Raw genomic sequence first — 115,343 nt, 5'->3', positions numbered from 1 at the left:
GATATCTGGGTTTCGATGGGTGAACCCAAAGACGTTTGGGCTGAACGAATAGAGCTGCTGAGGCCCTACCGAGTTGATGAGGCACTCATGGAACTTGCCGGTCCAAATGCGAAGTTCATGCATTGTTTGCCTGCCTTCCATGACCTCAATACCACCGTGGGCAGGCAGGTCTTTGAAGAGTTTGGTTTGGAAGGCATCGAGGTCACGGATGAAGTGTTCTCGGGGCCGCGGTCAGTCGTCTTTGACCAGGCGGAGAACAGACTCCACACCATCAAGGCAGTCATGGTTCGGTCACTGGGTTCGATGTAAGCTTGACTTTCCCTGATATGGGGTCGGGAGAGAACTTCGGCAATGGGGGCGCTGGTGCAAGACTGGTTTAGACGTCCTCTGTCACACTTACATACCAAGCCGACTTCGGCCTCGGAGAAATCTGAGTCTCCTGGTGTTGTGCCCCAGCACGCAATCGGGCGGGGCCGTTACAGGCGGGCAGCTGCTAATAGGGTGTCCACCGCACTCGTTGCGGGTGCCCTTACCTTTGCGTTGGTGATAACCGCTGCCACGTGGGTAGTTGGAACATATGCTCATTCCGACAGTGCGCAAAGGCCAGCCACCACCCGGTCTCAGACCGTTGTCGTAACGTTTGCGCCGCAGATGCAGGAGGCAGCGGTCATTTCCGCAGCGCAATCAACTTGTGACTCCCTCAATATCGATGCCATTGCGACGGCTCCGGGGGACACTTCCAGTGAAGAGGCATTACTGGCATTCCAGGCTCTGGAGAGTGCAGTTGCTTCAGCAGAGCAGGCCACTGGAACGGCTTTCGTCCTCGAGGGCGTTCCTGATGAACTGGTGGACTCCTACAGGACAACTTCGGCGCCAATTCGGCAACTCTTTACGGCGGCGACGAACATCAAGACTGTGCCCACCGCCGATGTTGTTGAGGATAGGGGAAGTTCAAGGATTGTTGCCCCTGTGAAGACCACCGCGGTTGACGAGGTGGCAACGGCAGCACAGCAATTGGCAACTGCACTGGCTTCACTTCCCGTGACGGATAGAGCAGTGGTCTTGGGCGCGGACAGCATTGATGCCAGTTCGCTTACTGACGACGAGCTGGATGCGCTAATAGCAGGCGGTTTTGGCAGCTCATTCCAGACTGAGAAGGATTTGCGCATAGCAGCCTCCCTCCCAGATCTGTCCAAGGCGGAGAATGGCTACATTGATGAGTCACTACTCTGTCCCGTTCCCTGGGCCCCTACCTACCGCTTGCTTTGCGCCACGGTCCCGAACCTTGAGCGTTTGAACGTGGCTTTCAAGGCGGAGTTTGGCCATGATTTGGCCATCCAAAGTGGGTATCGCACGTACGCCGACCAAGTCTGGGCGCATGAGAACGCGCCCGAAATGACAACACTGCCGGGAACGTCAAATCACAGTTGGGGGGTGGCCGTTGACTTTGACATTGACCTCTACACCTCATACGAGAATCCCGAGGTAGTCTGGCTGGTTGAGAACGGCCCCGCTTACGGATGGCGAAACCCAACACATGAGGCTTTTGGGACGTTGCGGCCTGAACCTTGGCACTTTGAGTTTGGGACGCAGTACCCCACTCTGCCGGATAACGGGTTCTACGGGCCAACTCCGGAAGTCGAGTACGTTTTCAATCTGCCAGAAGGATGGCGGACCAAGACAATCTACACGGCTGACTAACGGTCTGACTTTGGCTTGGCCCAACTGGGAGCCGGGCCCGAACCAAACCCCAGGATTGCCAGGTACGCGCCAAACCCGATGATGGCGACACATGGGATCGCGAGGAGGACGCCGAGGACGTTGCCCAGTGCGCCACCAATTCCTGGGAGTATGAGACCCAGGAGTCCCGCTCCCAGAAGAAACAGAGAGACGCCGGGTAGTGCAAGGAGAATAAACCGCTCGTCTGCCAAACCCTTCGAGTTGCGCAGCGATCGGGCTCGGGCCGTGTCTCTACGCAGCGCTAGAGAACCCGCAAGGCCAAGTACACCCGCCAGAAGAGCAATGAGAATCATGAGCTCACTATATAGACTTCGGTGGTGACAACTTACCCACGCCCCGGTCTCTCCGCTCTCCCCTTGGCTTGGCTTAGTGACGACGCGCGGGCGACCCTTGGGGACATTGACGAGGTCGTAGTATTCATTCTGCCGATGAACATTCGGTTCCGTGGCATCACAAGACGTGAGGGCATCCTCTTGCGGGGCCCTGCCGGGTGGGGCGAGTTTGCGCCCTTTTGGGACTACGGCGCCGTGGAGTCATCCCGGTGGCTCGCAAGTGGCATAGCATCTGCAACCATTCCCACCCCGCGTGCGGTCCGCGGCGCAGTTCCCGTCAATGTGACCATTCCGGCCTGCAGCGTCAAGAAGGCGCTGCAACGGGTTGAGAAGCAGCGTGGGTGTCGCACAGCCAAGGTTAAAGTCGCCGAGCGTGGCCAACTGCTGGAAGAGGACTTGGAGCGGGTGGAGGCTGTCGCGCGTGCCCTCTACGAAAACCACGGTGCGGAGGCGCGGATCAGGATCGATGCCAACGCGGGCTGGAGTGTTCCTGATGCCGTGGAAATGCTTGACGCTCTCAACCGGGCGGCTCGAGTGCTGGGTGGCTTGGAATACGCTGAACAACCCGTTGGCTCAACCGAGGATTTGGCGGAACTCAAAAGCCACACAAGGGTACCCCTGGCAGCAGACGAGTCGATACGGCGCTCAGATGATCCGCAAGCGGTACGCGACATGAGTGCAGCAGACATTGCGGTGCTGAAGGTTGCCCCTCTGGGCGGAATCGCGCAGGCGCGTAGGCTCGGCTCAGCGATCGGGCTTCCGACTGTTGTCTCGTCTGCCCTTGACAGCTCAGTTGGAATCGCCGCTGGGGTGGCGCTTGCTGCCTCGTTACCGAACCTTCAGCATGCCTGCGGACTTAACACGGCCACCATGTTTGTCGGTGATGTGCTTGCCGAGCCCCTTGTTGCGGTAGATGGACAGATTGATGTGGAGCAGGCGAAAGTGGCGACGCTCTCCGCACTGAACCCCCATGCGGATGAGGTTGAGAGTTCAGTGAAGCAGCTTTGGCACGAGCGCCTGGAGAGGGTTGCTAGTGTCCTGCGAAAAGGGGAGGAGCAGAGGTGAGCCTAATGGAGCCCCCTAGTTTGAAAGTGGCGCGTGCGGTTGTGAGTGCGCTGATCTCTTCGGGAGCAACTGAGTTTGCGTACTGCCCCGGCTCACGAAACGCGCCTTTCGCATACGTTCTGGCGGCGGAAGAAGCTGCCGGGCGGGTCAACGTTCACACGTTTGCTGAAGAGAGGGGCGCGGGCTATTGGGCTCTGGGTGCGGCGCAGGCACTGGGAGGACGCGTGCCGGTCGCAGTTATCACCACGTCGGGCACAGCTGTCGCCGAACTTCACCCAGCACTGGAAGAGGCGCGGCATCAGGGCCTACCTGTCATTGCGGTCACAGCGGACCGACCATTTCACATGGTTGGCGTGGGGGCCTCGCAGGCAACGCACCAGGCCGGCATGTTCTCGTCAACTGTCTGCATTGGAGTGGACATTCCAGAGGGCTCTGATGCTTTAGGGGTCCGCAACCGGGTGTGGCGGGCGCTGGCGCGCGGACTTGGCATGGGAGGGCGTAGTGGTCCCGTACACATAAATGTTGCTTTAGCTGACCCGCTGGTGCCGTCAGACTTTTCTGCGTTTGCCACCGCTGTCACGGAGGGGCAGATCGAGGGGAAGGAACGTGAGAATCCGGCGCTCTACGCCCTCGGACGTGAGGCAGCAGGCACGCAGATTCCGCGTTGGGAAGAGCTGGTGCAGCCGGGACTGTCCACCATTGTGGTCGCGGGCAGCGTTGATCCGGGCGACTTGGCGGCGGCGCGGGAACTCACGAAACAAGCAGGTGAGCGCATGATTCCTGTGATTGCTGAACCGACGTCGGGACTCTGTGACTGTGAGACATGGATCCCGCATTCCCCCTGGGTTATTGAGATGTGCGGCGCGCAAGTGGAGCAGATACTTGTGCTTGGAAAGCCAACGCTTTCCCGCCAGGTGATGAGGCTGTTGCAACGGCCTGATGTGCGAATTGTGGCACTGGCAAACCACCATGAATGGACGGACCTCTGGGGCAAGGTCGAGGTCGTGGTGCCACTGGAGGTGCGCGGGCTGGTTGAGGCTGCCTCCATCGCTGCGGCCGACCGTTCTGAGGGGGATGATGATGCACAACGGTGGCTTGCAACGTGGAGGGATGCGGCTACCCGAGTTGATCGCGTCCTCGACCAACATAGTCGCGATGAAAAACTTGACCACGTCACTACGGCCGAAGAGATTTGGGGGCAGGCCGAGGGAACAGACCTGTGGTTAGGCGCATCGAATGCGGTGAGAGCCTTTGATATTGCGGCGAGGGCGCCTGGAAGAGCGAGTGTTTTTGCGAACAGGGGATTAGCTGGCATCGACGGGAGCATCGCATCTGCGCTTGGCGTGCAGGCGATGAGGCACAGGCCGATGCGAGTTGTGGTTGGCGATCTGACGTTCTGCTATGACCTGCCAACGTTGGCAGCTCGACCGGATTACGATCCCGATATCCAGGTGATAGTTCTGGACGACCGGGGAGGTTCAATTTTTGCTTCCCTTGAGCATGGCAGCGCACCCGAAGAGCTCTATGAAAAGTACTTTGCGGTGGCGCAAAGGATCGACATTCCGGCTGCTGCCCGCGCTTGCGGCTGGGAAGCCGTGACGGTCGCAACGGTGGGGGAACTCCGCGGCGCACTGGCCGTGCCGATAGTGGGACGCAGCGTGATTCACGTTCCGTTGGAAAGGCCAACCGAAGTGTTCGCCGCTCTGCGTGGGCGTGCTATCTGATACTACGGGTCAGGGGCAAATCCCAGTTCTTCGCTGTTACCGAAATTCCTGGATCATCTCGACCAGACCGGGGTAGGAACCGCATACTTACACCAGTGGATTGAAGGGAGAATCATGACTGAACCACAGCGCCCGCTACGCATTCCGTTGGAAGAAGTGGCCGTTGTCCCCGCGCAGAGTATGGATACCGCACGGTTCACCCCACCCCCCGCATCTCGGGCTCAAGAGAGTCATCGAGGACGCAGGGGCGGGCCCGGGTGGGCATCTTTGATTTTGGCAATGATTCTGGCTGTCTTGGTGACGTTGGCAGTTGTCTTCGGGGTGTGGGGTGCGCAGTCTCCCTTTGCCACCGCTCCCGCAATGACAGGTGGAAGTAGCGAGACTACGGATTCGGAGCCCGCAGACGTCGTCGAACCGGTCGAGGCGACAGAGGGTGCCCCGGACTGGCAGGCTGTTGCCGCGGCTGTGCGACCCGCAACAGTGAGCATCCTCGTTGAAGGTGCAACTGAAGCGGCTAGTGGTTCCGGTGTCATTATCGATTCCTCCGGCCACATCATCACCAACCATCACGTTGTTTCCGGCGCCGCACAAGGCGGAAATATCACCGTGACACTGCATGACGGACGCCTCTACTCGGCGACAATCACCGGCACGGATCCCACGACCGACCTTGCAGTTCTGACTCTAGATACCCCTCCAACTGATCTGACAGCAGCTCTCCTCGGGGACTCTTCGACTCTCGAAGTTGGGCAGCCCGTCATGGCCATTGGTGCCCCGCTTGGACTGGCCGACACCGTGACCACAGGTATCATTTCTGCGCTCGACCGACCCGTGGCGGTATCTAGTTCCGCGGATAGTGCGGCACAGGCACAGACAGAGGTCGTTGTGACCAACGCTATCCAGATCGATGCGTCCATAAACCCCGGTAATTCGGGCGGCCCACTGTTCAACGCGCAGGGAGCCGTGGTTGGAATTAACTCCTCAATAGCGTCGATGGGTTCCTCGTCCTCGGAAGCCGGTTCAATCGGACTGGGGTTTGCCATTCCTGTGAACTTAGCGAAGTCGGTAGCCAGTCAGATCATCGAGACGGGGTCGGCACAGCACGCGATGCTTGGAGTTCAAATCAGCACATCTTCCGTCCTCGTTGGGGAAGACAACAGACTTGGAGCGTTAGTTGCCACAGTGAACCCTGGCAGTGCAGCGGAAGCAGCGGGGTTAATCCAAGGTGACGTGATCGTTGGGATCAATGGTAGCTCTGTAACTTCCGGGCCCTCCCTGACCGGGTACGTGCGCAGGTACAGCGCGGGCGACCAAGTGACGTTGGATGTGGTGCGTAACGGCGTGCAGCAGCAGGTTCTCGTCACCCTTCAGCAGCGGTAGCGACGGGAGTCAGGCCCCCGCCCTAGCGTGGGGCCGACTACTCCACGCCGAGTGCCTCCAAGACGGGCCTCATCTTGGCGCGGGTTTCCGCGAGCTCGAGGTCGGGGACAGAGTCCGGCATGATGCCGCCACCTGCGAAAACGCGGATCTGCTTGTGATCTTCTGAGAGCTGGCCACACCTCAGGGCGATTCCGAACTCGCCATCTCCCGCGGCATCGATCCACCCCACGGGTCCGGAGTAGCGGCCTCGCTGGGTGCCCTCCAAGTCTTCAAGAATGCTGAACGCGAGGCTTGTGGGAGTCCCACAAACAGCCGCTGTGGGGTGCAGGGCCCCAACAATGTCGAGGACGTTGGCGCCGCTGACAACTGCCTCAACGTCAGTGGCCAAGTGTGTGACGTTGGGTAAGTCCAGAAGAGAGGGCTCCGCGGGCACGGTCATCGCTTCGGCAAGTGGCGCCAGGGCGCGGGCGACGGACTCCACTGCGAGGTGGTGTTCCGTTCGGTTCTTCACGGAGGCGAGCAAGCTCTCTCCTTCACCCGGCTCAGACGTTCCCGCAAGGACCCGGGAGGTAAAGCGCCCGCTGCGAAGGGAGGCAAGCATCTCCGGTGTGGCGCCAACCAGGCCCTCAACCGCGTAAACCCAGGTGGATGGATAGCGTTCCTTCAGTTCGCGAAGGAGGAAGCGTTCATCGATTGGCTGCGATGCGGAAACGACTATGTCTCGGGTTAAAACTACCTTTGAGGCCGCGCCCGACTGCAACATTTTCGCAAGGCGTCGTACTGCTTCCTTCCAGCGGGTCTGTGTCATGCGGCCGGGTTCAGTCCACAGACCGGAGGGGCGGGGAACACGGGCAGGGTCCTCTGCCAACACCTCAAGAGGGTTGGGAGGACGCACGCCGGACGCGACAGTGACTGCCCAGATTTGCTCACCGGCTGTTACCACTGAGAACTCCGGCACAATCAGGTAGCCGGTTGACTGAGCCGCAAACCCGAACGACGCAAGTGAGAGTGGCCACTGCACGGGTGGCGGGGCGCCCTCGTAGTCTGTTTCAACGAGGGCGTTCGCAGCTAGGAAATCCCAGGCGCGCGCAGCATCGCGCATGGCGTGGGAACCTGAAAACTCGAGGAGAGCGGCATTGCCCCACCCGAGAAGTGACACGTCCATGCCGAGCCAGGCCGATACGTCCTCGCTGACAGGGACAAGATCAAGGAGGTTTTCGGGTGCTGACGAAAGCTCCCGCACCCGTACGTGGAGCTGAAGCAAAGAATCGTGTGCCATTTCAGAAGCCTCTTCATCGTCGGTTCTAGCGTCGAACCCCTCGGCGCGTGCATTTAGCCTAGCGGTGCGGCGCTGTCGCAGGCGTTAACCACACCTTACGGCCACCCGCGTCAAGCACCCACGCCAAGAGATGCAACAATGTCTGCGGACAACCCCTACTAGATGCATATGGAGCGGTCGTGAAGAAAAGCCTTGAGGTTGGGACCATTCGCGCGGATGAAACAAAGAAGCCAGACGAGGTCGCGGCAATGTTTGACGTCGTGGCACCGAACTACGACTTGGCAAATGATGTCATCTCCCTGGGGCAGGTCTACCTGTGGCGCCGTGCCGTTCGAGCAGCTATTGATCCCAAGCCCGGATGGAAAATCCTTGACCTCGCCGGTGGGACGGGGACGTCGTCAATGCCGCTACACGAAGCTGGTGCGAGCGTTGTTGTCTGCGATATTTCGGAAGGAATGCTTGAAGTTGGGCGCGGCAAACACCCGGAGATTTCCTTTGTTTGGGGAAGTGCAACGGACCTGCCGTTTGATGACGACACCTTCGACGCCGTGACGATTAGCTTCGGAATTAGGAACGTCGAGGACGTCCCCCTCGCCCTCAATGAGATGTATCGGGTCACTAAACCGGGCGGACGCATAGTCATCTGCGAATTCTCCACGCCTGTCGCGTTTGCTCGGGTTCCGCACGGCTTCTATCTTCGTCACGTGGCCCCCAGGATCGCGCGTATGGCATCTCAGGCAGGTGGCGCATACGACTATCTCTCTGAGTCGATTCTGCAGTGGCATGACCAAGACACCCTCGCGGAAATGATGCTTGACGCGGGGTGGAAAGATGTCGCCTACCGAAATCTCACCTACGGCACGGTTGCCCTCCACAGGGGTGTGAAACCAGACGTCCGACCGTGAGTCGAAATTAGATAGTTACGTCTTGCTAATTTCGCGGCTACCCCTGTCGTTGCAGTAGGTCTTTTCGTTGCGAATCTGCCACTTCTGCCTTTCGTGTTGCATGTGGGTACTGTAGGTGACGGGCTGCGTGGAACCACGTGGTGTCATAAGTGTGAGGAGTTCCCGGTGGCCGACGATATTCGCTTCGATGCAGAAGCAGATGTCGTCATAGTTGGCGCGGGTCCCGGTGGTGCATCTGCCGCCTACCACCTCGCATCCCTGGGATTTGATGTCGCATTGCTAGACAAAGCGGCGTTCCCTCGCGACAAGGTCTGCGGTGATGGGCTAACACCAGCCGCGGTCGCTGAACTGTCACTCATGGGTGTGGACACCACCGGTTGGATGCGCAACCGTGGTTTGCGGGTCATTGGTGGCGGTAATGAGGTCTATTTTGAGTGGCCGGAGCAGGCGACACTGCCTGGATACGGCATGGCTCGAACCCGACTTGAACTTGATGCGGATCTCGTTGCTAAGGCACAGGGTGCGGGAGCTCGTCTCTATGAGAACCATGTGGCGATCGGTGCGCTACATTCTGCGACCGGCCGTGTTATCGGGGTTGAGGCTCGGGTGGGTCGCGGCAACGATGCCAGACTTGTCAAGTTCAAGGCGCCACTGGTTGTCGACGCCGGGGGAGTGTCGGCACGACTGGCCACCTCGCTCGGAATCGAAAAGAAGAAGAACAGGCCCCTTGGTGTCGCTGCACGGACCTACTTCCGCTCTCCTCGAGCAGATGATTCCTGGATGGAATCCCACCTCGAGCTATGGAATGGCGAACCCGGCAACTCCGAGCTACTACCAGGTTATGGCTGGATCTTCCCCGTCGGCGACGGCTTGGTCAATGTCGGCCTCGGATCCGTGTCATCGGATGCAACAGCCACCCAACTTCCCTACAAGCAGGTTTTCAAGCAGTGGGTTGCGCACCTCCCGGCAGATTGGGAGTTCACCCCGGAGAACCAGGTCGGACCACTTCGTTCCGCAGCTCTTCCAATGTCCTTCAACCGCAAGCCGCACTACACCAACGGCTTAGCACTGGTGGGCGACGCCGGCGGGATGGTCTCTCCGTTCAATGGGGAGGGAATAGCACCAGCACTCAAGGCTGGGCGATTCCTAGCAGACTCCGCGGCTTCTGCCTTCTCGAGGTCCTCAGAGGCAGGCTTCGATATTGCCATGAGCTCCTATCCTGAATCCCTCACTGAGACGTACGGGGGCTACTACTCTTTGGGCCGAATCTTTGTGGCTCTTATTGAGAACCCAAAGATCATGCGTTTGTGCACCTACTACGGTTTGCCACGTCGCAGGCTCATGAAACTTGTAAACAAGCTTCTATCCGACGGTTATGAACGAAGCGGTGGCGACGTTGACGACCGGCTAATCAGCATGCTCACCAAGGTGGTGGCAAAAGTATGAACCTAGTGCACCAAGCCACCGGGAGGAACGATGACTAATCCTTATGTCCCGCTTCTGATCATGGCGGCAGTCGCCCTCGCGGTTGCTGTCGGCGGTCTCGGTGCTTCGGCCATTCTGGGCCCGAAGCAGAAGAACCGCGTCATGGCGCAGAACTATGAGTGCGGTATCGACCCGGGACCCCAGCACATTGAAGATGGCCGCTTTCCGGTCAAGTACTACTTGGTCGCGATGACGTTCATCATTTTCGATATCGAGGTCGTCTTCCTCTACCCGTGGGCCGTAACGTTCAATCAACTTGGCCTCTTCGGGTTGTTTTCAATCCTCCTATTCTTAGGGTTGATCACCGTTCCCTACATCTACGAACTGCGCCGCAAGGGCCTGGACTGGACCTAAGGAGAGATAATCATGGGTCTTGAAGAGAAGTTGCCCGCAGGGGTTGGACTCACCAGCATGGAGAACGTGCTCGGTCTGGCTCGAAAGCACTCACAGTTCCCGGTCACCATGGGACTAGCCTGCTGCGCCATCGAGATGATGGCCGGAGGAACGCCCCGGTTCGACATGGCAAGGTTTGGTCTTGAAGTCTTCCGTGCATCACCGCGTCATGCGGACTTGATGATCGTCTCGGGACGTGTCAGCCAGAAGATGGCGCCGGTTGTGCGCCGCGTCTATGACGCGATGCCCGAACCCAAGTGGGTTATCTCAATGGGTGCGTGCGCCTCTACCGGCGGGATGTTCAACAACTACGCCATTGTTCAAGGGTGCGATCACATAGTTCCGGTTGACGTCTATCTGCCCGGTTGCCCCCCGCGCCCCGAAGCGTTGATCCACGCGGTCTTGACGTTGCGCGAGCAGATCGGAAAAGAACCCCTGGGCGCCCACCGTGAAGAGATCGCGCGCAAAGCAGAGGCGGCTGCCCTGGCTGCTACCCCGACAAGTCAGATGAAAGGGCTTCTCGCATGAGTGAGTTGGATCGGCATAATGTCGGCCCAGATTCTGGAAAGGATCTGCAGCGGCCCGACAATCGTTTTGAAAGCCCCGAGGTGATCTCGGTTCGTCACGGCTCGTTTGGGGTTATCGACGATGGTGACACGACCGGATTTGGCGGCCTTGTCGAAACATTCTCTCTGCCCGGCGCCAGCCAGCGCCCCTACGGTGGGTGGTTTGACGAGGCCGTTGACGTCCTCGAAGAGCTGATTGTCGAGGCGGGGCTGAAGGTTGAGGACGTCATAGAAAAGGTCGTCGTCAACCAGGGAGACGAGCTAATCATCGGCGTCACCCGCGATCACCTCCGTTTCGTTGCAAAGCAGCTTCGCGACGACCAGGACTTGCGTTTCGAAATGTGTCTTGGTGTCTCCACGGTGAACTACCCCGGAGATAAGGGGCGTGAACTGCATGGGCTCTACCCGTTCCGTTCGTTTACGCACAAGCGCACCATCTATGTTGAGGTCGCGGTTTCCGAGGATGATCCACGCATCCCCTCGATCGTTGATATCTACCCGGGTAACGACTGGCACGAGCGTGAGGGATGGGATCTGATGGGTGTGATCTTTGAGGGACACCCCGGCCTTACCCGCATTGAAATGCCCCAGGACTGGGTCGGTCACCCGCAGAGGAAAGACTACCCACTTGGGGGTATTCCGATTGAGTACCGTGGGGCAACGATTCCCCCTGTCGATACACGGAGGTCATACAACTAATGAGCCAGCAAGCGAAGATTTTCGCGACGCCCGGCGGCGATGACCCCAGGCTCGAAGACTACCCGGATGTCATGGCCGCAGGCGGTGACTGGGAAGATGTCATAGAAGAGGTGCGTCGCATCTCCACGGAGCGCATCGTCCTCAACATGGGTCCTGTCCACCCGTCAACACACGGCGTTCTGCGCCTCATTCTTGAGTTGGACGGCGAGCAGGTCCGTGAAACAAGGGTCGATGTCGGCTTCTTGCACACGGGTATTGAGAAGAACATGGAGTTCCGCAACTGGACCCAGGGCACCACCTTCGTTACCAGGATGGACTACGTTGCGCCCTTCTTCCAAGAGGTTGCCTACTGCCTCGGTGTGGAGAAGCTGCTCGGTGTCACAGAGCAGATCCCGGAGCGAGCAACGCTGATTCGCGTACTCCTCATGGAGTTGAACCGTATTGGTTCACATATGATCGCCATCGGTACCGGCGGTAACGAGTTGGGCGCGACAACGATGATGACCATCGCATTCCGCGGCCGCGAAGAGATCCTCCGCATCTTTGAACGAATCACCGGTTTGCGAATGAACCACGGGTTTGTGCGTCCGGGCGGCGTCCCACTCGACATGCCTGAGGGAACCGTTGAGTACGTTCGTTCGCTCATGCCCAACGTACGACGCGATATTGGCGAGCTTCAAGATCTCACCCTCGCGAACCCGATCTTCAAGAAGCGCTTCATCGGTACGGGCTACCTGTCGATGTCCGCGATGATGGCTCTGGGCCTTACAGGTCCTTCGCTACGCGCGGGTGGCCTTGAGACAGACCTGCGTAAGGATGACCCCTACTGCGGCTACGAGAACTACGAGTTTGACGTGCCGACGTACGACTCCTCAGACGCGTACAACCGCACACTTGTTCGTTTTGATGAGTGCTACCAGTCCTTCCGCATCATCGACCAGGTTCTCAAGCGTCTCGATGAGACCGAGGGCGCGCCGGTGATGATCGCCGACAAGGAAATTGCCTGGCCGTCAAGCCTCTCGGTTGGCCCGGACGGTCAGGGCAACAGCCCGGAGCATATCGCCAAGATCATGGGACAGTCCATGGAGGCGTTGATCCACCACTTCAAACTGGTAACCGAAGGATTCAAGGTGCCAGCGGGACAGGTTTACCAGCAGGTGGAGCACCCGAAGGGCATACTCGGCACCCACCTTGTTTCAGCCGGTGGCACCCGCCCCTTCAGAGCTCACTTCCGAGACCCTTCTTTCTCAAACCTTCAGTCCTTGTCCATGGCGACCGAGGGCGGCCAGCTGGCCGACGTCGTTGTCTCCCTGGCCTCGTTCGACCCAGTAGCCGGAGGCGTTGACAGATGACCTATGCTCCCGAAACGAAGGCTCGGCTTGAGGCCGATGCCCGTGAGATTATTGCGCGCTACCCTGAAGGTCACGCACGCTCAGCCCTGCTTCCGATGCTTCACCTAGTGCAGTCGGAGGAAGGCTACGTGAGTCCCGATGGGATCGCGCTGTGTGCGGACGTCCTCGGCATGAGCCAACCGCAGATTTCAGCTGTCGCGACCTTCTACACCCAGTACAAGCGTCACCCCAACGGTGAGTACAACGTGGGTGTCTGCACCAACGCACTGTGTGGCGTGCTGGGCGGGGAGCAGATTTTCGATGAGCTCTCAAAGACCCTTGCCGTGGGCCACGATGAAACAACTGCCGACGGAAAGATCACGCTGGAACGCATCGAATGCAATGCTGCCTGCGACTTTGCCCCGGTAATCATGGTGAACTGGGAGTTCTTCGACAATCAAACCCCGGAATCCGCACAGGCGCTGGTCTCCGACCTGCAGGACGGCACCCCGGTTCATCCCACCCGCGGTCCAAACGTGATGCGGACCTTCAAAGAGAACGAACGTACACTGGCTGGCTTCCGCGACGGTCTCGCAAACCAGGGGCCCAGTGGCGGCAAACCTACCTTCCAGGGTCTTGACGTCGCAGCTGCCAACGACTGGCAGGAACCACAACCGGTGGACCCATTCGACTATGTCTGGCCGGCAGATACCGCAGAAGCGAAGGGAGATAAGTGATGGAGACCTTCACAGCCCCCGACCCCTTGACCCCGGCACTGACCAAGTACTGGGACACCGAGGAATCATGGACTCTGGCGACCGCGCTTCGCAATGGTGCCTACCAGGGTCTGAAGCGGGCCAAAGAGATGGCGCCCGCCGACATCACACAAGCCGTTAAGGACGCGGGAATCAGGGGCCGTGGTGGCGCTGGATTCCCCACCGGGTTGAAATGGTCTTTCCTTCCTCCCGATGATGGCAAGCCACGTTACCTGGTGGTCAACGCCGACGAATCTGAGCCGGGCACCTGCAAGGATATTCCGCTGATCATGGCGGACCCTCACCTGCTGGTTGAAGGTGTGGCCATCGCATCACGCGCGATCAACTGCCACCATGCTTTCATCTACCTGAGGGGCGAGGTCGTCCACGTCTACCGGCGTCTGCTGGAAGCCATCCATGAGGCTGAAGAAGCCGGGCTGCTCGACGGACTCAAAGTCACTGCCCACGCGGGTGCAGGAGCCTACATCTGCGGTGAAGAAACAGCACTGCTCGACTCCCTAGAGGGGCGGCGCGGACACCCTCGATTGAAGCCACCATTCCCGGCCGTCGCCGGTCTCTACGCCCGACCCAGCGTTGTCAACAACGTTGAGACCATCGCGGATGTCGCCCTCGTCTTCCGTCACTCCCCACAGTGGTACGCCTCAATGGGGACTGAGCGATCGAAGGGATGCGGCCTCTTCTCCGTTTCAGGACACGTAGAGAAGCCAGGCCAATACGAGGCACCTTTCGGTGTCACCATGCGGGAACTCCTCGGATACTCCGGTGGGATCCGCAAGGGGCACAAGTTGAAGTTCTGGACGCCAGGTGGATCATCAACCCCGCTGTTCACCGAAAAGGATCTCGATGTTCCCCTCGACTACGAGGGCGTTGCGGCGGCAGGCTCCATGCTTGGCACCCGCGCACTGCAGATGTTTGACGAAACAACATCGGTGGTGAGAACAATCCGTATGTGGACGGAGTTCTACCAGCACGAATCCTGTGGCAAGTGCACCCCCTGTCGTGAGGGTACCTACTGGCTCAAGCAGATCATGTTGCGTCTTGAGAGAGGTGAGGGACGCCCTGGCGACCTCGAACTACTTGACGACGTTGCAGGGAACATTGCGGGCCGCTCATTCTGTGCCCTCGGTGACGCTGCCGCTACCCCGGTCATGTCGGCTCTGAAGCTGTTCCGCGAGGAGTTCGAAGCCGGAATGACGACGCCCGCATGGGAACTCTTCCCCTATGAGCGTTCGACGATCTTTCCCCAGGGAGGTGCTCAGTGACTGAGAACAACATGGTGACGCTCACCATCGACGGTACCGAGGTTGAAGCTCCCGCGGGAACGCTGATTATTCGCGCTGCCGAGCAGGCTGGTATCCGCATTCCGCGCTTCTGTGACCACCCGCTCTTGAAGCCGGTCGCCGCATGCCGACAGTGTCTGGTCGACGTGGGAACCCCCGACCGTGATGGCAACTTGAGGATGATGCCGAAGCCTCAGCCGTCATGCGCCATCGAAGTCAGCCCCGGGATGGTTGTCAACACGCAGCACACCTCTGCGGTTGCGCTCAAGGCACAGACCGGCGTGATGGAGTTCCTGCTCATCAACCACCCCCTTGATTGCCCAATCTGCGATAAGGGCGGCGAATGCCCACTGCAGAACCAGGCAATGACCGAGGGCGAGCCGGATTCTCGCTTCCACGGTGCCAAGCGCGTTTACAAGAAGCCGATGCGGCTCACCACCCAGATTCTTTTGGATCGGGACCGCTGCATCCTCTGCCAGCGTTGCGTCAGGTTTGCCAAAGAGATCCCCGGGGATGCTTTCCTCGATCTCCAGGGTCGCGGTGGGGGCTCCTCGCCAGAGGATCACCACCACTTCATGGGTGAGCAGGTCGGTACCTTTGACGCCGAAGTTCTTGACTTCTTCGTCGAGGGCGTCGCAGGCCCGGAACGTACCGACATTTCCGGCCCCTACGGGCGCGAAGGCATCATTTCTTCCGTTTACTCGGGTCCTGAAAAGAAGTCTGACAAGGACATGGCGGGGCGCACCTTTGCCTCGTACTTCTCGGGAAACATCATTCAGATCTGCCCGGTCGGTGCGCTGACATCGGCAACCTATCGGTTCCGTGCCCGCCCCTTCGACCTCGTCTCAACGCCTTCGGTCGCCGAGCACGATGCTTCCGGAAGCGCGGTACGCATTGACGTTCGTCGCGCGGAGGTGACCAGGAAGCTCTCCGGGAATGATCCCCAGGTCAACGAGGAGTGGATTACCGACAAAGACCGGTTCGCGTTCCCCTGGTACAAACAACAGGATCGCCTCAGCCTTCCCCTTGTACGCGAAGACGGAAAACTCGTTAGCACCTCTTGGTCTGATGCGCTTGACCGCGCCGCCAAGGGCCTCGCAAAAGCCGCTAAGGGGAACGGTGTCGGCTTGCTCCCCGGGGGACGTAGCGCATTTGAGGATGCCTGGGCATGGTCAAAGTTTGCTCGGGTGGTCCTCGGTACCAACAACGTGGACTCGCGTTGGCGCAGACAGAGTGACGAGGAACTGGGCTTCCTCGGAGCCCACGTCGCGGGACGCGGCCTCGGCGTTACATACGAGGACGTCCAGAAGAGCGGGACCGCACTCCTTGTGGCCTTCGAGGCCGAGGACGAATGTGGCTCGCTGTTCCTGCGTTTGCGTAAGGGGCTGAGCGCCGGAACGGTGAAGGTCGCAACCATCGCTCCACTACTGTCACGCGGAAGCGAAAAGTTGGACGCGCAGCTTATTGCAGCTCGCCCAGGTGACGAAGTAGCGGCCGTTGATGCGATCGCGGAAGATGGCGCACACGCGGACCTGTTCAAAGGACTTGCCGACGGCGGTGTCATCCTGGTGGGTGAACGCGCCGCGCAGACTCCCGGGCTCTTTGCGGCACTTGAACGCCTCTGCTCACGCACGGGAGCCAAGATTGCATGGGTTCCTCGCAGAAGCGGCGACAGGGGATCGGTTGATGCCGGTCTGCTACCCAACCTGCTGCCCTTCGGGCGCCCCGTGGCAGATGCTGAAGCCAGGGATTCACTTGGCTGGGGCGCGCTACCAGCGGCCGAAGGATTGACCGCGACGCAGATGCTTAAGGCTGGAGCCGAAGGTCGCTTAGACGCCCTCGTCATCGGTGGAATCGATCTGCGCGACTGGGAAGACCCGGCCGCAGCGCGCGATGCCATTGAGAAGACGAGCTTTGTTGTGGCTCTGGAGGTTCGCAATACGGAAGTGACTTCCCTAGCGGATGTTGTCTTCCCGGTCGCGCCTCCCGTCGAGAAGAACGGCACGTTTATCAACTGGGAAGGTCGCCTACGTCCCTTCGGCCAGTCGATTGCATCGCGCACCATGCCTGATCGTGAAGTTCTCGGCATGCTTGCCAGCGAACTTGGAATTGATCTTGGTGTTGAGAGCCTCAACCACGTGTATGCGGAGGTCAACCCTCTCATGTCGTGGCGCGGAGCTAGGACGAAGACGGAGGCGGATCCGGAGTCAGGATCTGCAGCTGTGCCAGATGACAAGTTTGTTCTCGCCTCCCATAAGGTGATGGTCGGCCTCGGCCGCATGCTCGATGGTGCTGACGACCTCAGGCTCAGCGCACGCCGAGTCGTCGCCCTGGTATCGAAGAAGTCTCTGGAGTCACTGGCTATCGCCGGCGATTCCCAGGTTGAGATTTCCGGTCCCAGAGGCACCTTGACGGTCCCTATTGAGGCGGCTGAAGTTGCCGACGGGACAGTTTGGCTTCCCGAATGCTCCACTGGTGAGGGAATCAACCAGGACCTGGCTCCGGCCGGCGGCCACGTGACAATTACTCCTGCAAGAGAGGTGGCCCAGTGATGAGCGGGCTGACGATCACAGCACTTGGGACTTCCACGGCAGGGCTTCTCCCGGCCTGGGGCGTCCCTGAATACACGGTTGCTGACTTTTCAGATACGACCTGGTGGCTGGTTCTGATTAAGGCAATCTTCATTGTCCTCTTCTTGATCCTCTCCGTCATCATGGCGCTGTGGGTTGAGAGGCGGGCGCTTGGCCGGATGCAGACCCGACACGGCCCCAACGTCGCGGGTCCTCTAGGTTTGCTTCAGGCTATTGCCGATGCCGGAAAGATGCTCTTCAAGGAAGAGATCTGGACGAAACGAAGCGACAAGTTCCTCTACTTCTTGGCACCCGTCATCATGGCGTTCGCTGCCTTCTCCGTCCTGGCAGTGATTCCGTTTGGGCCCAATGTCAACATGTTTGGCCACTCCACGCCGTTGATGGTTACGGACATGCCCGTTGCCACTCTTTACATCCTGGCGATCACATCACTCGGCGTCTACGGGGTCGTCCTCGGCGGTTGGTCAGCACGCTCAACACTCCCGCTTTACGGCGCAGTGCGGTCTTCAGCCCAGATGGTGTCATACGAACTCTCCATGGGAATGGCGCTGGTCTCCGTGTTCCTCATGGCGGGGACAATGTCCACGTCAGAGATCGTTGCCTCGCAGGGAAGTGTTTGGTGGGCCTTCGCCCTCGCACCAGCATTCGTCATCTATCTGATCTCTATGGTGGGTGAAGTCAACCGTCTCCCATTCGACCTCCCAGAGGCCGAGGGCGAGCTGGTGGCCGGGCATATGACCGAGTACTCGTCGATGAAGTTCGGCTGGTACTACCTGGCTGAGTACATCAACATGCTCAATGTTTCAGCGGTCGCAGCAACCATGTTCCTTGGCGGATGGCACGCACCGTGGCCTTTCAGCCACATCGCACCACTCAATGACGGCTGGTGGGGAATGTTCTGGCTGATCTTCAAGATCTGGGTGCTGATGTTTGCAATGATCTGGACTCGTGGAACGCTGCTTCGTCTGCGCTACGACCAGTTCATGAACCTGGGTTGGAAGGGCCTCATTCCAGTCGCCCTTGTCTGGATCGTTCTGGTTGCCGTCATGCGTGGCGTGCAGACCTGGGTTTCTGGATCCTGGTTGGTCCTATTTACGGTCATGCTTGCGGTTGTCATCCTGGTGGCAGTTGTGGTCTATCTGGTTGCTACACCTTCAGACCAGGGTGAAGAAGAAGGAGTTGACCCGGATGCTCCCTTCGACGCCTTCCTGGGTGGCTATCCGGCACCGCCTGTCTTGGGTCAGAAGCTGCCGCCCTCGCCTCGGGCAGGTCGCGCAAAAGTGGCCGTGACTGCCGTTGCTGAAACGGATGAAACTATTCCCGCAATTGAGGAGGATAGCAATGACTGACGATCCGAAGCAGATGCGCTACGAGAGGGACCCGAAAGGCCCCATCGGTGAGTTCTTCGCGCCGGTTGCAGGATACGGCGTGACATTTTCATCAATGTTCCGGCCGATGGTCACCGAGCAGTACCCGTTCGAAGCGCCACATGTCCAACCTAGGTTCCATGGGCGTCACAACCTCAACATCTATCCGGATGGGCTTGAGAAGTGCATCGGCTGCGAGCTGTGCGCATGGGCATGCCCGGCTGATGCAATCCTGGTTGAGGCCGCGTCCAACACACCGGATGCACAGTTCTCTCCAGGGGAGCGGTTTGGGCGCGTCTACCAAATCAACTACCTGCGATGCATCTTTTGCGGGTTCTGCATCGACGCGTGTCCGACCAGGGCGCTAACAATGGGCAACGATTTTGAGTTGGCCGAGTACGAGCGCATCTCCGACATCTATGACAAAGACATGCTGCTCGCAAAGCTTCCCGAAGGCGCTCTGGCGGCCCCCCACCCAATGGTTGAGGGGACAAGCGACATCGACTACTACGAGGGTGAAATCACCGGACCGACCCAAGCACAGATTGACTGGGTCAAGCAAAACCGTCCCGATGATCCCTCTCTGGCGACGGCGCGACCAGTACCGGCGCGCGCTGAAGCACCAGCAAAGAAGGAGGCCAACTGATGTCTCTGCTGCCCATGGGGGCGTGGCCCCAAATGAGCGGGACGGGGGAGGCGGTCCTCTTCTGGATTGTCGGATCACTGATGGTGTGTGGGGCACTCGGGGTGCTGCTCTTCCGTAAGGCCGCCTACGCCGTCCTCAGCATGGTCGTGGTCATGGTGGGAATGGCCATCCTCTTCTTCGCGCTTGAAGCCCCATTCAATGCTTCCGTGCAGGTAATCGTCTATACGGGCGCGATCCTGATGCTCTTCCTATTCGTCATCATGATGATTGGTCTGGGTGCAACGGACGGATACCTTGAACAGAGACGTGGGTTCATCTGGGCGGGCGTGCTGTTTGGTGGGGCCCTAGCGGTTCTTCTGGTTTCCGCGGTTGTAATCTCAACTGTTCCCGGGCCCGGCCAGATAGCGGATGACCCGTACTCAAACGTTCCCGTTACCGCTCTTGCCGTGAATCTGTTCCAAGAACACTGGCTGACCATTCAGGTGGTGGCGGCACTGCTCATTACCGCTGCAGTCGGCGCGGTTTTGCTGACGCACAGCGACAATCTGGGACCGAAGCTGTCACAGCGATCGGTCGCTAAGGCACGGATGATGCTTTACAAGAAGGCTGGTCGACATGTCGGGCAGATGCCGCCGCCCGGTGTTTGGGCTACGGGCAACGCTGTAGACAACCCAGCAATCGCCGGTGACACGCTGGAAGTTTCCGAAGAATCAATCCCACGTGTGCTGCGTCTGCGTGGACTTGAGAAGCCCATGGGCCAAGTAAGTCCCCAGGTGGCAGAAGCCTTGCGGCTGGCAAGAACGGATGATCGTTCGGTGAGCCCGTGGGGTGGCAAGGTTGAGGTCAAGCAGTCCAAGGCGTGGGGTATGCGCGGTGACGGAGCTCCGACCGGCATGATGCAGATGCACTCTGAGGACACCGCTACAGAGGAAACGGAGGAGGCAAAGTGAGTCTCGCATTTTACATCGCGCTAGCCGGGATCCTGTTTTCCATCGGCGCTGTTACCGTCGTCGTGCGTAAATCGGTGATCATTTCACTGCTTGGAGTTGAGCTGATGCTCAACTCAGCAAGCCTTGTCTTCATAACCTTCTCACGAGTCCTGGGTGACTATTCCGGACAGGTCATGGCATTCTTCGTGATGATCGTGGCCGCGGCAGAAGTGGTGGTGGGACTCTCGATCGTTGTGGCGATATTCAAGAGTCGAGCCACAACCGACCTCGACCAGAACGTCGCACTGAGGAAGTAGTGGAGAGATGAATTCTATGCTCGCGGCCGTAGCCGCCGTACTTCCCGCCTCTGATGCCTGGGTCGGGCCCGTCGCAACACAGGAAGCCACAGGCCCCGCAGCCTTTGCATCGTTGCTGTTCGTTGTTCCGTTGGCGGTGGCTGCCTTCCTACTGCTCGGGGGCAATCGCACCAACAAGTGGGGCCATTGGGTTGCGGTTGCTGCCTCGTGGTTCTCCTTCGCTCTGGGTGTAGCAATCCTCATTCAGATGATGGGTCTTCCCGCGTCAGACCGTCGCTTCACACAGACGCTCTTCACGTGGATTCCAGCGGGAGACTTCCAGGTTGACTTCGGTCTGCTGGTTGACCCACTGTCAATGACTTTTGTCATGCTGGTGACCCTGGTTGGTTCCCTGATTCTGGTCTACTCGGTGGGATACATGGAGCATGATCCCGCACGACGCCGCTTCTTCGCATACCTGGTGCTCTTCATCGCTTCCATGTTGGTGCTGGTCCTGGCCAACAACTACACGGCCATGTTCCTCGGTTGGGAAGGTGTAGGTCTTTCCTCATACCTGCTAATCGGGTTCTGGAACCAGGTGCCATCCAACGCCTCTGCGGCCAACAAAGCATTCATCATGAACCGTATCGGTGACGTGGGCTTCTTGATCGCTATGATGGCGATGGTTGCGGCGTTCAACTCAACGACATTTGATGATGTCAACGCTGGTGTCGCTGGTGCGAGCCAGGGCACGGCAACGGTAATCGGCATCTTCCTGCTGGTCGCCGCCTGTGCGAAGTCCGCCCAGTTCCCCCTTCAGGCTTGGCTTGGAGACGCGATGGCGGGCCCCACCCCGGTTTCCGCCCTCATCCACGCTGCAACCATGGTGACTGCCGGTGTCTACCTCATCGTTCGTTCGGGCACCATCTTCATCTACGCTCCAATCGCGATGGCGTGCGTTGCGGTGGTCGGCCTGATAACACTGATCCTTGGGGCCCTGATCGGTTCGTTCAAGGACGACATTAAGAAGGCCCTGGCTGCATCCACAATGTCCCAGTTGGGCTACATGATGCTGGGCGCTGGACTCGGTCCGATTGGCTGGGCCTTCGCAATCTTCCACCTGCTAACCCACGGCTTCTTCAAGTCGCTCCTGTTCCTTGGTGCAGGTTCCGTCATGCACGGCATGAACGACCAGGTCAACATGCGTCGCTTCGGTGGCTTGCGCAAGTTCATGGTGGTTACCTGGATAACGTTCATGATGGGTTGGCTGGCAATCCTTGGCGTCCCACCATTCTCAGGATACTGGTCAAAGGACCACATCATCGAAGCCGCATTCTCCACGTCGACCTTCGCCGGTGCGGATGCACCGTGGGCCGCGTGGGTATTTGGATCCGTGGCCGTCCTCGGCGCAGCAATGACCGCCTTCTACATGTCACGAATGTTCTTCATGACGTTCTCCGGCAAGGCCCGGTGGACATCTGATGTCGATGGCGGTGCAGTGCACCCGCACGAATCGAAGCCGATAATGACTGTTCCAATGATCATCTTGGCGGTATTCGCAGTCGGCCTCGGCGGGGTCCTCTCCATCAATGATGTCTTCACTACCTGGCTGACTCCGGCCATTGGTCCGGTAGATCACGCTGAGCCCGTGCTGAGTGCTATCTGGATCCAGATCATCACACTGGTACTCGTGTTGATCGCTGCGGCCTTCGCCTGGGTCAAGTTTGGTAAAGAAGCAGTACCGAAGGCCGCGCCTTACGGCAACGCATTCAGTCGCGCGGCGCGCAATGACTTCTACCAGGACGAGATCAATGAGGTTATTGCAGTGGCACCCACCACTGCCGCCGTCGAAGGCGTCACCGCAGTTGATCGGTACGGCATTGATGGGGGCATCAATGGGCTGGGACGACTCAGTGTTTGGACCGGTAAAGTCATCGCTTGGACCGAGACCGGGTACCTGCGTTCCTACGCCGGTTACATGCTTGGTGGCGTCGTTGTAATAGTTGCGATCGTCCTAGGATTCAGGCTCTAGGGCCGGAGGAGAATCGTGGAAAGTTTGAATCTCATTCCCGCTGCTACGCAGATGTTTGCATCGGCGGTTGCCACACCCTCGACAGGGCCCTGGCTAACACTGCTGGTGGTCTTGCCGGCGCTCGTTGCCCTGGTGATCTGGTTGGTCCCCGCCGCTCGCGCCAAAGGTCGCGTCATCGCTCTGGGTGCTTCAGTGCTTGAACTGATCGCCTTCGTGGTTATTGCGTTCACATTCGATTGGGCAGCTTCCTCAACGACTCAACTCCTTGAGTCATACGAATGGATCCCACCCCTGGGAATCACCTGGTCTCTGGGAGTTAACGCCCTCGGACTTGTGATGCTGCTCCTGACGGGACTCCTGGTGCCGCTGGTCCTAATTGCTGCTAAGAACGAGGACGACGACGAGGTACGTGGTGGAGGCTATGCGGCCCTGATCATGGCCCTGTATGCATTCATTGTCATCATCTTTGCCTCTTACGACCTCGTCCTCTTCTACATCGCTTTTGAAGCCATGCTGATCCCTGTGTTCTTCATGATTTCGCGCTACGGAACCGGTGAGAACCGCCGTCGAGCTGCCATGAAGTTCCTGCTCTACTCGCTAGCGGGTGGCCTGGTCATGCTGGGTGGAATCGTTGTGATTGGCGCCCTCGGGATGGGCGGAACCAGCACTCTGTTCCGCTACGACTTCCTGCAGCAGACCCTGCCGACTCTCTCGGTGGGATGGCAGATGGCAATCTTCCTTCCCCTCTTCATTGCATTTGCAATCAAGGCCCCAATGGTGCCGGTTCACACCTGGCTGCCCGACACGGCTGCGGAAGCACGACCTGGGACATCCACTCTGCTGGTGGGTATCCTCGACAAAATCGGCACCTACGGCATGATCATCATGGCGGTGTCCTTCCTTCCGGGTGCAACCGCAATGGTGCGCCCCACAATCCTTGTCCTTGCAGTGATTTCCATTATTTGGGGCGGGCTTGCGGCGAATGGCCAGAAGGATCTCATGAGGCTGGTGTCGTTCACCTCGGTGTCCCACTTCGGCTTCATCGTCCTCGGCATCTTCATTGGCTCAGACCTGGCACTGACCGGTGCAATGTTCTACATGGTTGCTCACGGCCTGTCGATCGCCGCACTATTCCTGATTTCAGGGTTCCTGGTGCAGCGTGGGGGCAGTGCACAGATCTCTTCCTACGGCGGTCTCCAACGTGTGACACCGGTGCTGGCTGGAACCTGGCTTTTTGCGGGGCTCGCCTCGATTGCACTGCCTGGTCTGTCCGGGTTCGTCCCCGAGTACATGGTGCTCATGGGGACCTACAAGGTCTCGGTACCGTTGGCACTCTTTGCCGTCACCGGCGTTATCTTGGCAGCCATGTACATCCTCTTGCCGTATCAGAAGATGTTCACGGGTCCAATCAATCCTCAGCGCGCAGGGCTGGCCGACTTGGACGGGCGCGAGAAGTTGGTAGTCTCGCCGCTGATCGTTGGAATGGTCGTCCTAGGCATCTGGTCTGCACCACTCGTTGGGTCGCTACAGCAGATTTCAGAGAACTTGGAACCCAACATTACGTTTGTGTCTGAGACGGCACCCGAGGTGACGGGTAGCCCCGCCCTGGGGATCATCTCGCCCTCTTCCACCGCTGACCTCAATGAAGGGAATGCACAGTGAACTTGCTGATCCCAATGGAGCCTACTTTCACTGCGCCCCAGATCGATTGGGTGCCGCTTGTGCCGGTCATTATCGTTCTGGGTGGCGCGGTTATCGGGGTCCTCATCGAGGCCTTTGCGTCGGTCAAGCACCGCAGAGTCATCAACATTGTCTGGTCACTGTTGGTTGTGGCAGCCGCGTTTGTTACGTCAGTTGCGGAGTGGCTGCGCGCTAGCACCGACCCGACTGTGGTTGGGGAGTACGTAGACGATACGTGGACCGTTGCAATGCAGGTCATCATCACGCTGATTGGTTTCTTGGCGCTGCTGGTGCTTGCTGATCGCTCAGAACTTCGTGATGGGGCCTTCGCGGCCCAACCTTCAGATCGACCCGGCTCTGGTGAAGAGGCGCTGAGCCTCGCCAAGCACTACCAGCGCAGTGAGTTCTTCCCCCTGGTGCTCTTCAGCATTGGTGGCATGATGCTGTTCCCGGCAACGGACTCGCTGCTGACTATGTTCGTAGCGTTGGAAGTCATGTCGCTACCGCTTTACATCCTGGTGGCATCTGCCCGTAGGCGTCGCGACCTGTCGCAGGAAGCCGCGATCAAGTACTTCATCCTGGGTTCGTTTGCATCTGCGTTCTTCCTCATGGGTTCGGCTCTTCTGTACGGATTCTCCGGTGGGTCACTCCGTCTTGGAGCCATTGCCGCAGCCGTGCCGACGGTTGCAGGAATGGACATGATCCTCCTTATTGGTGTGTTCATGGTGATGGTTGGCCTACTGTTCAAAGTTGCTGCCTTCCCATTCCATGAGTGGACTCCGGACGTCTACACCGGTGCTCCCACTCCAGTCACAGGTTTCATGGCTGCAGGTGTCAAGGTGGCTGCCTTCGGCGCACTCGTGCGTTTCTATTTCTCGGTTGCGGGTCACCTCAAATGGGATTTCGCGCTGGTCTTTGCAGTGCTCGCGGCGGCAACCGTTATCTTCGGTACCTTTGGCGGCCTAGTACAGAAGAACATCAAGCGTCTTCTTGCCTACTCGTCGGTAGCCCACGCGGGTTTCGTCCTCATCGGCGTACTCGCATTGGTCCAAGGTTCCGCGGGTGCAGTTGCTTTCTACCTCCTGACATACGGCATCGCCACGGTGGGGGCTTTCGGCATCGTCGGCCTGGTTCGCGTCAAGTCTGCTGATGGTGCAATCGGTGGTGAAGCTAATCTGGTTTCCCAATGGGCGGGCCTCGGTAAGAGGTCACCCTTCCTCGCCTTCTCGATGCTGATCTTCCTGCTGTCCTTTGCGGGTATTCCGCTTACCTCTGGTTTCATTGGAAAATTTGTTGTTTTCTCCGCTGGTATACAGGGCGGCCTCGGATGGCTTGTTGGCATCAGCCTTGCGGCCTCCGTGGTTACGGCTGCGGTTTACTTCCGTGTCGTCCAGGTGATGTTCTTCCGTGAGCCGGCCGAGGGCGTGGCCGTGGTGCGTTCCGCGGGTCTTGCAGAGGTAGCCATCGGGGTTACCGCGGTTCTTACCGTGCTATTGGGAATCTTTCCGGCCCCTGTGCTCGATCTGCTCAACCAGATTACGATCCTGATTCCATGATCGCGTCCCTTGATTCTGCTTCGGATGGGGAGTTGGAACTTGCAGTTCAGGAGGGCCTTGACGAGGTCGAGGTTCTCCTGAGCCAATCCGTTTCGACCGAACGGGATCTTGTCGAAGATCTGACCCGGCACCTTGCTGTTGCAGGCGGTAAACGGTTGCGTCCGATGCTGACACTTGTGTGTAGTCACCTTGGTGCTCCGCACAGAGCGCAGTCAGAGTCTGTGCTCAAGGCAGCAACCGGAGTTGAACTCACCCATTTGGCCTCGCTCTACCACGACGACGTCATGGACTCTGCCCCCTCGCGTCGGGGGGTTGACTCCGCACAAATGATTTGGGGAAACAACCGGGCGATCCTCGCTGGCGACCTGCTCTTTGCGCGTGCTTCATCAATAATGGCGGCCCTCGGTGAGGAAACCATTCTCTATAACGTACACACGTTTGAGAGGCTGTGCCTTGGCCAACTGAACGAGTCCTTTGGGCCGCCCGAAGGGGTCGACCCGGTCGAGTTCTACCTGCAGGTGCTCGCGGACAAGACAGGCTCACTAGTGTCAGCTGCTGCGTATTTCGGCGCGCTCCACGCGGGGGCGGGACCGGAGATCTCACGGAGTGTTCGAGACTTTGGTGAGTATGTGGGAGTCGCGTTCCAGCTGGCCGATGACGTCCTCGACATCGTTTCCCCATCCGAGGTGACCGGGAAGACCCCGGGAACCGACCTTCGCGAGGGCGTGGACACCATGCCGGTGCTACTCCTGAGGCAAGATCTTGCCAGTGGCGTCCTCGACGAGGACGGGAAGGTCATACTCGAACTACTTGATGGCAACTTACAGTCTGATGAGGAACTGAGCCGGGTCGTTACCCTACTGGGACAGCACGACGTCATTGAGAGAACCCGTGGTCTTGCAAAGGAATGGACGAAGCGTGCGCTTGACGCCCTCGACCCGCTACCTGAGTCAGAGGCAAAAGAGGCGTTGGTCGCGTTCGCGGTGCTCATGGTGGATCGGGCTGCCTGAAGCCAGCTAGGATTGGGGCCAGTTTCGTTAGCCTGAGTAAGAGAAGAAAATCCGTGTCCGGTAGTTTGAAAGTGGCCGTTATCGGCGCGGGTCCCGCTGGGATCTACGCATCCGATATTCTCGCCAAGTCTGATCTAGATGTCTCCATCGACCTGTTTGAGCGCCTTCCCGCTCCCTACGGTCTTGTTCGGTACGGGGTCGCCCCCGATCACCCGCGCATCAAACAAATCATTGTTGCACTTTTCCGTATTCTTCAGCGCGGCGATATTCGTCTCTTCGCAAATGTCGAGGTCGGAAGGGATATCTCCGTAGAGGAGCTGCGTCAGCGCTACGACGCCATCATCATTGCCACGGGTGCCGACCGTGACGCCAAGCTAGATATCGAGGGCGTGGACCTCCCACAGTCTTACGGTGCGGCCGACTTTGTCTCCTGGTACGACGGTCACCCCGACTATCCGCGCACCTGGCCCCTAGAAGCACGTCAAGTGGCGGTCATCGGCGTTGGAAATGTTGCTTTGGACGTGGCGCGAGTCCTCACCAAGCATCTTCCCGAGATGATCACCACGGATGTTCCTTCAAACGTGGCAGCTCAGTTGGCTGCAAACCCCGTTGAGGAAGTTCATGTCTTCGGGCGGCGTGGTCCCGCGCAGGTCAAGTTCACTCCGCTTGAATTGCGTGAGCTGGGGCATGTCTCGGACGTCGACATCATCGTGTCTGAAGAAGACTTTGATTTTGATGAGGGCTCACAGCGGACCCTGAAGTCATCAAACCAGCAACGCCAGGTAGTAAAGACACTCACCTCCTATGCTTCTCGGGATCCGGAAGACCACAAGGCGTCGAGGCGGATCTACCTGCACATGTTTGAGGCGCCGGAAGAAATCTTGGCTGACGAGGCCGGAAATGTCCGGGCACTTGTCACACAGCGCACGGAACTTACCGGGGATGGAACTGTTGAGGGGACCGGGGCCCTGACGGAATGGCCCGTTCAAGCCGTATATCGGGCGGTGGGCTATTTCTCTTCGCCGATTCCAGGAGTGCCCTTCGATAGTCTCAGAGGTGTCGTCCCTAACATTGCGGGCCGCGTTGTGGAGGCAACCGGAGACGGCGCTGCGGTGGACGGCCTCTACGCAACGGGTTGGATTAAGCGTGGACCGGTTGGCCTCATTGGATCAACTAAGTCAGATGCACAAGAGACCATCGCAAACCTGGTGGCCGACGCTGAAGCGGGTGTCTTGCGCGCACCAACTGCCGGCCCTGTTGAAGATCTGCTAGAGGCCCGCGGTGTGTCATTCACTGACTGGCAGGGGTGGGAGCTGCTTGATGCCTACGAGCAGCAGCTGGGATCGCAGTGGGGTCCTCTCCCCAGCGGTGGTACGAGAGAACGCGTCAAGGTGATTTCCAGAAAGAAGATGATGGAGATCGCTGCCGGGGAAGATGTTGAGTCCCTCGGTCTTGCTTCGGGTGAAGACTGGGCGGCTGACCCGTTTGTGGGTGAGCCGGGTGAGCTCGGCAGCCCGACGGCGCCGCAGCGGTTTGAAGACTTCACGGGGCCAAACTCATAGGGAGAGCTAGGCTATAGGCCATGAACCGTCGCCTATCGAACACAACGAAGACCGTTGGTCTGTTTGCCCTGATGTGGGCGATCTTGCTGGCCCTCGGTGCTGCAATTTCAGCCGGGACCAACGATTCTTTGTGGCTGTGGATCTTCGCCGGGATGGGAGTGATCTCAACATTCGTCACCTACTGGAACTCGGCGACTCTTGCGCTCAAGCAGATGAACGCCTATCCCGTCACTCGGGAGGCCGCGCCGGGACTTTACGCGATTGTTGAAGACCTGACATCCAGGGCCGGAATGCCGATGCCATCCATTTGGATTGCTCCGACGCAGAACCCGAACGCATTTGCGACGGGACGCAATCCGCAGAATGCCGCAGTCTGCTGTACGGAAGGCATACTGCAGGTTCTTAACGAAAGGGAGCTACGGGGCGTCCTCGGACATGAGCTCATGCACGTGTATAACCGCGACATCCTCACGTCCTCGGTCGCTGCTGCGATGGCGGGACTGATCACGAGTCTCGCACAGTGGGCACTTCTTTTTGGTGGCCGTGACCGCGACCGGGGGGCAGGTTTTCCAGCAATCATTGCCGCACTGGCTGCGCCGATGATTGCATCGATCGTCCAGTTGGGTATTTCGCGATCCAGGGAGTATGACGCGGACGAGGACGGGGCGCTACTAACGAACGATCCGGTCGGACTGGCCATGGCTTTGAATAAAATCGACAACCTGGGCCGCCAGGCTCCGATGGAGAGAACTCCGGACCGTGAGAGCGCCTCTGCCATGATGATTGCCAATCCTTTCCGTGGCAAGGACATGACGAAGCTGTTCTCGACGCACCCTCCTATGGAGGATCGGATTGCCCGGCTCCATGCAATGCAAGAAGAGATGAACCAACAGTAAGGAAATGCCAGTGGCTGACTCATCATTTGACGTTGTCTCGAAGATAGATGCGCAAGAGGTTGACAACGCGGTCAACCAGGCGGTCAAGGAGGTGTCCACCCGCTATGACTTCCGTGGAGTGGACGCATCCCTGAAGCAGGTCGGGGAGACGATCGTTGTGGAGGCGAACTCTGCAGAGAGGGCCATGGCGGTCATTGATGTCTTGCAGTCGAAGCTTGTTCGCCGTGGTGTGTCGCTGAAAGTGCTTGACTTGACGGATCGTGAGCCGCAGATAGCCGGGAAGATCTACCGGTTGGTTGTCCCTTTGAAGGAGGGGATTGATCAACCCACCGCGAAGAAGATAACGAAGCTGATCCGTGATGAGGGGCCAAAGGGAGTACGAGCTCAGATCCAGGGTGATGAGGTTCGGGTTTCTTCTAAGTCTCGCAATGACCTGCAGGACGTGATTGCACTGCTCAAAGGGGCGGATCTGGATGTTGCCCTGCAGTTTGTGAACTATCGCTAGTCATGCGTTAGTAATGCTCCTAGAGGGGCTCGGATGAGGTGCGAGAGATCACGCGCTACCTCCGGGATGGAGTGGAAGATTGGGCCCAAAAGCTGGTAATCTTTCACGGCACCCACTTGAGGGTGCAAGGCGGATTGCCCGAGTGGCCAAAGGGAGCTGACTGTAAATCAGCCGCGGAATGCTTCGGGGGTTCAAATCCCTCATCCGCCACAGTAGGAAAGCCCGGAACCTAACGGAACCGGGCTTTTCCGTTGCCCGGCCCGGGGTTTTGGTGGGGATGCGGCCATTATTGGTGTCTAAACTCCGGGGTTTGGGCGTGTCGTTAGGGTTGCCACTTGCCTGCCCATCCTTTTCTGGCCCAGAGTCCGTCTTCGGTGGTGATGCCGGTGTCGTACTGTTTGGGGCCGCCCCCGAGCGTAACGGTGCGCGCTTGGCGTAACGGTGCGCGTTTGGCTTGAATAACGGCGTAATGATGCGCGAAATCGCGCCAAACTCGCACCGTTATCCAAGACTGCGCCAAACTCGCACCGTTATCCAAGACTGCGCCAAACTCGCACCGTTATCCAAGACTGCGCCAAACGCGCACAATTATTCTGGGGATGTCGGCCAGAACGTGGTGTCTTAGACGGTGTGGACGCGGGCATTGAGGGGTGTCAAGCGCCTGTTAGTTTTGCGTGGAGAGCGACTTTGAAATTGCGTGTTTTGCGTGCTTGTTTGTTGTTTCCATGTCTCAGCTGAGGTTTGGACGATACGGAGCCGACTACGCCATAGCGAGCCGACTAGGCCTAGTTCGAGTCAATAAAACAGCGTTATTCGACCAGGCTGGCTCGCTAAGGCGTAGCGGGCTCTGCAAGCCCTGGTCGGCTCGCTGGGCCTAGCTGGCTCGCTATGGCGTAGCGGGCTCTGCACAGCCCACTGGCTCTGCAAGCCCTGCTGACTCCGCACGGCCGGAATCTAGTGAGCATCGGCAGGTTATCCCAAGGCCTGCAAGGTGGTTCTAGTTTGCTACGCACAGTGGTTTTAGTTTGCCGCGCACGGTGGTTCCCGTCCGTTTCATTGAAGCTGGGCGATCCAGCCCCCACAGAAGTATGATTCGCGCCATAATGAGACTGCTAGCCGAAGACACCGACGTCTTTGGGAGGACAACTGGAGGGCAACCATCATGGCTGAACTAGCTGCGCAAGCAATTGTGGATGCAGTAGGGGGACCAGAGAACATCGAGAGCCTGACGCACTGTGCCACGCGTCTGCGTTTTCAACTGGTCAACTCAGAACTTGTAGATTCCGCAGCACTAGATAACATTGACGTGGTCATGGGATCGGTTCCCCAAGCCGGGAATCGCTACCAAGTCATAATCGGCGGTGGTGTAGCCACCGTGTTCCAACAGATCAACAATCTTCCAGCTATGGGAACCACCGCTGCCAAGTCGGCTGACGATGTGAAGGCCGAAGCGCGTTCGAAAGGTCCCCGCGGCAAGCACGCGTGGATGGACGGGTTCTTTGAATACTTGGCAGACAGCTTCAGGCCCATCTTGGGCGTGCTGCTGGGAGCCTCGCTAATTATCGCTTTTGCCGCGGTGATGGACGCTTTCGGAGTCCAAGACTTCCGTGCTGAGGTGAAGCCGGCAGGCTGGCAGTTCCTAGACACAATGTGGCGCTCGGTCTTCTACTTCCTACCAATCATGGTGGCCTACAACGCTGCGAAGAAGCTCAACGTCGACCCTTGGCTAGGTGCGGCGATCATGGGCGCGCTGATGACGCCCGAGTTCATCAACCTTTCTTCACGTGATGACATCACCTGTGTTACCAACGAGGCCCTGGGAACTCAGTCTTGCCGTGCGGATATCTTCGGGATTCCGCTTCTGCTGTCAGACTACGGCGGAAATGTGTTCGTCCCATTGATGATGGCGGCACTCCTCGCAGTCGTCTATCACGGCATCAAGAAGGTTGTTCCTGAGAGCCTTCAGTTAGTGTTCCTCCCCTTCCTTTCAATGATCATCATGATCCCGATCACAGGGTTCATCTTGGGCCCGCTCGGTGTGTGGCTCGGTGGGATCCTGGGTACGGGACTCGCGTGGTTGAACACAACTGCACCAATTCTGTTTGCGGTGCTTATCCCAATGCTCTACCCATTCCTGGTGCCTCTTGGCCTGCACTGGCCACTGAACGCCCTCATGCTGATGAACATAGACACGTTGGGATACGACTTCATCCAGGGCCCCATGGGCGCTTGGAACTTCGCTTGCTTTGGGGCAACCGCCGGGGTTCTATTCATCGCTGCGCGTGAGCGTGACGCTCAGATGAGACAAACTTCAACAGGCGCCCTGATTGCCGGACTCTTTGGTGGGATCTCAGAGCCTTCTCTCTACGGCATTCACCTGCGGTTCGCGCGGATCTATCCGCGCATGCTTGTCGGCTGTTTCCTAGGCGGTCTCACGATTGGTGTGGGGTCGATGTTGCTCGGAACTGCGGGGGTCACAGCCAGTGCATTCGCGTTCACTTCGCTTCTCACCATCCCGCTCTTCTCCCCGATGTCCCTGTACGTCATCGCGATTGCCGTTGCCTTCTGCACCGCAATGGCATTGGTTGTCATTACCGACTACCGCACGCCGGAACAGAAGGCCGAAGCCTTGGCGCGCATTGCTAAGCAGAAGGCCGAGGGCGGTCCGCATGTGGACATCCTTGAGGAGGAAGAGGCCCAGGACGGATTCGAAACACCAGCCCAGCAGGCGGGTATCACTGCTGCGGACGCAGAACCGTTCCTCGAAGCCGGAGCTGTTGCAACCGCAGTCAAGGAGCGGCCGAGGACGCAGGCTCCCGGGATGGTACCGGGTACCGTGACAGTCCTGTCTAGCCCATTGCAGGGAAAGGTTGTCCCGTTGAAGGATGTTCCGGATCCAGGATTTGCCTCGGGAGCGGTTGGTGCGGGTGTGGCCATCGATCCCAGCGAGGGTCGGCTGGTTGCTCCCGGAGACGCCAAGGTGATCATGACTTTCCCAACTGGCCACGCAGTGGGTTTGAAGATGGACAGCGGTGTTGAACTATTGGTTCATATCGGCATAGATACAGTCAATATGGAAGGGTCCGGTTTCAAGGTCTTGGTGTCGAAGGGTGACATCGTCAGTGAAGGGGATCCTTTGGTTGAGTTTGATATCGCTGCAATCAAAGCTGCGGGGTATTCACCAATAACACCCGTCTTGGTGACCAACCATAAGAAGTTTGGTTCGATTGATGCGCGAGCAGATGGCGATGCGACATTCGGCTCACCGCTTCTGAAGGTCGCGGCAAAGGGCAACCAATAGCACTCAAGCGATTAGGTGTTGTGACGTCGTTGCAGCCTTTGGGTTGGGGTCAGTTTTCAGAGAAGAGAGTCGACCCCAACCCGAGCTCGTGATCTCGAACATAGCGGCCGCTCGCGGTTTGCAAGGGATGGTGTGCCTGAAGTAATCTGTCCTCTGTTGCCCCGATAGCTCAGTCGGCAGAGCGTCTCCATGGTAAGGAGAAGGTCAAGGGTTCAATTCCCTTTCGGGGCTCTGACTGTCCCTAGCGCAAGCAAGGAACAGTTGTGGCGAGGTAGCTCAGCTGGTTAGAGCGTACGACTCATAATCGTAAGGTCCGGGGTTCGAGTCCCCGCCTCGCTACAATGGTGAGTTATGGGTCACGGTAGTTGGCGTGATGCCTAATCCGTTCGTAGAATCGCTTGTGCTTATTTATATCCCGCAAGGCACCTTGCGGAAACGTTAAGGAAATATCGTGGCCAGCAAGTCCTCAGATGTTCGCCCCAAGATCACTCTCGCATGCTCGGAGTGCAAGGAGCGTAACTACATCACCAAGAAGAACCGTCGCAACACCCCGGACCGTCTAGAACTGAACAAGTTCTGCCCGCGTTGCAACAAGTCAACGGCGCACCGCGAAACCCGCTAAGCGCTTCGATCTATCTCAGACGCCCCTCCGGTAAGGTTGGGGCGTTTGATTTTTCAACCGCTGTTGCCCGCAGCGGCCAGGCATGGACCGCGGGGTGAAGGACACACTGTCCTAGTAAACTTCACACAAGCCGAGCGGTCCCACGCTCGATACATGGTTTCAAGGAGCAGCGATGGAAGGCCAAGCCGCCCCCCTGTCTCAGCTAACAACGCTGAGGATCGGGGGAGTGCCGAGAACCCTGATCGATGCAGACACAGAGAGTGACTTCATCGATGTGGTGGCAGACCACGATCATGCTGTCGGGATCCTCAAGGAGCGACGCGCGATCCCAAGCGTCTTGGAGGGCGGTAAGCAGTGGTATCGCCTCCCCGAAGAATCAGAGGAGTCCCAAAACCAACTGCTTGTTCTGGGTGGCGGCTCGAATCTGGTGGTTTCAGACGCCCCTTACCTTGGAACTGTCATCCGTGACTCGCGAAGGGACTTTGCGGTTCACGATCGTAGCGAGCGAAGTGGCATCACAGTTGAGGCAACCTCTGGAACGACGTGGGATGATCTTGTCGCCTATGCGATAGGGCAGCACTGGTCGGGTCTTGAAGCCCTCTCCGGGATCCCCGGAACTGTCGGTGCCGCACCCGTGCAGAACATTGGGGCGTACGGCAGGGAGATTGGTGAGAACCTGGCCTACGTGCGTGCTTATGACAGGCTCACGGGCCGGGTCCAGTTACTTTCCCGCGCAAGCCTTGACTTGGCGTACCGTAGTTCAATTTTGAAGAAGTCGCTATCGAACCGCAAGGCTGGTGGTGGCCGAACCTGGCAGCACACGGGGCGATGGGTTGTTCTCAGCGTCGCTCTCCAGTTGCTCGAGGACGACAGGTCAGCACCCATCCGCTATACGGAGCTAGCAAACGCGCTGAGAGTCGAGGTCGGATCCAGGGCCTCTACGGTCGACGTGAGGGCCGCTGTTCTGGAACTGCGCTCCTCCAAAGGAATGGTTCTGGACCCTGAAGATCATGACACGTGGTCTGCTGGCTCTTTCTTCACCAATCCGATCCTCACGGAGCGTGAGGCAGATGAGAAGCTGCCCTTCAAGGCGCCACGTTTTCCCGTTGAAGTGGGATCGAACGCTCCTCTTACGGGCGTGGATGAATCTCACGCGACAGTTGAGGGGAAGATCAAGACTTCTGCTGCGTGGCTTATTCAGCAGGCGGGCTTCTCGAAAGGATTCGGCCTCACGGAGAACGCGCAGGCACGACTCTCAACCAAGCACGTCCTCGCCCTCACCAACCGCGGAGATGCCACCAGTGAGGATGTGGTTGAACTTGCGAGAGCGGTGCGTGACGGTGTGGAGTCGCATTTCGGAATTCGCCTCGAGCCAGAACCCGTTCAAGTGGGAATCTCAATCTGATCGCCCAGAGACGGGGTTGACTCCAGTAAGCTGACAGTTGCTAACCAGTGTCGGTCAGAGGAGTGAAAATGGCGAAAATCAAGGTAATCGGTCCCGTTGTTGATCTAGATGGCGATGAGATGACAAGGATCATCTGGCAGTTCATCAAGGACCGTTTGATTTTCCCCTACCTGGACATCGATCTGCGGTACTACGACCTGTCGATCCAGAACCGCGATGCAACCGATGACCAGGTGACAGTTGATGCTGCGGAAGCAATCAAGAAGTACGGTGTCGGCATTAAGTGCGCCACCATCACACCTGACGAAGCCCGTGTTGAAGAGTTTGACCTCAAGAAGATGTGGCGTTCCCCGAACGGGACTATCCGCAATATTCTGGGTGGCGTCATCTTCCGGGAACCGATCATCATCAACAATGTTCCGCGTTTGGTCCCAACGTGGACGAAGCCGATCGTTGTTGGGCGTCATGCATTTGGTGATCAGTACCGTGCCACGGACTTCAAAGCCCCCACGGGTGGGACGGTGACTCTAACGTTCACTCCTAACGACGACTCAGAACCAATGGAGTTCGAGGTCGTTGAGATCCCGGAGTCCGGTGGAGTGGTGATGGGAATGTACAACTTTAACGACTCGATTCGCGACTTTGCGCGCGCCTCGTTCGCATATGGGTTGCAGCGCGGTTTCCCCGTCTACATGTCGACAAAGAACACTATTCTCAAGGCATACGACGGGCAGTTCAAAGACATCTTCCAAGAGGTGTTTGATGCCGAATACAAAGACCAGTATGAGGCCGCCGGCCTCACGTACGAGCACCGCCTAATCGACGACATGGTTGCGTCTGCCCTGAAGTGGGAGGGGGGCTATGTCTGGGCCTGCAAGAACTACGATGGCGATGTCCAGTCTGACATTGTCGCGCAGGGCTTCGGTTCCCTGGGCTTGATGACCTCGGTACTGATGACACCGGATGGCAAGACTGTTGAGGCCGAGGCCGCTCACGGCACGGTGACCCGCCACTATCGCCAGCACCAGGTTGGGAACCCGACCTCGACCAACCCCATTGCATCCATCTTTGCTTGGACCCGCGGGCTTGCCCACCGTGCGAAGCTGGATGAGACGCCCGAGGTCGCGGACTTCGCGAACACGTTGGAGGACGTGGTCATCAAGACTGTTGAGTCCGGCAAAATGACCAAGGATCTCTCCCTCCTGATCGGGCCGGAGCAGCCTTGGCTGACAACGGAAGAGTTCCTTGGCGCTATTGATGAGAATCTGCGTGAGCGACTCTCTTAGGACGACTGCCTGAAAGCAAAGCCTCTCTCGGGAAGGGAAGCCAGAAATGTCCATCCGCAACTTCGTTGAACCATCAGACGTTGAACTAATTAGTGGGATCAACGAGAGGACCGGGGAGCCGTACAGACTCGGGGTGCTTACTTCCGGTGGGGACGCACCGGGAATGAATGCCGCGGTTCGAGCTGTTGTGCGCACGGCCCTGGCCGCAGGTGCTCAACCCTTCGCGGTATTGGAGGGGTGGGATGGTGCCGTCCGGGGTGGGCAGTTCATCAAGGAGATGGATTGGTCTTCTGTATCCTCCATCCTCGGTAAGGGCGGCACCACCATCGGGACGGCGCGAAGTGCCGAGTTTCGTGAGTATGACGGGCGCCACAGGGCAGCCAAGAACCTCATCGATAAGCGCATCGACGGGCTCATCGTCATCGGTGGGGACGGCTCCCTCACCGGAGCTGATCACTTCCGTCGCGAGTGGGGCCAGCACTTGGCCGAACTCGTGGAAGAGGGGCAGATCACCCCTGAGGTCGCTCGGGACTACCCGGAGTTGACGCTGGTCGGCCTGGTCGGGTCAATCGACAACGACCTCGTCGGCAGCGACATGACTATTGGTGCTGACACCGCACTGACCCGCATCATTGCCGCGATGGACATGCTTGCATCCACAGCCGCCTCCCACCAGCGCACATTCGTTGTTGAGGTGATGGGGCGTGCCTGCGGGTACCTGCCTCTTATGGCGGGCGTTGCTGGCGGTGCAGACTATGTTTTCACACCGGAAGAACCCGCTGGAAACGGGTGGCAGCAAGACATGTGCAGGAAGCTGCAGCTGGGAAGGCAGGCTGGCCGCCGTGAATCGATCATCCTTGTGGCAGAAGGTGCTCGGGACATTTATGGTAAATCGCTGACCACAGAGGATGTCAAGACAGCACTAAAAGAGGGGTTGGACGAGGACGCCCGGGTGACGATCCTGGGTCATATTCAGCGTGGTGGCGCCCCCACGGCTTACGACCGTTGGATGTCGACGCTTCTGGGGTACGCCGCGGTGCAGGAGCTGTTTGATCCCGCCGCGTACGGGCGCGGGGTGATCCTCGGTGTACGGAGAAACCGCGTGACCCGACTACCCCTCGAAGAGTCGATTCAGGACACGAAGGCTGTTGCTGGACTCATCGAAGAGGGGGAGTACATCGCTGCTCGGCGTGCTCGCGGCAGAAGCTACTACCAGATGGGGAATGTCTTTTTCACTCTCTCTGCACCACCACAGTTGACCAAGGACAGGAAGAAGACCAAGCGCGTTGCGATTCTGCATGCGGGCGGCCTGGCACCCGGAATGAACACCGCCGTTCGTGCCGCGGTTCGGCTTGGCTTGGATTGTGGTTGGGAAATGCTGGGTATTGAGGGCTCTTGGGACGGCCTCATCAATGAGAGTATCCGCCCTCTGAACTGGGAAGCAGTCGAAGGATGGGCCTTTGATGGGGGTGCCGTCCTCGGGACGCGCCGTCCCGTTCCGAAACCGGAAGAGTACTACGCGTTGGGACGCTCCATCGAACGCAATGACATAGACGCGCTTCTTGTCATCGGCGGGCATTCCGCCTACATGGCAGTCAGCGACCTCAACGCGGCGCGGGGGCACTTCCCAGCCCTGAATATTCCGATCGTCCTCGTCCCCGCATCTATCGACAACAATCTGCCGGGCACGGAGCTAACAATTGGGGCAGATACGGCCATTAACAATGCGGTGTGGGCCCTGGACCGCATGAAGGAATCTGCTGCTGCCTCACGACGCTGCTTTGTTGCAGAGGCCATGGGGCGCAAGTGCGGCTACTTGGCGCTGATGAGCGGTATCGCTTCGGGAGCCGAGTATATTTACCTCAATGAAGAAGATTTGGCTCTTGACGACCTATCTCACGACTTGACACTTATGAGGAAGTCTTTCGAGGACGGTCGTCGGGTGTTCATGGTAGTCATGAATGAGGAGACTTCAACGCATTACGATCGCGAGTTTATCTCTCGCGCCATTGAGGCGGCTGGTGAAGGGTTGTTTGATGTCCGTGACTCCGCCCTCGGTCATATTCAGCAAGGTGGGATGCCTTCGGCGTTTGACCGCATTCTCGCTACTCGGCTAACCCATAGGGCCGTGGTCTACCTTGAGCAGGCGTTCCGTGGAGGAAACACGGATGCGGTCTTCATGGGAATGGCCGATGACGGTATCACAGCGCAGCCCGTGACCATGATGTCGGAACTGTTGGATATGGTTCACCGACGACCCAGGGAGCAGTGGTGGTTGCCGCTGCGACTCATGAGTGAAACTGTTTCTTTGGAGAACGCCGAACTGCAGGTGCGACGCATCCAAATCGCTGGTTCAGCGCCCGCTGCACCGGGCGAACAACGGGTCATGAAGGAAGCTATGAGAGAAGGAAAGAAATGACCAAAGACGCCGTACTTGGCTCACCGGTTGATCCCACGACAACGGCTGCCTGGGACACCCTGGAAGAAACTGCTCAAGAGTTCGTGCCTGACATCGGTGGGTGGTTTGCTGCGGACCCGAAGAGGGCGCAGAGGTACACCCTCACTGCCGGTGATTTGCATGTGGACCTTTCGAAGAATCTGATTATGCCCTCCGTCCTCGCCCAACTCATGGCTCTGGCAGAGCAGACGGGCGTGACAGAGCACCGGGACCAGATGTTTGAAGGCTTGCGGATAAATGTAACGGAAGACCGAAGCGTCCTCCACACGGCTTTACGCCGACCTGAGGGGGAGGCCCTGCTGGTCGATGGAGCCGATGTGATGCCGGCGGTGCATGCCGAACTCAAGAAGGTCTACTCGTTTGCAGACCAGGTCCGGGACGGGTCCTGGACGGGAATCACAGGCAAACCTCTGACAACGGTCGTCAACATTGGCATCGGGGGTTCCGACCTCGGCCCCGTCATGGTCTATGAGGCGCTGAGGCCTTTCGCAAAAGAGGGGATGGAAGCACGTTTCATCTCGAATATTGACCCGACCGACGCGGCGGATACGGTTCGCGACCTTGATCCTCAGACAACGTTGGTTGTTGTAACCTCCAAGACCTTCACAACGCTGGAAACCATCACGAATGCGCGTGTTGTCCGCCAGTGGTTCCTCGATAGTCTGACTGAAGAGGGCGTAATTGATGGTCCCGACTCCGCGAAGGCGCAAGAAGCGGTTGCCAAGCACTTTGTCGCCGTGTCGACGGCACTGGACCGCGTTGCCGACTTTGGGATCGACCCTCAGAACGCGTTTGGGTTTTGGGACTGGGTGGGCGGAAGATACTCTGTTTCGTCGGCCGTTGGAACCTCCCTGGCTATCGTCCTCGGCCCGCAGGTTTTCTCTGAGTTCCTTGACGGGCTCCATAAGATGGATGAGCACTTCTTGAGCACTCCAGCAGAGAAAAATGTGCCGATGTTGATGGGACTACTGAACGTCTGGTACGTGAATTTTCTCAACGCTTCTTCCCACGTGGTGCTGCCCTACTCCCAGTACCTGCATCGCTTCCCGGCCTACTTGCAGCAGATGACCATGGAATCGAATGGTAAGGGGGTGCGGTGGGACGGTTCACCAGTTTCTTATGACACCGGGGAAGTGTTCTGGGGTGAACCAGGAACGAACGGACAGCACGCCTTCTTCCAACTGCTTCACCAGGGCACCAGGTTAATTCCGGCTGACTTTATTGCCTTCGCGAACCCGACCTGGCCGCTTGCGGACGGTGATGCGGACATGCACGAACTGCTACTTTCCAACTTCTTTGCACAGACCAAAGCGCTGGCATTTGGTAAGTCTGAGGACGAAGTGCGTGCGGAAGGAACGGCAGAAGAGTTGGTATCAGCGCGCGTGTTCACTGGAAATCGCCCCACCACTTCGATCATGGCACCCGCTTTGACGCCCAGCGTGCTCGGCCAGTTGGTTGCCCTCTATGAGCACCTGACCTTTGTTGAGGGAGCCGTCTGGGGAATCGACTCGTTCGATCAGTGGGGGGTTGAGTTGGGCAAAGTTTTGGCTATGGGTCTGCTTCCCGCTATCGAGGGCGACCGTGAGGTCCTGGATGAGCAGGATCCTTCAACCAAGGAACTCATCGAATACTACTTGGCTAACCGTAAGAAGTGACCGGATGGCCCGGTTCCCACCGGGGTCTAAGGGCCCTGCGGGACCGCGGTTGTCAGACCTATGATTGACCAGAGAAATCAACTTGTTTTTTCACAAACACTGAGGAGTTAATAAATGTTGGAACCCCGCACGATAACCGTCACAGGTGCAGCTGGCAATATCGGCTATGCCCTCTTGTTCCGCATTGCGTCGGGCGCTGTGTTCGGTGATGACACGCCTGTGAAGCTGAACCTTCTGGAGATCCCCCAGGGCGTGCGCGCAGCCGAAGGTACCGCAATGGAACTGCTGGATTCGGCGTTCCCCCTGCTTGATTCAGTGAACGTTTTTGACGATGCCAACAAGGCATTCGAAGGTTCAAACATGGCATTCTTGGTTGGGGCTCGCCCTCGTACCGCCGGTATGGAGCGCGCAGATCTCCTAGAGGCGAATGCTGGAATCTTCGGCCCGCAGGGCAAAGCAATCAATGACCATGCCGCTGAGGACATTCGTGTCCTAGTTGTTGGCAACCCGGCCAATACAAATGCTGTGATTGCTCAGAACGCAGCGCCGGACGTCCCCGCAGAGCGCTTTACTTCGATGCTGCGTCTTGACCAGAACCGGGCTATTGCTCAGCTCGCCGCTAAGACAGATGCATTTGTTCGTGACATCAAGAATGTGACTGTTTGGGGCAACCACTCCGCAGATCAGTACCCGGATGTTTCCTACGCAACTGTCAACGGCACACCCGCTGATGAGCTGGTATCGGCAGAGTGGCTGAAGGACTACTTCCGCCCAACAGTTGCCAAGCGTGGCGCGGCAATCATCGAGGCGCGCGGTGCGTCTTCGGCTGCTTCGGCTGCTTCGGCTGCAATTGACCACATGCATGACTGGGTCAATGGCACCAAGGATGGCGAGTTCGTGACGGTTGGACACTACTCTGACGGCACACACTACGGCGTGCCAAAGGGCTTGTCGTTCGGCTTCCCCTGCGTTTCGGTGGGTGGCGAATACAAGATCGTTGACGATCTTGAGATCAACGCTGGCACGCGCGGCGGCATTGAAGAGAACATTGCTGCGCTTACTGAAGAGTACGACGCCGTGAAGGCGATGGGCTTCATCAAGTAGTAGCAGATTTGTTGGAGGGGGCCGGACCGGTTTGGTTCGGCCCCCTCCTCATGTGTTGTGACCCGGTATGGTTCGACCCCTTCCTCATCTGCTGCGACCCGGTTTGGTGTGGGCGCCCCGGTGTGGGTGGGGCGACCCAAGTGCAAGGCTCCCGCGGGGTTCCCCAGCATTGCGGAGCCGCCTACGCCATACGGAGCCCGATAGGCCCAGCACAGCCAGGGATTACACCGTTATGCCAGCCTGGTCGGCTCCCTATGCCCTAACTGGCTCCCCATGCCCTAACCGGCTCGCTAAGCCCAACCGGCTCCGTAAGGCGTACCAGCCACAGCCCCCAACCAAACCCACAGGCAGTCGGACACGCACAGGGCCCCAATGAGTTGAGAGACGGACGCTGCCAAATGTATACGTGGGGATGAAAAGCGCCCCTGGGGTACGTACCCCAGACGAACATTTCGCCCCCACGTATACATTTCGCGAAAGGCTGCGCTGGACGCTTGGTTGGGGCCGATGCGGGGCAGGCGTCCGTGGCCGGGGCTGGGCAGTGGGCTGGGTGGGCCGGGCGCTTGGCTGGGCGCTTGGCCGGGCTGAGGCCTGACGTCTCACCTCTTCATGTGTTCTGACCTGCGGCTTTACGCTTATGATGTTAGCGGCAACAAATTGCCTTGCGTCGAGTGGGGGCCACCTGCGTACACTCGACCAACGACATTGAGTTTTGGGTGAGGAGCCGTGACAACACCAGCAGATAGCGCTGCACCCGTGGCAAAGCTTCCAACAAGTGAGCGCCAGCGGGCTGTACTTCGTGCCGCCCAACTTTACTTTCTCGATGGCCTTACCCAAGCAGCTGTTGCGGAGAGAATGGGGTGCACTCGTTGGACCGTGGGACGCCTCCTCAAAGAAGGTGAGGACTCCGGAGTTGTCGACATTCGTATTCGTCATGCACAGGCCCGGGTCCGTTCACTCGAGATTGAACTGGAATCACGTTTCGGCCTGGCTGACGTTCAGGTTGTTGGCACCCAGGAGACCACCGGACAAACCCTGGCACTGGTTGCCCAAACTGCTGCTGATTATCTTGCTGACATTCGCCCTCGTCCGACGGCGGTGGCCCTCGCGTGGGGTCGAACAACTTCAGCGGTGGCACGCGCCGCAGCACCACGATGGTCCCCAGGTACCCGCGTCGTTCAAGCAAATGCTGCACCCGGAGGAGTTGATGAGCTGCTTGGTTCTGGAGCTACCCGACTCCTGGCCCGCAAAGCCCCCGGCACAGTCTCCCTATTTGACGAGGTTCTGGAGAATTCGTTGCGGGGAGCGAGTCCCGATATCTCACCCGCAGCACGACGCGTTGTGGACGAGGCCGAGAGTGCTGACGTCATCATCTTCTCACCCGGATCTATTCCTTCATCATCGATTATCGTCAAGTCGGGGATCCTGTCCCACGTGGAGCTAGAGGAACTGTGGGAGCGCGGCGCGAGGGCGAACGTCCTCGGCAGGTTGGTTGATGCGGAGGCTCAGCCGGTGTCAGACAGGCTTGAGGGGCGCCTTCCCGCAATGTCGCTGCGATCACTAGCGCAGGCGCCGTGGTCCATAGCTGTTTGCACAGGTCCAGACAAAGTTGCTCCGCTGGCAGCTACGCTGAAAGGCCGTTTAGCAAACGTGCTGATCACTGATTCACAGACCGCGACGGCCCTCCTCGACTAACTGTCTTCCACTGCAAACCTTGGCGCCGCCCGCACTTGTTTGGGCAGTAGGGTAGGTACGTTCCTATGTTCGGGAGCCACGCAAGTATCGAGGGGAAGTATCGTTTTGTCTTCTAGTCTCTACCAGCCGCTGTCAATCGTAGATCCAGAGATCCATGCCGTCGTCGAGGGCGAACTAGGGCGCCAACGCGGAACCCTTGAGATGATCGCATCAGAGAACTTCGTGCCGTATGCAGTCTTGGAAGCGCAGGGCTCCGTTCTGACGAACAAGTACGCGGAAGGCTACCCAGGACGCCGCTACTATGGCGGTTGCGAATGGGTAGACATTGCCGAAGAACTGGCGATCAGTCGAGCCAAAGAGCTGTTTGGCGCCGATCATGTCAATGTTCAACCCCACGCTGGAGCCCAAGCCAACGCTGCTGGCATTCAGGCTCTTGCAGCACCCGGCGATCGTTTGCTCGGCCTCGAACTGGCACACGGTGGTCACCTCACGCATGGAATGAAGATCAACTTCTCAGGGCGTTTCTACGAGTCGCACTCATACGGCGTTGACCCCAACACCTATCTGATCGACATGGACGTTGTGCGCGACCGCGCTCGTGAGGTCCGTCCCAGCGTCCTTATTGCCGGATGGTCTGCCTATCCGAGGCAGCTGGACTTTGAGGCGTTCCGCTCAATTGCGGACGAGGTCGGGGCAGCACTAATGGTCGATATGGCCCACTTTGCCGGTTTGGTGGCTGCGGGGCTGCACCCAAACCCCTTGCCGTACGCCGACCTTGTCACCACCACTGTGCATAAGACACTGGGAGGACCTCGGTCAGGGATGATCCTCACTTCACGGGGTGAGCAGTGGGGGCGGAAGATTGACTCGGCTGTGTTCCCGGGACAGCAGGGTGGTCCGCTGATGCAGGCTGTTGCGGCGAAAGCCGTCGCAATGAAGATCGCGGCCTCGGAGGAGTTCCGTGAGAGGCAGACCCGTACCCTTGCGGGCGCCAAGATCCTTGCTGACCGCCTGCTACAAGATGATGTGACTGCGGAGGGGATCTCGGTTCTCACAGGCGGCACGGATGTTCACCTGGTGCTGGTTGACCTGCAGGCCAGTCCCCTGAGTGGTGCGGATGGGGAAGATTTGCTTCACCGCGTCGGGGTGACGATTAACCGCAATGCTGTTCCGTTCGATCCTCGCCCGCCCAGGGTCACATCGGGCTTGCGGATCGGCACCCCCGCCTTGGCTACCCGCGGATTCCAAGTGGAAGACTTTGTGGAGGTTTCCGACATCGTTGCCACCGCGCTTCGTCAGGGTGCTCGCGGAGAGGTCGACGAGGCCGGACTGCGTGACCGAGTTGCAGCTCTCGCTTCAACGCACCCGCTCTATGAAGACATCGCTGATCTCAAGGTCATGGCATGAGGTTTCCTTGGCCGACAGGTTCCGCAGGCGAAGGGGAAGATGTTGCCTTACCGCTTGACGGGTCGTCGCTCGCTGCAAGGAAGAAGCAGCAGCTCCGAGATCGAGTTGAGGTTCTCAAGTCCAAGGGCGTGACGCCCGGGCTGGGGACGATCCTGGTTGGGGAAGACCCGGCCTCGCACATCTATGTTGGCGCGAAACACCGCGACTGTGAAGAGGTGGGGATCCGCTCTATCGACGTCCGCCTCCCGGCAGATGCAACGCAGGCGGATGTGGAGGCTGCGGTTCGCAGACTGAACGCAGATCCATCCTGTACCGCCTTCATCGTGCAGCTCCCTCTGCCGGATCACATTGACGAGTCGGCGATCTTGCACCTCATGAACCCTGCGAAGGACGCGGACGGCCTCCACCCGTACAACCTGGGTCTCCTGGTTGAAGATATTGTGGGCACCTCACAGGCCCCTCAACCATGTACGCCCAGAGGCGTTGTGGAACTCCTCCGTGACAATGGAGTGGAACTTCGCGGGGCGCGAGTCTGCGTTGTTGGGCGTGGTCTGACGACGGGACGCCCCCTGGGTCTGATGCTGGGACAGCGTAGCGTTGGTGCCACTGCGGTTCTTTGCCACACCGGGACCCGTGACCTCCGGGCTGAGATGCGAGCAGCTGATGTCATTATCGCCGCGGCAGGGGTTCCCGACCTGGTCACTGCCGAGGACGTGAAGCCAGGTGCTGCAGTTGTTGACGTGGGGGTATCAAGGCGGGACGGGAAGATTGCCGGGGATGTGGCAGACGGTGTTCAGTTCGTTGCGGGCTGGCTGTCACCCAATCCGGGTGGAGTCGGACCGATGACGCGCGTCATGCTTCTTGAGAATGTGGTCCACCAGGCGGAGCTGCAAGCATAGAGCAGAACGTTAGTGGGCCAGATCCTCGTGTGAGGCGTGCAGGTCTGAGTCGATCTGAAGCGTGACGTGGTTCAGATCGACATCAAACCCGGACTTGAGTGCTTCCTGCAGGTCGTGGAGTACTTCTACTGTTTGACCAGATGACACGCACTCTTCGGAGACGATGACGTGTGCAGTGAGGATGTTCAGTCCTGTGCCGATGCTGGAGACGTGGAGGTCGTGAACCTGGCGCACAGCCGGATTCTCACAGATCCTCTTGCGGACCTCGTTGAGGTCAAGCCCGCTTGGTGTTTTTTCCAGGAGGATGTCGACTGACTGTCGCAGGATAGCCACGGCGCGCGCCGCAATCATGATGGCTATTAGAAGGGAAGCCAGAGAATCGGCGTAAGGCCACCCTGTCCACATCAGTACCAGGGCAGCTACGATGACAGCCACGGAACCCAGGGCATCCGCGCTCACCTCAAGGAAAGCTGCCTTCATGTTGAGGGAAGCTCCGCGTCCTCCAAAAAGGATCGACATGGAGATCACGTTGGCCACCAGCCCGATGACACCAACTAGGAGCATGGGCCCGGCCTCGACGGCCGTGGGGTTCATAAAGCGTCCGACCGCTTCCCACCCAATGAATCCGCAGAGAACAATGAGAAGACCAGCCTGGAGCCCAGCCGCCAGTATCTCTAGCCGCGCAAACCCCCAGGTCCACTTGTCTGTTCGAGGGCGGGTCATCAGGTGAGCTGCGAAGAGCGCAACAACCAGGCCGATTGAATCGGTTGCCATGTGGCCGGCATCAGCGAGGAGAGCTAGTGAGCCGCTCCAAATAGCTCCGACTATCTCGACAAAGAGAATGGATACTGTGACACCTAGGGCCCAAGCAAGGCGCTTCCGTGACATGGTGGCGGTTGCGTGGGTGTGAGAGTGACCATGGCTTGGGGCCGGCGGATCTCCCGGGGTGTTGCTCATAGTGATTCAAGCTATCCCATATTTGGTTCCTGGGCTACCTGCGCCACCTGGCATACTGGGGCGGTGACTTCTACCAGTTTCTCTGTAGCCTCTGTAAACGTCAACGGCATTCGCGCCGCATACCGGAAAGGGATGGGGCAGTGGATTGAAGAAGCACAACCCGATGTGATCCTGCTCCAGGAAGTGCGTGCCGAGGAGAAAATCGCGGCTGATCTTCTTGGCGACCAGTTTGATACTTTCATTGCGCCCTCACTGATCAAGGGACGCGCGGGAGTGGGGGTTGCCGTTGCCAAAGACTCCACCAAGATTGGGCTGGCTCCCGGCGCACAGCACACCATTGGTCTGGCACAGCAAGAAGAGCTGGTTGATTCAGGTCGTTGGATAGAGGTCGACCTTGTGACCGCGAGCGGGTTTCCGCTGCGTATGGTGTCCGCATACTTCCATTCGGGCCAAATCAACGACCCGAAGCAAGATTCCAAGATGCGCCACCTGGCGAGCATTGATGCCCGCGTTCGGGAACTGTTGTCCCGCAGTGGTGAGGGCGGTCCGCAGACGCTGGTGGCCGGGGACTTCAATGTTGTTCGCTCAGAGATGGATATCAAGAACTGGAAGGCCAACTACAACAAGACTTCCGGTGTCCTTGATGAGGAGATAGCCTACTTGAATGGCTGGGTCGACGCTGGTTGGTGCGATGTGGTGCGAACACTCACCGGGCCAACTCCGGGGCCCTACTCCTGGTGGTCCTGGCGCGGCAAGGCGTTTGACAATGATACTGGTTGGCGCATCGACTACCACTATGCAACACCAGGACTGGCGGTACGTGCGCTCGCAGCGAGGGTGGATCGCGCAATTTCCTGGGACACGCGGTTCTCAGATCACGCGCCGGTAGTTGTTCAGTTTGAAGCCTGATCGTCCTCGCTCGCTTCGAGTTCATCAGGATCTGCGTGCCCATCCGCATCTAATGGATGTGCCGGAATAAGGTCCCCCGTCACCGGGTTGTGTGGCCACGCCAGCGTCGCGGGTCGGCTGAGTGTGACGTAGTTCGGCCGTTTGTCAGCGTGGACTGAGTCCTTCTTAACCTTCATGACCACGGCAGGCGGATCCGCCATCCACGCCGAGACCATTAGTGCAGCTCGTGCCACAAAGTTGACCCAGAGGAGCAGTGCTGCCGCCGTAGCGATGGTAGCGATGACGGGGTCGTTAGACGCGCCCATCAGTGCCTCACCACCAAAACGGAGGGTGGTGGAAGCAACTGCAAACATGACGGCCCCAATAAGGAGGGTGCGGCGAGGCACCGCGATGCGCGCCACAAATGTCACCATCACCATGAACATGAGGAAGTCAACCAGTGAGGGAACTCCGAGACGTATGGCCCCAAAGGTGTGCGTTTCGAGGATCTCGCGGACTCCCGGGAAGACCGACACGACCCACTCTTCGAAGCGTCCGGTCATAACCGTCAGGACAGCGGTCGTGATCACTCCTAGGAAGAGCAGTATCAACCCGGCAAAGTACCGGGGGTATGCGGTCACTGCCGTGCCAGGGTAGTCAAGAAGGCCGAACATGGATCGGAGTCCGTCCACGATGTAGCGGATAATCTGCATCGCCGTCCAGAACGCAGCAACGAATGCAATGATGCCCGCGACAAGGGTCCCATTGCCCAGAGATATGTCGGAGAGATCAACAATCCCGCTCGTGCCCGTCGCCGGGTTTGCAATCAGTCCGGGAACAAACCTGTTGACCGTATCGATAACCAGAGACTGGAACGCAGCGCTTGCGGAGAAGAAGTGAGTAAAGATCACCCACGCGACCGTGACCACGGCACTGAGCGAGAAGATTGCCATATAGGAGATTGCACCCGCGGCAATTCTCCCCTTCTGCATGGAATACCGCGCCAGACCGCGTCCAATTCTGCTGTGCTGGTAGACATCAATTAGCGAGGCGATCTTCGACTTGAGGCCCTGCTGTCGCAATGCTGGCCCAATGTCCCGCACCCCTGACTTCCACTGCTTGGCGTGCACGAGGACGTACGAGACGTCCCCGGACTGTGCAACCTTGCTGTCAGGTGACTGCGCATCGGAGTCGGGGTTTGACATAGGCAAATCCGTTTCTAGGAGGAGAAGTCGAACAGCGCCGCCGAGTTGTAGGAGCCGCTTGCATCAAGGCGGTCCAGTCGGAAGCCAGGAACCATCCACGTGGCTTCGAAGTCTTGCCCTAGGGCAAGGGCTGTCTCGAGCTGAGGTTCGTCTAGACCCTGAGCAAGTGTGATGTGTGCATGATAGGGGAACCGCAAATCATACTGCAGGGGCCCCGAACGGACGTCATCCGCGAGGTCTTCACATTGGCGCGATCCTTCCTCTACAGAGAGGAAGACAACGGGGCTGACCGGGAGGAATGATCCGGTGCCTCTAACGGTGACCCGAAATGGATGGTGGCGCTTCGCGACAAGAGCGAGGTGCTCAAAAACGGCCTCGCGCTGATCAATGGGAACCGCAAGTGGCGGCATGATTGTGATGTGAGCGGGAACGCTTGCCCCGGCCTCGTCCCCGAGCGCCAAACGTGCCTCACTAATGCGTGACAGCCATGGTTCAGGGACCGCTATGACAACACCAAGCCAGTCTTCTGATTCATCGCGTGTGGGGAGGAACATCGAACCTCAAGACTATGGTGGGAACGGTTTGCAGGGGACCGATTGAGTCTACCCCGGCGCAGTGGGATCGTTCATCCCCACTTGTGGGACCTAGGGGTCGATGGGGAGAATCGGTAAACTTTGCCGTGGTGGATCCTGGCGTAGAGGTCCCAAACCGCAGGCAAATGAACGGAGCATACGTTGGATAAGCAGTCGCCGTGGCTGATCGTCGGCCTTGGCAACCCCGGTTCCACCTATCAGTTCACCCGTCACAACGTCGGTAGGGACGCTGTGACGATACTTGCCGCTAGGGAGGCGAGCAGCTTCTCAAGAGACAGGAGCGGATTGATGGTGGCTGACGCATTTCTCGGCCCGGGTCCGGGCAACGGTCGCACCTACCTCGCCTACTCGACCACCTACATGAACGTTACGGGCCCTCCCGTGGCTGCGTTTGCCCGCAGGTTCAGCATTCCAATCGAGCAGATCCTAGTAATCCACGACGACCTCGACCTCGAACCCCATACCCTCAGACTCAAGAGAGATGGGGGAGAAGGTGGACACAATGGACTGCGGTCCATATCAGCTGCTCTGGGCACCAAAGACTACTTGAGGTTACGCATCGGCATTGGACGTCCGCAGGGTCGCCAAGATGCGGCAGGCTTCGTCCTCGCGCCAATCCCAAAGGCAGAGCGAACCGAGTGGACGGTGACTGAGGAAATGGCGGCGGATGTGGCTTGTGATGTCGTGAGACGCGGGTTCATCCCAACCCAGCAACTTCTACACTCGGCAAGGTAGGGACGAATGAGCGACGAACACAGCATGGAGCTCTCTGCGCTACTAGAGGTCGTCCAAAATGACGGTGCCCTTGCCGCGACCCTGCCAACTATGGCGCAACCAGGGTTTGGCACTCTAGTTATCCCCGATGGACTGCGCCCGGCAGCGGTTGCGCTTGCGGTTCAAGAGAGAGTCTCTCGGGGCGTGAAGTCACCCGTGGTCGTGGTGACGTCCTCGGGGCGCCAAGGCGCGAAGTTCGCCCAGGCAGCATCCGCCTGGACAACCGGGGTGGCCATGATGCCCTCTTGGGAGACCCTGCCGCACGAGCGACTTTCACCCCAGGTCGACACGATGGCTCGACGCGCCACTATTCTTCGTCGCCTGACCCATCCGCAGGATGATGTCCCAGGCGCGGGTCCCATCTCGGTTCTTGTGCTCCCAGTTCGAACCCTGATGCAGCCCCTCATTGCCGGAATCGGTGAGATCACTCCGGTGACCGCACACGTTGGAGACTGGATCGATCCAGGTTTACTCCAGGAGCAGCTGGTCGCACTGGGATATGAAGCAGTGGATATGGTGGAGAAGCGCGGACAGGTGGCTGTGCGTGGCTCCATTGTTGACGTGTTTGTTCCCACCAGCCCCCACCCGCTCCGCCTGGAGCTCTTTGGCGACGAAGTTGAGGAAATCCGCCACTTCAACCTGTCCGACCAAAGGACCGTTGGGGACGCCGAGGGCGGACTGTGGGCGCCCCCCGCCCGAGAGTTCCTCCTCACCCAGCAGGCTCGGGCGAAAGCGCTTGCGGCGCAGTCCGACCTGCCGGGAGCGCGAGAGATACTCGAGTTGGCAGCTGAGGGAATTTATGCGCCTGGTCTTGAAGCGTTGGCGCCCTCGTTGGTGTCCGGTATGGAGATGCTCAGCGACCTGATTCCGCAGGACTCACTTTTCATCCTTGATGAGCCGGAAAAAACGTTGGCCAGGGGCGCTGACCTCCTGCGCACGGCCGACGAGTTTCTCTCTGCTGCCTGGGGTAGCGCTGCGGCCGGTGGGGCGATTCCTCTCTTGGCCCAGGATGCTTCTTTTGTGCCTTTGGAGGACATATGGGGGCGCGGTCCCTCAAGGGCATGGTGGGAGTTCACGGCGTTGCCGCCACCCGCCCTCGCCGACGCCATGGTGGATGAGCAGGACACCACCATTCCAGATCAGGGTGACAGTGGTGATGCTTCCGGTGCGTCGGTGGAAGCAGTGGTGGTTAGCGCCAGACTCGCGCGCGTCGGAGGGCGCGACGTGCAGCCCTACCGCGGTGAGTTCGACCGCGCGACGGATGACTTGCGTTCATTGGCAGGGCGTGGGTGGCGCCTCATCGTTACGGTGCCAGCTCCTGGGGCTGGTCGCCGCATTGTTGAGGTGCTGCGCGAACGTGACGTTGTTGCCCGGCTGGTTGAAGATGTCACCGCTGATGATCCGGTGGGCGTGGTTGCGGTTATTCCCGCTCCGGGTAACACCGGGTTTGTCATGCACTCTGAGAACCTCGCCATTCTCACCGAGCAAGATCTGACGGGGCGTGCTGGCGCGAACACTCGGGACATGCGCAAACTTGCCGCTAAACGAAAGAAGGGCATCGATCCCCTGACGCTGCGAATCGGTGACTTTGTCGTCCATTCCCAACACGGCATCGGGAAGTTCCTCGGTATAGAGACCAGAACGACGGGTAAGGGTGAGGATCGGGTCCAGCGCGACTACCTGGTGATTGAGTACCAGGCCGCGCGGCGTGGTCAACCCGGGGATAACCTCTATGTTCCGACAACTTCGTTGGACCAGGTTTCGGCCTACTCCGGGTCAGATGCTCCCAAGCTATCCAAGATGGGTGGGGCTGACTGGGCAAAGACTAAGCAGAAGGCCCGCAAGGCGGTCATGGAGATCGCTGCGGAACTCGTGCGCCTCTACGCGGAACGTGCAAAGGCGGAAGGGTACGCTTTCGCTCCTGACACGCCGTGGCAGCGCGAGCTTGAAGATGCCTTTGAGTACACGGAAACCCCCGATCAGTTGGCGACGATTGATGAGGTGAAGGCGGATATGGAGAAGCGGGTCCCGATGGATCGGCTTCTGACCGGCGACGTCGGGTACGGCAAGACCGAGGTCGCTGTGCGTGCTGCATTTAAGGCCGTTCAGGATGGGAAGCAAGTTGCGATCCTCGTGCCCACAACGCTGCTTGCCCAGCAGCACTACGACACCTTTGCTGAACGCTATGCGGGTTACCCCATCAAGGTTGCACAACTGTCCCGCTTCACTTCGCCCTCGGACGCCACCAAGGTCAAGGCGGGCCTTGCCGACGGCACCGTTGACGTCGTTATTGGCACCCACACCCTGTTGACAGGGTCAGTCCAGTTCAAGGATTTGGGGCTGGTTGTGGTTGATGAGGAACAGCGATTCGGGGTGGAACACAAGGAGACCCTGAAAGCGTTGCGAACCAACGTCGATGTGCTGTCCATGTCCGCCACGCCAATCCCCAGGACCCTGGAGATGGCGATCTCTGGCATCCGCGAGATGTCGGTGTTGCAGACCCCTCCAGAAGAGAGACAACCGGTCCTCACTTTCGTGGGACCATACTCGAACGCCCAGGTCGCCGCGGCAGTGCGTAGGGAGCTACTGCGGGACGGCCAGGTCTTCTTCGTTCACAACCGAGTCGATTCGATCAATAAGGTCGCGGCAGGACTTCAGGAGCTGGTGCCGGAAGCCAGGATTCGGGTGGCGCATGGAAAACTGTCCGAAGCCGAACTTGAGAAGACAATCATTGATTTCTGGAATCACGAGTTTGACGTACTAGTTTCCACGACCATCATTGAGACCGGCCTCGACATCTCTAACGCCAACACCCTGATCGTTGACCGGGCAGACACGTTTGGACTGTCTCAGCTTCACCAGTTGAGGGGTCGCGTTGGACGAGGACGGGAGCGGGCGTATGCCTACTTCCTCTACGGCACCAACAAGACTTTGTCTGAGACCGCCCTCGAACGACTGCGAACAATCGCTTCCAACACCGATCTGGGTGCAGGGCTTGCCATCGCACAAAAGGACCTGGAGATCCGCGGGGCAGGAAACCTGCTGGGTGGCGCTCAGTCGGGTCACATTGAAGGGGTGGGCTTTGACCTGTACATACGCATGGTTTCCGAAGCTGTTGCGGCGTTCAAGGGGGAAAAGGTAGAGGACACGACGGATGTGCGAGTTGAACTGGCGGTGGATGCTCACCTCCCGGAAGAGTACGTGCCGGGTGAACGCTTGCGCCTGGAGACCTATGGGCGCATCGCAGCGGTGACGAGTGATGTCACCGAGGCCGAACTGCGCGAGGAGCTTACCGACCGATTTGGTCCGATTCCCCGCGAGGTTGATCTAATGATTGCCGTAGCGAGACTGCGAGAAAAGCTGCGGCAGGCCGGTATAACGGAGGCCCTGACACAGGGGCGTTACCTGCGGCTCGGCCCCGTGCAGCTCCCCGAATCAAAGGCGCTCCGACTGCAACGCCTCTATCCGGGGACCACCATCAAGCCGACGGTTCGCCAAATCCTTGTGCCGATCTCACGACCGAGCATGGCTTCAGAGTCATCCCCGGCCGATGAGGAGCTTCTAGAGTGGGTTGAGAACCTGTTGAAAGTCCTCAGTGCTCCCATAGCGCGGAGTTAGGGGCCCGAGTTTGTCGTACACTGGGAAGCGGAGATTTCCACGAAGGGGGCGAAGTGGCTCGAGCCTATAAATTTCGATCCATTGGTAAGACACTGGCCGCAGCGGCACTCGCTTCGGCGGTTGCACTAGGACTTTCTGCCTGTGGCACATCAGGTAGTCCGGGAACTGCGTTCATTGTGAATGGTGAAAGCTTCTCAGAAACGGACCTGACAGACACTGTTACGCAGTGGGCTGAATTGTCCGGGGTTGAGGTTCCTCGTGATCAGATGGCTGGGTTTCTTGTTGAGACCACTGTCCGACTTCAGGCAGCAGATGAAGTTGGGGTTGGGCTGAGTGAGGAAGATGTGCAGCAGACCCTAGAGGGTACGCTGGCGCAGGCGAACAGTGACTTGTCAGTCAGTCAGATTATTCCCCCTGTTCGTGAAATGTTCCGCGACCTGCTACTGGTCAACACCGTGCAGAGTGGCGCTGTGAGTGAAGAGCAGATCACTGAGATGAACACCCTGATTTCGGATGCATCCATCACACTAAACCCGCGTTACGGCACTTTCACCGACGGGCAGATTCAAGCTCCCGGTGCCCTGCCGGGAACGGTAACGGGAAATCTGCTTGAAGAGATCCCTGTCGGCTAAGGCCAACTAAGCTGTTCCTACTAAACCTGTTCGACAATCCACTGCTAAATAAGGAGAAACACCGTGGCAATGATCGAAGACATTGAAGCACGCGAGATTCTGGACTCCCGCGGCAACCCGACCATCGAAGTTACCGTCTACCTTGAAGACGGTGCAGAGGGCACCGCAGGTGTTCCCTCCGGTGCCTCCACCGGCGCATTTGAGGCAGTAGAGCGTCGCGATGGTGATGAGAACCGCTACCAGGGTAAGGGCGTCCAGGACGCCGTTGACGCTGTTGGTGAAGTCCTCGCCCCCGAAATCATCGGGCTTGATGCTCGCGATCAGCGCGAAATTGATCGTGTCATGCTGGAAATCGATGGCACCCCCAATAAGGGAAAGATTGGCGCAAACGCCATTCTCGGCGTTTCACTTGCAGTTGCACGCGCCGCTGCTGAGTCCGCTGAACTTCCCCTCTACGAGTACCTGGGTGGACCGAACGCACACGTCCTGCCGGTACCGATGATGAACATCCTCAACGGTGGCTCCCACGCGGATACCAACGTTGACATTCAGGAGTTCATGATCGCTCCCGTTGGCGCCCCCACATTCCGTGAGGCACTGCGCATGGGTGCAGAGGTCTACCACACGCTGAAGGCCGTCATCAAGGAGCGTGGACTCTCCACCGGTTTGGGTGACGAGGGCGGTTTTGCTCCCGATCTTCCTTCCAACCAGGCAGCCCTTGACCTCATCGTTGAGGCGATTGAGCGCGCTGGCTACAAGCCGGGCGAAGATGTTGCGCTGGCACTGGATGTTGCCGCTACCGAGTTCTTCAAGGATGGCGCCTACCAGTTCGAGGGCGAGCCGCGCTCGACCGAGTACATGGTCGACTACTACGAGAAGCTAATCACCGACTACCCGCTGGTTTCCATTGAGGATCCGCTGTCAGAAGATGAGTGGGATGCGTGGAAGGCACTGACCGACGCCATTGGTGACCGTGTCCAGATCGTTGGTGACGACCTGTTTGTCACCAACCCGACCCGTCTGGCACGCGGTATCGAAACCGGTACTGCAAACGCCCTCCTTGTGAAGGTCAACCAGATTGGTACCTTGACTGAGACCCTTGAGGCTGTTGAGGATGCTCACCGCAATGGCTACCGCACCATGACCTCCCACCGCAGTGGTGAGACAGGCGACACCACTATTGCTGACCTAGCAGTTGCTACCAACTCCGGTCAGATCAAGACTGGTGCACCTGCCCGCTCAGAGCGTGTTGAGAAGTACAACCGTTTGCTCCGCATCGAGCAGGAACTGGGCCAGGATGCTGTTTACGCAGGCCGCAGCGCATTTCCTCGCGCTTCGTTCTAGTGTCTCGTTGCGCGTGAACTAACGCGTAGTCGTCAGGGCCCCCGGTTTTTACCGGGGGCCCTTGGCGTGGTGGATTTGGCAATGACCCGACTTCCGACAAGATGGACACTATGAGTTCCACATCCGGCCCCCCGCAGCGCCCTCGTGCGCGCGCCATGCTGGATGCGTCGGAGAAGCAGACGGTGGGGGCCCCGGAACGAGAAGTATCACGAAGGGCGCCTTCGTCCTCGACACTGAAGACCGCGACCTCGCCGCGGACGACCTCAAGTGGGATTGCAACCCGGGCCAGGAAGCCCACTACCGGGTCTTTTCGGCCCTCCACCCCCCGGAAGGAAACCTCCTTCACTTGGGGTGGTCGAAAGGGCAGCGCCGGGCGTCCCGGAAGCAGTGGGACGAAAAACCATTCCAAACCAGCAGCTCAGAAGCCTGCGGATGCTGCGAAAGCACCACGGCGCCCGATCAAGATTCATACCAAGCGCGCGCCAATGAAATGGACTTTTGGGGGCCTGACCATTTCGGTGAGGTTGTTAGTAGTACTGGCGGTCGTTGGGGTCCTTGTTGTGACACTCGTGCCCCTGGGTCTGCAGTGGGTGAAACAGGAGCAGGCATATCATTCCGCCGTCAATGAGGTGGCGACCGCCCAGGCGCGAGTCGAAGAGCTGCAAGGTGAGTTGGAGCAGTGGAATCAAGAGGACTACATCGCGGCTCAGGCTCGGGAGAGACTGGGATACGTTAGACCCGGCGAAACCCAGTATGTGATCACCGATGCGCCAGAACCCGAAGAGGACAAGGAGCACACGGTCGCACATAACAATGCGACAGGGCCGGACAAGCCGTGGGCCTGGACGGTATTGGAGTCCCTCAAGAATGCTGATCAGCCACCGGCCTCAGCGGGTCTCGTTGACTCGTCGACGAATGGCGAGGGCGGATAGTTACGACGATGCAGAAGGATGGATGAGAGATGACGTGGTTGCAGGGAGTGCGGTGGGACGAAGCGGACCGAGAGGCAGTCATTTCGGACCTGGGTCGCGAACCGCGGGGTGTCGTCGGAGTTGGGGCGCGCGGCACTGACGGACACCCCCTCGTCCTCGTCACTTCCCCGAGGCTGCCCGACGGAACGCCGTTCCCGACCACCTTCTACCTGACAGACGCGACGCTCACAGCCGCATGCTCACGGCTGGAGGCAGAACACTTCATGGAGCAGCTCAACGCATCTTTGGAAGAAGATGCCGGCTTTGCCACCCTCCATGAAGCCGCTCACCAGGACTACCTTTCCCGCAGGTCCGAGGTCGGTGCCGTAACGGGAACCGGGGAGGTTCCCGAAGTTGCGGGCATAAGCGCAGGTGGGTTGCCGAACCGCGTGAAGTGCCTGCACGCCCTCGTCGGACACGCCCTCGTGGCAGGACCCGGAGTTAACCCAGCGGGGGACGCCGCTCTGGAAGAGATGAAGCGTCGGGGCTTGATTCCCGCGGGTTTCAGGGCAGTCTCGGCACAAGAACTTGCTGAGGGCGTCGGCAATGACGACTGACGTGGTCCGCGTCGCCGCAATCGATTGCGGGACAAACTCGATCCGCCTCCTGATTGCCGATGTGCCGCAGGGGGCCGAGGACGCGCGCGACCTCAAAGACGTTGAGCGCGACATGATCATCACTCGCCTGGGTCAAGGAGTTGACCGCACCGGAATGCTTGATCCCGCAGCAATCCAGCGAACCCTGGACGCTGCACGCCTATACCAGGAGCGTATTGAGGATGCTGGCGTGGCGGACGTGATTATCGCGGCGACCTCTGCGAGTCGAGATGCGTCCAACCGGGCCGACTTTGTTGAAGGTATTCGCGCGATCACGGGGATTGAACCGAGGGTCATCACGGGTGCGGAAGAGGCCGCATTGTCTTTTGTTGGCGCCATTTCTTCGCTGCCGCGTGACCTCAAGACGCCCTACCTGGTTGTGGATATTGGTGGGGGATCAACGGAGTTCGTCCTCGGTCATTCCGAGGTAGAACAGGCCGTGTCGGTGAATATGGGGTCGGTTCGAGTCACGGAGAGATTTGGTCCGGAACCATGGACGCCGGACAAGCAGGCGGCCGCCAGGGCTTGGATCGATACCCAACTCGACGTGGCTGAGGGTTCCGTGGACTTCGCGGCTGCCCGGACCGTCGTGGGAGTGGCAGGCACAGTGACTTCGTTGGCGGCGCTGATCGCGCAGGTCCCGGAGTATTCCCCGGACGCCACCCACGGCTTGATCCCAACGGTCGAACAGTGGGCCTCCGCCCTCGACCACATGGTCAACGATTCGGTGGAAGAGAAGTCACGGCAGCCTGCCATGCCACCTGGGCGCGCTGATGTTATTGCGGGGGGTGCGCTGATTTGGGAGAGGATTTTGGTTCGACTGGGGGTCATCCCGGATCACGCGGCGGGCCCCACTACCGCGGCTCCCACAGTGGTCGTTTCCGAGCATGACATCCTGGACGGGCTGGCGTTGAGCGTTGCGGTGGCGCTGCGGGACTAATCCCGGTTTTCACGGTCCCGTCGCCTTGATCCCGGTTTCACGGTCCCAGCGGTTGTGAATTACAATCGGAGGGCCGCATCTGGCGCACACGCCCCCGTAGCCCAATGGCAGAGGCAACCGACTTAAAATCGGTACAGTGTCGGTTCGAGTCCGACCGGGGGTACTTCTCTAAGCGACTGGGCGTGCACGCCCTCCACAACCCTGAAATGTTTACGTTGGGAACCAAACTGCGTCTGGGGTAGGTACCCCACGGCCGCATCGGTTCCCAACGTATACATTTCGCGACGCTGTCGTCTCCTCCTACAGCTGTTGGGTCTGTTGTAACTGGAGTGCCTCGTCGGAGTCTGGGGCGGGACTGATCCGCCTGGCGATTGGCATTGCCATCACCAGGATGACAACCATCAGTCCGACTGCGGCCGCGAAGGCGGGGGATAGGTTCGGCAGTACCAGGGCATAGGCGATTCCCGCTGCTGCCACACAGAATGCGCCGCCAAGGGTGTCGGCCATCTGCAGAGCGGATGAGGTCTTCCCTTTGTTTCGTGTCTTGGTCATGGCGAGCGCATGAACAGTCATGGTGGGGTAGATGAGGCCGATGCCAAGTCTGGTTATGGTCCAGCCGATGATGATTGCTGCGCCGGGTACGCCCTCGAACACGCCTGCGAAGGTGATCGCGGTACCGACAAGTTGCACCAGCGTGCCGATCACTGGGAGTTGCGCTCGCTTAGCCTGGTCGGTGATGCGCCCGGAGACGGCTGATCCGATAGCCCAGGTTATGGAACCGACTGTTAGCACGAGGCCGGCGCTGGCGGGGTCCCACCCGTGTACCAGTTGAAGTAGGAGCGGGAGAAAGGTCTCTACCCCGATAAAAGTTCCGTTGGCCAGTCCGCGCAGTAGTACGGTGGAGGGGAGCCCTCGTTTTGCGGTGAAGGTTCCCGCGGGGAGTAGCGGCTTCATGAACACGAAAGTGAGGATCGCCGATACCGCGATTATGAGGAGGATCAAGGGGTCGAACTCGTCGGGCTCTGTCCCGGACATCACCTGGAGAAGCGCCACGGATACGCCAGCGCCGACCGCAAGTAACACTCTGCGCTTAGTTGAACCATCTGAGTCCGCCGGTTCTGTCCGGGGAAGTGCGGCCGTGACTTTGACCAGAACTGGAAATGCGATCAGGAAGACGACAGGGACAAAACCAAAAATCCACCGCCAGCTCGCATACTGAACAACCAGGCCCGCAATTCCCGGGCCGATTAGCGCTGGCAGGACCCAGGCGGCCGCGAAAGCGGCGAAAAATGGTGGTTGTCGAAGCGGGTGTACGTGGTTGCCGATGATGGTGTAGAGCGGAACCATAGAGAGACCGCCGCCGAATCCCTGTATTGCCCTTCCCAACACAAAGATCTGCATGGATGGGGAGAAAGTGCAGATCGTCAGCCCGACGACGAAGAGTAGTACGCCGGGACTTGACCCCTGATCTTGGACACGCTGATTCCAGCACTGGGCTGGGGAAGCGAGAATCTAGGGATGGCAAGGAAGAACTACACGGACGAGTTCCGGCAGCGGGCGGTGGACTTGTACGAGTCCACGCCGGGGGCGACGCTGAAGGGCATCGCGGCGGACCTGGGGATCTCCCGGGGCGCGTTGAAGGAGTGGGTTGAGCGGCTGGGCTCCGGGACGACGACGAAGTTGACAGCGGCACCGCCGGCGGGTCGGCCGGAGTCGCAGTCGGCGAGGATTGTGCGGCTGAAAGCCGAACTGGCCGAGTCGAAGGCGGAGCGGGTCAAGCTTGAGACGGAGCGGGATATCCTCCGTCAGGCGGCGAAGTATTTCGCGGGGGAGACGAACTGGTGAACCGCTTCCAGTTCGTCGAGGACCACAAGGACGCCTACGGCGTGAAGCGGTTGTGTGAGGTCGTCGAGGTCGCCAGGTCGTCGTTCTACGCCTGGCTCGCGGCGGCCCCGGGGCGGGCAGTGAGAGCGGTGGAGGACGCGGAGTTAGCAATTGAGACGACGTTAGTGGAAATCGCCTTGTAGAACCACGGGCGCATCGCTGGGGGGGAATGATCCCACGGGTTCGCGGCATCCTACCGACCTGTATCGACCTCGGCTCCCGGAAGCTCGCGGGCTGGCAGGTCGCCGACCACATGCGCACTGAACTCGTCGAGGACGCCCTCCGTGCCGCGCATCGCGACCGTGGGTCATTGGCCGGGGCGGTGTTCCACAGCGACCACGGAAGCGTCTATACGTCGAAGGCTTACGCCGCGCTCTGCGAGCAGCTCAAGGTGACCCAGTCCATGGGGGCGGTGGGCACGAGCGCCGACAACTCCTTGGCGGAGAGCGTCAACGCCACGCTCAAGCGCGAGCTCCTCGAAGGCGCGTCCGCGTTCCCGGACCAGGCCACCGCCTACCGGGCCGTGTTCCGGTGGGCGAACCGCTACAACACCCGAAGGCGGCACTCCGCGATCGGCCAGATCGCACCGAACACTTACGAGACCGCCTACACGGCAACCACGGCTGCTACCCTCGCGGAAGCGGCATAACCGAAACGACACCGTGTCCACGATCGAGGGTCAAGGCCCCCAATAGCCTGACGGACCAACTCCACCGCAGCATCCATCTCCGCACTTCGATCTTCATCCTGCGTTTTCTTTGTTTTCGATGCCACAGGCACCAGTGTTGCAACAGGCATTTCTCATGCCCACCTGCCGTGCCGACAACCAGTCAGCGAACCAGGCCAGTCACACACTTCCTTGCATAGTCCCCATTCCAGCCGTTGACGGCATAGGGTGCGCATGACGCGGTCTCGACAGAACTACATCCAAAAAACAACATGTGTCACAAATCGAATGATATCGTGGCACTAGACAAGCAACGATTGGCGCCGGCGAAACGTGTTTATCAGAGGGAAGGCTGGCACTATGCGGTCCGTAACTAACGTTCTTGCAGCTGTGTTTCTTGCTACGACACTTACCGTTTCGCTGAGCGGGTTTGCGAGTGCCGTACACCCCGAAGAAGCTCAACGAGTCGAGGCAACGCAGCAAGCAAATGAGGCAACAACCGTCCCTCCATTAAAGCCTCGAGCTGCGCCGACATGGCACGACTATGGCTCCAGATACCAATGGATTTGCTATCTGCAATACGACGTAACTTCAATGTCGAAGTGTAGAGGCGGGACGCTGGTTATCTGGGATAAGACGCTGAAAAAAGAAGCCTCTCGTATGTTCATACCCAATTCGCCAGCAGCGCCCGCGAACGTCAACTGGTATTGTGTGGCCTCCGGGGCATCTTTCGTGTTGAGCCTTCCTGGTCAACCCGCGTCCGTTGGAGGCTGGATTTTGAAGGCATCGATTGCTCTCTTAGGAGCAATCGGCATTAAGGGCTCTTGTCCATGAACCGTGGAGACAAGGGTGTCGTCATTGCTGCCCAAGTGTTGGTCTTCTTTGGCGGACTTCTTGTACTGCCGGGGCTGTGGGGAGGCTTGTTGGGTTGGCTCTATCTAGGCTTTCTTATCCTTATTCAGCTCGTGGTAATTTGTTGGTACCTGTGGTGGAGGAAAAGACCGAATTAAGATGTCATTCCCAACCTCTCGCAGCACAGGGTGAAGCGTGGAGGTGTCGATGGCAGAGTCGACGTTGGACTCTTGGGCGGCCGAGCGGGGATGCTCTCCGAGCCGATCCGAGTTCCCTCCACCAGAGGGAACATTTCTGCTTGCTCTCACATCATCGGATTATCAGATCCGACATGACAAACACAGCTTGTCGAGGTGTTGTCGATTGGACGCAACCCCAAGAGTTCGAAGTAGACCACTACCAGACCAATGCCACGGCAAACGCCCTAGAGCAAAAAATGCTGGTCCGGCACCATACAGACCTCGTGCACGGTCGAAGTATTGGTGCTTCTAGGGTAGGTCCCCGGTCCGGGTGAAAACCATCGAGATATTCTCTATTTCGTCTCCCGCGTACCCTATTCCCACCACGGGTTCGGCACCAATGTCGAAAGTAACAGTTGTCTGCGCTCGCTGGTATAGGGGAATGTCCCACGCTTCCCCGGATGCCGGTGAGTTGTCGATTCCCGTGAAGGTGTTTGTCTGCGAATCAAAAGTACCTTGCAGGACCGTTGGTCTGCCATCATCAATTGTGATTGTCATTTTGTTCTCGTCTAGAGTGATGACCGCTTGGTGCGGGTCGAACTCAGTCACCATCGGTTCATCCCCGGGGTCGAAGGGGTGTGCAGAATAGGTCCCACGATACTGGTAGACGCCTACCACCGGAGAGTCGGATGCCTGTTGTTCGGCCTCGGGTTCTCCCGGTTGATCGGGGCTTGCCAGTTCTATTTCTAGTTGTTGTGCCAGCGCGTCGAGGACCTCCAACGCTTTGCTCAGTTCCATTACATCCACTTGGGCTATTGCCTCATCGAGGCTCTCAACCTGTTGTGGTGGAAGGCTCAGGCCAGCGGCAGCTAGGTTCGATTCGAGTTCCGCCTCCGTGTTAGCCTCCGGTAGGGGTGTGACAGTGAGGACGGGGGAGTTATCCCCAGCAAGGAGTTTGTCGAGGGCGACTTCGCCTTCCTGATAGCGTTCCATTTTGAAGCCCCAGAGGCGACCGTCAGCAAAGTAGTCCATGATGTTGCCTGAAAGGTCGGCAATCAGGCCTACGGTGTCGGTCGGGTTCGGGAAAGCGACGAAGGTAGCTCCGGACAACGGTCCCGTGGTGTCCTGCATGGAACCGAACGCGGCGGTGAGTTTATGGTCTTCGCCTAACGTTATCGCACTGGTAGTTTCCCCTATTTCCACCATCACGTCGGCGCCGTTGATCACGATTGAGGCCGCTCCGGCAAGCCCAACACCCCCGGTGGAGGCAGCGGCCGCCAGGGAACCAGCCGCTGTTGGGGCTGCCAGCGCTGCAGCTCCGCCGGCAGTGGCGATTGTGGCGCCCACAAATAACCCGACTTTCGCGACTGTCTTGGTGGCCATCGCAGCCTTGGTCATCTTGTCCCAGAACGAGGCATCTTTGGTGGCCCCAGAATGAATGATCTCTTGCGCTGCATCCAATTGGGCTTTGATGTCCTTTACGTCTTGACCCAATTGTCGAGCGAGTGTCTGCAACTTTTTAGGGCCCTTGGTCTGGTCGTACGCTTTGGTGAACTCTTCGGCCCATTGCTGTTGGTCCCCGGGCGCAGCAGGAAGGAGCTTGGGTAGCGAAGTCGCTTGGTACGCTGTCGGCTGACCCCAAAAAACATCCGACGGTGGCGCGTTTGAGCTGGCCGCATCTGAATCTGTTGAATCTGAACCAGCATTCTCCGACGGGGCTGTTGCTTCCTCTCCTACGGCCGCGTCGATGATTTGAAGGCCCTGACTGATGATTAGGTCTGCATCCGCTAGCGAAGCTAGGGCTTCGTCGATTATCGTTGCGACCTCGTCTATGTTTGGTTCCTCGGCAAAATCCACCACTAAGAACCGCTCTGTCACCAAGCGTGCGTCAACGTACTGTTGCATGGCAAGCGTTGCTGCGACGTTTGCGGCTTCGACTTCTTCGGATGGCTCTGGGTAAATAAACTGGACCGGCTCAACCACCTGCGTGTCCGTGGTGGGAATTGGGGCGCTGATGTGGGCGCGAAAGCCCAGTCCTGCGAACACGAGGCCACACACAGCCAGCACGGCCAGAACGATTTGAGCGGGCAGCAAGTTGACTGGGCGGCGTACAGATGGGGTCTGGTCGGGAGCGACTGACATGACTAGCTTCCTGCCCTTCTGATTAGCTCTATGGTTGCAACTGAGTAGACAGTGGCACCACCGACCTCGATCTCATTTGCCTGTTGGCCGTAGCCAACCATGAGCCCTTCAACATCCTGCACAACCACAGGGAAATAGGCTGGCTCGACTGTTTCCAGAATTTCGGCAGTGAGGTCAAGATAGAAAGAATCAATATCTAGATACAAGAGGAGCTCAGATCCATGCAGCTCTCCGGTCACTAGCACGTCCCCCGTAGCCACGTAACCTGGGTCTGCATCCCCGTTGATGGTTGCGGTGAGGGAACTGAGAAATGCCTCAAAGCCAGCTTCACTCTGATCTGCGGGGATGGTAAGTACGCCGGTGACCAGCTCTTCAGCCATGGGATTCCCGGCTGCGTCCTCGCTATCGAAGTACCCGCGAGTAAACGTCATATCCCACGTTCCGGCGATGTCTGAGAAGACGAAGTCTGTCTTCACGTCGGCTGTGTCACCGCCCTCGACGGGGTCAGATTCGTCCGCTTGCCCAGCCGCTGCACCACCCAGTTCTACAATTGCCGGAGGAGCAACACTGATAGTTGCGCCCTCTGTTGCGTTGGACCTGGTGAGCCAAAGCAGTGCTCCGCCCGCCCATGCCAACAAGGCAACCACACCGAGCACTACCGTGATCACAATTGGTGTAATACTCGAACGTTTCACAGCACCCACCTCCGACTTGTAGATCAACTGGCCTTATGATGATTCCGCAGTTTCGGCCCTAACTATCCTTCTCCAGAACCATCCGAGTCTCTTCCCCATCGTCAACGGATAGCTGGTTCCCTTCAACGGTGCCGATTATTTCTGCGCCGTCGTCAGTTAGCAGCTTGATGTGAGAATCGTCGATCTTTTCCCATGTAAGTGATGTGTCCGTTTCGCCGTCACTGAACGCCCCGCTGCCGTCAACCGCCAAAGTCAGGGACACGGTGAACCCGTCCTCTTGAAGTGCGGCCAACTCTTCGGAGCCAATTGCAACACCGTCCGTCTCCATTTCGACCATGATCCAGGTGCCGGGGAAGTCCACTGACTGCGACACCACGGTGTCGCCCGCTGTGTCCTCCCCGGACTGCACCGCATCACCCGATGTCTGCGAGGTCGGGGCGCCACTTGAACATGCAACAAACAGTGTGGTTCCTAGTAGTGACAGCACGGTTGTAAGTAGTTTGTGTGTCCGCGTCATGGCTCCTCCTTGAGTTGACTTATCTCAATCTTTCCGGATCACGGACAGGCAGGCAGGCGAATGAATCTAACGTTTTGATTGCGACATTCGTGGTTGTGCCGTGCTATTACGTGAGAGTCAAATTGTGGCGAGTTTTATCGGAGAGAAGGAGAGCAGTGCAATGAGAGTCCTGATACGTTGCAGCATAAACTGGGAGCGATCGCTGCGAACGAGTGTATTGGTAGGACTTTGTCTGACCCTTGCCGGAGGAGGGGTTCTTGGGGCCTGCAGTAGCGGCAAAGACTTGCAAACTCTCCCGACCAGTGGTGTCTTCGACTATCAGCTCGGAGGAGGATACTCCCCAGTTGACGGAAGGAGACCGAATGTTGTTGTCAGGGATGTGACGGACTCTCCCGAGCCTCGTGCGTACAGCATCTGCTATATCAACGGCTTCCAGACACAACCTCTCAAGGAAGCGGAGTTCGCTAACGAGTTAGTTCTCACCGATTCCTCTGGGACACCGATAACTGACCCCGATTGGCCAGATGAGCAGATTCTTGATCCTTCAACAGAAAGCCAACGTGAGGGGATACTCGCGGTTATTGGACCAAAAATAGATGCCTGTGCGGCAAAGGGTTTCGATGCAGTTGAGATCGATAACCTCGATACTTTCACCAGATTTGGACAGATTGACCGCGCCGGTACCATTGCCTTGGCAACCTCTTACGCGACTCGCGCCCATGACGCGGGTCTGGCGATTGGCCAAAAGAACACCTTGGAATTCGGTCGTATTGGCAAGGATCAAATTGGGTTTGACTTTGCTATTACTGAGTCCTGTGCGGTGTATGACGAGTGCTCCTCATACCGGGAAACCTATGGCCCGCACGTTCTGCAGATTGAGTATGACGACGAGCTCGCTGAGGCTGGGATGACGTTCGAGGACGTCTGCTCCCTGCCGAGTCGCGCGCCGTTGACGATCCTGCGTGACCATGACCTTGTGCCTTTTGGTTCGCCGAGCTACCTCTATGAGAGATGCAGTTCCTAGTGGACCGGGTCTCCCAACGCCTGGATACAGAGTCATAGAGGGCGACAGGGCGCTGCGGCTAGTCGCCAGGTGAAGAGCCTTGAAACTCGCGCGTTCGGCGCCAGACGGCGCCTCGGGATCAGACTAGGGACTCACACGAAACCAGGAGGTCAATCTTCTTCCACTGCGTTGCTTCGTCTATGGAGTTGCCCTCCTCAACTGAGGCAAAGCCACACTGGGGAGACAGCGTGACGTTGTCGCCGATGATGGCGCGGGCCTGTGCAAGGCGGGCTTCTATATCGGCGGGTGTCTCCATTGCTGGGTTCTTGGTAGAGATGAGGCCGACGACAAACGTCGTCCCAGTATCTTTGAGTACCGCCCACGGTTCGAATGATCCCGAGCGGTCATCGTCGTACTCCACGTAGAAGCGGTCAAACGGCAGTTGCGCAATGATCGGTGCGACCGAGTCGTAGAACCCTGAGAAAAGCGGGTGCCCCTTGAAGTTGCCCTTGCAGAAGTGAGTGGCGATCGTCATGTCCTCAGGCTTGTTCTCTAGCGCCAGCGTCGACACGTGGCGGAACCACTCTAGGACCGTGTCCTTGTCGTAACCCATTGCCTCAATGCGCTGGTTGAAGTTGTCGTCAATCAGGTACGTCCACGAAGTGTCGTCAATCTGCAGGAAACGGCACCCGTGATCATAAAGATCCCTGATGGCGTCCTGGTAAGCGAGGCCGATATCCTCGATGAGCAGGTCGACATCGTCACCGTAGTAGGGGACATCCCTCTTACCAAGCTGCAGATAGTTGTCGACCAGGATCATGTTCGGCCCAGAAATGCACTTCTTCGCTGCTACACCCGGATACTTGGCGGCCTCGTTAGCGAGGAACTCAAACGCCTCCACTTCTGGGTGTGAGCGATCCGAATCGTAGGAAACCTTGCCGTCTATGTACCCCAACTCAATCTCATTGCTGACCCCATTGAGCTCTTTCACAAGGTGGTGGGTTGAGAAACCATCGAACTCTTTGAGCCAGTCGAGGTGCCACCAGCGGCGGCGGAACTCTCCATCCGTCACAACAGTCAAACCATGCTCCACCTGCCGGGCCACAAGGTCAGCGATTGCGCCATCCTCAACTTCGCGCAGTTCCGCCAAGGAAATATCGTCAGCTCTGAAGGATGCACGGGCCCGCTTCACTTCCTCCGGCCTAAGGAATGACCCAACGATGTCGCATTTGGGGTTGTGCTTGCTCTTCGACATGGCGTCCTCCGTGTGATCGGCGGCGTAAGGCATAGAACGGTCTCTTCATGGCGCCGCGCATCCCAAGATACGCCCACGAGCATCGCCATGATCCCGCGTCCGTCAGTCGGCCGCGTGACCGGGGTAGCATGGCGACCATGACGTCACAACCGGAGCATTCCTTACCTTCGCGTGCGCAACTGCACCATGGTGCCCCGCGTCAACCCTGGTTCAAGAAGTTGTGGGTCTGGGTTGTCGTGGCGCTTGCGGTGGTGGCTGTGGTCACCGCGGTCGTCCTCGTCAACAATGCCCGGCAGGTCGCACCTCCGCAGAGTGGTGAGCAGTCAGGCGAAGTTGAGGAGTCAGTGGTTGATCCGCAGCAAAGTGACGAGGGCGCCCAAGTCGAAGATCCGGAGAGTAGCGGTGGGTCCGAGGGCGATTCCGCGACGACCAATGATTCAGAGGACTGTGACGCTGCCTTCGCGCAGGCCGAGTACTACGCGGGAACTCTCTACGTCAGCGAAGCAATGGCCAAGTCTCTCTTGATCAGTCCTGATGGTGATGGGTTCAGTGCAGATGCGGCATCGTGCGCGATCGAAAGACTGGATTGGGACTGGAACGCCAACGCCATTGAGAAGGCGCGGCTGCTCAGTGAGGATCCAGACCTTACTACGGAGGACATTTACGACCTGCTCACCAGTGAACACGGCGAACTCTTCACCCCCGCCCAAGCCGAGCACGCAGTAGCGCAGCTCGGGTCCCAGGGTTAGCGATCGGGCCAGTTGATGAACTCGGCCTCGGGAAGCCTGGAACGCATCACTTCGATGGCCTGTGGGTTCTGATCGACGAGGACGAATGGCCGACCCAGCTGTGAGGCTGCAACCCCGGTTGTGCCAGAGCCCGCGAAGAAGTCGAGGACGGTGTCGCCCGGACGGCTGGAGGCTTGAATGATGCGGCGCAGGATTCCCAGGGGCTTCTGGGTGGCGTAGCCCGTCTTCTCTTTGCCGGTAGGGGATACGATGGTGTGCCACCACACGTCTGTCGGTAACTTGCCGCGGGCCGCCTTCTCAGGTGTGACGAGGCCGGGAGCCATGTAGGGTTCGCGGTCGACGTCTTCAGAGTTGAAGTAGTACGAGGACGGGTCCTTGACGTAAACCAGGATTGTGTCGTGTTTTGCCGGCCATTTCTTCTTAGAGCGCGCCCCGTAGTCGTAGGCCCAGACGATCTCGTTGAGGAAGCACTCCCGCCCGAACAGGGCGTCGAGTAGGACCTTTGCGTAGTGCACCTCGCGGAAGTCGAGGTGGAGGTAGAGGGTTCCGTCCTCGGACAAGAGCCGCCAGGCTTCCTCAAGGCGGGGCTCTAGGAACTCCCAGTAGTCGACGAAACGGTCATCATAGGACGTCACCTTCTCTACGACCTGCTCGTAATGCACCCCTTTGAACCCGACGCGACCCGAGTCTGTGACCCGAGTCGAAGTTGACGTTTGGCGGGTCTGGGTGCGACCCGTGTTGAATGGCGGGTCGAGGTAGATGAGGCGAAATGCAGCATCTGGCATCTCGCGAATCACCGCGAGGTTGTCGCCCTCAATGACGACATTCCCAAGTCTGTGCACATCCATTGACTCATTTTAATCCAACCAGGCGCCGGAGCGATCGCGATCATCAAGCCGAGGGCGGAACGCTGGCGCAGAGGTAGCTAAATATGGAAATCTTGGATTAGAACTACCTAGAACTTGGAGAGAGAATGTCGAACCCGGTTTTCAACCGCATGGAAGGCCAGTGGGCTAACCAGTCGACGGCCGCAACGGCTCAGGCGACACACCCCCCTGTTTACGATCAGAAAGCATTTGAGGAGGCGCGGCGTTCGTATGAAGCGCCCTCGGCTGATGCAGTTGATATGGGACGGATGACGTACGACGACGTCATCGTTAAGACAGCCCTCAACCTGGGTGTGCTGATTGCTGCTGCTGCGGCTACGTGGTTTGTGGTGGCCTCGAACTTTAGTTTGGCAATGCCGCTCATGATGGGCGGCCTGCTGCTTGGGTTCGTCCTCGCGATGGTCAACATCTTCTCTAAGACGATTCGTCCGGGTCTGATCCTGGCCTACTCTGCACTCGAGGGCGTTGCTCTTGGCGCGCTGAGCCTGGTGACGGAAATGTGGGCCCCAGGCGTAGTTCTTCAGGCCGTGGTTGCAACATTCGCGGTCTTTGGTGTCACCCTTGCGCTATTTGCGTCGGGCAAGGTTCGCAACTCCCCAAAGATGCAGAAGTTTGCCCTGATCTCCATTATCGGTTTGATCCTCTCCCGCGTCCTCATTTGGGTACTCGGGATGATGGGTGCGCCGATCGGTGGCATCGACGGGCCCATGATCATGGGCTTCCCGCTCAGTGTTGTCCTCTCAATGTTTGCAGTGCTGATCGGGGCTATCTGCCTGATCTCTGACTTTGACCAGGTCAAAGTCGGTGTCGCTCAGGGCGCTCCCGCGAAGTACTCATGGATGTGCGCATTCGGCATGATGGTGACACTGGTGTGGCTGTACGTGGAGATTCTCAACATTCTCTCCCGTTTGCAGTCCCGCTAGAAAGACAGAAATTACCCAACCCTCCCAGGCGGTGAGGCCGCCCCGAAAGACAAGGAAAACCTTTGGAAAACGTGACAGTATCCGGCCAGTTCGGAGATAAGCCCGCAATCACATTCTCTTCGGCAGTTGCTCCGGAGGACCTGGTGGTAGAGGTACTGGAAGAGGGCTCAGGCTCCGTCGTTGAAGCAGGTGACACGATTGTCTGCAACTACCTCGGCCAAGTGTGGAACGGTAACGTCTTTGACAACTCCTACGACCGTGGGGCGCCGCTTGACTTCGCGATCGGTGTTGGAATGGTGATAGCGGGTTGGGATGACGGGCTCGTTGGTCAGAAGGTCGGTTCTCGCGTTCTTCTCTCGATCCCGTCGCACCTTGCTTACGGGCCAGCGGGCGTTCCGCAGGCCGGTATCAAGGGTGGCGACACGCTGGTCTTTGTGACCGACATTTTGGAAGCAATCAAACGCTAGGGTTCTCCACAACGCTGCGTTGCAGCACAACGCCCCACTGAGATCGCTCGGTGGGGCGTTCTTGGTTCTGTTCTCGTTAGAGCAAGCCTCGGGGGCACTCCACTCCGTTGAAACCATGGTTGCAGTAGCCGCCAGGGTTCTTCTGCAGGTAGCCCTGGTGGTAGTCCTCGGCGAGGTGGAACACCGGGGGTGGTGGTGAGTGGATTTCCGTGACGATAGGGCCGTATCCGGCCTCGATCAGCTTGGCTTCGTAGGCAGATTTAAGACGCTGTGCCACTTCGAACTGCTCGGGTGTGGTTGTCCAAACTGCACTGCGGTACTGGGTTCCACGGTCGTTTCCCTGCCGGTTCATTTGGGTTGGATCATGGTTTTCAAAGAAGACGGCAAGCAGATCATCAGTGGTTACTTCCGTGGGGTCGTAGACAACGCGAACTGTTTCAGCGTGACCCGTGAAGCCCGTGCAAACCTGCACGTATGAGGGATTCGGTGCCGCGCCACCCATGTAGCCAACAGCGGTGACTTTCACGCCGGGGGTTTCCCAGAGGAAGCGTTCCACGCCCCAGAAGCACCCGCCCGCCAAATAGATCTCAAGCAGGCCATTATCTGCAGGAAGGTTCAGTGGTGCACCGAGAACAACGTGTGGTGCTGTGGAGTTTTCCGTCATAATGGTCCTGACGTGATAGATGATGGTCAATCCAGTCTCGCACTTTCAGTACCCGCATAGCCAGCAACCAGCTAAAGGTGAACATGAGTCAAGAACCAGTGTCTAAGCAATCCGCAAATGCCTCGGATCGGAGTATCTCAGAGCAGGTTAGTGTGCCACTACGAGTTGCAGCAGCCTGGAGCTGGCGCATACTGATCGTGATCGTGACTGTCAGTGTTATCGTCTGGGGGCTGCGCTACGTGGCCAGCATCGTTGTCGCTGTTCTGGTTGCCCTCCTGTTGGCTCTCCTTTTGGCGCCGCTTCTGTCGTTCCTTCGCGGTAAACTCCACATGGGCAAGACCTCTTCGGCTGCGGTGGGTCTGGTCTCTGGGCTGATCCTTGTCACCGGGCTGATGGCTATCGCATTGGGTCAGGTTGTCGCGCAGCTACCGGCCCTGGTCTCGCAGACCCTTGGTGGTTTAGATGATTTGCTTGCCTGGGTCCAAGATGGTCCCCTCGGACTTGATTTCGCGTTCTTGGATGGCTTCTTGGAGAGCTTCCAAGATGACCTGACTTCTGTCCTGCGCAACTATGGAGGGGTAATCGCCTCTGAGGCGTGGAGTTTCGCTACGTCGGCGGTCAGTCTTGCAGCATCCGCCTTGATTGCGCTCTTCACCCTGTTCTTCATGCTCAAGGACGGCCGGTCCATGTGGATTTGGTTCCTTCGTTGCCTGCCCAAACAGTGGCGTGAACAAACAAACGAGGCCGGAATTCGCGGCTGGGTGACCCTTGGTTCATACATCCGCACCCAGCTGAAGGTTGCTGGTATCGACGCGATTGGCATTGGCCTTGGCGCCTTCGCGCTCGGTGTACCCGCAGCTATACCGATTATGGTGTTGGTGTTCTTCTTTTCCTTCATCCCGATTGTGGGTGCGTTCATTTCGGGAGCCGTGGCCGTGCTACTCGCCCTCGTCAACAATGGGGTCACTAGCGCAATCATCATGCTACTGGTGGTTCTCGCGGTTCAGCAGATTGAGAGCAATGTCCTGCAGCCCTGGTTGATGTCAAACGCAGTGTCGCTGCACCCGGTCGCAGTGGTGTTGGCGGTAACGGCCGGTAGCGCCGTTGCAGGAATCGTTGGTGCGATCTTCGCAGTTCCGCTTCTAGCCTTCATTAACGTGACGCTCATGTACCTGCACGGGCATGACATGTTCCCGGAGTTGGTGACTGACGATAACCGCCCAGGAGGGCCGCCTGGTTCACTTCAGGAGCAGATTACTGCCTCATACTGGACAGCTCGCAAAGTGAACAAGGGATCTGGAAAGAAAGGGAACGCGGACGCGGGCCGGGTCGAGATCGAACAGGCCATAGTGGCAGGGCCCGAGGTGTCTGGCGCTCCGTAACAGCTAGCGGTACCATTGCGCCCCATGCGTGAGTGAAGCCCAGGTCATGAGTAAAGCCCGCACCCCCTGCGAGAGGGGGTGCGGGCTTTACTCATGTACGTCAGCCTTGGAATGGTGAGACAGAGATTATTTCTACTGCGATCGCCTTTCCAGCGGGCGTCTCATACTTGACAGTGTCGCCGGCGGTGTGACCGATAAGCGCTTTGCCAATGGGAGCGGCTGGGGAGTACACCGACATGTTCAGTCCTTCGCCGGCATCACGAGCTCCGAGTAGGAAGGTTTCCTCAACTCCAGCAATTTTTGCAACCACGACCATACCCGGCTCGACTACGCCGTCATCAGCAGGAGTCTCTCCGACCTCGGCATCGCGCAGCAGATCTTCAAGTTGAAGAACCCGGGTCTCATTCATCGACTGCTCTTCGCGGGCAGCTTGATATCCACCATTCTCGCTGAGGTCGCCCTCACGGCGCGCGTTCTCGATAAGCCGTGCGATCTCCGGACGCTTCACATCCCTGCGTTCGTCCAGCTCGCCCTTCAATTTGTCGTACTGACCCTGGGTCAGCCAAGTCTTCTCTGCCATATGGGAGATCTTACGCTGGCGCTGGGATTGTTGTGATGTGACTCTTGAGTGAACTCACACTTAATCACGCTGTGGGTTAGCTAAGGACAGCCATGTATGCTGCCACGCACTGGCAAGCCCAGGCAAGAACTGTGAAGACATGGAAGATCTCATGGAAGCCGAACCATTCGGGCCACGGGTTGGGCTTCTTCAATGCGTAGGCAACCGCGCCCACGGTGTAAAGCACGCCGCCGACTCCGACGAGAATGACGATTGCAGGCCCCCCCTGTTGCCACATCTGCGGCAGGAACCACACGGCCGTCCAACCCAGGATCACGTAGATAAGGGTGGAGAGCCAACGTGGTGCGGAGGGCCAGAGGAGGTTGATGCTGATTCCGAGTAGAGCGCCGATCCACACGACGCAGAGAAGAACGACCCTGCTATTGCCTGTAAGGGTGCCAACGGTGATGGGCGTGTAGGTGCCAGCAATGAGAAGGAAGATATTGGAGTGATCAAGGCGCTTCAGAACCCGCTCAAACTTCGGCTTCCAGTAGAAGAGGTGGTAGAGCGCAGAGACTCCGAAGAGGATGAAGGAGGATGCCAAGTAAACGGCTGAGGCCCATTTCAAACCGGTGGTCGGGGCTAGGACCACAAGCACGATGGAGGCTGCTAGTGAAAGCGGCGCAGCAATGAAGTGGACCCATCCGCGCAGCTTAGGTTTGCGAACAATGGGGTTTCCTGGAATCCAGGAGACTGGCTGTCTTGAAGCGACTGGCATTTGATTCCTCTCCGGTTCACAAGGCTACCGCATCCGCTGTGGCATAATTGCCTGCCCGGGACTACCCGCATTTGCGGGCGCACGGCTCACTAAATTGCGTGAAGATTCAACCGCGTTCTGTAGAGTAATCTCATCGACTGAAAGTTGTGGCCATGCAAGCAAATCTTCTCTATGAGGTCTACGAGTTCCGCTTGCAACGCTCCTTGGATCCCGGGGTCCTTCCTCGGCACATCGGGGTGATCCTCGACGGGAATCGTCGTTGGGCTAAGGCCTTCGGTTCCCCTGCTTCGGAGGGACACAGGGCGGGCGCCGACAAAGTGCTGGACTTCTTGCAGTGGGCTGACGAAGTCAAGACAGAGGTAGTAACGCTGTGGCTACTATCCACCGACAACCTCTCAAGAGAACCCCAAGAGATAAACGAGCTGCTAGAAATTATCAGGCAGCTGGTCGGTCATTTGGTTGAGTCCGGGAACTATCGGGTGAAGATTGTGGGAGACATGACGCAGCTGTCACCCGAGTTTGTGGAGGACGTGGGGCGCGAAGCAGCGAAAACATCTGGGCTCAGTGACGCAATGCAAGTGAACATCGCCGTGGGGTATGGCGGCAGGCAGGAACTTGTCGATGCAGTGCGGGGCGTTCTGAAGGATGCCGCCGATGAAGGTCGGTCTATCGAGGATGTAGCGAGCACCCTCAGTGTCGATGACATTACTGAGCACCTGTACACCCGGGGTCAGCCAGACCCGGAACTGATCATTCGCACATCGGGAGAACAGCGTCTTTCAGGGTTCCTTCTCTGGCAGTCCGCCCATTCTGAGTATTACTTCTGCGAGACCTTCTGGCCCGACTTCCGTAAAGTTGACTTCCTTCGCGCACTCAGGTCGTTCTCACAGAGGGAGCGACGCCTCGGCAAGTAAGCGCCTGCACCCCCTCGGCTATCTCCCTAGTTCGCTAGCCCAGGGAGGATTGGCTCCGCGCCGCTGAACGACGATATCCGCAACCTCACTGGCATCGCTGAGAATCTCGCGGAGGACATCGTCGCCGATGAGGGCAAGTTGAGATGCTGCGTGTGCGCCACGGAAGCCCCTGCGCCACAGGGTATCGATCAGTCCACCCATGAATGTGTCACCTGCGCCGACAGTGTCCACAACCTTTACCTTGGCAGGTGTGAATTCCACCTTGGAACTGGTTGGCGTCCATGCGATCGGGCCCTGCTTGCCCCGAGTGATGACAAGGAGGGTTACCCCGAGCTCATCAGTCCAGGTTTGGGCTGATGCAACAGGGTCAGCTCCTTCGTAGAGCCACTCCAAGTCCTCATCAGAGACCTTCACGACATCCGCTTCGCGGACGAAATCTTCAACAATTGTTCGCGCCTGACTCACTTCACCCATGAGGGTGGGGCGCGCGTTGGGGTCATACGTGGTTAGTGCCTGCACGTGAGCACGTTTGAAGGCATCCAGAACCGTTGATGCGCCCGGCTGGAGCACCGCACCAATCGAACCCGTATGGGCTATCTTCGCAGTCTCAGGAATCGCGATTGGAGAGAGCGGAGCCCACTCAAGATTGAAGGTGTAGGTGGCAGCGCCCGAAGCATCAAGGTGGGCCTGTGCAGTAGGGGTGAAAGCAGCCTGGTCCGAGCCAGGCATAATGCGAACGTTTGAGGCCGCCAAATGCTCCGCAATCATGGTCCCGTAGTCGTCGCGACCAAACCAGGCAACCAGGTCAACATCCACGCCCAGGCGACTGAGAGCTAAAGCGACGTTAGCGGGTGAACCGCCTGGAACAGCAGTTACATTGCTTGAGTCACTTCCAGCCTTGATAACCAGGTCAACCAGGGCTTCACCCATGACCAATACGGAGTCGGTACCGGTGGCCTTCATTTCATTCCCCTTCTGCGGTCTGCGTCGACACTCTAGAGTGAACCTGCCACAGTCCCGTTCGCTGACTGATCCTCAATCTGCTTCGCCGCACTCTCAAGGATTGAGCGGCATCGAGATGCAAGAGCTTCCCCCCGTTGCCACAACTCTAGTGTCTGTTCTAGTGGGACAGAGCCAGCTTCGAGCTGTTGAACAATGTTCCACAGCTCCGCCTTTGCCGCCTCATAGTTCATGGTGGCTGGGTCCGCTAGCGTGGAACCGCCATTTGCGGGTGCTGGTTCGTTCTTTGCGTTCACCGTGATTCCCCTTCTGTTGAAGACTGACTTGGTTGTGGGTCCGTTACGAATGATCCCTTGGGGTTCACCCCAACAATGTTTGCCACAAACGTTCCTTCGGAAAGCATGCCCTCTATGAGTGAGCCTGCCTTGATCTCACCAGTAGTGCGGAGGATAGTCTTCGAAGGCGTTCGCAGAATCGAATATCCCCTGGCCAAAGTGGCGGTGGGAGACAGCGTGTTGAGCATGGCCTGTAGTTGCGCGACCTCAGCCTGCTGCGCGGACAGTGTTCTTGAGACCCCCCCGCGCATCCGGAGCATCGCCTGTTCCAGGCTTGATGCCTGCTGTTCAAGTGCAGCAGTGGGCCTTTGAAGAATAGGGCGTGAGGTAAGTAGGTTAAGGCTTTCAGCTTCCCGGGCAAGCACGCGGCTTGTCGCCGCAACCAGTCGGGTATGCAGATGGGAAACCCCGCTGAGTTCTTCCCGAAAGTCCGGGACCACACGCCTAGCTGCATCTGTCGGCGTGGAGGCACGATAGTCGGCAACCAGGTCCAGAAGCGGCGCATCGCCCTCGTGACCAATGGCTGACACGATTGGTGTCGCAGCACCTGCCGCGGCGCGGACCATGCGTTCGTCAGAGAACGGCAACAGATCCTCAACCGACCCGCCACCTCTAGCAATAATGATGACGTCCACGTCCGGGACCGCATCAAGTTCGGTGAGCGCCGCCGTGACCTGTTCAACCGCGTACTGGCCCTGAACCGCGACTTCCCGAATCACAAACTGGGCAGTCGGCCACCGCAGCCGTGCATTTTCAAGAACGTCCTCCTTGGCCTTCGCATCCCTGCCGCAAATCAGACCTATCCTGCGCGGAATGAATGGGAGCGGATGCTTACGCTGCGCCGCAAACAGCCCTTCCCTCGCTAACTGGGCGCGCAACCTTTCGATCTGGGCAAGCAGTGAACCCAACCCCTGGAGACGGATTTCCTTTGCCTGCAGGGAGAGGGAGCCGCGCTGTTCCCAGAAAGACGGTTTGACGCGCACAACTACCCGTGCTCCTTCAGCAAACCCCTCCCCAGCGTCTGCAACCGCACTACCGAATGCGGTAACGCGCATTGAGACGTCCTCATCGACATCACGCAGGGTAAAAAACGACATGCGTGTTGACCCCCGCGGGCTGTACTCAACAACCTGTCCCTCTACCCACATCTCAGACATGCGGTCGATGTAGCCGCGGATATTGCTGGTGAGGAGTTTCAGGGGCCACGGATTTTCCGCCGTGGTCATGGCAGCCTTTAGTGCCAAGCCTTGGTTCTGATGCGGGTTCGTAGTCATGATGACAGTCTCCCACGGGCCTCCGACACTATGCCCCCCGGCTTGTTTTCAGTTGATCATTCCGTCCCGAAGCGCCGCAGCAAATGCCGGTGCGACAGGCAGCCTTGGCAGCAAAACCATCTGGGCCGCGTGGTAGACATCGGGTTTGCCCGCCCAGGTTCCCCCCGCCTTTTGATTGCTCGGATCCAGTTCGTGGGTCCACCTACCCGGAGCCTCGATGAAGGAAGGCTTTGCGTAGTTCCACCATTCATCGACCCGCTGCCTCGCTGCCTGGGCGCTGGCGTGTTCCCCAAGTTCCTCGGCTACCGCGGCAGCAACCGTCGCCTGACCGATTGCTTCACAGACCACCCAGTGCATGCGTGCCCGCACCACTGGAACACCTTCGAAAGTGGTGGTGTAGACAAAGCCCGGCTCCCCATCGACTTCCCATCCGTCAGCAACGGCAGTCCGCGCAAGCTCTTCAGCGCCCTCGAGCAACCATTCCTCCTCGGGAAGGTCCCGCAGCGCCCGGGAACCCCGCGTTGCCAGCATCAACCTGGAGAACTCCAGCCCGTGCCCGGGTGTCACGCCGTAGGGGCGGAACGGGTGAGCCGGTTCATCGACGTTGTAGTCGGGATCAACCTGCCAGTCGGCCGTGTAGTGTTCCGGAATGCGCCAGCTGTTTTCACCGGCCCGGTCGTAGGCAAACTTGAGGATGCGGGTTGCGCGCTCCACCAACTGCGGGTCGCCGAGGACGTCCCCCGCAGCCACCAGCGCTTCAACAGTGTGCATGTTGGCGTTGATGCCGCGGTAGTCTTCACATTCCGTGAAGGAACGATCCCAGGATTCGGCCACCAACCCCGTTTCCGGGTCGAGCCAGTGCTCTTCCTGCTGGGCGAGGGCGTCCTCCAGAAGAGGCCCAGCGTCGTGATTTCCAGCAGCAAGAGCCGAAGCGGCAGCGAGGATCACGAACGCCTGTGCGTACGCTTCCTTTCTGTCATTGACAGGCACCCCGTTTCCGTCCTCGGCCGCAGTTGCCATGATCGACGAGTACCATCCGCCATAAACAGGGTCGTGGAAGTACTTCTTCAGGGAGTTCACCCCGTGCGCGACGAGTTCCTCGGTGCCAGGTATCCCGTACATTTGTGCGAGGGCGAAGACATGCGTCATCCTGGCCGAAATCCACAGCTCAACGGGGCGTTCGAGGTCGACTTCCCCTTTAGCATCCATTGTTGCGAACCCGGTTGGGACCCGCGAACCTCTCGCAAAGTCAACGAGGGCGCGAAACTCAGCATCCAGTTCGGTGCTTTCCACTGCTAACTCCTTTGTTGTATGCGGTGCCTTGTAGAGATGATGGTGATTACCCTGCTGTTAGTCCCGTGATCGCAGCAATTATGTCCTCGTAGGAGGCGTCTGCTGAGTTGAATCTTCCGACAATTCGTCCGTGGCGTAGTACGAGTATCCGGTCTGCAACGGCCCGTACATCCGGCAGGTTGTGACTGATAAAGACTACCCCCTTGCCCATCGCGCGCAGACCTTCAATATGGTTCAGTACCTCAGCAGACTGGGCGACCGAAAGCGAAGCGGTTGGTTCATCCAGAACCAGGAGCCGTGGGTTTGTCACCAGGGTCCGTGCGATGGCCACGCACTGCCTCTGCCCTCCGGAAAGGGTGTAGAGAGGCGCGCGGACGTCCGGGATACGTCCTCCGAGTTCGTCGAGGTACTCCCGTGCCAAGGTTTCCATCCTCCTCTCTGCAAGAAGACGAGTACCGTCGTGGAGCTCGCGGCCCAGGAAGATATTCGCCGTGACGTCGAGGTTTTCACATAGGGCGAGGTCCTGGAAGACAGTTGCGACGCCGAGTTCAAGGGCCTCGTGCGCCGAGCAAATCTGCACTTCTTCTCCGCAGAGTCGAATGACACCCGAACTCTGCTCGTAGGCTCCGGAAATGATGCGTGCAATGGTCGATTTTCCAGCCGCGTTATCACCAACCAGGGCAACAACCTCATGTTCATAAACGTCAAATGAGACGTCCGTGATTGCATTCACGGCTCCAAAGCTCTTGCTTAGGTTCTCAACGCTGAGAACGATTCCTGACTTTGTCATTGCACCTCATCTCCATGAGTAGAGTCTTCAACTGCAGTCGTTCCTGCCGACGCGGCTGCCTGGGCCGCTCGGTTCGCAAGAATAAGGGCGCCCATGAGCTCCGCGTTTCCGCCCAGAGCCACCTTCTCCACCGAGATCGCGTCACGGAGGAGTGGGCGGGAAGCCAATGCGGTCCGGATGGGGTCAAGGAACATGTCGCCGGCCTTGACAAGCTCGCCGCCGACCACAATTTTCGAAGGTTCGAAGAGTATGGCGAAGTCTGCGAGGACTCCACCGACCTGCGCTGCGGCATCGACAATAACCTGTCGGCAGCCGGGGTCATCATCCATGGCAAAGTTGATCATATCGGAGAGGGAAAGCTCCCCTCGATTGAGTCGAAGGAGATCAACCAGGGCCTCTGCGCCAACCACGGTGTTGAGACACCCTCTACCCCCGCAGCGACAGATGAGCCCAGTGGGTTCTATCTGGACATGTCCAATCTCTCCAGCGGTTCCGTGCGCTCCCCTGTGTACCTCACCATTGATCTTGATTGCGGCACCCGTGGCGTACGAGGCTCTCAGGTACATCGCATTAGATACGCCACGCAGACTCCCAAAGCGACTCTCAGCGAGTAGGGCAGCATTCGCGTCATTGTCAACGAGGACGGAGCGGTTCAATCGCTTACTGAGGACCTCACCCATGGCGATGTTGTCCCATCCCGGAAGTATCCCGGGGACGGCAATCATCTCGGAGGTGGGGTCGATCGGTGCGGGCACGGCAACCCCAGCAGCCAGCAAATCTGTTGGGTGCGCCCCCATACGGTCAAGCAGTTCTGCGACGAGAATCGCTGCCCTATCCAAGGTGGTGTCCGGCCGGTGATCCACTGGAAGGGGTAGGGAGATCTTCTCTTGAATCTCTAGTGTCGAGTCGGCAATCGCCACGGCCATTCCCCGCCGCCCGATTTGCAAACCAGCTACCAACCCGCTATGACGAGCCAGGGAGACGCTCTGAGCACGCCGCCCCGAGCGGATGGTGTTCCTCGCTTCGAGGATTCCACTTTTGACAAGACGCTTGACGATGTTTGACACGGAGGCTTGGGACAAACCTGTGGACGCGGCAAGCTCAACTTGAGTTAGCTGGCCATATTTTCTGACAGCCTCAAGAACGCGCGCTGCATTTGCTTCACGAAGTGAAGACTGAGAGCCCGGTCCTGTAGTCACGGCCTGATCTTACCAGTTTCTCCTTCATCAACCCGTTCGTTTGCCGGGAAGGTGTCTCCCCACTATGTCTTTATATCGTGAAGATAAGATATCGTGTGACTCAAGTGTGGGAGCCTTCCGATAGCAGGGAAAACCCTCTCTAGAACGACGAAGTTCGTGTATGCGGAAGGTAACAGTCTGGTAACAGATTGACTTTTAGAAGTGAAGACTAAGCGGTGAGGTATATCGTTTCAGGCGGGACAAATGGTCCCATCCACTCAAAGAAGCGTTGGAGGATGCATGGCACAGAAGCCGCCCCCAATCCTGGAGATGCGTGGCATTGTCAAGGAGTTCCCGGGCGTTCGCGCCCTCGACGATGTGACCATGACCGTGCGTCGCGGGGACATTCATTCAATATGTGGAGAGAACGGAGCTGGCAAGTCAACCCTTATGAAGGTCCTTTCGGGGGTCTGGCCTTCGGGGACCTATGAGGGGGAGATCTTTTTTGATGGTGGTCTCGTAGAGTTCTCCAACATCAAGGCCTCCGAGCATGCTGGAATCGTCATCATCCACCAGGAGTTGGCACTCATTCCTGAACTCTCCGTGACAGAGAACGTCTTCCTGGGATCGGAGATCATCAACCGGGGCCTAATCGACTGGGATGAGCAGCGGAAGGTCACTAGGGACCTGCTCGCCCGTGTGGGGCTGGCGATTGACCCGAACACCCCGATTAAGAACCTAGGTGTTGGGCAGCAGCAGCTGGTTGAGATCGCCAAAGCACTGGCCAAAGATGTGAAGCTGTTGATCTTCGACGAGCCGACCTCGGCGCTCAATGAAGAAGACTCTGCCAACCTGCTGGATCTGATGCGTAGTTTGAAAGCCAAGGGCATCACCTGCATCATGATCTCCCACAAACTCAATGAGATTGCTGCTATCTCGGATGCGGTCACAGTCATCCGCGATGGCAAGACAGTTGAAACGTATGATGTTGTTGCTGGAAAAGTGGATGAGGATCGCATCATTCGTTCGATGGTGGGACGCTCTCTTGACAACCGGTATCCTGACCACTTTTCACGTCCAGGGGAGACCATGTTTGAGGTCAAGAACTGGAGTGTTGAGCACGCGACGATTCCGGATCGCCTGGCGGTAAATGATGCTTCCTTCAAGGTTAGTAAGGGTGAAGTAGTCGGGTTTGCGGGGCTCATGGGAGCCGGTCGCACCGAACTAGCGCGGTCGCTGTTTGGCCGGACCTATGGGCAGTACCTGGGTGGTGAGCTGCTGATCAACGGAGAGAAGAAGAACCTTACGAACGTCCAAGGGGCCATCAATGCCGGTCTCGCCTATGTTCCTGAGGACCGGAAGACGCTGGGTCTTAACCTCTTGGACTCCATCCAGCGGACCATTGTCAGTGCCAACCTGAAGGCCATCATCAAAGGCGGCTTGCTGGATCTGTCGGAGGAGACCTCGGTAGCCGAGAAGTACCGCAAGGACCTCCAGATCAAGACGTCATCGGTGCGTGACGGGGTCACGACGCTTTCCGGTGGAAACCAGCAGAAGGTCGTGCTCGGAAAGTGGCTCTACCCAGACCCCGAAGTGCTCCTGCTGGATGAACCGACAAGAGGTATCGATGTCGGCGCAAAGTTTGAGATCTACAGGCTCATATTCCAGCTGGCAGACGAGGGGCGAGCGGTCATCGTCATTTCCTCGGAGCTGCCGGAACTACTGGGGATCTGCGATCGGATCTATACGATCTGTGAAGGCAGAATTACCGGCGTTGTAGATGCCAAAGTAACTAGTCAAGAGGAGTTGATGCGCCTCATGACGCTATCGTCCTCGACAACAAGAGAGACCGACGCTGAACTCGTGGGCGCGGTTGCCACGAATACCCAGATTACCGATTGAGACGACAGGACTCACAAAATGAACAAACTTAAGGAAGTGTTCGGGGGCAACATACAGCAGTACACCATGATCATTGCTCTGGTTGCTCTGGTTGCTATCTTCCAAGTCATGTCTGGAGGGCGCATGCTTACGCCCTCGAACATGCAAAACCTGATCTCTGGTAATGCCTACGTTCTGATTTTGGCAATTGGCATGGTCATGGTGATCGTGATCGGGCAGATCGACTTGTCAGTTGGTTCCGTCGCGGGCCTGGTTGGCATGGTTGTAGCGCTATCCATTCAAAGCCTGGGGATTCCATGGTGGCTTGGAATGCTGGTTGGTATTGCCGTTGGAATCCTCATCGGCTCCTGGCAAGGATTCTGGCTCGCTCAGATGGGTATTCCGGGGTTCATTACGACTCTTGCGGGTCTACTCATGTTCCGCGGGGTGGTCATCTGGATCTCGGGCTCAATCTCGGTTCCAGTACCGCGTGAGTTCGCGACTCTTGGTGCGGGGTACCTGCCGGAATGGGGACCAAACACGGGGTTTAACAACTCCACACTGCTACTGGGCATCTTGGGTATCGCCTACTTCACCTGGGCCCAGTTCAGGAAGTTTGCGAAGGCGCAGAAGCGCGGCGAGAACATGCCGATCTGGGCGCCAATCTCACGCTCCGTCCTCATCGCACTTATCATCGGATACTTGACGTACTTGTTCGGTACCGGTCGCCCCGGCACATCGTTCCCAATTCCGGGTCTGATCCTGCTCGCGCTGGTGATCATTTACCACATCATCACTCAACGTACCGCTTTCGGACGGCACATCTACGCGGTGGGTGGGAACCGAGCAGCGGCTGCCCTGTCCGGTGTGAACACCAAACGCACCTACTTCTTGGTCATGGTGAACATGTCCTTCCTTGCCGCCATTGCCGGAATCCTCTTCGTAGGTCGCGCTACCTCGGCAGGTCCTAATGATGGCAACAGCTGGGAGCTTGACGCGATTGCCGCTGTGTTTATTGGTGGTGCGGCTGTCTCGGGCGGTATCGGTACGGTTTTCGGCTCTATGATCGGTGGCCTGGTGATGGCAACACTGAACAATGGGCTGATGCTCCTCGGTGTTGGTCAAGATCGCACAGCAGTTATCAAAGGCCTGGTGTTGCTTGCAGCAGTTGCCTTCGATGTCTACAACAAGCAACAGGGCCGCCCATCGATAATCGGCAGACTTATGCGCTTCTCGTCGAAAGACGGCGACGGGGAGAAGGGAATAGAAGACGTGATGGTGTCACTCGAGCCTGCCAATGCGGGGCCTGAGAGTGATGCACAGACCGATCCCAACCGTCCGATCCCAACCGAATGATCACTAAGAACCTGAACGCGGCCGCCGGCTGATTCGTTCAAAGCATGAAATGGGCTTCTGGAAGGAAGCCGTGAAAGGAAAACAATGAAACGACGTATTGCAGGGTTTGCCGCAGTTGCGGCGGTGGCCGCCCTTTCGTTGAGCGCTTGTGGTGGTGGCCGTACCGGTACCGAAGAGGAGTCAACCGGTGGCGCGGAGTCCGGTGGGGATGCAGCGGCAGCCGGTGGTTTCGCCGCTGATGCAGCCATTGGTGTGTCATTGCCTTGGCTTGGCACTCAGAACTGGAAAGAAGCAGACACGATGTTCCAAGAGGAACTCGCGGCTGCTGGTTTCACCCCAATCGTGCAGGCTGCTGACAACAAGGTTGCCCAGCAGCAACAGCAGATTGAAGCAATGATCGAACAGGGTGCGAAGGTCATCGTGGTTGGCCCCATCGATGGCACTCAACTTGGTTCCGTCCTTGAGAAGGCAGCTGCCGAGGGTGTCTACATCATCGGATATGACCGAATGATTGAGAACACCGAGGCCGTGGATGGTGTCGTGCAGTTCGGCTCCATCCGCACCGGTGAGCTCCAGGGACAGGCACTTCTCGACGGCCTTGCCGCAGAGAAGGGTGAACCTCCATACAACATCGAGCTCTTCGCGGGTGGCCCAGCTGACCCCAACGCGCAGCTGTTCTTCGATGGCGCAATGACAGTTCTGCAACCCAAGATCGATGACGGCACGCTGGTCGTCGTTTCAGGTCAGACGGACTTCACCCAGGCCGCAACGCAGGACTGGGACAACGGTAAGGCGCAGGCGCGAATGGACTCCATCCTCGCGGGTAACTACGCAGACAAGGAAATCCAGGGTGTCCTCTCACCGAATGATGGCATTGCGCGAGCAATCATCACCTCGGCAGAGCAAGCCGGTCAGGCAATCCCGGTTGTTTCAGGCCTTGATGCAGAGAACGAGTCCATCGTTTGGATCGCCCAGGGCAAGCAGTACTCCACAGTCGCGAAGCCGACGCAGGACCTGGTTGCTGCAACGATTGAGATCATCAAGTCTCTCCAGGCCGGAAATGGCATGCCTGAGCCGAGCGAAACGATCGACAACGGAGTAAGGGAAGTTGGCGTTTATGCCCTTGAGCCCGTGGTCGTTACACAGGCCAATCTCAAAGAGGTGTTCGCCAACGATCCGGAGCGCATGGCTTTGATTGACGAGAACCTCAAGTAGAGCAGTACTAAAATGCGATTGGGTGGGTGTCTTCGGGCACCTGCCCTTTCGCATGTGTGGCCGACCGCGCTATCTTCACTCGTCAAAGCTTCGATAGATTGGACCCATGAGCGTTGTGGATGCAGACAGCAAGCGGATCCTCCTAGCGGCCCCACGTGGGTATTGCGCGGGGGTTGACCGGGCAGTGGAAGCCGTGGAACGCGCCCTGCAACTCCACGGCGCACCCGTGTACGTGCGCAAGGAAATCGTTCACAACAAGTTTGTTGTAGAGACGCTGACTGATCGGGGTGCGATCTTCGTTGAGGAGGTTGATGAGATTCCCGAGGGCGCGGTGACCGTGTTCTCCGCCCACGGAGTTTCACCTCAGGTTCACGCGGACGCGGAGGCACGATCGTTGCGGACCATTGATGCCACCTGCCCGCTGGTGACCAAGGTGCACCGCGAAGCCGTACGGTTTGCGGAGCGAGACTACGACATCGTCCTCGTCGGTCACAAGGGACACGAAGAGGTTGAGGGAACATACGGGGAAGCACCCGACCATATCCAGATTGTGGGAACGCCCGAGGACGTGGACCAGGTTGTGGTTCGCGACCCTGAGCGGGTGGTGTGGATTTCGCAGACCACACTGAGCGTCGACGAAACAATGGAGACCGTCGGTCGCCTTCGGCAGCGCTTTCCAGCTCTGATTGACCCGCCCTCGGACGACATTTGCTATGCGACGCAGAACCGCCAGGAAGCGGTCAAGGCTATTGGCGCGCAGGCAGACGTTATGGTCGTGGTGGGCTCTGCGAACTCATCGAACTCAGTTCGACTTGTCGAGGTCGCCCTCGAAGCCGGCGCTGGTGCCTCATATCGCGTTGATAAGGCCGCCGAACTGGACCCGAAGTGGTTCGAGGGCGTCAACACGGTTGGTGTCACCTCGGGCGCCTCCGTCCCGGAGATCCTGGTCAAGGACGTTATTACCTGGTTGCAAGACCGCGGGTTTGGCGAGGTCGAGGAAGTTCGCACCCAGGTTGAGACCATCACTTTCGCACTTCCGCGCAACCTGAAGAATGACCTGAAGAATAACGGTCTTCTTCCCCTGCACGTCAAGGGCAGGTCGCCGGCGCCGAATCACACGCGCTAGTCGCGTCCCGCTCTGAGCCGGTTCTCACCGAATCGGAGCGGTCTATTCGCGCCTACCTCATTTAGACTGGGGGGCGTGTCTTTGACTATTGGTATTGCTGGACTGCCCAACGTTGGCAAGTCGACCCTGTTCAACGCCCTCACCCGCGCCACGGTTCTGGCCGCGAACTACCCGTTTGCGACCATTGAGCCCAACGTCGGAATGGTGCCACTGCCCGACGAGCGGCTGGCGAAGCTCGGAAGCCTCTACGACTCTCAGAAACTGGTGCCCGCGGTGGTGTCGTTCGTCGACATTGCGGGAATCGTCCGCGGAGCTTCACAAGGGGAGGGGCTGGGCAACCAGTTCCTCGCCAACATTCGTGAAGCCGACGCCATCTGCCTGGTGACCCGCGTGTTTGCTGACGAGGACGTCGTACACGTCGACGGTCGCATCAACCCTGAAGACGACATTGAGACCATTACGACAGAGCTGCTGCTAGCAGACCTGCAGACCATCGAAAAGGCGATCCCGCGGCTTGAAAAAGAGGTGCGGGGCAAGAAGACGGAGAAGGTCGTCCTCGACACCGCGCTTGCGGCGCAGAAACTTCTGTCGGAAGGCCGGCTGCTGTCTGGACCGGAGGGTGCGAAGTTGGATCAGGAAGCGCTTCGCTCCTTCCAACTCATGACCTCTAAGCCCTTCATCTACGTGTTCAACATGGACCAGGACGGGCTGGCGAACCAGGACCTGCAGGCTGAACTCAGCGCCCTGGTCGCGCCCTCGCCCGCGATCTTCCTTGACGCGCAGTTGGAGTCAGAACTGGTGGAGTTGGACGAGGACGATGCCCGCGAGCTGCTGGCTGAGACGGGACAGGAAGAGTCCGGCCTCGACCAACTGGCACGGGTTGGCTTTGACACCCTCGGGCTGCAGACCTACCTGACTGCGGGTCCCAAGGAATCACGTGCCTGGACCATCAAGAAGGGCGCCACTGCGCCCGAGGCGGCGGGTGTGATCCACACTGACTTCCAGAAGGGCTTCATCAAGGCGGAGATCATCGGCTTTGACGAACTCATGGAGCACGGCTCCCTTGTCGAAGCGCGCTCGAAGGGGAAGGTGCGCATGGAGGGCAAAGAGTACATCATGCGCGATGGAGACGTAGTGGAGTTCAGGTTCAATGTGTAGTTCCGGTTTGGCGTGATGGCTTGAGCCGGGGCCTGAATTGCGGTTGCGACCGTTTCTCGGCGGGTGGGATGATGATGGGATGACGACACCGACTGGCTGGGCGAACGACGATGTGGTGATTGCCAAAGCGATGGAGCTTGCGGCGACGCTGGGTGATGACCAGAATCACACGGTCGCTGCGGCTGCGATGGATCTGAACGGCAACATCTACGCCGGGGTGAATAACTATCACTTCAATGGGGGTCCGTGCGCTGAACTCGTCGTTCTTGGCATAGCGGCCAGCGCTCACGCGGGGCGGTTGGCGACCATGGTTGCTGTGGGCGATGGCGGACGTGGCGTCATTTCGCCGTGCGGGCGCTGTCGTCAGGTGATGCTGGATCAGCACCCTGACATCTGTGTGCTGGTGCCCAACGATGACCAAATCCGTTCTATCTCCGTGCGTGAGTTGCTGCCATATTCCTATGCACAGCCGGACGAAGACCCGGACCGTTTCGTACGATTCAGCCGCCGTTATCTCGACGATGTGCTTGCTGGCCGCAAGACGAGGACTATTCGTTACCGGGATCCGGTGCCCTTGGGGCTGACTACCTTTGTCTTTGAGGACGGGGAGCATCTCGGCTTCGTGACAATGTCTGGTGTCGTCGACGACGTGCGTCCCATTCGGATGTCGGATTTGGATTCCGATTACCAGGAGGGCCTCCGCGGCCACTACCCGGATATGCCTGCGGATCCGCAACTCACCGAGGTGCGCTTTCACATCTGATCACGTGTGATCGGTGAGCAAACCACGCCGAAGTCGGCGAATCCGTGCCTACGGGCGTGCGCTCTAGAGGTTTGGTACGTGCGTGAACTAGGGGAGTTCAAGGTTGCGCCGGTTGCGCCGAAGAAAGCATGATGCTGGCCGGTGCAATCTGGTCCGGGATCCCGACTGCCACGAGTGACATTTAGGCTGTTGTCATGGCCATGACGTGGGAGCAGAAGTGCCAGCTCTTGTTCGAGGAGTCGGACGGAGTGAAGTTTGACGCTCGTGTCAAACGGTTGAAGCGGGCGGGGTCACGGGCGCAACTGATCGACTTGCTGTCCTCGTATGTGGTGCAGGGCCAGCTCCTTCATTGGCGGGGGTTTCTCTGTGCAGATCTCGCAGAGATGGCAGAGCCGACGGATGCTGCGTTGGGGGACCGCTTCGCGACGTGGCTCACCTCGGATCACGGGGCAGACGTCCAGTACTGGGCTGTCCTGGGCCTGGTTCGGGTGCGAGGCCGGGCAGCGGAGCCCACCCTCGTCGCTCTCGCCTCCAACCCGGACGCCCCCAAGAATGTGCGGGCGCACGCCTTGAAGCAACTCGCGTGCAGCGCGGTACAGCCGTTCGACCGTGGGCTGAGCTCTGATCCAGGGTTCTGGGAACCCGACGAGATCGAATCCCGAGCTGCCGAGGCCGTCGCATGGTTCAACAGTGGCGCTCCCTCGGGGACTGGGTCCTCGGACCCCCAGCAGCACCCCGCGTTGGCTCGACCCCGCTCCCAGATTGAGCTCTTGGCCTCGAAATTGGCGAAGAAGCTCGCGCGACGTCGGCTGGCGGATGATCGCTATGACCCTGCGAATCCGACCGGCTGGCTGGTGCCCGCCGAGGCAGGGGATCTGGCCGCCATCGATGCGGTGTGGAGTCTGCCGTCGGATTACCGAGAGTTCTTGGAGAAGTTCTCTCCGCTGAAGGTGTACCTACCCGGCCGCCGGTTCGGCTGGCATGGTGAGCTCAACTTGTACGGTGCGGCGGAACTTCTGGAAGCACAACGGGGGTACTCCACCACGGGCACCGAGCGACTTCCCGGTTGGCCTCAGGGACTCGTCGTGATTGCCGACGTCACCGCCGATCCGTGGGTGATCGAGGTCAATACGGGCGAAATATTTACGGCCGGGCACGGGAAGGGAGAGTGGGACTTCTCCAAGGAATGCGGGACCTTCGCTGAGTTCTTGGCCGCACTCGCAAAGTGAGCCTAAACACGTTAGCCCTGTACGGAACTCGGTGGAGTTTAGGTTTAGCGTGTAGCGCCGCGGCGAGAGCCACTACCCGATTCGGGCTATCTGTCTGATTAATAGTCTGCTAATTGACTGATTCGAATCATGCTAAGTGTATGATGGGAGCATGGGATACGAGCGAAGAATCGTCGATGGTGAACTAGACGAACTTTTTGAGCATGTGCCCGCTCTTGTGCTTGATGGCCCGAAGGCGGTGGGTAAGACCACGACAGCCCGTCAGAGGGTTCGGGAAGTGATAGAGCTTGATTCGCGTTCAACTCGACTGCCAGTTGAAGCCGACCCATCTCAGGTACTTAACCGTCCGAAACCGTTACTGATTGACGAGTGGCAGAAAGTTCCGGAAGTCTGGGATGTAGTGCGTAGAGCAGTTGATGCGGACAATTCTGGTGGGCAGTTCTTGCTGGCTGGGTCTGCTAGTCCCAGAGATGATGCGCCGCAGCACTCCGGGGCGGGGCGAATTGGTCGTCTGCGGATGAGGCCGATGACGTTGCTAGAGCGTGGCTTGACCAATCCCACGGTGAGTTTGCGGGAAGTACTGACTGGAAAGCTCCCTCCAATGGAAGGGGAAAGCTCGCTAAATTTGAGCGATTACGCCGAAGAGATTACGGCCTCTGGATTCCCAGGGTTGCGTCGGATGTCTGAGCGTGCTCGCAGATTCCAACTTGATTCGTATCTGCGCAATGCTGTTGAGCATGATGTCCCGGAGCAGGGGCTCGCAGTCCGGCGTCCGGAAGCAATGATGGCGTGGCTAAGGGCTTATGCTTCTGCGATTTCGAGTACGGCTAGTTATTCTCAGATTCTAGACGCGGCTACTCCAGGTCAGGGTGAAAAGCCCGCTCGTTCGACAACTATCGCTTATCGGGATGTGCTTTCATCATTGTGGCTGCTCGATCCAGTGCCAGCATGGTCCCCGATGGGTAGCCCTATGACACGGCTGGGGCAAGCGCCTAAACATCATCTTGCTGATCCAGCTTTAGGCGCGCGTTTGTTGGGTTTATCTCCAGGAGCATTGCTAAGGGGAGATGGAATGCCGCTGGATTCTCGCGCGGGAAGTCTGCTTGGGGCACTATTTGAGTCCTTAGTTACGCTATGCGTTCGAGTGCCCGCACAGGCTGCAGAAGCGGACGTGTTTCACTTGCGCACTAGAAATGGAGATCATGAAGTTGACCTGGTTGTTGTGCGTCCAGACGGGCGTGTTGTCGTGGTAGAGGTAAAACTAGCGGGAGCTGTGGATGATCGGGACGTTAAGCACTTGGTTTGGCTAAAGTCACAACTGGGCGATCGGCTGCTTGACGCGATTGTGATTAACACTGGGCCGTATGCTTATCGCCGCCCCGACGGCATCGGCGTGGTGCCGCTGGGGTTGCTCGGAGCGTGACGTGTAGCGGCGCCGGAACTCGGTGGAGTTCAGGTTTAACGTGTGATTGCGTTCCGCAATGCTGATCGCCCCGGCTGCCTCGTGACGCGCCGACCGAAGCAGCAACTTGCCACGCAGGCGAAGGGACACGGCCGGTCCATGGAGGCCGAGGTCCGCGATATCCTCACCAGGGCGGCTCGACGGCCATACATCGGGATGGCACTGCTGGCTGCTACTCCCAGAGACCGGTACTGTGTTGTTCGTGAGTGGATTGACCGCGCGGTCTAGGAGCCGGATTGGGTGGATCTTCGTGGGAATCCTAGTCGCGTTGATCGTTGCCGCACCCTTCGTGTTCCCAGCCGCAACTCGGTGACCTCTCTGTCACCGTGGTTCCCGCGACAGAAGTGCAGGGGTTTCATGGGATGCGCGGATTTATGGCTGAAGGCGGAGATACTGGCACCTTCATTGTTGAAGCGTGGGGAAGCGGGCCCGGTTGGCTCTTTGAGGAGTTTGATCTCAGGGGGCACTAGCCAAGTCTCGGAGGGTGCTGACCTCTTGCTTGGAGTCGTCCTCGCCCCTGAAGTGGCTCTTCCATGTCATCTCCCCATAGAGTAGGGCGATGAGTTCAACCATGCTCCCCTCAAAGCCCGACGGCGTGACTATCACCCAGTTCACTACCAGTGACAGCAAGCGCGGCGCGCAGTGGGCCCAAGCGGTCAACATGGGTTTCAACCAGCCCCAGCTTTCGGAGAAGGCGATCGAGGCGCAGCTGAAGATCTTCGGGTCAGATGACCTGGTGGTTACGGCAGCGTACTTGGATTCTCCCGAGGGCGTCGGTGGGGCGGGTGCGTTACCCGTTGGAACCTTTGGTGCGTTCCGGGAGTCTGTAAACCTGGGAGCCGCCAGAGTTCCGGTGTCTATGTTTACGGCTGCCACCGTCCGCAATGCATACAAGCGTCGCGGAATCCTCCGGGCAATGATCGAACTGAATCTGCGCCAGGCTGCTGACGAGGGCGTGCCCCTCGCACTCCTGACCGCTTCGGATGCTTCCATTTATGGTCGATTCGGGTTCCAGAGTGTGGTGTCTGAAGCAAGCGTGGAGATCAAAGTCGACAAGTTCAAGTTGACCAAGGAAGCCCAAGCAGTGATCGACGGCTACTACGTTGACTGGGCGCTACGCGACGACCTGTTCAAGGCCGTGCGTGAAGTTGCCCTGAAGGCACACCAAACCACCCGTGGGTCCACTTCTCGCCACTTCACATTCGACCTTGAGATGTTCATGAGCATGGAGTCTGGGGAATACGAGTCGAAGTACCGCGGCGTCCTCGCGCATGATCCCGCGGGTGAAGTCGTCGGGTACGCAGTGTATGAGTTTGTTACTGAAGGTTGGAAGACGAAGGTTCGCGACCTCGATGCGACCGATCCGCGTGCCGAAATTGCACTGTGGAACCACCTGGCCAGGATCGAGGGTCAGACAGAGGTTTCCTACGCGGACATGTCGGTCAGCAATCCACTCCGGCTGGCACTCGTCAATGAACGTGCAGTCAAAGTGACCGGTGTTTCCGACTTTCTCTGGGCTCGCATTTTAGATCCGGTCACATGCCTGGAGGCCCGCTCTTACAGCTTCTCTGCGAGGAGCGCTGCCCTTTCTGCAGCGTTCACGGTTGAGGATCCGATGGGCTACTGCTCTGGGACCTTCCAGATCCAACTTGGGGACGAGGGCGCCTCTGTGCGCAAGTTGGATCCGCAGGACCCGGTTGCAGTCGCCACTTCGACGACCATCTCCGTTAACGCCCTCGACGAGCTCGTCTTCGCCTCTGCCTCTGTGAGCGACCTGGTCACAGTTGGGATGATCCGTGGGCTTCCCGCTGAGGACGTTGAGAAGTGGGATGCCATGTTCGCGCCTGCCACCCCGGCGCGGTTCAACAACTTTTTCTGATCCTGGAAGAGTACGGCGGAAGTGAAACGCCCTTGCGCTGGTGGGTAGGGATCTGCCTATAGTCCTCTTGGCGTCTCTCAAAGAAACGTCATCAGAAAGTGGAGGACCCGTGAACGCACAGCGCATCACCGCTACACACGTCGAGCTTTCCCGCTCGGAGATGTGTCGCTGCATGCCCATGGTGTTCACGATGTGTCAGCAGCGATAACCCTGCGCCCCGGCCGCCGCCCAAACGGGCGTTGAGCCCCACTACACCCACGTCGTAGCACCGTTCCTGCGCGAACGGTTTGGCGCGCAGGTTTGTGCTCGGCAAACCTCATCCACTAACAAAGGACAGAACTGTGTCTTCTGCACCCACCGCCACGAAAAAACGATTCAAGTGGCCATCATTTTCCGTCCAGGTCATCATCGGTCTGATCTTGGGCGTACTCCTGGGCTGGTTAGCCCTGACAATCGGGCCGCCCGCTGACGGCAGTGACAACTGGCTGGTTGTCACACTCTCCACCATTGGCTCATCGTTTGTAACACTCTTGCGCGCTGTTGTCCCACCACTGGTTTTCACCGCGATAGTTGCCTCGATCGCGAATCTACGCGGCATCGCCAACGGAGCACGACTTGCCGCCAAGACGCTGATTTGGTTCGCTATTACCGCCCTGATCAGCGTTGTTATTGGTATCGCCCTCGGTCTCATAATGAAACCCGGCCTGAATACCACAGTCTCCGCCGATGCGGTAGCGGACCCGTCCCGTACCGGGTCTTGGCTTGACTTCCTCAACGGCCTGATTCCATCCAACTTCCTGGGTCTTGAGGTTTTTACCCGGCTTGCCACGGACGAGGGCGGACTCGTCACCGGCGCGTCATCGAACGTCGGCTTCAACGTTCTGCAGATCTTGATCATCGCGATCGTGGTCGGCATCGCCGCGTTGCGCGTTGGCGCCAAGGCGCAGCCATTCCTTGACTTCACCGCGTCCGCGCTGAAAGTGATTCAGAAGGCCCTATGGTGGATCATCCGGTTGGCGCCGATCGGCACCGTGGGTCTGATCGGAAATGCGATCGCCTCCTACGGTTGGTCATCCGTTGGTTCGCTGGGCACTTACGCCCTCGCCATCTACATCGGATTGGCCCTGGTTTTACTTGTCGTCTACCCGGCGATCCTTCTTTTCAACCGCCTGTCGGTTCGCAGCTATTTCCGCGGTGCGTGGCCAGCGATCCAGCTTGGCTTCGTCTCGCGATCTTCCATCGGTACGCTGCCCGTTACGGAGGCCGTCACCCAACGTAACCTGGGCGTACCTGCCGCATACGCGTCGTTTGCTGTGCCGCTCGGCGCGACAACCAAGATGGATGGTTGCGCTGCGATCTACCCGGCAATTTCGGCGATTTTCGTGGCCCAGTTCTTCGGTGTTCCCCTGGGCTTTTCGGACTACCTGCTGATCGTTTTCGTTGCAGTCGTTGGCTCCGCTGCGACTGCCGGAATGACGGGCGCGACGGTCATGCTGACGCTAACCCTGTCGACGCTGGGCCTACCCCTGGAAGGTGTTGGCCTGCTGCTCGCAATCGACCCCATTTTAGACATGGGACGCACTGCGGTGAACGTTGCTGGTCAAGCACTGGTTCCAACGGTTGTGGCGAAGCGGGAGGGGATTCTGGACTTGCAGAAATACTCCTCCACAAACAGTGCGGACTTGCTCTCCGATGATCAGAGTGAAGGAATCACAAAAGAGGTAGTTGGCGTTCGCTAGTCCGTCAGTCCGCCTCCACGATTCGGGTGGCCAACTTAGCTCGATATTACGGGCTGGGTTGGCCACCCGCTTGTGTCAAGCTCGTCCTCATCCCCATTGACATAGGGGTCTTTGAACTCGGGTGCTTCCTCATCAATTTGCGGGTCAATGACGATCTCTTCCTCCGGGTATTGAGACTCATACTCGGCGTCATCGCCCGCGCGTCGCTCTGCTTCCTCAGGTGGAAGCACTTTCTTCCACCGACGGGTGCGTAGCGGGGGCAGTTCCGAAGCGTCCTCGCGCAATGCGCGGTAAAGGGCGTACATCTGGAAGAACCCAATCACGAAGAATGGGGCAACCAGAGCGATAGAGAATGCTGATACGAAGCCAGCAAGGGGGAAGTGTTCTAAGAATGCGAAAAGTGCACCGGGAATGTCGTTGTCACCAACAACCCTGTCAACCAGCCCGCCTCCGCCGTTCATTTCAATGTTGATTGCTTCCATGCCGAAGATCCCGAACCAGAGGATGGAAAATGTTGCGGGGACGACGAGCACGCCGGTTACGAACTGACGGATGGTCCTTCCCTTGGAAATGCGCGCGATAAAAATACCGACGAATGGGGACCAGGTGATGGTCCACGCCCAGTAGAAGACGGTCCAAGAATTCTGCCAGCCGGTATCCGCGAAGGTATCGTTCCAGAATGCCAGTTGGGGAAGGCTCGCCAAGTAAACGCCAAACGATTCGATCGTTCCCTTCAACGTGTAGAGCGTGGAGCCTGCAAGCAGAACGAACACCAACAGGCGAACCGCAGCCCAAATGTTGATGGTGGAGAGAACTTTGATGCCCCTGCCCATTCCGAGGGCGACGGATATTGTGGCCAAGCCGCACACCACGCCGATGATGATCAGGAAGACCAGGAATGCGGTGACTCCAAGGATGTAGAACCATCCCATGTTCGTAAGCAGCCAGTCGTATGCAGGGATGTTCCGCTTGGCTGGGAGCTCTAGTTTTGGGCTCTTACCTTCTTTTGACCTTGGCGAGGCTAGCATCACGGCGACGGCGGTGCGACGGGAGGTGCTCCAACTGCAAGCGTGCGCCCCGTTAGCTCCTGCCCAGGAGGTCCACTATCGTTTGCGTGGACTTGAGGCCGGATCCGGTCAGTAGAACAACGGTCTTCTCACCCGGCGTGATGCGGCCCTCAGCAAGGAGTAGTGAGAATGCTGCGGCTGCGACAGCACTGGTCGGCTCCACGAAGAGGCCGCGATCGCAGAGAGATCCCAGCGCGCGGACGATGTTCGACTCAGTGACGGCGACACTTCCTCCCCTGGTTTTGCGAAGCGCAGCGATCATTTGCTCCAGTCGAAGAGGGCGGGAAATAGAGGTGCCCTCGGCAATCGTGGGGCGTACGGGCCGGTCCACGGGCTTATCGGTGCCGGACACGAACCTGGCGTCAACTGGCGAGCAGTTCAGTGGTTGCGCAGCGAACAGGCGTGGCATCGAAGCGATTTGGCTGGAGTTGACAAGTTCCTGGAAGCCGAGCCAGCATCCCAGCAGGGAACTGCCCCCACCGACTGGAACAATGACGTTGTCGGGAACGTGGAACCCGAGGTCTTCCCAAATTTCATACGCCAAAGTCTTGGTTCCTTGGAGGAAGAACGGCTGCCAGTTATGGCTGGCGTAGAAGCCCTTTCGCTCGGACTGTCGGATCGCTTCATCTTGAGAAGCAGACCGCGGCCCGGGAACTAGTTCTACCTTCGCCCCGTATGCCTTGACCTGGGAGATTTTCGAGGGCGATGTTGAGGCGGGGGCGAAGACCTTGACGTCCAGGCCCCCAGCGGCTCCGTAGGCCGCTGCAGAGGAGCCTCCATTTCCTGAGCTGTCCTCAAGGACGGATGTTATGCCTTTCTGGCGCAGATATGAGAAAAGGACGGATGTTCCGCGGTCCTTGAAGCTCCCTGAAGGGTTCAAGAAGTCCAGCTTGAGTAAGACGCGACTGCGACTTTCCCAATCTGCTTCGATTAGTGGAGTTCGGCCCTCACCCAAGGAAATGGGAGTGTGGATCTCGACGGGAAGTGCCCAGTGGTAACGCCACAGCGAGCTAATGCAAGTGTCAATGTCGCTACGTGTGATTCCAGGACCAGGATCGATCCACAAGGGCCTTCCGGCGTCGGAGCGCCACCGAGGCTCAGCCAGACTGTACTCGCTACCGTCTACGGGATCGGCGTATTTCTCCACGACTTCATTCTAGATTCAGGCTCGCACAGGCTGCGGTGTCGCAGCCTGATTACGGAGCGCGACCTCAGATGACCGAAGATGGTGACGCATAGTCCACCCGAGGAGGTGGCATCGATCGTGTCAGAGGGATAGCGTGGAAGTGCCATCCGGCGACCCCTGCTTGAGAGCATCAGTCGTGGAATGTGTCGACTAGTCTCGAGAAGGGTAACCCGTGGGCCAGCAAGCCGCGTCCATCCTCACTGTGCAGCAGTACCTTGATGAGCCACCACGTCCACAGGCGGGTCGAGGTCGTTCGGCGAAGACGCCCATCCAAAGATTGATTTTCTTCCTCGCCAGCGCGGGAAAGCTGTTTGAGGGGCTGGTCATCTTCATGATCGGGATGGCCCTGCCGCTCATCACCGAAGACTTCGCCCTAAGTTCGGCCGAGGCCGGACTGGTAACCGCCACGAGTCTGGTGGGGATCCTCCTTGGAGCCCTATTCCTCGGTCATCTTTCCGATGAACTTGGACGGAGAAAGATGTTCATCGCTGAGATGGTCCTCTTCACCGTTTTTCTAGCGGGCTTCACGATCAGCCCAAGTCTTCCGGTGCTACTCGCGTGTCTCCTGGGCATGGGTATGGCGCTGGGGTGTGACTATCCCACCGCTCACCTCATGTTGTCTGAAACAATGCCGACATCCTCTAGGTCACGCACCGTCCTCGGCGCTTTTGCGTTCCAGGCTGTCGGTGCGGTGGCAGGGGCCACGCTGGCGGTGGTTGTGCTGAGCATGCCGAACGCTAGCGTTTCGAGTTGGCGGGTCATGTTTGGTCTGGTGGTTCTTCCCGCAGCCCTCGTGACTGTGGGAAGGTTCTTCACTCCTCAGAGTCCGCATTGGCTCCTGACAAGGGGGCGGGTTACGGAGGCCGAGGACGCACTCGCCCGCATCCTTCAAGTCCGGGGTGAGAAGTCGGCAGGCGTGCGGCTGGATGCCCTCCCAGCCAGTCAACGAGTATCGGAGAGCTACGCTGACCTGTTCCGACATGATGGGTCGCTACGGGCGACGATTCTTGCTTCGGCGCCTTGGTTCCTTCAGGATCTATCTACCTACGGAATCGGTATCTTCACACCCGTCATCATTGCCACCGCGCTTAGTGACCCATTTGCCGAGGCCGCAGATGCGCAAGATTCGGTGTCGGGTGTTGTCCGCGACAGTCTGGTAGGAGCGCAGGGTGCCGTGATGATTGATCTGTTCCTAGTCGTTGGGATTTTGGTCGCGATTCATTTTGTTGACCGATTCGGGTCGATTCGCATGCAGATCGTGGGTTTTGTTGGCTGTGCAGCAGGGCTTGGAATTGCTGCCGCGTCGGCCGTTGTCCCAAGTGCAACGATGCAGACCGTACTTATCTTCGCCGGGTTTATTACCTTTCAGTTCATGACCAATGCTGGGCCAAACGCACAGACTTACCTGATTGCGGGGGAGGTATTCCCGACATCGGTGCGTGGTACCGGAGCAGGGTTCGCCGCAGCGTCTGGGAAGGCGGGTGCTGCCATCACGGCGTTTCTCTTTCCAACTCTGCTAGATGGGTTCGGACAGACACCTATCCTGATCGGGTTGATGGTGTGCTCATTAGCCGGAGCAGCAGTGACCAGTCGCTTCCGGATTGATACGACAGGGAAGAATCTTGAGGTGGTTCACGAGGTCGGACAGGCTTTGCCGCTCACCGTAGAACCAGATTTGTACGCGTGATCTTGCAGGTCCTCCCTGGTAGGTGTTCCTCCGAGGTGTGGCTACCCTGCGGCGCGAGAGTCGGAGATGGCCCAGATGCGCATTTCGTGGGGGTCAAGTTCGACGTCGAGGGCCTGCGTCCCCGTCGTGACATCGAGGGCGATGCGGTTACCAATCCGCTCCCGAAGTAGGTCTTCATTGAGTCGCGCACCTGTCCGTCCGCGATTGAGGATGCCGAGGGCGAAGCCGTGAGTCAGGTCGCGGCGCCAGAACTCCAGGTTGCCGACCCGGCCCGTTCGCTGCCCCTGTTGACCCGCGGGATCCATCGCGATGGATAGCAGTGCGGGGTCTGTGAGCACTCCCCGGGTTTCCTCCGTCATGGTGCGCAAATCGTTGCCCGCCCTGTTAGCCCGACACCAGTCATATTTCAGATAGTCGACGCCCCATTCCGCCATGGTGTCAGCATCAGTCTGTTCATGGCCCAGCGATCCGAGGTGGTCGCCCGGATAGCGGTCGTAGATCCTCGCGCAAGTCTTGCGGCCCGGACTGGCGTAGAGCCCGAACTTCAGACCGCGGGCGTGGATTTCTTAGCCGAGGGCGGCCATGCCGGAGGGGAAGCGGTCTGGGTTTGGCAATCTTCTGCATAGCCATTGACCTCTCGATCGGGGGCTTCTCCATTCTAAGTTAGAACTGGGGCGCTTGACCCACTTAGTGCTATGGTGGCAAAGCCGGGGTCTTCGCGCTGATCAGCACTCCTCTGTGGGGGGGGGGGGGAGTACGCCCAGTTGCTGTCCTCAAGTGGTGGCTGACCCGACGGGATGCCCAGGTTGGCAAAATAGTTGTGCTCTCGCAAAATTAATGTGTGTGGGTCGACCTGGCGTACCGCAGATACGACTCGAGCCATCAGTGGTGCCACTAGTTCCGTCTCAAATGCCGCGACTAGGGGATGGAGAGAATCGCCGATCTGCCGGTGAACGTCCTCGTCATTCAAATGGTCAAGTTGGCTGAACTTTGCCTGTGGATCAGAGAAGTCGGCCGCCAATGCTTGAGGATCCTGTCCTGTTGCGGCGGCGAAGGCGCCAATGAGGTTGGCAAAAATCTCAGGCGCTGCGCTTCCCGGTGTTGGCTCATTAAGGAGGTCGTAGCCGGCCACCGCCGGGTGCTTCCCCAGTCGCTGCGCCACGTGCGCCCACATTGCAGCGAAGCGATCCTGCAGGCCAACCCCACCGGGCCCAGCCGTATTAGCCCAAAAGTTATCCAGTGCTTCGTGGACCGCAGGGCTCGCCAGGTAGGCATCACTCCACAGGTCCGTTGCGGCGAACTCATGGGACGTGAGGGTAGCCCACGGTGGTGCGCCATCACTGTAGCTTTGAGAGTAGAGGTCTTGGTGGGCATCCAGCACCGCACACATCCCGGCTGCGGCAATCAGGTCAAGCTGGGATTTCACCCAGTCGAGGTAATCACTGTCGTACTCCCCGGGCTGAGGTTCGATTGCAGCCCAGATGATGCCCAGCCGAATCAGGGTGAAGCCGCGGGATGCTAGGTCAGCGATGTCCGCCTCATCCCAGGAACCCTTGAAGCCACGATCGACGAAGCTTCCTTCCGAGAGTGCAGTTCCCTTCGCCACCAGGTTGATGCCGTGGAAGACCCTGTGGCGTCCCGCGTCATCGCGAAGTAGCTGCCCGTCAGTACGCAGCTTCATTGCTGTCTCCTTCTCTTACTTTTTGCGAGGCTGGCGATGGCTATCGCCGCCGCCTCAACTGAGGCACGCGCGTGCGCGTCATCTCGGTCAATCAGCCATGAAATAGTGAACCCGTCGGTGAGAGCGACCAGTAGGCGCGCTACCACCGAGGTAGGCACAGTCCACTCGGAATCGGTTTGCTCGGCCGCCAGCTCCAGGGATTCCAAGGCAAAACGGGTGTACTGGACATACTGGCCCTCGGCCAATGGGAGCGCGGAGCGCAGGGCATACTGGGTCAGTTCCAGCATCGCCTGTTCCCGACCCGGGTCGGCTCTCAAGTGGTTCAGGTATCCTTGCAGTCCTTCCGTAAGCAGCGCGGTGAGTGATTTCCCCTTCAGGTTTGCGGGCAGAATCGCTCTCTGTTCACTCGCCAGGACCTCCGTGATCAGCAGCTCTAGGAGTTGATCGCGGGACTCGAAAGCGTAGTGGAAACTTGCCAGAGACATTCCAGCCTCAGCAACAATCGCGCGTGTTGACGCGCGGCTGAGCCCCTGTTCGCCGATGACCCGGAACGCTGCGTCTATGAGGGCCTCACGACGTTCCTCCACAGGGATTCTTGCCATCTCTCCTCCTCAGCCTTGCTGCCCGACGAACTTACCCATACACTACACGGAAGTGGGACGAGCGTCCCACTCTTGCTTGTAGGTTCTCGCAGCGGAGACAAAAATGCACAACGACACCCCTGTCCACAGGGATCCCCTGGTTACAGCGCAGGCCCTTCCGCCCTCGTTCATACTCGGGACCGCAACCGCTTCGGCGCAGGTTGAAGGCGCCACACGGATTGGGCGCCGCACCCCCAGCGTGTGGGACAGATTTGCCGCGGAGCCGGGACGAATTCTTGACGGATCCACAACGGCGGTCACGGCAGACCACTATTACCGCTATGAGGAGGACGTCCGGGCCATGAAAGAGCTCGGGACTGATGCATACAGACTCTCCCTGGGTTGGACTCGCCTTCAGCCAGAAGGCACAGGCCCGCTTGATGCCGGGGGAGTCGACTTCTACGATCGCCTTCTCGATGAGCTCTGCCAGGCGGGGATATCCCCGTTTGTAACACTGTCCCACTGGGATATTCCCGTTCAGTACGAGGGCGGGTGGCTAAGCCGAGACACAGCGAAGCGACTGGGCGACTTCGCGGGACTAGTTGCGCAGCGCTTCGCAGACCGAGTTGACGGGTGGATAACCATCAATGAGCCCGCTACTGTCACACTGAACGGTTACGCCCTCGGCATTCACGCGCCGGGGGTCCCGCTGCTGTTTGATTCGCTACCAACTGTGCACAACCAACTTCTCGGCCACGGCTTGGCGGCCCAGGCCCTTCGGGCGGCTGGGGTGCCAGGGCAGATCGGTATCACCAATGTCCACACGCCAGTCGTGCCCGCCAGCGACAGTTCGGAAGATGCTGCAATGGCGCAACTGTTCGACATTGTGCACAACCGCGTCTTTGCAGATCCGGTGTTGCTTGGCCACTACCCGGAGGTGCCGGACTACCTGGGTGGAATCCTCGATGTCCTTACCGATGTTCCCGCAGGGGACTTGGAAATCATCTCCACCCCGCTAGACTTCTACGGCCTCAACTACTACATGCCAACCCGCGTGGCCGCGGGTAGCGGTTCAGGAACAAGCCCGGATGGGGAGGCCGAGGCAATGGCGGCACTGCCCTTCCGCCTCGAAGCCTTCCCCGAGTACCCAACGACCGGCTTCGGCTGGCCAGTTGCTCCTGAGTTCTTCGCGGTGGCTCTCAAGGAGGTTCATGAGAGGTATGGCGACAGGCTGCCCCCGATCTACATCACCGAGAACGGGGCAAGTTTTGCGGACGAGGTCGGAGAGGATGGGAAGGTCCACGACGCCCAGCGCACGGCATACCTCGCCCGACTGGCTCGCGGAAGTAGCGCGCTTGCGACCTCGCTCCTAAAGCGTCTTCTCCATGACGATTCCGCCGTTGGGAGCCATCTCATCGGTTTTTTCCCAACCCAGTGCCTCCCAGAAATCGAAGGTGTCCTCCGTTGTGAGGTAGGCGCGGGTTGCGCCCGATTCCTTCATCACCCGCGTGGCGATGTCGGCGAGGACGGACCCAACTCCACGCCTTCTCCACGCCTGCGCGACGTGGAGTTCGCGAATCATCCCCCAGCCGGGCCTTTCATTCCAGTTGGAGGCTTCGGAATCGATCTGGAAGTTGATGAATCCGATCGGCTCCCCGTCCTCGAAGGCCATGAGTAAGGGGGCTATGCCGCGCACGGATAGATCGACGTACTTCGGCACGATGTCGCTGCGGATCATCGCCTCCGAGAAAGGGGCATGGAAGTCCAGGGTGAAGTAGTTGACGAACATGTCTTCAAACTGTCGTCTGCGCTGGTCGTCGTAGAGTTCAATCTCCATGGCACTACTTTGCCATGGTCCGTGCGGTGGACCGGGGTTAATTATTGGGCGTGGCCGTGATACTTTCAATCTATGCGCGTGATAGACATCATAAAAACAAAGGGTAGTGAGGTCGTCTCGCTACCACCGTCCACTACGATTCGCGATCTGGTTGACGTACTGCAAGAGCGACGGATCGGCGCCGTGGTCGTCGTTGATCAAGGCTCTCTTGCGGGCATCGTCTCAGAACGTGACGTGGTTCGATTTGCGCGGGGTGCACTCACACTTGAGGATCCCCTGTCGGCGATCATGACAACCACGGTTATTACTTGCTCTCCAGAAGATGAGGCGCGTGATTTGGCTGAAATCATGACCAAACAGCGTTTTCGCCACCTTCCCGTTGTGGAGGACGGGGATCTGGTGGGTATCGTCTCGATCGGTGACATCGTCAAGGCAAGACTGGATGAGCTGGAGGCGGAACGTGACCACCTTGTCGGCTACGTTCACGGGCGCGGCGCTTTGCAGGGGACGCCAGAGTAGCTCGCTGTCGGCATGAAGTTCGGAATTATCGGAACGAACTTTGTCAGTTCGTGGTTTGTTGCGGCCGCAGAGAACACCGGTGGGGCAGTCCTTCCAACTGCAGTGTTCTCTAGGGACTTGAAGCGTGGTGAGGACTTTGCGCGTCGCCACAACCTCCCTCTGTATTACGACAACTTGGGCGCGATTATCGATGCTGTAGATGCGGTCTATATTGCGAGCCCAACGAATGTGCACCTCCCGCAGGCGCTGGCGGCGATTGAGCGAGGGCGGCACGTCCTCGTCGAAAAAACGATGACGGAGAGTGTTGAGGGGACGAGGGATCTCTTTGCTGCGGCAGACATGGCGGGTGTTGTGGCAATGGAGGCCACACGAAATCTGCACGCTCCCGCCCATGAGGTGGTAAGAAACGCGCTTGGACGCCTTGGGACACTGAGGTACGCACACCTTGAGAACCTGCAGTATTCGTCCCGATATGACCGCCACCGGGCAGGAGAGGTGCTGAACGCCTTCAATCCAGCCTTAGGTAACAGTGCGGTAGCGGATATCGGAGTGTACTGCCTCGAGCCCGCACTGGACTGGTTTGGTTCACCCCTGACGCACAGGGGAACTTCGGTGCGACTTGAGAATGGTTTTGAGGCTTTGGGATCCATTCAATTGGACTACGGGGCCATGGTGGTAGACGTTGTTTATTCGAAGATCGTTTCAGGGGTTACGCCCTCGACAATCATCGGTGAGAAAGGTGCGCTGACCATTGACAATCTGGGTCAGCCTTCGCTGATTGAATGGCTGCCGCGCGACGGTGAAGCCCAGGTGCTCTCTTGTGACCCGGATGCCGCACCAATGGCGAACATGCACTTCGAGCTGCTTGACTTCGTGAGTCAAGTTCAGGCTGGCCAAGTGGATCCCCGTTGGCGTGACATCACGATTCGAGCTCGGCAGATAATGGATGAACACCTTCGGTAACCGCGCACCATACACGAAACATAATGCGCCTGACCGCATATATAAATGCAGATCGGACGGAGTATGGTGTCATGTTTCGCGTGGTAGGTTCAGTGCGGTTGGTGATCACATTCATATGACCACATTTGAGGAGTGGGCCCCGCGCCCCGTCTGAGCAAAGGGGTTAGGTGTGTCTAAGAGAGGCAACACCGAGGAGTGGGCCGAGTACGTCCGCGAACTTGGGGATTTGATCAAAGAGATTCGTGAGATGCGGAGTATGTCGCAGGAACGAGTTGCTTTTGCTTCTGGTCTGGCCAAGTACACCTTTCAGCGGATTGAGAAGGGTCTGAGTAACAAGAACGCTCCTGCGAATCCGACTTTGCTGACGCTTGTGGCAATCGCTAACTCACTGGATGTTTCGCTTGAAGAACTTCTGCCCGCCAGGGAACTTCCCGAACTCGAGTCCATTGCGGGCGAAGACTCTTTTCTCTAGTTTGCGAGGACGCTTCCTAGTAGCCGGTAGATACGCCCAGCGCTTTCACGTGTAACGGTGAAGGCAGTGTCATCGCTCCCGACAAAGACCCATTCTTCTGTGGCAAGTTGGGCGTCGCCCTGATTTCCATGGAACTGGTACTGGAACAGAACAACGTCAAATACTTCACCGCCGATGATTGCGGTTCCGTCACGGTGGCGGACCATACTTACCACGGGGATCGGGGTGGGTTCGGTCGCATGCACGTAGTCGGAGAAGTTGGGATCATACATTTGTTCTTGGGCAGACGCTAACGTCTCATGATTGCCGACGCACCATGAGGGACAATCACTTGTTTCCATCTCTTCACCACTTTCTCGACTATTAGCCAGTCTGTAGTCCAAGCGATGGCGTCGCTAGTCGTCTAGCGCGCAAATGGGGAAAGCTCCGGATTTTGTGAACTGTGGACATCTCACTGTCCCTCGCAGGGGCGAATATCAGGTTTAGGTCAATAGCGACTAATCTGGGCCCATGACTCCAGAAGAACTCAGCCGACTCTTGCACGGTGCCCTAACCAGTCTTGCTGCAGACGAATCCTCGGCCTTGTCCGAGGACGATATCCCCAAGTCGATCGTTGTTGAGCGTCCTCGGTCGCGTGACCACGGGGATTGGTCAACGAATGTGGCAATGCAGCTTGCAAAGCAGATGGGAATGTCGCCCAGGGATCTCGCGCAGATCCTTAGCAACACCCTGGCGGCCGAGCCTGGCATCGCCGCCGTCGAAATTGCTGGACCCGGCTTCCTCAACTTCCGTTTGGATGCCGCATCGGCGGGGGAACTGGTGCGGACGATCGTTTCAGAAGGTGCGAAATACGGGTCGAACGCAACACTTGAGGGCCAGAAAATCAATCTGGAGTTCGTCTCAGCAAACCCAACAGGGCCCGTGCATTTGGGTGGAGCTCGGTGGGCGGCGGTTGGGGATGCACTAGCCCGCCTACTGGAGGTGTCGGGGGCCGAAGTGGTGCGTGAGTACTACTTCAACGACCACGGAACCCAAATCGATCGCTTCTCTAACTCACTCCTGGCGCGTGCCCGCGGAGTCGAACCCCCTGAGGATGGTTACGGGGGTCTCTACATCGAAGAGATTGCCGACCGTGTTCGTGAAGCGCAGGTCAAGGCTGGAGAGCCTGATCCAGTTTCCCTCCCGGACGAAGAGGCGCTAGAGGTATTCCGGCGCGAGGGTGTGGAAATCATGTTCGCAGAGATAAAGAGTGCGCTTGAAGACTTCCGGGTTTCCTTCGATGTTTACTTTCACGAGGACTCCCTACACGAGTCTGGCGCGGTTGATCGAGCTCTGGAGGCGCTGCGTGATCGCGGCGTGCTCTATGAAGCCGAGGGTGCGCTGTGGTTGCGCTCAAGCGACTTCGGAGATGACAAGGACCGGGTTCTCATCAAATCCAACGGTGAGCCTGCCTACCTGTCAGGAGACGTTGCCTACTACCTTGACAAGCGCCAGCGAGGAGCGGACACGGCCATCTACCTTCTCGGTGCCGACCATCACGGGTACATCGGCAGAATGATGGCTGTCTGCGCTGCCTTTGGGGATACCCCCGATGAGAACATGCAGATCATCATCGGCCAGCTTGTTGACCTGGTGAAAGATGGTGAACAGGTGCGCATGTCGAAACGAGCCGGCAATGTGGTGACGCAAGAAGACTTAGTCGAGGCCGTGGGCGTAGACGCTGCGCGCTACGCGATGGTTCGTGTCTCAGCGGACACCAAACTGGTGATCGACCTTGACCTGTTGACAAAGAACACGAACGACAACCCTGTCTACTACGTTCAATACGCGCACGCTCGAACGCGTTCGGTGGCGCGGAACGCTGGTGAACACGGGGTCGTTATGGAGTCGGGTTTCCACCCGGAGCTTCTGAATCACGCAGCAGACACCGACCTCTTGGGCGTGTTGGCTCAGTTCCCAGCGATTGTCGCGCAGGCTGCGGCAATGCGTGAGGCGCACAGAGTTGCACGCTATCTCGAATCATTGGCCTCGACGTATCACGCCTGGTACTCACAGTGCCGCGTCACACCCCGGGCCGGTGAGGAAGTCAATGACGCGCATGTCGCGAGACTGTGGCTCAATGAGGCGGTGTCTCAGGTGCTAGAGAATGGTTTGGGGTTGCTTGGGGTGAGTGCGCCGGACCGTATGTGAGGGGTGCTATAGGTAGCTGTTCTTCCCAAACCCGGTCTCGAAACGTGAGCTTTGGTTGGAGAGCTGAGCTAGGTAGGACTTCATCCATACGGAGTAGGGACTGTTGACCAGTTCATCATTTGAAAAGCGTGAATCCCCGGTGATCTCCGCGGTGGCAAATGAGGGGATTTCAAGGTCGACAACGGGAGAGGTCCGTTCGCACTCCGCAACGACCAGGGGGCGGTTCTCACCGCAAAACTCGTCGATCACCCACCCGTCGGCCCCAAGCCACACGCCATAGCGGCGTTTGGCCAGCGTCGTCCCACCGCGGGCACACATTGCCACACCAACACCTATATCAATGGGGCGTTCGGCTTCGTAGCGGGTCCCTCCTATATTTGGGCCCTTGACAGTTAGCATGCAGAGATCAAACTCATCTGCGAAGCGATGCAACGCGGCCTTGCCATCTATGTCCAGAGGCAGGGCGGCAGTTGGCTGGGTGGCTTGTAGCCTGACGCGAAGTCCGTAGCCATCTTTTGCTAGGAAGTAGGTCTGGACGATTATGTCAGGCGAGTTGTCCTCAAGGAGGTGGTGGGGTAACGATGTCACCAAGAAGCGACGTTCAAACTCAAAGTCCGTGTCGCCTGTGTGCATGTCATCACCGTAGTGCAAACTTGAGTGTGGTGGAGGAAGTTAGGGGCCTGGAGTAGCGATGAGGATTAAGGAAGACCGTGTCAAAGTCAGGGTGCCCGCTACGACAGTCGATTTCGGTCCGACCCACGACTGCCTTGCAATGGCGTGTGCACTCTCCGATGAGGTAACAATCCGCGCGGTCGCTGGTGGCACTCAGGTCCGAGTCATCGACCGAACTCCCGGGGGGTCCCCAGAGCATTGGCTCAGCGCATCCGAAGTTGAGAAGCACCCAACAATCACAGCAATTCGTGGTGTCCTTGATCTGGTTGGTGCACCACAGGTCGGGGTCCACCTCACCTATCGACGGGCTATTCCCACTTCCGTTGGACTGGGGGATGTTGAGGCTGAACTCCTCGCGGGTGTGTACGGCGCGTGGACGATTCTGGGAAAGCCGCAAGCGTTGAACGAGGACGTTCTCGTTGATCTGGTCTGTAAGCTCGGGGGAAACGAGGTGCGTGCCAGAGCCGTCTTGGATGCGCCACTTGTCCTGAGGATTATGGGCGGCTCCTTCCTTCCGCTCCCGGTGGGAGAGGCGGTTCAACCTGTTGCACTTGTGCCCGGCTTCACGGACCAGGAAACGTTGGATCCAGGCCTGCTGCCGCGAGGTGTCTCATTTCCACGCTATGCCGCGAACTCTGGGCGCTCCGCTGCCCTGGTGCCACTAATCGCAGATCCTGCCGTAACCAGTGATGATCAACTGTGGCGTGACAGGCTTGTTCGTGCGACTGTCGATGACGTTCTGGAGGATCATCGTGCCTCCTTCTCCCCAGCCTCTGTCGCCCTAATACGATGGCTGAGGGAGAGGGGTAACGCGGCTTTCCTCTCTGGAAGTGGGCCCGCGGTTGTGTGTCTCTGGGACCTGGGTGCGGACGTGGTCAAGTCTGCACAGCACTCAGGTTGGGCAGTTATCGACCTCGGTGTGAGCACTGAGGGGCTGACTCTCGACGTGTGATTTCCCCCGCACGTAGAGTAGTTTTTCTTGCGCTTCGGGGATGAAAGTCCTGAAGATATGAGTACTATTAACTAGCAGGCGCGCAACGTGGCTCCCAACTGGGAACCGCAGCTCTCTTTGTTCTTAGGCTTTCGTGCCTCGCCACCGCAGATCTCACCACAAAAAGAATGTGCGTGAGCCCGCCGGTACCCACAGTTAGGAATCCTCTTCCCTTATGGAAAGTAAATCGGACGCAAGCGTTGCTTCGCTCGGAAAAATGAAGCTTGCAGAGCTTCAGAGCCTCGCCGCTCAGCAAGGCCTCAAAGGTACTTCGCGCATGCGCAAAGCGGATCTGGTAGAGGCACTCTCCCAGCCCTCGCGTAGCACTTCGGAGAAGCAGGCCACGCGGCCGCCTCGACGTGCTAATGCGGATGCCAAGAAGCAAGGTTCTGACGACTCCAACGCCAAGGGAGAGCGCCGTCAAGAGAAGGTTGCAGAGACCCGTGAGGGGCAGCCAGAGGCTGCTTCCGTGGACGTGCGTGCTGCAGTTGCCGAAGATCTTGATCGTGTTCGTTCAAGGCGCGGCGCGCAGGGCCGTGACGGTGAACGCAGGGACACTTCGGGAGGCAACAGAGGCACTGACAAGCAGGACTCTTCTTCCAACCGTGAGCAGGGCTCCACCAGCCAGCGTGACCAGGGCGCGGTTGCGCTAGATGAGATTGCGTTGCCCGAGGGCGGGGAACCCAATAGGAACCGCAACAGACGCGACCGGAACTCCCGTAGGCGGGGACGGGATCGCAACCCGAATCGCGACAGTACGACTCGCGAAGTGGGCCAGCGTGGTGGGCAGACACAAGGTCAAACACGTGGGGCCGACAGTGAACCAGTCGATGATTCACAGCTGATTCCCATTGCTGGAATCGTCGATATTCAGTCAAATCACGCATTCGTGCGTACCTCCGGTTACCTGCCGGGAAACAATGATGTTTACGTGACGTTGGGGAATGCCCGCCGTTGGGGTCTACGCGGCGGTGATGCTGTCGTCGGTGCTGTGCGACCTGCTCGTGACGGCGATCGTGGCGGGCGCAATCAACAGAAGCACAACGCCCTCGTGCGTGTCGACTCAGTCAATGGCATGACGATTGAGCAGGCGCTGGAGCGGCGGGAGTTCGCCAAGTTGACGCCCGAATACCCGCGCGAACAGCTACGAATGGAGACCACTCCCAAGGCGTTGACCTCCAGGATGATCGATCTGGTCGCCCCCGTGGGCAAGGGCCAACGTGGACTTATTGTCTCGCCCCCTAAAGCGGGTAAGACGATGATCATCCAGCAGATGGCGAAGGCCATCGAAATCAACAACCCCCAGGTCCACCTGATGGTGGTGCTGGTGGATGAGCGACCTGAAGAAGTGACCGATATGCGATCTATCGTCAAAGGTGAGGTCATTGCCTCTACCTTTGACCGTCCAGCATCAGATCACACCACGGTCGCAGAGCTGGCAATCGAGCGTGCCAAGCGCCTCGTTGAACTCGGCCAAGATGTCGTGGTTCTCCTTGACTCCATTACCCGCCTGTCACGTGCCTACAACCTTGCTGCCCCAGCGTCGGGACGTATCCTGTCCGGTGGTGTTGATGCAGCAGCGCTGTACCCACCGAAGAAGTTCTTCGGTGCTGCACGTAATCTACGTGAGGGTGGGTCGCTCACCATTATCGCCTCAGCTCTGGTTGAAACCGGCTCCAAGATGGATGAAGTCATCTTCGAAGAGTTCAAGGGAACGGGCAATATGGAACTGCGCCTCTCCCGTAGCCTCGCAGACCGGCGTATCTTCCCGGCCATCGACATCAATGCTTCAGGGACAAGGCGTGAAGAGCTGCTCCTAAAGCCCGAAGAACTGGCAATTATGTGGAAACTACGTCGTGCGCTGGGGAGCCTCGACCAAGCACAGGCACTGGAAACAGTGCTGGGCAAGCTAAAAGAGACTTCGTCGAACGCGGAGTTCCTGATGATGGCTTCCCGCACCACGTCAGGCGACTAATGACAGGAGCCGTGCCAGATCTCACGGGTGCGCCCGCTAGACCTGGACGGCTCAGAGTGACAGACTTACCTACTGGTTCCGGTTCACTGGTATCTGCCCGCTAGGGGCGGTTTCAGACCCGGGGCACTGATCCTTGAGGAGACATCATGAAGCAGGGTATTCATCCCAATTACGTGGAGACCACGGTGACATGCACCTGTGGTAACGAGTTCGTTACCCACTCCACAGTGGCCGACGGCACCATGCGTGTCGATGTGTGTTCAGAGTGCCACCCGTTCTACACGGGCAAACAGAAGATTCTGGACTCCGGTGGGCGTGTTGCCCGCTTCGAAGCACGTTACGGCAAGAAGGCCGACAAGAAGTAGCGGATGTGAAGAGCGCCGGCGATTCATTTCGTCGGCGCTCACTCATACCCTATTTCCTTCAAACTTACGGAGCATCCTGTGTCTACGCACGCCAGTCTCGAAGCCGTCGCCCCCCTCATCGCAGAATACGAAGATCTCGAAAAGCAGTTGGCAGATCCCACACTGCACTCAAACCAAGCCCGTGCACGTAAGGTGGGTCGCCGCTACGCGGAGCTGGGACGGATCGTTAAGTTGGCGCACACGCTTGCCGAGGTTGACGGTGACCTTGCCGCGGCGCAGGAACTGGCTGCCGAGGACCCGGAGTTCGCTGCCGAAGTTGAAGAGATCTCTCAGCGACGCGAGGAAGCGCTGAAAGAGCTGGTTTCCGTCCTCGCTCCACGTGATCCCGACGACGCATGTGACGTCATTCTTGAGATTAAGGCAGGTGAAGGTGGGGACGAATCCGCACTGTTCGCGGCCGACCTCGCGCGGATGTACACCCGCTATGCCGACAACAAGGGCTGGACTGTTACGGAGCTGTCGACGACTCACACGGGTCTTGGCGGCCTCAAAGAAGTGACAATCGCCGTCCGTGCAAAGGGCAACCCAACACCGGAAGAAGGGGTGTGGACCCACCTGAAGTACGAGGGCGGGGTACATCGTGTGCAACGTGTCCCCGTTACGGAATCACAGGGTCGTATCCACACTTCGGCCGCCGGCGTGATGGTGATGCCCGAGGTTGAGGTTGACGATACTGTTGAAATCGACCCGAATGACCTGCGCATTGACGTCTACCGTTCTTCAGGTCCGGGAGGACAGTCTGTCAACACGACGGACTCGGCCGTGAGGATCACTCATATGCCAACGGGGATTGTCGTCTCCATGCAGAACGAGAAGTCGCAGCTGCAGAACAAGGACGCAGCGATGCGAGTGCTACGGACCCGACTGATTGCGGAGGCGCGTGCCCAGAGAGAAGCGGAAGCTTCTGAGAAGCGCCTCAGCCAGGTACGGACAGTTGACAGGTCTGAGAGGATCCGCACCTACAACTTCCCGGAGAACCGTATCGCGGACCACAGGACGGGATTCAAGGCCTACAACCTTGATCAGGTCCTGGAAGGCAACCTTGACGATGTCATTCAGTCGGCCATTGCTGCCGATGAAGAGGCTCGACTAGAAGCCGCCGGACAGTAGTCACTGCGCTGATGCAGTCCGGCGAAGAGCAGGAGCAGTTCCTGGTGAGCCGCGGGTATTCTCGCGAAAGCGCCAGCGTCCCCGTCGAGATGCTGTTGCGCTGGGGTCGGGGAGAACTTGAGCGTGTAGGAATACCCCAGGTTGAAGCTCGGTGGCTGCTGGAATGGGCTCTCGGCGAACCACTGGGTGTCCGAACGCACGCTGGAATACGAGCAGCCGAGAAGTACCGTAGCGCGATCTCCCAACGCAGGTCCCGAGTGCCCTTTCAGCACATCACGGGAGAGATGACTTTCCGTTACCTAACCCTCAAAGCGGGTCCCGGGGTTTTTGTTACGAGGCCGGAGACAGAGACGCTTGTCGACTTAGCACTTGCTACGTTGGAACCAGGAAGCGCCGTGGTTGCGGACCTCTGTGCTGGTTCCGGAGCAATTGGGTTGGCTTTGGCCACCGAAAGGTCTGACACCCAGGTAACAATGGTTGAGATCAGCCCAGCGGCCGGCCGCTACCTAGAGACAAACACACGTCGAGTGGGCCAGTTTGCCGCCGGATCGAGGGTGCGCATATGCATGGAGGATGCCACAGGGGCTTTGGCAGGGAGTGAAGAGACTCTTGACCTTGTTGTTTCCAACCCGCCCTACGTGGGTATCGTAGATGCACCAACGCAACCGGAGGCCCTAGCAGACCCAGAGATCGCGCTCTTCGGTGGGGGAGAGGACGGATTGGTGACACCAAGAGGCATCGTCACCCGTGCGTATGAACTCCTTCGGAAGCACGGAACACTGTTGATGGAACATGGTGAAGACCAGGGGGCAGCCCTTGTCGGGCATGCTGTCAATGTCGGTTTTTACAGTGCGGAAACAGTCGACGACCTCACGGGCAGACCACGCTTCTTGAGAGCAGTAAAGTAGTGAAACGGAGGCTTTGATGGCGGTGTACAGAGATACCTTGGAGTTTCCTTCCGGGGATGAGAAGTGGTTGGAAGAAGATAGCCAGATTCGACTCCTGCGCGCTGTCACAAAGGGTGAGCTGGTTGTCTTGCCAACGGACACGGTCTACGGCATCGGTGCCGATCCGTTCTCGCATTCTGCTGTTGGTCGCCTGCTTGGCGCCAAAGGGCGTGATCAAACAATGCCACCACCTGTTCTGGGTGGGTTATGTGAGGAGCTTCTTTCGCTTCTTGATTTCACTTCTCTGGAGCAGCGGGACACGGTTGAGCAACTAGCCAGGGAGTTTTGGCCTGGGCCACTGACGATAATTGCCCCGAGTAAGGCCCAATTTGGTTGGGATACTGAGTCCGTCAATGGCACCATTGCCGTGCGGATGCCGGGCTCCGACCTTGCGATTTCGGCACTGCGTGTAACGGGGCCCCTGGCAGTTACCTCAGCAAACAGAACCGGCATGCCAGCTGCCCAAACCTTGGATGAGGCCCGCGAGTACTTCGGCGATGAAGTGAGCGTCTACATTGACGGAGGCGCGTCACCGCTGGGCAGACCCTCGACGATTGTCGACTGTTCCAGATCAGCGCCGCGAGTAATCCGCGCCGGGGGCGTGACCGCAAAGCAGATTGAAGACCTACTAGAGTCAAAGTAGTCCGTAGCGTCGGGTCAGAAGTGTCCCGGACTGTGCGGGACCCACCGCGTAGGCTGGGCAGAGATAGTTAGAGTCAGGGGGTCGAGTGCGCGTATACATGCTTGTGCTCTTGACCGCGCTGGCGGTGACGATGGTGCTGACGCCGATTGTCCGTCGCATGGCTCTAAGTTTAAACATCCTCACGCCTTTGCGCGCTCGGGACGTCCACGCACATCCCATCCCACGCCTTGGCGGTATCGCCATGACGGGTGGTGTCTTAGCAGCGCTGGCACTCGGGTATGCGATTCCCTATCTGCGCCCAATATATGAGTCCTCACCTACCCTGTGGTCGGTTGCCTTGGGGACGGTCGCCATAGCACTCTTGGGGGCGGTTGATGACGTGTGGGAGCTGGATTGGCTCACCAAACTAACAGGGCAGATCCTCATCTCCGGGGGGATGGCAATGGGTGGCGTGCAACTTCTCAGTGTCCCCATTTTTGGTGTCACAGTTGGATCTGCTTGGCTCTCTGTGCTTGTGTCAACACTGATCTTGGTCGCAATCATCAATGCCGTGAATTTCGTGGATGGGCTTGATGGTTTGGCATCCGGTGTCATCGCAATCGGCTCACTGTCATTTTTCGCATACTCATACATCCTCACAAGACTTATGGGGGCAACGTCGTATGCCACAGCCGCCGCGGTGGTTACCGTCGCCCTGGCCGGGGCATGCATAGGGTTCCTCTGGTTCAATTTCCATCCGGCGTCTATCTTCATGGGTGACTCTGGCGCAATGGTCTTGGGATTGTTGCTTGGATCGGCGACTCTGATAGTCACCGGACAGGCAAATCCGGCACTGCTCACCGAACAGTCCGTGATCACCCCGTGGATTCCAGTCATCCTCCCCCTGGCAGTCCTACTTATTCCACTTGCAGATCTGGTCATTACGCCGGTGCTGCGTATGGCGCACGGGAGAAGTCCGATGACGGCAGACCGCACGCACCTCCACGATCGTCTGCTTCTCCATGGTCATTCGCACCGCGGGGTCGTCTTGATCATGTATGCGTGGACGACTTGGGCCTGCGTGGTTGCGGTGTCGTTCTTACTAATGCCGCCACTCATAGTTCTTGCGTGGGCGCTTCCCGCGGCAGTCCTGATAGTTTTAGCGACACTCTTCCAGTTCCCCTCGGCTGCGGGTTCATCACGGCGACGCTCTCGGGGGACGGGTGTCCCCGGGGGCCGTGTCGCAGTCGACGATGGTCAGACCGTTATTTCGAGGCCGAATCTGGACCATATGTGGTCGCCCCTTAGCCACCACAAGCAGGACCCTGAGGGCAGCAGTTCTCAGGAGGGCGCCGAGGCAAAGCAATCTGGGCGTTTTCGTCCGGTTCACGCCGAATTAGTAGACAAGGAAGATGACTGATGGTCAACTCGCTTGCCGCGCGTCGCGGCCTGAAGAGGTTGAGGACGGGGATGCTCATCGGGAGCGGCGTCCTCGTACTTTTGGGACTTGCGATTGTCCTCTTTCTTTCCGGTACGCTGTGGCCCTCCGTGGTGGCAGGCGTCGGTGGGGGAGCTGTGATGCTGGTGGTGTCGTGGTTTACAACATCTAAGACGCTTGAATCTGATGATCCTTCAGTTGCGTGGATTGCCCTTGACTACATGATAAAGATCGTCCTCACTCTGGGACTTCTGGTGATGGCAAAGCAACTTGAAATGTTCAACCTTGGTGTGGTCGCAACACTGCTCATTTCAGGAATTGCGCTCACGTCCGCTGTGCAAGTGCTGGCGTTCGTGCCAGAAAAGAAGAAGACAGTTCCGTCGGAGATTGCGGACTAGTCCATGATCGTCCGGCTCACCACGTCGCTGTCCGGAGTGATGAGGATTTCTC

General features: G+C 58.5%; 104 protein-coding genes, 4 tRNA genes and 1 pseudogene (1 of these 109 running past the window's edge). 81 read left to right on the top strand and 28 right to left on the bottom strand.

All coding sequences use genetic code 11. The annotated features are described in order from the left end of the window. Nucleotides 1-309, top strand: the 3' end of a protein-coding gene (gene argF / locus IDL90_RS03565) for an ornithine carbamoyltransferase (RefSeq protein WP_187994379.1). Its footprint begins 705 nt before the window's first position; only the last 309 of its 1,014 coding nucleotides appear in the window; its start codon lies beyond the left edge, outside the window; the stop codon is at nt 307-309. 192 nt (nt 310-501) lie between these two features. Further along, the gene (locus tag IDL90_RS03560) at nt 502-1,701 is read left to right on the top strand and encodes a D-alanyl-D-alanine carboxypeptidase family protein (RefSeq protein WP_187994378.1); all 1,200 of its coding nucleotides are present in this window, start codon (nt 502-504) and stop codon (nt 1,699-1,701) included. Here IDL90_RS03560 and IDL90_RS03555 read toward each other — a convergent pair. Next, nucleotides 1,698-2,033 (bottom strand): hypothetical protein, encoded by a 336-nt coding sequence (locus IDL90_RS03555; protein ID WP_182141863.1) that lies wholly within the window; start codon nt 2,031-2,033, stop codon nt 1,698-1,700. The two genes, IDL90_RS03560 and IDL90_RS03555, sit on opposite strands and share 4 nt — an antisense overlap. 24 nt (nt 2,034-2,057) lie before the next feature. Here IDL90_RS03555 and IDL90_RS03550 point away from each other — a divergent pair, with 24 nt between their 5' ends. From IDL90_RS03550 to IDL90_RS03540, 3 genes are all read left to right on the top strand, one after another. Beyond that, nucleotides 2,058-3,137 (top strand): o-succinylbenzoate synthase, encoded by a 1,080-nt coding sequence (locus tag IDL90_RS03550; protein ID WP_187994377.1) that lies wholly within the window; start codon nt 2,058-2,060, stop codon nt 3,135-3,137. Nucleotides 3,138-3,142: 5 nt separating this feature from the next. Further along, on the top strand, nt 3,143-4,861 hold the full coding sequence (menD, locus tag IDL90_RS03545) for a 2-succinyl-5-enolpyruvyl-6-hydroxy-3-cyclohexene-1-carboxylic-acid synthase (protein ID WP_187994376.1): 1,719 nt from the start codon (nt 3,143-3,145) through the stop codon (nt 4,859-4,861). Nucleotides 4,862-4,975: 114 nt separating this feature from the next. Continuing rightward, nucleotides 4,976-6,241 carry a S1C family serine protease gene (locus tag IDL90_RS03540; protein WP_262509018.1) on the top strand — a complete coding sequence of 422 codons (1,266 nt, stop codon included), beginning with the start codon at nt 4,976-4,978 and terminating at the stop codon, nt 6,239-6,241. A gap of 37 nt (nt 6,242-6,278) precedes the next feature. Here the strand turns inward: IDL90_RS03540 and IDL90_RS03535 are convergent, their stop codons facing one another. Continuing rightward, nucleotides 6,279-7,520: an isochorismate synthase MenF gene (locus IDL90_RS03535; RefSeq protein ID WP_182141866.1), complete on the bottom strand. Its 1,242-nt coding sequence runs from the start codon at nt 7,518-7,520 to the stop codon at nt 6,279-6,281. Between the two features lie 179 nt (nt 7,521-7,699). On the opposite strand from IDL90_RS03535, the gene IDL90_RS03530 reads away from it, so the two are divergent. The 33 genes from IDL90_RS03530 to IDL90_RS03370 all read left to right on the top strand — a co-directional run bounded on the left by IDL90_RS03530 (nt 7,700) and on the right by IDL90_RS03370 (nt 45,857). After that, on the top strand, nt 7,700-8,425 hold the full coding sequence (locus tag IDL90_RS03530; RefSeq protein ID WP_316930274.1) for a class I SAM-dependent methyltransferase: 726 nt from the start codon (nt 7,700-7,702) through the stop codon (nt 8,423-8,425). 165 nt (nt 8,426-8,590) lie between these two features. Continuing rightward, nucleotides 8,591-9,871 carry a geranylgeranyl reductase family protein gene (locus tag IDL90_RS03525; RefSeq protein WP_187994375.1) on the top strand — a complete coding sequence of 427 codons (1,281 nt, stop codon included), beginning with the start codon at nt 8,591-8,593 and terminating at the stop codon, nt 9,869-9,871. A gap of 30 nt (nt 9,872-9,901) precedes the next feature. Further along, nucleotides 9,902-10,264, top strand: a complete 363-nt coding sequence (ndhC, locus tag IDL90_RS03520) for an NADH-quinone oxidoreductase subunit A (protein WP_182141868.1) — start codon at nt 9,902-9,904, stop codon at nt 10,262-10,264. Between the two features lie 12 nt (nt 10,265-10,276). Next, nucleotides 10,277-10,831 (top strand): NADH-quinone oxidoreductase subunit B, encoded by a 555-nt coding sequence (locus IDL90_RS03515; protein WP_182141869.1) that lies wholly within the window; start codon nt 10,277-10,279, stop codon nt 10,829-10,831. After that, nucleotides 10,828-11,568 carry an NADH-quinone oxidoreductase subunit C gene (locus IDL90_RS03510; protein WP_182141870.1) on the top strand — a complete coding sequence of 247 codons (741 nt, stop codon included), beginning with the start codon at nt 10,828-10,830 and terminating at the stop codon, nt 11,566-11,568. Before IDL90_RS03515 ends, IDL90_RS03510 begins: the two co-directional genes overlap by 4 nt. After that, nucleotides 11,568-12,920 carry an NADH-quinone oxidoreductase subunit D gene (locus IDL90_RS03505; RefSeq protein WP_182141871.1) on the top strand — a complete coding sequence of 451 codons (1,353 nt, stop codon included), beginning with the start codon at nt 11,568-11,570 and terminating at the stop codon, nt 12,918-12,920. Before IDL90_RS03510 ends, IDL90_RS03505 begins: the two co-directional genes overlap by 1 nt. Beyond that, nucleotides 12,917-13,636 carry an NADH-quinone oxidoreductase subunit NuoE gene (nuoE, locus tag IDL90_RS03500; protein ID WP_187994374.1) on the top strand — a complete coding sequence of 240 codons (720 nt, stop codon included), beginning with the start codon at nt 12,917-12,919 and terminating at the stop codon, nt 13,634-13,636. Before IDL90_RS03505 ends, nuoE begins: the two co-directional genes overlap by 4 nt. After that, a complete protein-coding gene (nuoF, locus tag IDL90_RS03495; RefSeq protein WP_182141873.1) occupies nt 13,636-14,937 on the top strand; it encodes an NADH-quinone oxidoreductase subunit NuoF in 1,302 nt (433 codons plus the stop codon). The genes nuoE and nuoF overlap by 1 nt, the downstream gene beginning before the upstream one ends. 11 nt (nt 14,938-14,948) lie before the next feature. Next, nucleotides 14,949-17,507, top strand: coding sequence for an NADH-quinone oxidoreductase subunit G (locus IDL90_RS03490; RefSeq protein ID WP_187994671.1), 2,559 nt, complete (start codon nt 14,949-14,951; stop codon nt 17,505-17,507). After that, nucleotides 17,507-18,895 carry an NADH-quinone oxidoreductase subunit NuoH gene (gene nuoH, locus IDL90_RS03485; RefSeq protein ID WP_187994373.1) on the top strand — a complete coding sequence of 463 codons (1,389 nt, stop codon included), beginning with the start codon at nt 17,507-17,509 and terminating at the stop codon, nt 18,893-18,895. Before IDL90_RS03490 ends, nuoH begins: the two co-directional genes overlap by 1 nt. Continuing rightward, a complete protein-coding gene (gene nuoI, locus IDL90_RS03480) occupies nt 18,888-19,559 on the top strand; it encodes an NADH-quinone oxidoreductase subunit NuoI (protein ID WP_187994372.1) in 672 nt (223 codons plus the stop codon). The genes nuoH and nuoI overlap by 8 nt, the downstream gene beginning before the upstream one ends. Continuing rightward, a complete protein-coding gene (locus tag IDL90_RS03475; RefSeq protein WP_187994371.1) occupies nt 19,559-20,509 on the top strand; it encodes an NADH-quinone oxidoreductase subunit J in 951 nt (316 codons plus the stop codon). The genes nuoI and IDL90_RS03475 overlap by 1 nt, the downstream gene beginning before the upstream one ends. Beyond that, complete coding sequence (gene nuoK, locus IDL90_RS03470; RefSeq protein WP_182141877.1) at nt 20,506-20,805, top strand: NADH-quinone oxidoreductase subunit NuoK; 300 nt, start codon at nt 20,506-20,508, stop codon at nt 20,803-20,805. Before IDL90_RS03475 ends, nuoK begins: the two co-directional genes overlap by 4 nt. 16 nt (nt 20,806-20,821) lie before the next feature. Continuing rightward, nucleotides 20,822-22,816 (top strand): NADH-quinone oxidoreductase subunit L, encoded by a 1,995-nt coding sequence (nuoL, locus tag IDL90_RS03465; protein ID WP_259349597.1) that lies wholly within the window; start codon nt 20,822-20,824, stop codon nt 22,814-22,816. 51 nt (nt 22,817-22,867) lie between these two features. Continuing rightward, complete coding sequence (locus IDL90_RS03460) at nt 22,868-24,478, top strand: NuoM family protein (RefSeq protein WP_182142603.1); 1,611 nt, start codon at nt 22,868-22,870, stop codon at nt 24,476-24,478. 14 nt (nt 24,479-24,492) lie between these two features. Continuing rightward, nucleotides 24,493-26,052 (top strand): NADH-quinone oxidoreductase subunit NuoN, encoded by a 1,560-nt coding sequence (gene nuoN / locus IDL90_RS03455; RefSeq protein ID WP_187994670.1) that lies wholly within the window; start codon nt 24,493-24,495, stop codon nt 26,050-26,052. After that, nucleotides 26,049-27,062 carry a polyprenyl synthetase family protein gene (locus tag IDL90_RS03450; protein ID WP_182141879.1) on the top strand — a complete coding sequence of 338 codons (1,014 nt, stop codon included), beginning with the start codon at nt 26,049-26,051 and terminating at the stop codon, nt 27,060-27,062. Before nuoN ends, IDL90_RS03450 begins: the two co-directional genes overlap by 4 nt. Before the next feature lie 53 nt (nt 27,063-27,115). Further along, a complete protein-coding gene (locus IDL90_RS03445; protein WP_187994370.1) occupies nt 27,116-28,624 on the top strand; it encodes an FAD-dependent oxidoreductase in 1,509 nt (502 codons plus the stop codon). 20 nt (nt 28,625-28,644) lie between these two features. Then, complete coding sequence (locus IDL90_RS03440; RefSeq protein WP_262509017.1) at nt 28,645-29,520, top strand: M48 family metalloprotease; 876 nt, start codon at nt 28,645-28,647, stop codon at nt 29,518-29,520. Nucleotides 29,521-29,530: 10 nt separating this feature from the next. Next, entirely contained in the window at nt 29,531-30,025 is a 495-nt protein-coding gene (locus tag IDL90_RS03435) for a YajQ family cyclic di-GMP-binding protein (RefSeq protein WP_182141881.1), read from the top strand. A 128-nt stretch (nt 30,026-30,153) separates the two neighbouring features. Further along, nucleotides 30,154-30,235 (top strand) — tRNA-Tyr (locus tag IDL90_RS03430). A 952-nt stretch (nt 30,236-31,187) separates the two neighbouring features. Then, nucleotides 31,188-33,326, top strand: coding sequence for a glucose PTS transporter subunit IIA (locus tag IDL90_RS03425; RefSeq protein ID WP_187994369.1), 2,139 nt, complete (start codon nt 31,188-31,190; stop codon nt 33,324-33,326). A gap of 158 nt (nt 33,327-33,484) precedes the next feature. Further along, nucleotides 33,485-33,557 (top strand) — tRNA-Thr (locus IDL90_RS03420). A gap of 34 nt (nt 33,558-33,591) precedes the next feature. After that, nucleotides 33,592-33,665 (top strand) — tRNA-Met (locus tag IDL90_RS03415). Nucleotides 33,666-33,777: 112 nt separating this feature from the next. Next, nucleotides 33,778-33,948 (top strand): 50S ribosomal protein L33, encoded by a 171-nt coding sequence (rpmG, locus tag IDL90_RS03410; protein WP_182141883.1) that lies wholly within the window; start codon nt 33,778-33,780, stop codon nt 33,946-33,948. Between the two features lie 172 nt (nt 33,949-34,120). After that, nucleotides 34,121-35,353 carry a UDP-N-acetylmuramate dehydrogenase gene (locus IDL90_RS03405; protein ID WP_182141884.1) on the top strand — a complete coding sequence of 411 codons (1,233 nt, stop codon included), beginning with the start codon at nt 34,121-34,123 and terminating at the stop codon, nt 35,351-35,353. 68 nt (nt 35,354-35,421) lie between these two features. Beyond that, complete coding sequence (locus IDL90_RS03400) at nt 35,422-36,639, top strand: NADP-dependent isocitrate dehydrogenase (RefSeq protein WP_182141885.1); 1,218 nt, start codon at nt 35,422-35,424, stop codon at nt 36,637-36,639. A gap of 46 nt (nt 36,640-36,685) precedes the next feature. Next, nucleotides 36,686-39,058, top strand: a complete 2,373-nt coding sequence (locus IDL90_RS03395) for a 6-phosphofructokinase (protein WP_182141886.1) — start codon at nt 36,686-36,688, stop codon at nt 39,056-39,058. Beyond that, nucleotides 39,055-40,752, top strand: coding sequence for a glucose-6-phosphate isomerase (pgi, locus tag IDL90_RS03390; protein WP_187994368.1), 1,698 nt, complete (start codon nt 39,055-39,057; stop codon nt 40,750-40,752). Before IDL90_RS03395 ends, pgi begins: the two co-directional genes overlap by 4 nt. Nucleotides 40,753-40,866: 114 nt before the next feature. Beyond that, nucleotides 40,867-41,856 carry a malate dehydrogenase gene (locus IDL90_RS03385; protein ID WP_187994367.1) on the top strand — a complete coding sequence of 330 codons (990 nt, stop codon included), beginning with the start codon at nt 40,867-40,869 and terminating at the stop codon, nt 41,854-41,856. A gap of 726 nt (nt 41,857-42,582) precedes the next feature. Then, a complete protein-coding gene (locus tag IDL90_RS03380; RefSeq protein ID WP_187994366.1) occupies nt 42,583-43,551 on the top strand; it encodes a sugar-binding transcriptional regulator in 969 nt (322 codons plus the stop codon). A gap of 105 nt (nt 43,552-43,656) precedes the next feature. Next, entirely contained in the window at nt 43,657-44,958 is a 1,302-nt protein-coding gene (gene glyA, locus IDL90_RS03375; protein ID WP_187994365.1) for a serine hydroxymethyltransferase, read from the top strand. Then, nucleotides 44,955-45,857, top strand: a complete 903-nt coding sequence (locus IDL90_RS03370) for a bifunctional methylenetetrahydrofolate dehydrogenase/methenyltetrahydrofolate cyclohydrolase (RefSeq protein WP_187994364.1) — start codon at nt 44,955-44,957, stop codon at nt 45,855-45,857. Before glyA ends, IDL90_RS03370 begins: the two co-directional genes overlap by 4 nt. Before the next feature lie 9 nt (nt 45,858-45,866). On the opposite strand, the gene IDL90_RS03365 is transcribed toward IDL90_RS03370, so the two are convergent. After that, nucleotides 45,867-46,745: a cation diffusion facilitator family transporter gene (locus tag IDL90_RS03365; protein WP_262509016.1), complete on the bottom strand. Its 879-nt coding sequence runs from the start codon at nt 46,743-46,745 to the stop codon at nt 45,867-45,869. A 132-nt stretch (nt 46,746-46,877) separates the two neighbouring features. Here IDL90_RS03365 and IDL90_RS03360 point away from each other — a divergent pair, with 132 nt between their 5' ends. After that, nucleotides 46,878-47,723 (top strand): exodeoxyribonuclease III, encoded by an 846-nt coding sequence (locus tag IDL90_RS03360; RefSeq protein ID WP_316930273.1) that lies wholly within the window; start codon nt 46,878-46,880, stop codon nt 47,721-47,723. On the opposite strand, the gene IDL90_RS03355 is transcribed toward IDL90_RS03360, so the two are convergent. Together IDL90_RS03355 and IDL90_RS03350 are read right to left on the bottom strand one after the other, a co-directional pair. Beyond that, a complete protein-coding gene (locus tag IDL90_RS03355; protein WP_187994361.1) occupies nt 47,708-48,907 on the bottom strand; it encodes a YihY/virulence factor BrkB family protein in 1,200 nt (399 codons plus the stop codon). The two genes, IDL90_RS03360 and IDL90_RS03355, sit on opposite strands and share 16 nt — an antisense overlap. Nucleotides 48,908-48,921: 14 nt before the next feature. Then, nucleotides 48,922-49,461 (bottom strand): 2'-5' RNA ligase family protein, encoded by a 540-nt coding sequence (locus tag IDL90_RS03350; RefSeq protein WP_187994360.1) that lies wholly within the window; start codon nt 49,459-49,461, stop codon nt 48,922-48,924. Between the two features lie 180 nt (nt 49,462-49,641). On the opposite strand from IDL90_RS03350, the gene pth reads away from it, so the two are divergent. The 8 genes from pth (at nt 49,642) to IDL90_RS03310 (ending at nt 58,538) form a co-directional block, all read left to right on the top strand. Then, a complete protein-coding gene (gene pth, locus IDL90_RS03345; RefSeq protein ID WP_187994359.1) occupies nt 49,642-50,235 on the top strand; it encodes an aminoacyl-tRNA hydrolase in 594 nt (197 codons plus the stop codon). 24 nt (nt 50,236-50,259) lie between these two features. Then, the gene (gene mfd, locus IDL90_RS03340; protein WP_187994668.1) at nt 50,260-53,892 is read left to right on the top strand and encodes a transcription-repair coupling factor; all 3,633 of its coding nucleotides are present in this window, start codon (nt 50,260-50,262) and stop codon (nt 53,890-53,892) included. 53 nt (nt 53,893-53,945) lie between these two features. Continuing rightward, entirely contained in the window at nt 53,946-54,524 is a 579-nt protein-coding gene (locus IDL90_RS03335) for a hypothetical protein (RefSeq protein ID WP_187994358.1), read from the top strand. A gap of 63 nt (nt 54,525-54,587) precedes the next feature. Further along, nucleotides 54,588-55,868, top strand: a complete 1,281-nt coding sequence (gene eno / locus IDL90_RS03330) for a phosphopyruvate hydratase (RefSeq protein WP_182141898.1) — start codon at nt 54,588-54,590, stop codon at nt 55,866-55,868. Nucleotides 55,869-56,353: 485 nt separating this feature from the next. Next, nucleotides 56,354-56,800 carry a septum formation initiator family protein gene (locus tag IDL90_RS03325; protein ID WP_187994357.1) on the top strand — a complete coding sequence of 149 codons (447 nt, stop codon included), beginning with the start codon at nt 56,354-56,356 and terminating at the stop codon, nt 56,798-56,800. A 29-nt stretch (nt 56,801-56,829) separates the two neighbouring features. Further along, nucleotides 56,830-57,396 carry a DUF501 domain-containing protein gene (locus IDL90_RS03320; protein WP_187994356.1) on the top strand — a complete coding sequence of 189 codons (567 nt, stop codon included), beginning with the start codon at nt 56,830-56,832 and terminating at the stop codon, nt 57,394-57,396. Further along, complete coding sequence (locus IDL90_RS03315; RefSeq protein WP_223175168.1) at nt 57,386-58,375, top strand: Ppx/GppA phosphatase family protein; 990 nt, start codon at nt 57,386-57,388, stop codon at nt 58,373-58,375. The genes IDL90_RS03320 and IDL90_RS03315 overlap by 11 nt, the downstream gene beginning before the upstream one ends. Nucleotides 58,376-58,465: 90 nt before the next feature. Next, a tRNA-Leu gene (locus IDL90_RS03310) sits at nt 58,466-58,538 on the top strand. A gap of 137 nt (nt 58,539-58,675) precedes the next feature. Here IDL90_RS03310 and IDL90_RS03305 read toward each other — a convergent pair. Then, a complete protein-coding gene (locus IDL90_RS03305) occupies nt 58,676-59,887 on the bottom strand; it encodes an MFS transporter (protein WP_187994666.1) in 1,212 nt (403 codons plus the stop codon). A gap of 6 nt (nt 59,888-59,893) precedes the next feature. Between IDL90_RS03305 and IDL90_RS11820 the strand changes: the two genes are divergently transcribed. From IDL90_RS11820 to IDL90_RS11810, 3 genes are read left to right on the top strand one after another with little or no spacing between them, the layout of a single operon-like run. Beyond that, nucleotides 59,894-60,220 carry a transposase gene (locus tag IDL90_RS11820; RefSeq protein ID WP_398401483.1) on the top strand — a complete coding sequence of 109 codons (327 nt, stop codon included), beginning with the start codon at nt 59,894-59,896 and terminating at the stop codon, nt 60,218-60,220. Then, nucleotides 60,217-60,402 carry a hypothetical protein gene (locus tag IDL90_RS11815; protein ID WP_398396715.1) on the top strand — a complete coding sequence of 62 codons (186 nt, stop codon included), beginning with the start codon at nt 60,217-60,219 and terminating at the stop codon, nt 60,400-60,402. The genes IDL90_RS11820 and IDL90_RS11815 overlap by 4 nt, the downstream gene beginning before the upstream one ends. A gap of 26 nt (nt 60,403-60,428) precedes the next feature. Next, nucleotides 60,429-60,908, top strand: a complete 480-nt coding sequence (locus IDL90_RS11810) for a transposase (RefSeq protein WP_398401480.1) — start codon at nt 60,429-60,431, stop codon at nt 60,906-60,908. A 1,358-nt stretch (nt 60,909-62,266) separates the two neighbouring features. Here IDL90_RS11810 and IDL90_RS03295 read toward each other — a convergent pair. From IDL90_RS03295 to IDL90_RS03285, 3 genes are read right to left on the bottom strand one after another with little or no spacing between them, the layout of a single operon-like run. Then, nucleotides 62,267-64,099 (bottom strand): hypothetical protein, encoded by a 1,833-nt coding sequence (locus IDL90_RS03295; RefSeq protein ID WP_187994355.1) that lies wholly within the window; start codon nt 64,097-64,099, stop codon nt 62,267-62,269. 2 nt (nt 64,100-64,101) lie between these two features. Beyond that, the gene (locus IDL90_RS03290) at nt 64,102-64,794 is read right to left on the bottom strand and encodes a hypothetical protein (RefSeq protein WP_187994354.1); all 693 of its coding nucleotides are present in this window, start codon (nt 64,792-64,794) and stop codon (nt 64,102-64,104) included. Between the two features lie 58 nt (nt 64,795-64,852). Then, nucleotides 64,853-65,311: a hypothetical protein gene (locus IDL90_RS03285; protein ID WP_187994353.1), complete on the bottom strand. Its 459-nt coding sequence runs from the start codon at nt 65,309-65,311 to the stop codon at nt 64,853-64,855. 160 nt (nt 65,312-65,471) lie between these two features. On the opposite strand from IDL90_RS03285, the gene IDL90_RS03280 reads away from it, so the two are divergent. Further along, the gene (locus IDL90_RS03280) at nt 65,472-66,335 is read left to right on the top strand and encodes an endo alpha-1,4 polygalactosaminidase (RefSeq protein WP_187994352.1); all 864 of its coding nucleotides are present in this window, start codon (nt 65,472-65,474) and stop codon (nt 66,333-66,335) included. 118 nt (nt 66,336-66,453) lie between these two features. On the opposite strand, the gene IDL90_RS03275 is transcribed toward IDL90_RS03280, so the two are convergent. Next, the gene (locus IDL90_RS03275; RefSeq protein ID WP_187994351.1) at nt 66,454-67,569 is read right to left on the bottom strand and encodes a methionine synthase; all 1,116 of its coding nucleotides are present in this window, start codon (nt 67,567-67,569) and stop codon (nt 66,454-66,456) included. Between the two features lie 137 nt (nt 67,570-67,706). Between IDL90_RS03275 and IDL90_RS03270 the strand changes: the two genes are divergently transcribed. Continuing rightward, a complete protein-coding gene (locus tag IDL90_RS03270) occupies nt 67,707-68,318 on the top strand; it encodes an Ltp family lipoprotein (protein ID WP_187994350.1) in 612 nt (203 codons plus the stop codon). Here the strand turns inward: IDL90_RS03270 and IDL90_RS03265 are convergent. Beyond that, nucleotides 68,315-69,166, bottom strand: a complete 852-nt coding sequence (locus IDL90_RS03265; RefSeq protein ID WP_187994349.1) for a site-specific DNA-methyltransferase — start codon at nt 69,164-69,166, stop codon at nt 68,315-68,317. The genes IDL90_RS03270 and IDL90_RS03265 overlap by 4 nt on opposite strands. A gap of 125 nt (nt 69,167-69,291) precedes the next feature. Between IDL90_RS03265 and IDL90_RS03260 the strand changes: the two genes are divergently transcribed. Continuing rightward, entirely contained in the window at nt 69,292-70,128 is an 837-nt protein-coding gene (locus tag IDL90_RS03260; protein ID WP_187994348.1) for a Bax inhibitor-1/YccA family protein, read from the top strand. A gap of 62 nt (nt 70,129-70,190) precedes the next feature. Beyond that, on the top strand, nt 70,191-70,595 hold the full coding sequence (locus IDL90_RS03255) for an FKBP-type peptidyl-prolyl cis-trans isomerase (RefSeq protein ID WP_187994347.1): 405 nt from the start codon (nt 70,191-70,193) through the stop codon (nt 70,593-70,595). Nucleotides 70,596-70,671: 76 nt separating this feature from the next. Here the strand turns inward: IDL90_RS03255 and msrA are convergent, their stop codons facing one another. After that, on the bottom strand, nt 70,672-71,259 hold the full coding sequence (msrA, locus tag IDL90_RS03250) for a peptide-methionine (S)-S-oxide reductase MsrA (protein ID WP_187994346.1): 588 nt from the start codon (nt 71,257-71,259) through the stop codon (nt 70,672-70,674). Nucleotides 71,260-71,342: 83 nt separating this feature from the next. Between msrA and IDL90_RS03245 the strand changes: the two genes are divergently transcribed. Next, complete coding sequence (locus IDL90_RS03245; RefSeq protein ID WP_187994345.1) at nt 71,343-72,641, top strand: AI-2E family transporter; 1,299 nt, start codon at nt 71,343-71,345, stop codon at nt 72,639-72,641. Nucleotides 72,642-72,741: 100 nt separating this feature from the next. On the opposite strand, the gene greA is transcribed toward IDL90_RS03245, so the two are convergent. After that, nucleotides 72,742-73,221 carry a transcription elongation factor GreA gene (gene greA / locus IDL90_RS03240; RefSeq protein ID WP_187994344.1) on the bottom strand — a complete coding sequence of 160 codons (480 nt, stop codon included), beginning with the start codon at nt 73,219-73,221 and terminating at the stop codon, nt 72,742-72,744. A 76-nt stretch (nt 73,222-73,297) separates the two neighbouring features. Next, complete coding sequence (locus IDL90_RS03235; RefSeq protein ID WP_187994343.1) at nt 73,298-73,978, bottom strand: hemolysin III family protein; 681 nt, start codon at nt 73,976-73,978, stop codon at nt 73,298-73,300. Between the two features lie 152 nt (nt 73,979-74,130). On the opposite strand from IDL90_RS03235, the gene uppS reads away from it, so the two are divergent. Continuing rightward, entirely contained in the window at nt 74,131-74,892 is a 762-nt protein-coding gene (gene uppS, locus IDL90_RS03230; RefSeq protein ID WP_187994342.1) for a polyprenyl diphosphate synthase, read from the top strand. 18 nt (nt 74,893-74,910) lie between these two features. On the opposite strand, the gene IDL90_RS03225 is transcribed toward uppS, so the two are convergent. Genes IDL90_RS03225 through IDL90_RS03200 form a run of 6 tightly spaced genes read right to left on the bottom strand, consistent with a single transcriptional unit; the run spans nt 74,911 to nt 80,743 of the window. After that, the gene (locus IDL90_RS03225) at nt 74,911-75,855 is read right to left on the bottom strand and encodes a carbohydrate kinase (protein ID WP_187994341.1); all 945 of its coding nucleotides are present in this window, start codon (nt 75,853-75,855) and stop codon (nt 74,911-74,913) included. Between the two features lie 32 nt (nt 75,856-75,887). After that, nucleotides 75,888-76,148 (bottom strand): exodeoxyribonuclease VII small subunit, encoded by a 261-nt coding sequence (locus tag IDL90_RS03220; RefSeq protein WP_316930272.1) that lies wholly within the window; start codon nt 76,146-76,148, stop codon nt 75,888-75,890. Then, nucleotides 76,145-77,461: an exodeoxyribonuclease VII large subunit gene (gene xseA / locus IDL90_RS03215; RefSeq protein WP_187994340.1), complete on the bottom strand. Its 1,317-nt coding sequence runs from the start codon at nt 77,459-77,461 to the stop codon at nt 76,145-76,147. The genes IDL90_RS03220 and xseA overlap by 4 nt, the downstream gene beginning before the upstream one ends. 48 nt (nt 77,462-77,509) lie before the next feature. Beyond that, the gene (locus IDL90_RS03210; RefSeq protein WP_316930271.1) at nt 77,510-78,754 is read right to left on the bottom strand and encodes an AGE family epimerase/isomerase; all 1,245 of its coding nucleotides are present in this window, start codon (nt 78,752-78,754) and stop codon (nt 77,510-77,512) included. Nucleotides 78,755-78,800: 46 nt separating this feature from the next. Continuing rightward, complete coding sequence (locus tag IDL90_RS03205) at nt 78,801-79,544, bottom strand: ATP-binding cassette domain-containing protein (RefSeq protein WP_182141952.1); 744 nt, start codon at nt 79,542-79,544, stop codon at nt 78,801-78,803. After that, nucleotides 79,541-80,743, bottom strand: coding sequence for an ROK family transcriptional regulator (locus IDL90_RS03200; protein ID WP_182141953.1), 1,203 nt, complete (start codon nt 80,741-80,743; stop codon nt 79,541-79,543). Before IDL90_RS03200 ends, IDL90_RS03205 begins: the two co-directional genes overlap by 4 nt. 279 nt (nt 80,744-81,022) lie before the next feature. Here IDL90_RS03200 and IDL90_RS03195 point away from each other — a divergent pair, with 279 nt between their 5' ends. The 11 genes from IDL90_RS03195 to IDL90_RS03145 all read left to right on the top strand — a co-directional run bounded on the left by IDL90_RS03195 (nt 81,023) and on the right by IDL90_RS03145 (nt 94,530). Next, nucleotides 81,023-82,624: a sugar ABC transporter ATP-binding protein gene (locus IDL90_RS03195; RefSeq protein WP_182141954.1), complete on the top strand. Its 1,602-nt coding sequence runs from the start codon at nt 81,023-81,025 to the stop codon at nt 82,622-82,624. An 18-nt stretch (nt 82,625-82,642) separates the two neighbouring features. Then, nucleotides 82,643-83,959: an ABC transporter permease subunit gene (locus IDL90_RS03190; protein ID WP_182141955.1), complete on the top strand. Its 1,317-nt coding sequence runs from the start codon at nt 82,643-82,645 to the stop codon at nt 83,957-83,959. 84 nt (nt 83,960-84,043) lie between these two features. Next, nucleotides 84,044-85,174 carry a sugar-binding protein gene (locus IDL90_RS03185; protein WP_182141956.1) on the top strand — a complete coding sequence of 377 codons (1,131 nt, stop codon included), beginning with the start codon at nt 84,044-84,046 and terminating at the stop codon, nt 85,172-85,174. 106 nt (nt 85,175-85,280) lie between these two features. After that, on the top strand, nt 85,281-86,300 hold the full coding sequence (locus IDL90_RS03180; RefSeq protein WP_187994339.1) for a 4-hydroxy-3-methylbut-2-enyl diphosphate reductase: 1,020 nt from the start codon (nt 85,281-85,283) through the stop codon (nt 86,298-86,300). 75 nt (nt 86,301-86,375) lie between these two features. Further along, the gene (ychF, locus tag IDL90_RS03175; RefSeq protein ID WP_187994338.1) at nt 86,376-87,458 is read left to right on the top strand and encodes a redox-regulated ATPase YchF; all 1,083 of its coding nucleotides are present in this window, start codon (nt 86,376-86,378) and stop codon (nt 87,456-87,458) included. Between the two features lie 79 nt (nt 87,459-87,537). Then, nucleotides 87,538-88,221 carry a hypothetical protein gene (locus IDL90_RS03170; RefSeq protein ID WP_187994337.1) on the top strand — a complete coding sequence of 228 codons (684 nt, stop codon included), beginning with the start codon at nt 87,538-87,540 and terminating at the stop codon, nt 88,219-88,221. 194 nt (nt 88,222-88,415) lie between these two features. Then, the gene (locus tag IDL90_RS03165; RefSeq protein ID WP_187994336.1) at nt 88,416-89,450 is read left to right on the top strand and encodes an SMI1/KNR4 family protein; all 1,035 of its coding nucleotides are present in this window, start codon (nt 88,416-88,418) and stop codon (nt 89,448-89,450) included. A 151-nt stretch (nt 89,451-89,601) separates the two neighbouring features. Next, complete coding sequence (locus tag IDL90_RS03160) at nt 89,602-90,873, top strand: ATP-binding protein (protein ID WP_182141973.1); 1,272 nt, start codon at nt 89,602-89,604, stop codon at nt 90,871-90,873. Nucleotides 90,874-90,915: 42 nt separating this feature from the next. Then, nucleotides 90,916-91,140 carry a FitA-like ribbon-helix-helix domain-containing protein gene (locus tag IDL90_RS03155; protein ID WP_223175166.1) on the top strand — a complete coding sequence of 75 codons (225 nt, stop codon included), beginning with the start codon at nt 90,916-90,918 and terminating at the stop codon, nt 91,138-91,140. Nucleotides 91,141-91,471: 331 nt separating this feature from the next. Next, nucleotides 91,472-92,791, top strand: a complete 1,320-nt coding sequence (locus tag IDL90_RS03150) for a GNAT family N-acetyltransferase (protein ID WP_187994335.1) — start codon at nt 91,472-91,474, stop codon at nt 92,789-92,791. Nucleotides 92,792-93,132: 341 nt separating this feature from the next. Next, the gene (locus IDL90_RS03145) at nt 93,133-94,530 is read left to right on the top strand and encodes a dicarboxylate/amino acid:cation symporter (protein WP_187994334.1); all 1,398 of its coding nucleotides are present in this window, start codon (nt 93,133-93,135) and stop codon (nt 94,528-94,530) included. A gap of 35 nt (nt 94,531-94,565) precedes the next feature. On the opposite strand, the gene IDL90_RS03140 is transcribed toward IDL90_RS03145, so the two are convergent. After that, nucleotides 94,566-95,558 carry a BCCT family transporter gene (locus tag IDL90_RS03140; protein WP_182141976.1) on the bottom strand — a complete coding sequence of 331 codons (993 nt, stop codon included), beginning with the start codon at nt 95,556-95,558 and terminating at the stop codon, nt 94,566-94,568. Nucleotides 95,559-95,610: 52 nt separating this feature from the next. Next, nucleotides 95,611-96,744, bottom strand: coding sequence for a pyridoxal-phosphate dependent enzyme (locus IDL90_RS03135; protein WP_187994333.1), 1,134 nt, complete (start codon nt 96,742-96,744; stop codon nt 95,611-95,613). Nucleotides 96,745-96,955: 211 nt separating this feature from the next. On the opposite strand from IDL90_RS03135, the gene IDL90_RS03130 reads away from it, so the two are divergent. Then, nucleotides 96,956-98,470, top strand: a complete 1,515-nt coding sequence (locus tag IDL90_RS03130) for an MFS transporter (RefSeq protein WP_187994332.1) — start codon at nt 96,956-96,958, stop codon at nt 98,468-98,470. A 41-nt stretch (nt 98,471-98,511) separates the two neighbouring features. On the opposite strand, the gene IDL90_RS03125 is transcribed toward IDL90_RS03130, so the two are convergent. The 3 genes from IDL90_RS03125 to IDL90_RS03115 form a co-directional block, all read right to left on the bottom strand. Continuing rightward, nucleotides 98,512-99,033 carry a hypothetical protein gene (locus IDL90_RS03125; protein WP_316930290.1) on the bottom strand — a complete coding sequence of 174 codons (522 nt, stop codon included), beginning with the start codon at nt 99,031-99,033 and terminating at the stop codon, nt 98,512-98,514. Nucleotides 99,034-99,128: 95 nt separating this feature from the next. Continuing rightward, the gene (locus IDL90_RS03120; RefSeq protein ID WP_187994331.1) at nt 99,129-100,151 is read right to left on the bottom strand and encodes a glycoside hydrolase family 5 protein; all 1,023 of its coding nucleotides are present in this window, start codon (nt 100,149-100,151) and stop codon (nt 99,129-99,131) included. Further along, the gene (locus tag IDL90_RS03115; RefSeq protein ID WP_187994330.1) at nt 100,148-100,753 is read right to left on the bottom strand and encodes a TetR/AcrR family transcriptional regulator; all 606 of its coding nucleotides are present in this window, start codon (nt 100,751-100,753) and stop codon (nt 100,148-100,150) included. Before IDL90_RS03115 ends, IDL90_RS03120 begins: the two co-directional genes overlap by 4 nt. 103 nt (nt 100,754-100,856) lie before the next feature. Here IDL90_RS03115 and IDL90_RS03110 point away from each other — a divergent pair. Continuing rightward, a pseudogene (locus IDL90_RS03110) lies at nt 100,857-102,053 on the top strand (glycoside hydrolase family 1 protein); the annotation flags it as partial. Between the two features lie 48 nt (nt 102,054-102,101). On the opposite strand, the gene IDL90_RS11805 reads toward IDL90_RS03110, so the two are convergent. Continuing rightward, complete coding sequence (locus IDL90_RS11805; RefSeq protein ID WP_398401755.1) at nt 102,102-102,404, bottom strand: GNAT family N-acetyltransferase; 303 nt, start codon at nt 102,402-102,404, stop codon at nt 102,102-102,104. A 243-nt stretch (nt 102,405-102,647) separates the two neighbouring features. Between IDL90_RS11805 and IDL90_RS03105 the strand changes: the two genes are divergently transcribed. The 3 genes from IDL90_RS03105 to IDL90_RS03095 all read left to right on the top strand — a co-directional run bounded on the left by IDL90_RS03105 (nt 102,648) and on the right by IDL90_RS03095 (nt 104,523). Beyond that, nucleotides 102,648-103,088, top strand: coding sequence for a CBS domain-containing protein (locus IDL90_RS03105; RefSeq protein ID WP_220458770.1), 441 nt, complete (start codon nt 102,648-102,650; stop codon nt 103,086-103,088). Nucleotides 103,089-103,100: 12 nt separating this feature from the next. Beyond that, nucleotides 103,101-104,051, top strand: coding sequence for a Gfo/Idh/MocA family protein (locus tag IDL90_RS03100; protein WP_187994329.1), 951 nt, complete (start codon nt 103,101-103,103; stop codon nt 104,049-104,051). A 169-nt stretch (nt 104,052-104,220) separates the two neighbouring features. Then, a complete protein-coding gene (locus IDL90_RS03095) occupies nt 104,221-104,523 on the top strand; it encodes a helix-turn-helix domain-containing protein (RefSeq protein ID WP_223175164.1) in 303 nt (100 codons plus the stop codon). Here the strand turns inward: IDL90_RS03095 and IDL90_RS03090 are convergent. Next, complete coding sequence (locus IDL90_RS03090) at nt 104,520-104,795, bottom strand: hypothetical protein (RefSeq protein ID WP_187994328.1); 276 nt, start codon at nt 104,793-104,795, stop codon at nt 104,520-104,522. The genes IDL90_RS03095 and IDL90_RS03090 overlap by 4 nt on opposite strands. 238 nt (nt 104,796-105,033) lie before the next feature. Here IDL90_RS03090 and argS point away from each other — a divergent pair, with 238 nt between their 5' ends. Continuing rightward, the gene (gene argS / locus IDL90_RS03085) at nt 105,034-106,713 is read left to right on the top strand and encodes an arginine--tRNA ligase (protein WP_187994327.1); all 1,680 of its coding nucleotides are present in this window, start codon (nt 105,034-105,036) and stop codon (nt 106,711-106,713) included. Nucleotides 106,714-106,719: 6 nt separating this feature from the next. Here the strand turns inward: argS and IDL90_RS03080 are convergent, their stop codons facing one another. Beyond that, on the bottom strand, nt 106,720-107,346 hold the full coding sequence (locus tag IDL90_RS03080) for a hypothetical protein (RefSeq protein WP_187994326.1): 627 nt from the start codon (nt 107,344-107,346) through the stop codon (nt 106,720-106,722). 58 nt (nt 107,347-107,404) lie between these two features. Here IDL90_RS03080 and IDL90_RS03075 point away from each other — a divergent pair, with 58 nt between their 5' ends. The 8 genes from IDL90_RS03075 to IDL90_RS03040 all read left to right on the top strand — a co-directional run bounded on the left by IDL90_RS03075 (nt 107,405) and on the right by IDL90_RS03040 (nt 115,291). Continuing rightward, nucleotides 107,405-108,337 (top strand): hypothetical protein, encoded by a 933-nt coding sequence (locus IDL90_RS03075; RefSeq protein ID WP_182141987.1) that lies wholly within the window; start codon nt 107,405-107,407, stop codon nt 108,335-108,337. A 214-nt stretch (nt 108,338-108,551) separates the two neighbouring features. After that, nucleotides 108,552-110,351 carry a transcription termination factor Rho gene (rho, locus tag IDL90_RS03070; RefSeq protein ID WP_182141988.1) on the top strand — a complete coding sequence of 600 codons (1,800 nt, stop codon included), beginning with the start codon at nt 108,552-108,554 and terminating at the stop codon, nt 110,349-110,351. A 146-nt stretch (nt 110,352-110,497) separates the two neighbouring features. Then, nucleotides 110,498-110,716 (top strand): 50S ribosomal protein L31, encoded by a 219-nt coding sequence (gene rpmE, locus IDL90_RS03065; protein WP_182141989.1) that lies wholly within the window; start codon nt 110,498-110,500, stop codon nt 110,714-110,716. 78 nt (nt 110,717-110,794) lie between these two features. After that, the gene (gene prfA / locus IDL90_RS03060; protein WP_182141990.1) at nt 110,795-111,886 is read left to right on the top strand and encodes a peptide chain release factor 1; all 1,092 of its coding nucleotides are present in this window, start codon (nt 110,795-110,797) and stop codon (nt 111,884-111,886) included. An 11-nt stretch (nt 111,887-111,897) separates the two neighbouring features. Then, nucleotides 111,898-112,794, top strand: coding sequence for a HemK/PrmC family methyltransferase (locus tag IDL90_RS03055; protein WP_187994325.1), 897 nt, complete (start codon nt 111,898-111,900; stop codon nt 112,792-112,794). A 16-nt stretch (nt 112,795-112,810) separates the two neighbouring features. Further along, a complete protein-coding gene (locus IDL90_RS03050) occupies nt 112,811-113,476 on the top strand; it encodes an L-threonylcarbamoyladenylate synthase (RefSeq protein WP_187994324.1) in 666 nt (221 codons plus the stop codon). A gap of 85 nt (nt 113,477-113,561) precedes the next feature. After that, nucleotides 113,562-114,875, top strand: coding sequence for a glycosyltransferase family 4 protein (locus tag IDL90_RS03045; protein WP_182141993.1), 1,314 nt, complete (start codon nt 113,562-113,564; stop codon nt 114,873-114,875). After that, the gene (locus tag IDL90_RS03040; RefSeq protein ID WP_182141994.1) at nt 114,875-115,291 is read left to right on the top strand and encodes a hypothetical protein; all 417 of its coding nucleotides are present in this window, start codon (nt 114,875-114,877) and stop codon (nt 115,289-115,291) included. The genes IDL90_RS03045 and IDL90_RS03040 overlap by 1 nt, the downstream gene beginning before the upstream one ends. Nucleotides 115,292-115,343 lie beyond the last annotated feature (52 nt).

The organism is Schaalia sp. JY-X159, assembly GCF_014525425.1.
Classification (GTDB): domain Bacteria; phylum Actinomycetota; class Actinomycetes; order Actinomycetales; family Actinomycetaceae; genus Scrofimicrobium.
This window is presented reverse-complemented; position numbering and strand designations above follow the sequence as displayed.

What these genes read in the sequence shown, in the direction of transcription:
- IDL90_RS03555 (WP_182141863.1), bottom strand. Translation starts at nt 2,033, where the DNA reads ATGATTCTCATTGCTCTTCTGGCGGGTGTACTTGGCCTTGCGGGTTCT.
- menD (WP_187994376.1), top strand. Translation starts at nt 3,143, where the DNA reads ATGGAGCCCCCTAGTTTGAAAGTGGCGCGTGCGGTTGTGAGTGCGCTG.
- IDL90_RS03540 (WP_262509018.1), top strand. Translation starts at nt 4,976, where the DNA reads ATGACTGAACCACAGCGCCCGCTACGCATTCCGTTGGAAGAAGTGGCC.
- IDL90_RS03535 (WP_182141866.1), bottom strand. Translation starts at nt 7,520, where the DNA reads ATGGCACACGATTCTTTGCTTCAGCTCCACGTACGGGTGCGGGAGCTT.
- ndhC (WP_182141868.1), top strand. Translation starts at nt 9,902, where the DNA reads ATGACTAATCCTTATGTCCCGCTTCTGATCATGGCGGCAGTCGCCCTC.
- IDL90_RS03515 (WP_182141869.1), top strand. Translation starts at nt 10,277, where the DNA reads ATGGGTCTTGAAGAGAAGTTGCCCGCAGGGGTTGGACTCACCAGCATG.
- IDL90_RS03510 (WP_182141870.1), top strand. Translation starts at nt 10,828, where the DNA reads ATGAGTGAGTTGGATCGGCATAATGTCGGCCCAGATTCTGGAAAGGAT.
- IDL90_RS03505 (WP_182141871.1), top strand. Translation starts at nt 11,568, where the DNA reads ATGAGCCAGCAAGCGAAGATTTTCGCGACGCCCGGCGGCGATGACCCC.
- nuoE (WP_187994374.1), top strand. Translation starts at nt 12,917, where the DNA reads ATGACCTATGCTCCCGAAACGAAGGCTCGGCTTGAGGCCGATGCCCGT.
- nuoF (WP_182141873.1), top strand. Translation starts at nt 13,636, where the DNA reads ATGGAGACCTTCACAGCCCCCGACCCCTTGACCCCGGCACTGACCAAG.
- IDL90_RS03490 (WP_187994671.1), top strand. Translation starts at nt 14,949, where the DNA reads ATGGTGACGCTCACCATCGACGGTACCGAGGTTGAAGCTCCCGCGGGA.
- nuoH (WP_187994373.1), top strand. Translation starts at nt 17,507, where the DNA reads ATGAGCGGGCTGACGATCACAGCACTTGGGACTTCCACGGCAGGGCTT.
- nuoI (WP_187994372.1), top strand. Translation starts at nt 18,888, where the DNA reads ATGACTGACGATCCGAAGCAGATGCGCTACGAGAGGGACCCGAAAGGC.
- IDL90_RS03475 (WP_187994371.1), top strand. Translation starts at nt 19,559, where the DNA reads ATGTCTCTGCTGCCCATGGGGGCGTGGCCCCAAATGAGCGGGACGGGG.
- nuoL (WP_259349597.1), top strand. Translation starts at nt 20,822, where the DNA reads ATGCTCGCGGCCGTAGCCGCCGTACTTCCCGCCTCTGATGCCTGGGTC.
- IDL90_RS03460 (WP_182142603.1), top strand. Translation starts at nt 22,868, where the DNA reads ATGTTTGCATCGGCGGTTGCCACACCCTCGACAGGGCCCTGGCTAACA.
- nuoN (WP_187994670.1), top strand. Translation starts at nt 24,493, where the DNA reads ATGGAGCCTACTTTCACTGCGCCCCAGATCGATTGGGTGCCGCTTGTG.
- IDL90_RS03450 (WP_182141879.1), top strand. Translation starts at nt 26,049, where the DNA reads ATGATCGCGTCCCTTGATTCTGCTTCGGATGGGGAGTTGGAACTTGCA.
- IDL90_RS03440 (WP_262509017.1), top strand. Translation starts at nt 28,645, where the DNA reads ATGAACCGTCGCCTATCGAACACAACGAAGACCGTTGGTCTGTTTGCC.
- IDL90_RS03425 (WP_187994369.1), top strand. Translation starts at nt 31,188, where the DNA reads ATGGCTGAACTAGCTGCGCAAGCAATTGTGGATGCAGTAGGGGGACCA.
- IDL90_RS03405 (WP_182141884.1), top strand. Translation starts at nt 34,121, where the DNA reads ATGGAAGGCCAAGCCGCCCCCCTGTCTCAGCTAACAACGCTGAGGATC.
- IDL90_RS03400 (WP_182141885.1), top strand. Translation starts at nt 35,422, where the DNA reads ATGGCGAAAATCAAGGTAATCGGTCCCGTTGTTGATCTAGATGGCGAT.
- IDL90_RS03395 (WP_182141886.1), top strand. Translation starts at nt 36,686, where the DNA reads ATGTCCATCCGCAACTTCGTTGAACCATCAGACGTTGAACTAATTAGT.
- pgi (WP_187994368.1), top strand. Translation starts at nt 39,055, where the DNA reads ATGACCAAAGACGCCGTACTTGGCTCACCGGTTGATCCCACGACAACG.
- IDL90_RS03385 (WP_187994367.1), top strand. Translation starts at nt 40,867, where the DNA reads ATGTTGGAACCCCGCACGATAACCGTCACAGGTGCAGCTGGCAATATC.
- IDL90_RS03370 (WP_187994364.1), top strand. Translation starts at nt 44,955, where the DNA reads ATGAGGTTTCCTTGGCCGACAGGTTCCGCAGGCGAAGGGGAAGATGTT.
- IDL90_RS03365 (WP_262509016.1), bottom strand. Translation starts at nt 46,745, where the DNA reads ATGTCACGGAAGCGCCTTGCTTGGGCCCTAGGTGTCACAGTATCCATT.
- IDL90_RS03355 (WP_187994361.1), bottom strand. Translation starts at nt 48,907, where the DNA reads ATGTCAAACCCCGACTCCGATGCGCAGTCACCTGACAGCAAGGTTGCA.
- IDL90_RS03350 (WP_187994360.1), bottom strand. Translation starts at nt 49,461, where the DNA reads ATGTTCCTCCCCACACGCGATGAATCAGAAGACTGGCTTGGTGTTGTC.
- mfd (WP_187994668.1), top strand. Translation starts at nt 50,260, where the DNA reads ATGGAGCTCTCTGCGCTACTAGAGGTCGTCCAAAATGACGGTGCCCTT.
- IDL90_RS03325 (WP_187994357.1), top strand. Translation starts at nt 56,354, where the DNA reads ATGAAATGGACTTTTGGGGGCCTGACCATTTCGGTGAGGTTGTTAGTA.
- IDL90_RS03320 (WP_187994356.1), top strand. Translation starts at nt 56,830, where the DNA reads ATGACGTGGTTGCAGGGAGTGCGGTGGGACGAAGCGGACCGAGAGGCA.
- IDL90_RS03315 (WP_223175168.1), top strand. Translation starts at nt 57,386, where the DNA reads ATGACGACTGACGTGGTCCGCGTCGCCGCAATCGATTGCGGGACAAAC.
- IDL90_RS11820 (WP_398401483.1), top strand. Translation starts at nt 59,894, where the DNA reads ATGGCAAGGAAGAACTACACGGACGAGTTCCGGCAGCGGGCGGTGGAC.
- IDL90_RS11810 (WP_398401480.1), top strand. Translation starts at nt 60,429, where the DNA reads ATGATCCCACGGGTTCGCGGCATCCTACCGACCTGTATCGACCTCGGC.
- IDL90_RS03295 (WP_187994355.1), bottom strand. Translation starts at nt 64,099, where the DNA reads ATGTCAGTCGCTCCCGACCAGACCCCATCTGTACGCCGCCCAGTCAAC.
- IDL90_RS03285 (WP_187994353.1), bottom strand. Translation starts at nt 65,311, where the DNA reads ATGACGCGGACACACAAACTACTTACAACCGTGCTGTCACTACTAGGA.
- IDL90_RS03280 (WP_187994352.1), top strand. Translation starts at nt 65,472, where the DNA reads ATGAGAGTCCTGATACGTTGCAGCATAAACTGGGAGCGATCGCTGCGA.
- IDL90_RS03275 (WP_187994351.1), bottom strand. Translation starts at nt 67,569, where the DNA reads ATGTCGAAGAGCAAGCACAACCCCAAATGCGACATCGTTGGGTCATTC.
- IDL90_RS03270 (WP_187994350.1), top strand. Translation starts at nt 67,707, where the DNA reads ATGACGTCACAACCGGAGCATTCCTTACCTTCGCGTGCGCAACTGCAC.
- IDL90_RS03265 (WP_187994349.1), bottom strand. Translation starts at nt 69,166, where the DNA reads ATGGATGTGCACAGACTTGGGAATGTCGTCATTGAGGGCGACAACCTC.
- IDL90_RS03260 (WP_187994348.1), top strand. Translation starts at nt 69,292, where the DNA reads ATGTCGAACCCGGTTTTCAACCGCATGGAAGGCCAGTGGGCTAACCAG.
- msrA (WP_187994346.1), bottom strand. Translation starts at nt 71,259, where the DNA reads ATGACGGAAAACTCCACAGCACCACACGTTGTTCTCGGTGCACCACTG.
- IDL90_RS03245 (WP_187994345.1), top strand. Translation starts at nt 71,343, where the DNA reads ATGAGTCAAGAACCAGTGTCTAAGCAATCCGCAAATGCCTCGGATCGG.
- greA (WP_187994344.1), bottom strand. Translation starts at nt 73,221, where the DNA reads ATGGCAGAGAAGACTTGGCTGACCCAGGGTCAGTACGACAAATTGAAG.
- IDL90_RS03235 (WP_187994343.1), bottom strand. Translation starts at nt 73,978, where the DNA reads ATGCCAGTCGCTTCAAGACAGCCAGTCTCCTGGATTCCAGGAAACCCC.
- uppS (WP_187994342.1), top strand. Translation starts at nt 74,131, where the DNA reads ATGCAAGCAAATCTTCTCTATGAGGTCTACGAGTTCCGCTTGCAACGC.
- IDL90_RS03225 (WP_187994341.1), bottom strand. Translation starts at nt 75,855, where the DNA reads ATGAAGGCCACCGGTACCGACTCCGTATTGGTCATGGGTGAAGCCCTG.
- xseA (WP_187994340.1), bottom strand. Translation starts at nt 77,461, where the DNA reads ATGACTACGAACCCGCATCAGAACCAAGGCTTGGCACTAAAGGCTGCC.
- IDL90_RS03205 (WP_182141952.1), bottom strand. Translation starts at nt 79,544, where the DNA reads ATGACAAAGTCAGGAATCGTTCTCAGCGTTGAGAACCTAAGCAAGAGC.
- IDL90_RS03195 (WP_182141954.1), top strand. Translation starts at nt 81,023, where the DNA reads ATGGCACAGAAGCCGCCCCCAATCCTGGAGATGCGTGGCATTGTCAAG.
- IDL90_RS03190 (WP_182141955.1), top strand. Translation starts at nt 82,643, where the DNA reads ATGAACAAACTTAAGGAAGTGTTCGGGGGCAACATACAGCAGTACACC.
- IDL90_RS03185 (WP_182141956.1), top strand. Translation starts at nt 84,044, where the DNA reads ATGAAACGACGTATTGCAGGGTTTGCCGCAGTTGCGGCGGTGGCCGCC.
- IDL90_RS03180 (WP_187994339.1), top strand. Translation starts at nt 85,281, where the DNA reads ATGAGCGTTGTGGATGCAGACAGCAAGCGGATCCTCCTAGCGGCCCCA.
- IDL90_RS03170 (WP_187994337.1), top strand. Translation starts at nt 87,538, where the DNA reads ATGACGACACCGACTGGCTGGGCGAACGACGATGTGGTGATTGCCAAA.
- IDL90_RS03165 (WP_187994336.1), top strand. Translation starts at nt 88,416, where the DNA reads ATGGCCATGACGTGGGAGCAGAAGTGCCAGCTCTTGTTCGAGGAGTCG.
- IDL90_RS03160 (WP_182141973.1), top strand. Translation starts at nt 89,602, where the DNA reads ATGGGATACGAGCGAAGAATCGTCGATGGTGAACTAGACGAACTTTTT.
- IDL90_RS03150 (WP_187994335.1), top strand. Translation starts at nt 91,472, where the DNA reads ATGAGTTCAACCATGCTCCCCTCAAAGCCCGACGGCGTGACTATCACC.
- IDL90_RS03140 (WP_182141976.1), bottom strand. Translation starts at nt 95,558, where the DNA reads ATGCTAGCCTCGCCAAGGTCAAAAGAAGGTAAGAGCCCAAAACTAGAG.
- IDL90_RS03120 (WP_187994331.1), bottom strand. Translation starts at nt 100,151, where the DNA reads ATGAAGCTGCGTACTGACGGGCAGCTACTTCGCGATGACGCGGGACGC.
- IDL90_RS03115 (WP_187994330.1), bottom strand. Translation starts at nt 100,753, where the DNA reads ATGGCAAGAATCCCTGTGGAGGAACGTCGTGAGGCCCTCATAGACGCA.
- IDL90_RS11805 (WP_398401755.1), bottom strand. Translation starts at nt 102,404, where the DNA reads ATGGCCTTCGAGGACGGGGAGCCGATCGGATTCATCAACTTCCAGATC.
- IDL90_RS03100 (WP_187994329.1), top strand. Translation starts at nt 103,101, where the DNA reads ATGAAGTTCGGAATTATCGGAACGAACTTTGTCAGTTCGTGGTTTGTT.
- IDL90_RS03090 (WP_187994328.1), bottom strand. Translation starts at nt 104,795, where the DNA reads ATGTATGATCCCAACTTCTCCGACTACGTGCATGCGACCGAACCCACC.
- argS (WP_187994327.1), top strand. Translation starts at nt 105,034, where the DNA reads ATGACTCCAGAAGAACTCAGCCGACTCTTGCACGGTGCCCTAACCAGT.
- IDL90_RS03080 (WP_187994326.1), bottom strand. Translation starts at nt 107,346, where the DNA reads ATGCACACAGGCGACACGGACTTTGAGTTTGAACGTCGCTTCTTGGTG.
- IDL90_RS03075 (WP_182141987.1), top strand. Translation starts at nt 107,405, where the DNA reads ATGAGGATTAAGGAAGACCGTGTCAAAGTCAGGGTGCCCGCTACGACA.
- rho (WP_182141988.1), top strand. Translation starts at nt 108,552, where the DNA reads ATGGAAAGTAAATCGGACGCAAGCGTTGCTTCGCTCGGAAAAATGAAG.
- rpmE (WP_182141989.1), top strand. Translation starts at nt 110,498, where the DNA reads ATGAAGCAGGGTATTCATCCCAATTACGTGGAGACCACGGTGACATGC.
- IDL90_RS03055 (WP_187994325.1), top strand. Translation starts at nt 111,898, where the DNA reads ATGCAGTCCGGCGAAGAGCAGGAGCAGTTCCTGGTGAGCCGCGGGTAT.
- IDL90_RS03050 (WP_187994324.1), top strand. Translation starts at nt 112,811, where the DNA reads ATGGCGGTGTACAGAGATACCTTGGAGTTTCCTTCCGGGGATGAGAAG.
- IDL90_RS03040 (WP_182141994.1), top strand. Translation starts at nt 114,875, where the DNA reads ATGGTCAACTCGCTTGCCGCGCGTCGCGGCCTGAAGAGGTTGAGGACG.